112 protein-coding genes (2 of these 112 cut by a window edge) are annotated in these 111,545 nt (G+C 69.2%); 87 read left to right on the forward strand and 25 right to left on the reverse strand.

Annotated elements, in window-relative coordinates:
- The 6 genes in view from AC3ANP_RS11425 to AC3ANP_RS11450 are tightly spaced (at most 50 nt apart) and all read left to right on the forward strand, a layout consistent with a single transcriptional unit that may run on beyond the window.
- On the forward strand, window positions 1-1,788 hold the 3' portion of the coding sequence (locus AC3ANP_RS11425) for an acetyl/propionyl/methylcrotonyl-CoA carboxylase subunit alpha (RefSeq protein ID WP_488330300.1). The gene continues 471 nt to the left of window position 1, outside the view; only the last 1,788 of its 2,259 coding nucleotides appear in the window; its start codon lies beyond the left edge, outside the window; its stop codon occupies window positions 1,786-1,788.
- 50 nt (window positions 1,789-1,838) lie between these two features.
- Window positions 1,839-3,002, forward strand: a complete 1,164-nt coding sequence (locus AC3ANP_RS11430) for an acyl-CoA dehydrogenase family protein (RefSeq protein WP_488330301.1) — start codon at window positions 1,839-1,841, stop codon at window positions 3,000-3,002.
- Between the two features lie 33 nt (window positions 3,003-3,035).
- Complete coding sequence (locus AC3ANP_RS11435) at window positions 3,036-3,806, forward strand: CoA transferase subunit A (protein ID WP_488330302.1); 771 nt, start codon at window positions 3,036-3,038, stop codon at window positions 3,804-3,806.
- A 2-nt stretch (window positions 3,807-3,808) separates the two neighbouring features.
- Complete coding sequence (locus tag AC3ANP_RS11440) at window positions 3,809-4,573, forward strand: CoA transferase subunit B (protein WP_488330303.1); 765 nt, start codon at window positions 3,809-3,811, stop codon at window positions 4,571-4,573.
- Window positions 4,570-5,181: a MaoC family dehydratase gene (locus tag AC3ANP_RS11445; protein WP_488330304.1), complete on the forward strand. Its 612-nt coding sequence runs from the start codon at window positions 4,570-4,572 to the stop codon at window positions 5,179-5,181. Before AC3ANP_RS11440 ends, AC3ANP_RS11445 begins: the two co-directional genes overlap by 4 nt.
- Window positions 5,178-6,017 carry an HpcH/HpaI aldolase/citrate lyase family protein gene (locus AC3ANP_RS11450; RefSeq protein WP_488330305.1) on the forward strand — a complete coding sequence of 280 codons (840 nt, stop codon included), beginning with the start codon at window positions 5,178-5,180 and terminating at the stop codon, window positions 6,015-6,017. The genes AC3ANP_RS11445 and AC3ANP_RS11450 overlap by 4 nt, the downstream gene beginning before the upstream one ends.
- A 69-nt stretch (window positions 6,018-6,086) precedes the next feature.
- Here the strand turns inward: AC3ANP_RS11450 and AC3ANP_RS11455 are convergent, their stop codons facing one another.
- On the reverse strand, window positions 6,087-7,571 hold the full coding sequence (locus tag AC3ANP_RS11455) for a lipase maturation factor family protein (protein ID WP_488333029.1): 1,485 nt from the start codon (window positions 7,569-7,571) through the stop codon (window positions 6,087-6,089).
- Between the two features lie 82 nt (window positions 7,572-7,653).
- On the opposite strand from AC3ANP_RS11455, the gene dxr reads away from it, so the two are divergent.
- From dxr to AC3ANP_RS11505, 10 genes are all read left to right on the forward strand, one after another.
- Window positions 7,654-8,838, forward strand: a complete 1,185-nt coding sequence (dxr, locus tag AC3ANP_RS11460; protein WP_488330306.1) for a 1-deoxy-D-xylulose-5-phosphate reductoisomerase — start codon at window positions 7,654-7,656, stop codon at window positions 8,836-8,838.
- A 41-nt stretch (window positions 8,839-8,879) separates the two neighbouring features.
- Window positions 8,880-10,211: a M50 family metallopeptidase gene (locus AC3ANP_RS11465; protein ID WP_488330307.1), complete on the forward strand. Its 1,332-nt coding sequence runs from the start codon at window positions 8,880-8,882 to the stop codon at window positions 10,209-10,211.
- Between the two features lie 234 nt (window positions 10,212-10,445).
- Window positions 10,446-11,180 carry a MarR family transcriptional regulator gene (locus AC3ANP_RS11470; protein WP_488330308.1) on the forward strand — a complete coding sequence of 245 codons (735 nt, stop codon included), beginning with the start codon at window positions 10,446-10,448 and terminating at the stop codon, window positions 11,178-11,180.
- On the forward strand, window positions 11,177-11,656 hold the full coding sequence (locus AC3ANP_RS11475) for a hypothetical protein (RefSeq protein ID WP_488330309.1): 480 nt from the start codon (window positions 11,177-11,179) through the stop codon (window positions 11,654-11,656). The genes AC3ANP_RS11470 and AC3ANP_RS11475 overlap by 4 nt, the downstream gene beginning before the upstream one ends.
- 84 nt (window positions 11,657-11,740) lie before the next feature.
- Window positions 11,741-12,034 (forward strand): YciI family protein, encoded by a 294-nt coding sequence (locus AC3ANP_RS11480; protein WP_488330310.1) that lies wholly within the window; start codon window positions 11,741-11,743, stop codon window positions 12,032-12,034.
- Window positions 12,035-12,081: 47 nt separating this feature from the next.
- Window positions 12,082-13,248 carry a flavodoxin-dependent (E)-4-hydroxy-3-methylbut-2-enyl-diphosphate synthase gene (ispG, locus tag AC3ANP_RS11485; RefSeq protein ID WP_488330311.1) on the forward strand — a complete coding sequence of 389 codons (1,167 nt, stop codon included), beginning with the start codon at window positions 12,082-12,084 and terminating at the stop codon, window positions 13,246-13,248.
- Entirely contained in the window at window positions 13,211-14,092 is an 882-nt protein-coding gene (locus AC3ANP_RS11490) for a GNAT family N-acetyltransferase (RefSeq protein WP_488333030.1), read from the forward strand. Before ispG ends, AC3ANP_RS11490 begins: the two co-directional genes overlap by 38 nt.
- A gap of 351 nt (window positions 14,093-14,443) precedes the next feature.
- Window positions 14,444-16,255 carry a proline--tRNA ligase gene (locus AC3ANP_RS11495; RefSeq protein WP_488330312.1) on the forward strand — a complete coding sequence of 604 codons (1,812 nt, stop codon included), beginning with the start codon at window positions 14,444-14,446 and terminating at the stop codon, window positions 16,253-16,255.
- Window positions 16,256-16,275: 20 nt separating this feature from the next.
- Window positions 16,276-17,070 carry a sulfite exporter TauE/SafE family protein gene (locus tag AC3ANP_RS11500; RefSeq protein ID WP_488330313.1) on the forward strand — a complete coding sequence of 265 codons (795 nt, stop codon included), beginning with the start codon at window positions 16,276-16,278 and terminating at the stop codon, window positions 17,068-17,070.
- A gap of 75 nt (window positions 17,071-17,145) precedes the next feature.
- Window positions 17,146-18,588 carry a pyridoxal phosphate-dependent decarboxylase family protein gene (locus AC3ANP_RS11505; RefSeq protein WP_488330314.1) on the forward strand — a complete coding sequence of 481 codons (1,443 nt, stop codon included), beginning with the start codon at window positions 17,146-17,148 and terminating at the stop codon, window positions 18,586-18,588.
- On the opposite strand, the gene AC3ANP_RS11510 is transcribed toward AC3ANP_RS11505, so the two are convergent.
- The 3 genes from AC3ANP_RS11510 to AC3ANP_RS11520 all read right to left on the reverse strand — a co-directional run bounded on the left by AC3ANP_RS11510 (window position 18,585) and on the right by AC3ANP_RS11520 (window position 21,632).
- A complete protein-coding gene (locus tag AC3ANP_RS11510) occupies window positions 18,585-19,655 on the reverse strand; it encodes an aminoglycoside phosphotransferase family protein (protein ID WP_488330315.1) in 1,071 nt (356 codons plus the stop codon). The genes AC3ANP_RS11505 and AC3ANP_RS11510 overlap by 4 nt on opposite strands.
- A gap of 46 nt (window positions 19,656-19,701) precedes the next feature.
- On the reverse strand, window positions 19,702-20,433 hold the full coding sequence (locus tag AC3ANP_RS11515) for a VIT1/CCC1 transporter family protein (protein ID WP_488330316.1): 732 nt from the start codon (window positions 20,431-20,433) through the stop codon (window positions 19,702-19,704).
- An 83-nt stretch (window positions 20,434-20,516) separates the two neighbouring features.
- Complete coding sequence (locus AC3ANP_RS11520; protein WP_488330317.1) at window positions 20,517-21,632, reverse strand: ferritin-like domain-containing protein; 1,116 nt, start codon at window positions 21,630-21,632, stop codon at window positions 20,517-20,519.
- 106 nt (window positions 21,633-21,738) lie between these two features.
- Between AC3ANP_RS11520 and AC3ANP_RS11525 the strand changes: the two genes are divergently transcribed.
- The 6 genes from AC3ANP_RS11525 to trxA all read left to right on the forward strand — a co-directional run bounded on the left by AC3ANP_RS11525 (window position 21,739) and on the right by trxA (window position 28,231).
- Window positions 21,739-22,353, forward strand: a complete 615-nt coding sequence (locus AC3ANP_RS11525; RefSeq protein ID WP_488330318.1) for a ribosome maturation factor RimP — start codon at window positions 21,739-21,741, stop codon at window positions 22,351-22,353.
- Window positions 22,353-23,333 carry a transcription termination factor NusA gene (nusA, locus tag AC3ANP_RS11530; protein ID WP_488330319.1) on the forward strand — a complete coding sequence of 327 codons (981 nt, stop codon included), beginning with the start codon at window positions 22,353-22,355 and terminating at the stop codon, window positions 23,331-23,333. Before AC3ANP_RS11525 ends, nusA begins: the two co-directional genes overlap by 1 nt.
- Before the next feature lie 173 nt (window positions 23,334-23,506).
- Complete coding sequence (locus AC3ANP_RS11535) at window positions 23,507-23,875, forward strand: YlxR family protein (protein WP_488333031.1); 369 nt, start codon at window positions 23,507-23,509, stop codon at window positions 23,873-23,875.
- A gap of 152 nt (window positions 23,876-24,027) precedes the next feature.
- Window positions 24,028-26,895, forward strand: a complete 2,868-nt coding sequence (infB, locus tag AC3ANP_RS11540) for a translation initiation factor IF-2 (RefSeq protein ID WP_488330320.1) — start codon at window positions 24,028-24,030, stop codon at window positions 26,893-26,895.
- Between the two features lie 249 nt (window positions 26,896-27,144).
- Window positions 27,145-27,654, forward strand: a complete 510-nt coding sequence (rbfA, locus tag AC3ANP_RS11545) for a 30S ribosome-binding factor RbfA (RefSeq protein ID WP_488330321.1) — start codon at window positions 27,145-27,147, stop codon at window positions 27,652-27,654.
- A gap of 142 nt (window positions 27,655-27,796) precedes the next feature.
- Window positions 27,797-28,231 (forward strand): thioredoxin, encoded by a 435-nt coding sequence (trxA, locus tag AC3ANP_RS11550; RefSeq protein WP_488330322.1) that lies wholly within the window; start codon window positions 27,797-27,799, stop codon window positions 28,229-28,231.
- A gap of 6 nt (window positions 28,232-28,237) precedes the next feature.
- On the opposite strand, the gene AC3ANP_RS11555 is transcribed toward trxA, so the two are convergent.
- Window positions 28,238-28,435: a hypothetical protein gene (locus AC3ANP_RS11555; RefSeq protein WP_488330323.1), complete on the reverse strand. Its 198-nt coding sequence runs from the start codon at window positions 28,433-28,435 to the stop codon at window positions 28,238-28,240.
- A gap of 74 nt (window positions 28,436-28,509) precedes the next feature.
- The gene (locus AC3ANP_RS11560; protein WP_488330324.1) at window positions 28,510-29,703 is read right to left on the reverse strand and encodes a pyridoxal phosphate-dependent aminotransferase; all 1,194 of its coding nucleotides are present in this window, start codon (window positions 29,701-29,703) and stop codon (window positions 28,510-28,512) included.
- A 68-nt stretch (window positions 29,704-29,771) separates the two neighbouring features.
- Here AC3ANP_RS11560 and truB point away from each other — a divergent pair, with 68 nt between their 5' ends.
- From truB to AC3ANP_RS11580, 4 genes are all read left to right on the forward strand, one after another.
- Window positions 29,772-30,692 carry a tRNA pseudouridine(55) synthase TruB gene (gene truB, locus AC3ANP_RS11565; protein ID WP_488330325.1) on the forward strand — a complete coding sequence of 307 codons (921 nt, stop codon included), beginning with the start codon at window positions 29,772-29,774 and terminating at the stop codon, window positions 30,690-30,692.
- A gap of 2 nt (window positions 30,693-30,694) precedes the next feature.
- The gene (locus AC3ANP_RS11570; protein WP_488330326.1) at window positions 30,695-31,048 is read left to right on the forward strand and encodes a hypothetical protein; all 354 of its coding nucleotides are present in this window, start codon (window positions 30,695-30,697) and stop codon (window positions 31,046-31,048) included.
- A gap of 19 nt (window positions 31,049-31,067) precedes the next feature.
- On the forward strand, window positions 31,068-31,577 hold the full coding sequence (locus AC3ANP_RS11575; protein WP_488330327.1) for a hypothetical protein: 510 nt from the start codon (window positions 31,068-31,070) through the stop codon (window positions 31,575-31,577).
- 282 nt (window positions 31,578-31,859) lie between these two features.
- Window positions 31,860-32,291, forward strand: coding sequence for a MarR family winged helix-turn-helix transcriptional regulator (locus AC3ANP_RS11580; RefSeq protein ID WP_488330328.1), 432 nt, complete (start codon window positions 31,860-31,862; stop codon window positions 32,289-32,291).
- A gap of 64 nt (window positions 32,292-32,355) precedes the next feature.
- On the opposite strand, the gene AC3ANP_RS11585 is transcribed toward AC3ANP_RS11580, so the two are convergent.
- Window positions 32,356-32,871 (reverse strand): NUDIX domain-containing protein, encoded by a 516-nt coding sequence (locus AC3ANP_RS11585; protein WP_488333032.1) that lies wholly within the window; start codon window positions 32,869-32,871, stop codon window positions 32,356-32,358.
- A 199-nt stretch (window positions 32,872-33,070) separates the two neighbouring features.
- Between AC3ANP_RS11585 and AC3ANP_RS11590 the strand changes: the two genes are divergently transcribed.
- Window positions 33,071-33,349, forward strand: coding sequence for a hypothetical protein (locus tag AC3ANP_RS11590; protein ID WP_488330329.1), 279 nt, complete (start codon window positions 33,071-33,073; stop codon window positions 33,347-33,349).
- 76 nt (window positions 33,350-33,425) lie between these two features.
- On the forward strand, window positions 33,426-35,012 hold the full coding sequence (locus AC3ANP_RS11595) for an HNH endonuclease (protein ID WP_488330330.1): 1,587 nt from the start codon (window positions 33,426-33,428) through the stop codon (window positions 35,010-35,012).
- An 18-nt stretch (window positions 35,013-35,030) separates the two neighbouring features.
- On the opposite strand, the gene AC3ANP_RS11600 is transcribed toward AC3ANP_RS11595, so the two are convergent.
- Window positions 35,031-35,414 carry a hypothetical protein gene (locus tag AC3ANP_RS11600; RefSeq protein WP_488330331.1) on the reverse strand — a complete coding sequence of 128 codons (384 nt, stop codon included), beginning with the start codon at window positions 35,412-35,414 and terminating at the stop codon, window positions 35,031-35,033.
- Between the two features lie 167 nt (window positions 35,415-35,581).
- Here AC3ANP_RS11600 and AC3ANP_RS11605 point away from each other — a divergent pair, with 167 nt between their 5' ends.
- Window positions 35,582-36,151, forward strand: a complete 570-nt coding sequence (locus AC3ANP_RS11605) for a P-loop NTPase family protein (RefSeq protein ID WP_488330332.1) — start codon at window positions 35,582-35,584, stop codon at window positions 36,149-36,151.
- Between the two features lie 33 nt (window positions 36,152-36,184).
- On the opposite strand, the gene AC3ANP_RS11610 is transcribed toward AC3ANP_RS11605, so the two are convergent.
- Window positions 36,185-36,604 (reverse strand): hypothetical protein, encoded by a 420-nt coding sequence (locus AC3ANP_RS11610; protein ID WP_488330333.1) that lies wholly within the window; start codon window positions 36,602-36,604, stop codon window positions 36,185-36,187.
- An 81-nt stretch (window positions 36,605-36,685) separates the two neighbouring features.
- Window positions 36,686-37,258 carry a DUF937 domain-containing protein gene (locus AC3ANP_RS11615; protein ID WP_488330334.1) on the reverse strand — a complete coding sequence of 191 codons (573 nt, stop codon included), beginning with the start codon at window positions 37,256-37,258 and terminating at the stop codon, window positions 36,686-36,688.
- A gap of 237 nt (window positions 37,259-37,495) precedes the next feature.
- Here AC3ANP_RS11615 and AC3ANP_RS11620 point away from each other — a divergent pair, with 237 nt between their 5' ends.
- The 15 genes from AC3ANP_RS11620 to AC3ANP_RS11690 all read left to right on the forward strand — a co-directional run bounded on the left by AC3ANP_RS11620 (window position 37,496) and on the right by AC3ANP_RS11690 (window position 54,010).
- A complete protein-coding gene (locus AC3ANP_RS11620; protein WP_488330335.1) occupies window positions 37,496-38,500 on the forward strand; it encodes a bifunctional riboflavin kinase/FAD synthetase in 1,005 nt (334 codons plus the stop codon).
- A gap of 57 nt (window positions 38,501-38,557) precedes the next feature.
- A complete protein-coding gene (gene kynA / locus AC3ANP_RS11625) occupies window positions 38,558-39,412 on the forward strand; it encodes a tryptophan 2,3-dioxygenase (protein ID WP_488330336.1) in 855 nt (284 codons plus the stop codon).
- Window positions 39,409-40,665, forward strand: a complete 1,257-nt coding sequence (kynU, locus tag AC3ANP_RS11630; RefSeq protein WP_488330337.1) for a kynureninase — start codon at window positions 39,409-39,411, stop codon at window positions 40,663-40,665. The genes kynA and kynU overlap by 4 nt, the downstream gene beginning before the upstream one ends.
- 189 nt (window positions 40,666-40,854) lie before the next feature.
- Window positions 40,855-41,124 (forward strand): 30S ribosomal protein S15, encoded by a 270-nt coding sequence (rpsO, locus tag AC3ANP_RS11635; RefSeq protein ID WP_488330338.1) that lies wholly within the window; start codon window positions 40,855-40,857, stop codon window positions 41,122-41,124.
- Window positions 41,125-41,364: 240 nt separating this feature from the next.
- Window positions 41,365-43,614: a polyribonucleotide nucleotidyltransferase gene (locus AC3ANP_RS11640; protein WP_488333033.1), complete on the forward strand. Its 2,250-nt coding sequence runs from the start codon at window positions 41,365-41,367 to the stop codon at window positions 43,612-43,614.
- Window positions 43,615-43,736: 122 nt separating this feature from the next.
- Complete coding sequence (locus tag AC3ANP_RS11645) at window positions 43,737-45,080, forward strand: M16 family metallopeptidase (RefSeq protein WP_488330339.1); 1,344 nt, start codon at window positions 43,737-43,739, stop codon at window positions 45,078-45,080.
- A 136-nt stretch (window positions 45,081-45,216) separates the two neighbouring features.
- Window positions 45,217-45,699, forward strand: a complete 483-nt coding sequence (locus AC3ANP_RS11650; protein WP_488330340.1) for a DUF1579 domain-containing protein — start codon at window positions 45,217-45,219, stop codon at window positions 45,697-45,699.
- 195 nt (window positions 45,700-45,894) lie between these two features.
- A complete protein-coding gene (locus AC3ANP_RS11655; RefSeq protein ID WP_488330341.1) occupies window positions 45,895-47,094 on the forward strand; it encodes a substrate-binding domain-containing protein in 1,200 nt (399 codons plus the stop codon).
- Between the two features lie 64 nt (window positions 47,095-47,158).
- Window positions 47,159-47,923, forward strand: coding sequence for an ABC transporter ATP-binding protein (locus tag AC3ANP_RS11660; RefSeq protein ID WP_488330342.1), 765 nt, complete (start codon window positions 47,159-47,161; stop codon window positions 47,921-47,923).
- On the forward strand, window positions 47,920-48,738 hold the full coding sequence (locus AC3ANP_RS11665) for an ABC transporter ATP-binding protein (RefSeq protein ID WP_488330343.1): 819 nt from the start codon (window positions 47,920-47,922) through the stop codon (window positions 48,736-48,738). The genes AC3ANP_RS11660 and AC3ANP_RS11665 overlap by 4 nt, the downstream gene beginning before the upstream one ends.
- A complete protein-coding gene (locus tag AC3ANP_RS11670) occupies window positions 48,735-49,610 on the forward strand; it encodes a branched-chain amino acid ABC transporter permease (protein WP_488330344.1) in 876 nt (291 codons plus the stop codon). The genes AC3ANP_RS11665 and AC3ANP_RS11670 overlap by 4 nt, the downstream gene beginning before the upstream one ends.
- Complete coding sequence (locus AC3ANP_RS11675; RefSeq protein WP_488330345.1) at window positions 49,607-50,842, forward strand: branched-chain amino acid ABC transporter permease; 1,236 nt, start codon at window positions 49,607-49,609, stop codon at window positions 50,840-50,842. The genes AC3ANP_RS11670 and AC3ANP_RS11675 overlap by 4 nt, the downstream gene beginning before the upstream one ends.
- Window positions 50,839-52,443, forward strand: a complete 1,605-nt coding sequence (locus tag AC3ANP_RS11680) for a class I adenylate-forming enzyme family protein (RefSeq protein WP_488330346.1) — start codon at window positions 50,839-50,841, stop codon at window positions 52,441-52,443. Before AC3ANP_RS11675 ends, AC3ANP_RS11680 begins: the two co-directional genes overlap by 4 nt.
- Window positions 52,440-53,108 carry a TetR/AcrR family transcriptional regulator gene (locus AC3ANP_RS11685; RefSeq protein ID WP_488330347.1) on the forward strand — a complete coding sequence of 223 codons (669 nt, stop codon included), beginning with the start codon at window positions 52,440-52,442 and terminating at the stop codon, window positions 53,106-53,108. The genes AC3ANP_RS11680 and AC3ANP_RS11685 overlap by 4 nt, the downstream gene beginning before the upstream one ends.
- Window positions 53,105-54,010: an alpha/beta hydrolase gene (locus tag AC3ANP_RS11690; RefSeq protein WP_488330348.1), complete on the forward strand. Its 906-nt coding sequence runs from the start codon at window positions 53,105-53,107 to the stop codon at window positions 54,008-54,010. Before AC3ANP_RS11685 ends, AC3ANP_RS11690 begins: the two co-directional genes overlap by 4 nt.
- Window positions 54,011-54,058: 48 nt before the next feature.
- On the opposite strand, the gene AC3ANP_RS11695 is transcribed toward AC3ANP_RS11690, so the two are convergent.
- Both AC3ANP_RS11695 and moaA read right to left on the reverse strand, forming a co-directional pair.
- Window positions 54,059-54,328, reverse strand: a complete 270-nt coding sequence (locus AC3ANP_RS11695) for a MoaD/ThiS family protein (protein WP_488330349.1) — start codon at window positions 54,326-54,328, stop codon at window positions 54,059-54,061.
- Window positions 54,329-54,335: 7 nt separating this feature from the next.
- Window positions 54,336-55,478 (reverse strand): GTP 3',8-cyclase MoaA, encoded by a 1,143-nt coding sequence (gene moaA, locus AC3ANP_RS11700; protein WP_488330350.1) that lies wholly within the window; start codon window positions 55,476-55,478, stop codon window positions 54,336-54,338.
- Between the two features lie 66 nt (window positions 55,479-55,544).
- Between moaA and AC3ANP_RS11705 the strand changes: the two genes are divergently transcribed.
- From AC3ANP_RS11705 to AC3ANP_RS11735, 7 genes are all read left to right on the forward strand, one after another.
- A complete protein-coding gene (locus AC3ANP_RS11705) occupies window positions 55,545-57,179 on the forward strand; it encodes a molybdopterin-dependent oxidoreductase (RefSeq protein WP_488330351.1) in 1,635 nt (544 codons plus the stop codon).
- 26 nt (window positions 57,180-57,205) lie between these two features.
- Window positions 57,206-58,423, forward strand: a complete 1,218-nt coding sequence (locus AC3ANP_RS11710) for a molybdopterin molybdotransferase MoeA (RefSeq protein WP_488330352.1) — start codon at window positions 57,206-57,208, stop codon at window positions 58,421-58,423.
- A gap of 92 nt (window positions 58,424-58,515) precedes the next feature.
- On the forward strand, window positions 58,516-58,941 hold the full coding sequence (gene moaC / locus AC3ANP_RS11715; RefSeq protein ID WP_488333034.1) for a cyclic pyranopterin monophosphate synthase MoaC: 426 nt from the start codon (window positions 58,516-58,518) through the stop codon (window positions 58,939-58,941).
- Window positions 58,938-59,465 carry a MogA/MoaB family molybdenum cofactor biosynthesis protein gene (locus AC3ANP_RS11720; protein ID WP_488330353.1) on the forward strand — a complete coding sequence of 176 codons (528 nt, stop codon included), beginning with the start codon at window positions 58,938-58,940 and terminating at the stop codon, window positions 59,463-59,465. The genes moaC and AC3ANP_RS11720 overlap by 4 nt, the downstream gene beginning before the upstream one ends.
- Window positions 59,455-59,940, forward strand: coding sequence for a molybdenum cofactor biosynthesis protein MoaE (locus AC3ANP_RS11725; RefSeq protein WP_488330354.1), 486 nt, complete (start codon window positions 59,455-59,457; stop codon window positions 59,938-59,940). Before AC3ANP_RS11720 ends, AC3ANP_RS11725 begins: the two co-directional genes overlap by 11 nt.
- Before the next feature lie 73 nt (window positions 59,941-60,013).
- Window positions 60,014-60,772: a 4-hydroxy-tetrahydrodipicolinate reductase gene (gene dapB / locus AC3ANP_RS11730; RefSeq protein WP_488330355.1), complete on the forward strand. Its 759-nt coding sequence runs from the start codon at window positions 60,014-60,016 to the stop codon at window positions 60,770-60,772.
- Complete coding sequence (locus AC3ANP_RS11735; RefSeq protein WP_488330356.1) at window positions 60,772-61,242, forward strand: hypothetical protein; 471 nt, start codon at window positions 60,772-60,774, stop codon at window positions 61,240-61,242. The genes dapB and AC3ANP_RS11735 overlap by 1 nt, the downstream gene beginning before the upstream one ends.
- A gap of 35 nt (window positions 61,243-61,277) precedes the next feature.
- Here AC3ANP_RS11735 and AC3ANP_RS11740 read toward each other — a convergent pair whose 3' ends face one another.
- Window positions 61,278-62,528 (reverse strand): heparan-alpha-glucosaminide N-acetyltransferase domain-containing protein, encoded by a 1,251-nt coding sequence (locus AC3ANP_RS11740; protein WP_488330357.1) that lies wholly within the window; start codon window positions 62,526-62,528, stop codon window positions 61,278-61,280.
- A 54-nt stretch (window positions 62,529-62,582) separates the two neighbouring features.
- Between AC3ANP_RS11740 and AC3ANP_RS11745 the strand changes: the two genes are divergently transcribed.
- The 7 genes from AC3ANP_RS11745 to AC3ANP_RS11775 all read left to right on the forward strand — a co-directional run bounded on the left by AC3ANP_RS11745 (window position 62,583) and on the right by AC3ANP_RS11775 (window position 70,569).
- Window positions 62,583-62,972 carry a hypothetical protein gene (locus tag AC3ANP_RS11745; protein ID WP_488330358.1) on the forward strand — a complete coding sequence of 130 codons (390 nt, stop codon included), beginning with the start codon at window positions 62,583-62,585 and terminating at the stop codon, window positions 62,970-62,972.
- A 57-nt stretch (window positions 62,973-63,029) separates the two neighbouring features.
- A complete protein-coding gene (dapA, locus tag AC3ANP_RS11750; protein ID WP_488330359.1) occupies window positions 63,030-63,938 on the forward strand; it encodes a 4-hydroxy-tetrahydrodipicolinate synthase in 909 nt (302 codons plus the stop codon).
- Between the two features lie 59 nt (window positions 63,939-63,997).
- The gene (locus AC3ANP_RS11755; protein WP_488330360.1) at window positions 63,998-65,686 is read left to right on the forward strand and encodes a ribonuclease J; all 1,689 of its coding nucleotides are present in this window, start codon (window positions 63,998-64,000) and stop codon (window positions 65,684-65,686) included.
- A gap of 174 nt (window positions 65,687-65,860) precedes the next feature.
- On the forward strand, window positions 65,861-68,800 hold the full coding sequence (locus tag AC3ANP_RS11760) for an FtsK/SpoIIIE family DNA translocase (protein WP_488330361.1): 2,940 nt from the start codon (window positions 65,861-65,863) through the stop codon (window positions 68,798-68,800).
- A gap of 91 nt (window positions 68,801-68,891) precedes the next feature.
- The gene (locus AC3ANP_RS11765) at window positions 68,892-69,464 is read left to right on the forward strand and encodes a CDP-alcohol phosphatidyltransferase family protein (protein WP_488333035.1); all 573 of its coding nucleotides are present in this window, start codon (window positions 68,892-68,894) and stop codon (window positions 69,462-69,464) included.
- Window positions 69,461-70,012 (forward strand): CinA family protein, encoded by a 552-nt coding sequence (locus tag AC3ANP_RS11770; RefSeq protein ID WP_488330362.1) that lies wholly within the window; start codon window positions 69,461-69,463, stop codon window positions 70,010-70,012. The genes AC3ANP_RS11765 and AC3ANP_RS11770 overlap by 4 nt, the downstream gene beginning before the upstream one ends.
- A 116-nt stretch (window positions 70,013-70,128) precedes the next feature.
- Window positions 70,129-70,569: a helix-turn-helix domain-containing protein gene (locus AC3ANP_RS11775; RefSeq protein ID WP_488330363.1), complete on the forward strand. Its 441-nt coding sequence runs from the start codon at window positions 70,129-70,131 to the stop codon at window positions 70,567-70,569.
- A gap of 67 nt (window positions 70,570-70,636) precedes the next feature.
- On the opposite strand, the gene AC3ANP_RS11780 is transcribed toward AC3ANP_RS11775, so the two are convergent.
- Window positions 70,637-71,158: a MarR family winged helix-turn-helix transcriptional regulator gene (locus AC3ANP_RS11780; RefSeq protein WP_488330364.1), complete on the reverse strand. Its 522-nt coding sequence runs from the start codon at window positions 71,156-71,158 to the stop codon at window positions 70,637-70,639.
- Between the two features lie 41 nt (window positions 71,159-71,199).
- Between AC3ANP_RS11780 and AC3ANP_RS11785 the strand changes: the two genes are divergently transcribed.
- From AC3ANP_RS11785 to dapF, 6 genes are all read left to right on the forward strand, one after another.
- On the forward strand, window positions 71,200-71,418 hold the full coding sequence (locus AC3ANP_RS11785) for a DUF3046 domain-containing protein (RefSeq protein WP_488330365.1): 219 nt from the start codon (window positions 71,200-71,202) through the stop codon (window positions 71,416-71,418).
- Window positions 71,419-71,626: 208 nt separating this feature from the next.
- On the forward strand, window positions 71,627-72,676 hold the full coding sequence (recA, locus tag AC3ANP_RS11790; RefSeq protein ID WP_488330366.1) for a recombinase RecA: 1,050 nt from the start codon (window positions 71,627-71,629) through the stop codon (window positions 72,674-72,676).
- 67 nt (window positions 72,677-72,743) lie between these two features.
- Window positions 72,744-73,229 (forward strand): regulatory protein RecX, encoded by a 486-nt coding sequence (locus tag AC3ANP_RS11795; protein ID WP_488333036.1) that lies wholly within the window; start codon window positions 72,744-72,746, stop codon window positions 73,227-73,229.
- Window positions 73,230-73,438: 209 nt separating this feature from the next.
- On the forward strand, window positions 73,439-74,881 hold the full coding sequence (miaB, locus tag AC3ANP_RS11800) for a tRNA (N6-isopentenyl adenosine(37)-C2)-methylthiotransferase MiaB (protein ID WP_488333037.1): 1,443 nt from the start codon (window positions 73,439-73,441) through the stop codon (window positions 74,879-74,881).
- Window positions 74,882-74,972: 91 nt separating this feature from the next.
- Window positions 74,973-75,854, forward strand: a complete 882-nt coding sequence (gene miaA, locus AC3ANP_RS11805) for a tRNA (adenosine(37)-N6)-dimethylallyltransferase MiaA (protein WP_488333038.1) — start codon at window positions 74,973-74,975, stop codon at window positions 75,852-75,854.
- A 101-nt stretch (window positions 75,855-75,955) separates the two neighbouring features.
- Window positions 75,956-76,912, forward strand: a complete 957-nt coding sequence (gene dapF, locus AC3ANP_RS11810; protein WP_488330367.1) for a diaminopimelate epimerase — start codon at window positions 75,956-75,958, stop codon at window positions 76,910-76,912.
- Here the strand turns inward: dapF and AC3ANP_RS11815 are convergent.
- A complete protein-coding gene (locus AC3ANP_RS11815) occupies window positions 76,893-77,507 on the reverse strand; it encodes a class I SAM-dependent methyltransferase (protein WP_488330368.1) in 615 nt (204 codons plus the stop codon). The two genes, dapF and AC3ANP_RS11815, sit on opposite strands and share 20 nt — an antisense overlap.
- 172 nt (window positions 77,508-77,679) lie before the next feature.
- On the opposite strand from AC3ANP_RS11815, the gene hflX reads away from it, so the two are divergent.
- Window positions 77,680-79,275, forward strand: a complete 1,596-nt coding sequence (gene hflX / locus AC3ANP_RS11820; RefSeq protein WP_488330369.1) for a GTPase HflX — start codon at window positions 77,680-77,682, stop codon at window positions 79,273-79,275.
- On the forward strand, window positions 79,268-81,343 hold the full coding sequence (locus AC3ANP_RS11825) for an ATP-dependent DNA helicase (RefSeq protein ID WP_488330370.1): 2,076 nt from the start codon (window positions 79,268-79,270) through the stop codon (window positions 81,341-81,343). Before hflX ends, AC3ANP_RS11825 begins: the two co-directional genes overlap by 8 nt.
- A gap of 14 nt (window positions 81,344-81,357) precedes the next feature.
- On the opposite strand, the gene lexA is transcribed toward AC3ANP_RS11825, so the two are convergent.
- Window positions 81,358-82,107 carry a transcriptional repressor LexA gene (lexA, locus tag AC3ANP_RS11830; protein WP_488330371.1) on the reverse strand — a complete coding sequence of 250 codons (750 nt, stop codon included), beginning with the start codon at window positions 82,105-82,107 and terminating at the stop codon, window positions 81,358-81,360.
- 398 nt (window positions 82,108-82,505) lie between these two features.
- Here lexA and AC3ANP_RS11835 point away from each other — a divergent pair, with 398 nt between their 5' ends.
- The 8 genes from AC3ANP_RS11835 to AC3ANP_RS11870 all read left to right on the forward strand — a co-directional run bounded on the left by AC3ANP_RS11835 (window position 82,506) and on the right by AC3ANP_RS11870 (window position 88,808).
- The gene (locus tag AC3ANP_RS11835; protein WP_488330372.1) at window positions 82,506-82,907 is read left to right on the forward strand and encodes a LysM peptidoglycan-binding domain-containing protein; all 402 of its coding nucleotides are present in this window, start codon (window positions 82,506-82,508) and stop codon (window positions 82,905-82,907) included.
- A gap of 88 nt (window positions 82,908-82,995) precedes the next feature.
- Window positions 82,996-84,114, forward strand: a complete 1,119-nt coding sequence (locus AC3ANP_RS11840; protein WP_488330373.1) for a histidinol-phosphate transaminase — start codon at window positions 82,996-82,998, stop codon at window positions 84,112-84,114.
- A 66-nt stretch (window positions 84,115-84,180) separates the two neighbouring features.
- Entirely contained in the window at window positions 84,181-84,807 is a 627-nt protein-coding gene (hisB, locus tag AC3ANP_RS11845; RefSeq protein ID WP_488330374.1) for an imidazoleglycerol-phosphate dehydratase HisB, read from the forward strand.
- Window positions 84,804-85,559, forward strand: coding sequence for an imidazole glycerol phosphate synthase subunit HisH (gene hisH / locus AC3ANP_RS11850; protein WP_488330375.1), 756 nt, complete (start codon window positions 84,804-84,806; stop codon window positions 85,557-85,559). The genes hisB and hisH overlap by 4 nt, the downstream gene beginning before the upstream one ends.
- Window positions 85,560-85,718: a hypothetical protein gene (locus tag AC3ANP_RS11855; protein WP_488330376.1), complete on the forward strand. Its 159-nt coding sequence runs from the start codon at window positions 85,560-85,562 to the stop codon at window positions 85,716-85,718.
- Between the two features lie 54 nt (window positions 85,719-85,772).
- Window positions 85,773-86,519: a bifunctional 1-(5-phosphoribosyl)-5-((5-phosphoribosylamino)methylideneamino)imidazole-4-carboxamide isomerase/phosphoribosylanthranilate isomerase PriA gene (gene priA / locus AC3ANP_RS11860; protein WP_488330377.1), complete on the forward strand. Its 747-nt coding sequence runs from the start codon at window positions 85,773-85,775 to the stop codon at window positions 86,517-86,519.
- An 11-nt stretch (window positions 86,520-86,530) separates the two neighbouring features.
- Window positions 86,531-87,421, forward strand: coding sequence for an SseB family protein (locus tag AC3ANP_RS11865; RefSeq protein WP_488330378.1), 891 nt, complete (start codon window positions 86,531-86,533; stop codon window positions 87,419-87,421).
- A gap of 64 nt (window positions 87,422-87,485) precedes the next feature.
- Window positions 87,486-88,808 (forward strand): MFS transporter, encoded by a 1,323-nt coding sequence (locus AC3ANP_RS11870; protein ID WP_488330379.1) that lies wholly within the window; start codon window positions 87,486-87,488, stop codon window positions 88,806-88,808.
- Between the two features lie 47 nt (window positions 88,809-88,855).
- Here the strand turns inward: AC3ANP_RS11870 and AC3ANP_RS11875 are convergent, their stop codons facing one another.
- A complete protein-coding gene (locus AC3ANP_RS11875) occupies window positions 88,856-89,242 on the reverse strand; it encodes a DUF1844 domain-containing protein (protein ID WP_488330380.1) in 387 nt (128 codons plus the stop codon).
- A 302-nt stretch (window positions 89,243-89,544) separates the two neighbouring features.
- On the opposite strand from AC3ANP_RS11875, the gene infC reads away from it, so the two are divergent.
- The 4 genes from infC (at window position 89,545) to AC3ANP_RS11895 (ending at window position 92,603) form a co-directional block, all read left to right on the forward strand.
- Window positions 89,545-90,762, forward strand: a complete 1,218-nt coding sequence (infC, locus tag AC3ANP_RS11880) for a translation initiation factor IF-3 (RefSeq protein ID WP_488330381.1) — start codon at window positions 89,545-89,547, stop codon at window positions 90,760-90,762.
- Between the two features lie 115 nt (window positions 90,763-90,877).
- Window positions 90,878-91,072, forward strand: coding sequence for a 50S ribosomal protein L35 (rpmI, locus tag AC3ANP_RS11885; RefSeq protein ID WP_488330382.1), 195 nt, complete (start codon window positions 90,878-90,880; stop codon window positions 91,070-91,072).
- A 117-nt stretch (window positions 91,073-91,189) separates the two neighbouring features.
- Entirely contained in the window at window positions 91,190-91,642 is a 453-nt protein-coding gene (gene rplT / locus AC3ANP_RS11890; RefSeq protein ID WP_488330383.1) for a 50S ribosomal protein L20, read from the forward strand.
- Window positions 91,643-91,703: 61 nt separating this feature from the next.
- Entirely contained in the window at window positions 91,704-92,603 is a 900-nt protein-coding gene (locus AC3ANP_RS11895; protein ID WP_488330384.1) for a TrmH family RNA methyltransferase, read from the forward strand.
- 108 nt (window positions 92,604-92,711) lie between these two features.
- Here AC3ANP_RS11895 and AC3ANP_RS11900 read toward each other — a convergent pair whose 3' ends face one another.
- Window positions 92,712-92,978 carry a GlsB/YeaQ/YmgE family stress response membrane protein gene (locus tag AC3ANP_RS11900; RefSeq protein ID WP_488330385.1) on the reverse strand — a complete coding sequence of 89 codons (267 nt, stop codon included), beginning with the start codon at window positions 92,976-92,978 and terminating at the stop codon, window positions 92,712-92,714.
- A gap of 287 nt (window positions 92,979-93,265) precedes the next feature.
- On the opposite strand from AC3ANP_RS11900, the gene AC3ANP_RS11905 reads away from it, so the two are divergent.
- Window positions 93,266-94,186, forward strand: a complete 921-nt coding sequence (locus AC3ANP_RS11905) for a cation diffusion facilitator family transporter (protein WP_488330386.1) — start codon at window positions 93,266-93,268, stop codon at window positions 94,184-94,186.
- 15 nt (window positions 94,187-94,201) lie between these two features.
- Here the strand turns inward: AC3ANP_RS11905 and AC3ANP_RS11910 are convergent, their stop codons facing one another.
- Entirely contained in the window at window positions 94,202-95,410 is a 1,209-nt protein-coding gene (locus AC3ANP_RS11910) for an MFS transporter (RefSeq protein ID WP_488330387.1), read from the reverse strand.
- Window positions 95,411-95,577: 167 nt separating this feature from the next.
- Here AC3ANP_RS11910 and AC3ANP_RS11915 point away from each other — a divergent pair, with 167 nt between their 5' ends.
- Genes AC3ANP_RS11915 through AC3ANP_RS11930 form a run of 4 tightly spaced genes read left to right on the forward strand, consistent with a single transcriptional unit; the run spans window position 95,578 to window position 98,938 of the window.
- The gene (locus tag AC3ANP_RS11915) at window positions 95,578-96,021 is read left to right on the forward strand and encodes a (deoxy)nucleoside triphosphate pyrophosphohydrolase (protein ID WP_488330388.1); all 444 of its coding nucleotides are present in this window, start codon (window positions 95,578-95,580) and stop codon (window positions 96,019-96,021) included.
- Between the two features lie 42 nt (window positions 96,022-96,063).
- Complete coding sequence (locus AC3ANP_RS11920) at window positions 96,064-97,206, forward strand: Re/Si-specific NAD(P)(+) transhydrogenase subunit alpha (protein WP_488330389.1); 1,143 nt, start codon at window positions 96,064-96,066, stop codon at window positions 97,204-97,206.
- Entirely contained in the window at window positions 97,206-97,568 is a 363-nt protein-coding gene (locus AC3ANP_RS11925) for an NAD(P) transhydrogenase subunit alpha part 2 (RefSeq protein WP_488330390.1), read from the forward strand. Before AC3ANP_RS11920 ends, AC3ANP_RS11925 begins: the two co-directional genes overlap by 1 nt.
- Window positions 97,565-98,938 carry an NAD(P)(+) transhydrogenase (Re/Si-specific) subunit beta gene (locus AC3ANP_RS11930; RefSeq protein WP_488330391.1) on the forward strand — a complete coding sequence of 458 codons (1,374 nt, stop codon included), beginning with the start codon at window positions 97,565-97,567 and terminating at the stop codon, window positions 98,936-98,938. Before AC3ANP_RS11925 ends, AC3ANP_RS11930 begins: the two co-directional genes overlap by 4 nt.
- 38 nt (window positions 98,939-98,976) lie before the next feature.
- On the opposite strand, the gene AC3ANP_RS11935 is transcribed toward AC3ANP_RS11930, so the two are convergent.
- Complete coding sequence (locus AC3ANP_RS11935) at window positions 98,977-100,128, reverse strand: Rv2578c family radical SAM protein (RefSeq protein WP_488330392.1); 1,152 nt, start codon at window positions 100,126-100,128, stop codon at window positions 98,977-98,979.
- A gap of 94 nt (window positions 100,129-100,222) precedes the next feature.
- Between AC3ANP_RS11935 and pcp the strand changes: the two genes are divergently transcribed.
- Complete coding sequence (gene pcp, locus AC3ANP_RS11940; RefSeq protein ID WP_488330393.1) at window positions 100,223-100,864, forward strand: pyroglutamyl-peptidase I; 642 nt, start codon at window positions 100,223-100,225, stop codon at window positions 100,862-100,864.
- 36 nt (window positions 100,865-100,900) lie between these two features.
- Here pcp and AC3ANP_RS11945 read toward each other — a convergent pair whose 3' ends face one another.
- The 3 genes from AC3ANP_RS11945 to AC3ANP_RS11955 all read right to left on the reverse strand — a co-directional run bounded on the left by AC3ANP_RS11945 (window position 100,901) and on the right by AC3ANP_RS11955 (window position 102,569).
- Window positions 100,901-101,539 (reverse strand): SIMPL domain-containing protein, encoded by a 639-nt coding sequence (locus tag AC3ANP_RS11945; RefSeq protein WP_488330394.1) that lies wholly within the window; start codon window positions 101,537-101,539, stop codon window positions 100,901-100,903.
- A gap of 1 nt (window position 101,540) precedes the next feature.
- Window positions 101,541-101,969 (reverse strand): hypothetical protein, encoded by a 429-nt coding sequence (locus tag AC3ANP_RS11950; protein ID WP_488330395.1) that lies wholly within the window; start codon window positions 101,967-101,969, stop codon window positions 101,541-101,543.
- 144 nt (window positions 101,970-102,113) lie between these two features.
- Window positions 102,114-102,569 carry a hypothetical protein gene (locus AC3ANP_RS11955; RefSeq protein WP_488330396.1) on the reverse strand — a complete coding sequence of 152 codons (456 nt, stop codon included), beginning with the start codon at window positions 102,567-102,569 and terminating at the stop codon, window positions 102,114-102,116.
- A 320-nt stretch (window positions 102,570-102,889) separates the two neighbouring features.
- Between AC3ANP_RS11955 and pheS the strand changes: the two genes are divergently transcribed.
- The 3 genes from pheS to AC3ANP_RS11970 are packed head-to-tail and all read left to right on the forward strand — an operon-like array spanning window position 102,890 to window position 107,255.
- Window positions 102,890-103,951 (forward strand): phenylalanine--tRNA ligase subunit alpha, encoded by a 1,062-nt coding sequence (gene pheS / locus AC3ANP_RS11960; RefSeq protein ID WP_488330397.1) that lies wholly within the window; start codon window positions 102,890-102,892, stop codon window positions 103,949-103,951.
- A gap of 3 nt (window positions 103,952-103,954) precedes the next feature.
- Window positions 103,955-106,498 (forward strand): phenylalanine--tRNA ligase subunit beta, encoded by a 2,544-nt coding sequence (pheT, locus tag AC3ANP_RS11965; RefSeq protein ID WP_488330398.1) that lies wholly within the window; start codon window positions 103,955-103,957, stop codon window positions 106,496-106,498.
- Window positions 106,499-106,532: 34 nt separating this feature from the next.
- Entirely contained in the window at window positions 106,533-107,255 is a 723-nt protein-coding gene (locus tag AC3ANP_RS11970; protein ID WP_488330399.1) for a 4'-phosphopantetheinyl transferase family protein, read from the forward strand.
- Here AC3ANP_RS11970 and AC3ANP_RS11975 read toward each other — a convergent pair.
- Complete coding sequence (locus AC3ANP_RS11975) at window positions 107,219-108,583, reverse strand: M1 family metallopeptidase (RefSeq protein ID WP_488330400.1); 1,365 nt, start codon at window positions 108,581-108,583, stop codon at window positions 107,219-107,221. The two genes, AC3ANP_RS11970 and AC3ANP_RS11975, sit on opposite strands and share 37 nt — an antisense overlap.
- Window positions 108,584-108,646: 63 nt before the next feature.
- Window positions 108,647-111,545 carry the 3' portion of a Pls/PosA family non-ribosomal peptide synthetase gene (locus tag AC3ANP_RS11980; protein ID WP_488333039.1) on the reverse strand. It continues 1,007 nt past the right edge of the window, so only the last 2,899 of its 3,906 coding nucleotides appear in the window; its start codon lies off the right edge, out of view; its stop codon occupies window positions 108,647-108,649.

A 111,545-nucleotide genomic window follows, 5' to 3' on the forward strand; every position in this document is an offset into this window, starting at 1 on the left:
CCCGGCATGAGCGACGCGCAGCTGATCGAGGCCGCGGCCGGCGTCGGCTTCCCGCTGCTGATCAAGCCCTCCGCCGGCGGCGGCGGCAAGGGCATGCACATCGTCGAACGGCCCGAGGACCTGGCATCCACGCTGGCCACCGCCCGCCGGGTCGCGGCCAGCGCCTTCGGCGACGACACCCTGTTCCTGGAACGGCTCGTCACCACCCCGCGGCACATCGAGGTGCAGGTCCTCGCGGACAACCACGGCAACGTCATCCACCTCGGCGAGCGCGAGTGCTCCCTCCAGCGCCGCCACCAGAAGGTCATCGAGGAGGCGCCGTCCCCGCTGCTGGAGTCCCTGCCCGACGGCGCCAAGATCCGGGCCCGGCTCGGCGAGGCCGCCTGCCAGGCCGCCCGCAGCGTCAGCTACTCCGGCGCCGGAACGGTGGAGTTCCTGGTCTCCGACAGCGCCCCGGACGAGTTCTTCTTCATGGAGATGAACACCCGGCTGCAGGTTGAGCACCCGGTCACCGAAATGGTCACCGGCGTCGACCTGGTCGAATGGCAGGTGCGGATCGCCGCGGGCGAAGAGCTCGCGGTGACGCAGGACGACGTCGTGCTCACCGGCCACGCGGTGGAGGCCCGCGTGTACGCCGAGGTGCCGGAGAAGAACTTCCTGCCGTCCACCGGGACGGTGCTGTTGCTGGACGAACTGCCCGGCCCTGCCCAGCGCGCCAGCGCGCCGGCCCGCAACGAAGTCGAAACGGCCCGCGGCCGCGTCCGCGTGGACTCGGCGCTGGTCCCGGGTCTGGAAATCTCCTCGAACTATGACCCGATGATCTCCAAGGTCATCGCGTGGGGTGCGGACCGCAGCGCCGCCCTGGACACCCTCGACAAGGCGCTCGCCGGCTACACGGCGCTGGGCATCGACACCAACGTCGAGTACCTGCGCCTGCTGATCAACGACGCCGACGTCCGCGCCGGCCGCCTCGACACCGGCCTGATTGAACGCAAGATGCCGGACTTCAGCTTCCGGCGGGTGGGCGACCCTGAACTGGTGGTCGCGGCCCTGTACGCCGTCGCCATGGCGGAGGAAGCCAATCCGGCGGACCGGGATGGCAGCCCGTGGCAGCGCCGCGACGGCTGGCGGCTCGGTGCGCCGGCGCCGCGCCGGTTCAGCCTGGGAACCGCCGACGGCGGAGTTGCCACCGTGGACGTGAGGGGGCCGCTTACGGGGGAGCAAGTCAGTGTGAGCGTCAACGGAGGCCCGCAGCTTGCGGCCCACCTGCAATACAACGCGCGTGACCGCCCGATGCTCACGCTCGAGGGCGAGACCACCATTTACGCACTCGCACCCGTTCGCACCGGTCCTCCCGCCCAGAGCTGGATGGCTCCCGATCCCCGCGTTCTGTCCGAACTCTTCCTCGGCAACGAGGGCTGGTCCTGCCGCCTCGAACTGCTCAGCCGGGAGGCCCGGCTCGCCCGGGTGCTCGCCGCCGTCGAACGCGAGGAGGGTGCCGCCGACCCGGCCGTGCGCTCGCCGATGCCCGGCACCGTCGTGTCCGTCCTGGTCAGCAACGGGGACACCGTGGAAGCCGGCCAGGTCCTGCTCTCGGTGGAGGCCATGAAGATGGAGCACCAGCTCGTGGCGCCGCTGGACGGCACCGTGCACATCAGCGCCGGCACCGGCGACCTCGTGAAGGCAGACCAGGTCCTCGCCACCATCCACCCTGCTGCGCCAACTGAACCTTCCGAGGCGGGGCACGCCGTCGAGGAAGCCGTCACCGCAATGGGCGCACCGGACTAGCACACCACAGCTTTAACACCACATAGCCACCCCCAGACACAGGAGTCCCGATGGCCAGTTTCGAACTTAGCGAGGAATACCAGGACCTGAGCGACACCGTCCGTGAATTCGCCGACGGGGTGGTGGCCCCGGTGTCGGCCAAGCACGACCAGGAACACAGCTTCCCGTACGAGGTGGTCGACCAGATGGCGGACATGGGCCTCTTCGGGCTGCCCTTCCCGGAGGAATTCGGCGGCATGGGCGGGGACTACTTTGCCCTCGCCCTGGCCCTCGAACAGCTCGGCCGGGTGGACCAGTCCGTGGCCATTACCCTGGAGGCCGGCGTCTCCCTCGGTGCGATGCCGATCCACCGTTTCGGCAACGCGGAGCAAAAGGAACAATGGCTGCCGCTGCTGGCGTCCGGCAAGGCGCTGGCCGGCTTCGGCCTGACCGAGCCGGAAGCCGGTTCCGACGCCGGCGGGACCAAGACCACCGCCCGGCTCGAGGGGGGTGAGTGGGTGATCAACGGCAACAAGGAGTTCATCACGAACTCCGGGACCGACATCACCCGGCTGGTCACCGTCACCGCGGTCACGGGCCAGGAGGAACGCCCCGACGGCAGCGTGAAGAAGGAAATCACCACCATCCTGGTGCCCACCGACACCCCCGGCTTCACCGCGGAGAAGGCCTACAACAAGGTGGGCTGGAACGCCTCGGACACGCACCCGCTGACCCTGACGGACGTCCGGGTCCCGGAAGCGAACCTGCTGGGCGCGCGGGGCCGCGGCTACGCGAACTTCCTGTCCATCCTGGACGAGGGCCGGATCGCGATAGCGGCGCTCGCCGTCGGCGCAGCCCAGGGTTGTGTGGAGCAGGCGGTGAAATACGCCAAGGAACGCAGCGCCTTCGGGCAGACCATCGGAAAGCACCAGGCCATCGCGTTCAAGATTGCCCGGATGGAGGCCCGAACCCACACCGCCCGGCTCGCGTACTACGACGCAGCCGCACGGATGCTCGCCGGCAAGCCGTTCAAGACGCAGGCGGCCATCGCTAAGATGGTCGCAGGTGAGGCTGCCATGGACAACGCGCGGGACGCCACCCAGGTGTTCGGCGGCTATGGCTTCATCAACGACTTCACGGTCGCACGCCACTACCGCGATTCCAAGATCCTCGAAGTCGGGGAAGGCACCACCGAGGTCCAGCTGATGCTGATCGCCCGCGAACTGGGCCTTTAGCCGCCACCGCCACCGCCGAGGGAAGGATCAACGATGATCAACAAAGTTGTCGGCACCGCCGCCGAGGCCGTCGCGGACATCCCCGACGGCGTCTCTCTCGCCGTCGGCGGCTTCGGACTGTGCGGCATCCCGGTGGCACTGATCGACGCTCTGCACGCGCACGGCGCCACCGGGCTGGAAACCGTCAGCAATAACTGCGGCGTGGACGACTGGGGGCTCGGGATTCTGCTCAGGGACGGCCGGATCCGCCGCACCATCAGCTCCTACGTGGGGGAGAACAAGGAGTTCGCCCGGCAGTACCTCGCCGGCGAACTCGAGGTGGTCCTCACCCCGCAGGGCACCCTCGCCGAGAAACTCCGCGCCGGCGGGGCGGGGATCCCCGCTTTCTACACGCCCGCCGGCGTCGGCACCCAGGTCTCCGACGGCGGCCTGCCGCAACGCTACGACGCCGACGGGAACGTCGCACTCGCCTCCGGGGCCAAGGAAGTCCGCAGCTTCCACGGCGAGGACTATGTGCTGGAGGAGTCGCTGAGGCCCGATTTCGGTCTCGTCCACGCGTGGAAGGGCGACCGGCACGGCAACCTGGTTTTCCACGCCACGGCGATGAACTTCAACCCGCTCTGCGCGATGGCCGGCAGGATCACCATCGCCGAGGTCGAGGAACTCGTGGAACCGGGGGACCTGGACCCCGAACACGTCCACGTCCCCGGAATCTTCGTCCAGCGCGTCGTCCTCGCGGCCCAGGGCGAAAAACGGATCGAGAAGCGGACCGTCTCAAGCACCACCGAGCAGTCAGGAGCATAGCCGTGGCAGCAAACGACGAAAACCAGGCCGCCCCGCCCCGCCCCGAGGCGGTCCGGCACGAATACCGCCGTTCCCAGGTTGACCAGGCCGCGGTCCGCAGCGGCAAAGGCTGGACCCGCAACGAGCTGGCCGCCCGGGTGGCGCTGGAGCTGCACAACGGCCAGTACGTCAACCTCGGCATCGGGATGCCCACGCTGATCCCCAACTACATCCCCGCCGGCGTCGAGGTGGTGCTGCATTCGGAAAACGGCATCCTGGGCGTGGGCCCGTACCCCGCCGAGGACCAGGTGGACCCGGACCTGATCAACGCCGGCAAGGAAACCGTCACGGTGAACAAGGGCGCCGCGTTCTTCGACTCCGCTGCCTCCTTCGGCATGATCCGCGGCGGCCATGTCGACGTCGCGGTGCTGGGTGCCATGGAGGTGGCCCAGAACGGCGACCTCGCCAACTGGATGGTCCCCGGCAAGATGGTCAAGGGCATGGGCGGCGCCATGGACCTGGTCTTCGGCGCCAAAAAAGTCATCGTGATGATGGAACACGTGGACCGCAACGGAAACCCGAAAATCGTCGAGCACTGCAGCCTGCCCCTGACCGGCAAGGGCTGCGTGGACCGGATCATCACGGACCTGGCCGTGATCGACGTGACGACTGACGGCAACAAGCCGCGGCTGGTGCTGCGGGAACTGGCCCCGGGCGTCAACGCAGAGGATGTGGCCAAGGCCACCGGCGCCGAACTGTTCGAGGAAGACCAGGAACTGACGGTATGAGCACCAATGCCCTGCCGGAACCGGCAACCGGCGCCCGGGTCATCGAACAGCGCGGCCTGTACTTCGAGGAACTGGAAGAAGACGTGGTGTATGCGCACCGCCCCGGCCGGACCGTGACCGAGACGGACAACGTGCTGTTCACCACCATGACCATGAACACGCAGGCGCTGCACCTGGACGCCGCGTGGAGCGCGGCCCAGCCGTTCGGGCAGCGGCTGATGAACTCGATGTTCACCCTCGCCACGGTGGTGGGCCAATCCGTTCCGCAGCTGACCCAGGGCACCATCGTCGCCCAGCTGGGACTGACGGATGTATCGTTCCCGCACCCGCTGTACCACGGGGACACGCTCTACACCGAGACCGTGGTGACCGGAAAGCGGCTCTCGTCCTCCCGGCCCGGCCAGGGAATCGTCACCCTGCAGCACACCGGCCGGAACCAGGACGGCGACGTGGTGGCGCTCGCGACCCGCAGCTGCCTGATGTGGACGCGGGAAGCCCATGCAGCGGCCCGGCCGGGCGCGGGGGAGCAGGGAGCGCCCCAGCCGGAAGCAGGGCAACAGGCGGCAGCACCTGCAGAAGCCGCCGGAAAGGGGACAATCGAAGCATGACTTTCCTGATGGGTCCCGCCCTGCTGTTTTGCCCTGCCGACCGGCCCGAGCGTTACCAAAAGGCGGCCGGGCGCGCCGACGCGGTCATCCTCGACCTCGAGGACGCCGTCGCCCCGGCCGACAAGAAGCGCGCCCGCGGCGCCATCCTGGCCCAGCTCGGTGCGGCCGGGGACGCGCCGGAACTGGATCCGAGCCGCACCATCGTCCGGGTCAACCCCGTGGGGACCGAAGAGTTTGAAAAGGACCTGCACTGCCTCAGGCACACCCCGTACCGGCACGTGATGCTCGCCAAGACCGAGCACGCTTCCCAGCTCAAGGAACTCGCGGACTACAGCGTGATCGCGCTGTGCGAAACGGCGGCCGGCGTCGTGAACGCCGCAGCGATTGCCGCGGAACCCAACGTGGTGGCGCTGATGTGGGGCGCCGAGGACCTGCTCGCCTCCCTCGGCGGCACCTCCAGCCGCACCGACGACGGCGGCTACCGGGCGGTCGCGCTGCACGCACGCTCCGCCGTGCTCCTGGCCGCCGCGGCCTACGGCAAGGAAGCCATCGACGCCGTCTACGTCAACATCCCCGACCTTGACGGCCTCGCCGCCGAGGCGGCCGACGCCGTCGCCTCCGGCTTCGGCTCCAAGGCGTGCATCCACCCGAACCAGGTGGCGGCCGTCCGCTCCGCCTACGCCCCGTCCGAAACCGACATCGCCGCCGCCTCCGCCCTGCTCGCGGCCGCCGACGCCGCGGGCACCGGCGTCTTCCAGTACGAAGGCAAAATGATCGACGGGCCCATCCTCAAGCACGCCCGGTCCACCCTGCGCCGGGCGGGACACGCGGTTTAGGGCCCACGCCCGCTGCTGTTGCCTCCCAGCGGGCATCTTGGCGGCGATCTCCGCGGCGCTGCAGTGCAACTAGCGAGGCGTTGCCGGGCGCGGGGGCAGCGAAACCGGCGGGATCGGTTCGTTCAGCGGGATCCGGATCCAGCGCTGGCCGGTGGCGCGGAACTCCGCCCGGGTGGCGAAACGGTACAGGTAGCTGCGGGCGCGCACCCACTGCGGCCGGGCACCGTTGAACGGGTCCTCCCGCAGCAGTTGCAGGGTGGGCCGGTCGGCCTCCAGCAGTTTGGTCAGCAAGGCGTAGAACCATTTCTCGTGCACGGTCCGCAGCGGCAGGAACCACATCAGCCAGTCCAGGCGCAGGTGGTAGGGCGCCCACTGGCGCGGGATGCGGCGGACATCCCCGGGCTTGCCCCGGAAGCCGTATTCCTGCCAGCCCGTGGGATCGTCGGGGTCGGTGCCGAGGGTGCCCTCGACAACGATTTCAATCCGTTGCTTCGTGACCGTGCCGAAGGCGCCGTACGCGTTCACGAGCTGCCAGCGGTTGAAAGCGGCGTTCATCAGCTGGTAACGCGCCAGCAGGTTCTCGATCGGACGGTAGCTAAGCACCAGCAGCAGGACCGTGACCAGGAAGACCACCACCAGCCAGGCGAGCGGCGCCTGGCTGCCGGCCGGGACCTCCACGCCGTCGGGCAACGGGGGACCGGCGCCCGGAATGGCCGGGACCACGGCGTGCGCCACCGGGTCGCTGACCGCGGCGAACGCGAGGACGATGGCCATCCAGTTCAGCCAGGCGAAGTTGCCGGTGAGGACCAGCCAGAGCTGGGTGGCGATGACGATCCCCGCCGCCACACCGGCCAGCGGTTGCGGGGCAAACAGGAAGAACGGGACCACCAGCTGGGCGGCGTGGTTGCCCAGTACCTCCAGCCGGTGCCATGCCCTCGGCAACAGGTGCGCCTGCCGGCTGAACGGTCCGGGCATCGGCTGGGTCTCATGGTGGTAGTACAGGGCCGTCAAGTCCCGCCACTCCCGGCCGCCCCGGATCTTGATCATCCCGGCTCCGAACTCCAGGCGGAACAGCAGCCAGGTCAGCAGGATCAGGATGGTCCGCGGCGGGGGAGTCTGGTCCGAGCCCAGGAACGCCACGGTAAACCCGGCCTCAAGCAACAGCATCTCCCAGCCGAAACCGTAAAACGTCTGGCCCACGTTGACAATGGACATGTACAGCAGCCACAGGGCCAGGAACACCAGCAGCGGAACCCACGGCGGGCCACGCTGCGGCAGGCCCAGGACGATGCTGCCGGCAAGCAGCATCCCGGCCCAGCACACGGCGCGCAGCAGGCGGTCCGAGTACCGCCAGCTGAACAGCGTAGGCCCGCGCAGTCGCCGGGAGTGTGCCAGCAGCTCAGGCACCGGCAGCAGTCCGCGCTCGCCGAGCAGGGCCGGGAACTGGTTCAGCGACGACAAAAACGCCACCAGGTAGAGGGCCGCCACACCGCGCTGAAGTACCTGCCGGGCGAACACATACTCCGGCGCATCAAACCAGGCCGTCCACTCCACAAATTCCACGTTACGCCGGCCGATTGCCCCGTCAACAGGCGCCAGCCCGACGGCAGGGGAGACAGTGCGGGATACTGGAAGCATGCAGCCGCGCACCATTGTCATTCTCGGATCCACCGGTTCCATCGGCACCCAGGCCCTCGACGTCGTCGACGGTGCCCCCGACCGCTTCGAGGTCGTGGCGCTCAGCGCCGGCGGCGGGAACCTCGAACTGCTCGCCCGGCAGGCTGTGCACACCCGGGCCCGCGCCGTTGGCATCGCCACCGGGGACGCCGCAGCACTCCAGCGGTTGATCGACGACGCCGCCCGCGCCGCCGGCGTCGCAGGGTACCGGCCGGAGATCATCGCCGGACCGGACGCCTCCACCCGGATCGCGGCGATCCCGGCGGACGTGGTGCTGAACGGGATCACCGGGTCGATCGGACTCGCCCCCACCCTGGCGGCGCTGAAATCCGGCGCCACGCTGGCCCTGGCCAACAAGGAGTCCCTGATCGTGGGCGGTGCCCTGGTCAAGGCGGCCGCCCGGAAGGGCCAGATCGTCCCGGTCGACTCGGAGCACTCCGCCATCGCCCAGTGCCTGCGTTCCGGCACGGCCGCGGAGGTGGACCGGCTGGTGCTGACCGCGTCCGGGGGACCGTTCCGCGGCAGGACCCGGGAGCAGCTGCACAACGTCACGCCAGGGGAGGCCTTGGCGCACCCCACCTGGGACATGGGCCTGATGGTGACGACCAATTCCGCGAGCCTGGTCAACAAGGGCCTGGAAGTCATCGAGGCCCACCTGCTCTTCGACATCCCGCTGGACCGCATCGACGTCGTGGTCCATCCGCAGTCGGTGGTGCACTCGATGGTGCAGTTCGTTGACGGTTCCACCATCGCGCAGGCCTCGCCGCCGGACATGCGCCTGCCCATCGCCCTCGGCCTGGGCTGGCCGGACCGGGTGGCCGGTGCCGCGCGGCCCTGCGACTGGACCACGGCCACCGCCTGGACCTTCGAGCCGCTCGACACCCAGGCCTTTCCCGCCGTCGAACTGGCCAAGGCCGCGGCCCGGCAGGGGAGCACCTTCCCGGCCGTCTTCAACGCCGCCAACGAGGAGGCCGTAATGGCGTTCCATGCCGGCCGGATCCGGTTCACCGATATTGTCGATACGATCGAAGCCGTCCTCAGCGGACACTCAGGATCCTCCGGGCTGACGGTCGAGTCCGTGCTGGAGGCTGAGCAATGGGCACGCGCCCGGGCGCTCGAGCGTTTGGCCGTTGGAAGTTCCTAGCAAGTAGCCCCACCAGTGCCCAGGAAGTAGCGAAAGCCAGCATGAGCCCCGTTGTCCTTTTTATCCTCGGCGTCGTCTTCGTCGTGATCGGCATCGCCGTATCCATCGCCCTGCACGAAGTGGGGCACCTGGTGCCGGCCAAGCTCTTTAACGTGCGGGTGACCAAGTACATGATCGGCTTCGGGCCCACGCTGTGGTCCAAGCGCCGCGGTGAGACCGAATACGGGCTCAAGGCCATCCCGCTGGGCGGCTTCGTCTCGATGATCGGCATGTACCCGCCGAACAAGACCGACGGGACGGTCCGGCCCTCCAGCACCGGGATGTTCCAGTCGCTGGCCTCGGACGCCCGGTCCCTGGCGCACGAGGAAGTCGGGCCCGCTGACGGGAACCGGGTCTTCTATCGGCTGCCGGTGTGGAAGAAAATCATCATCATGCTCGGCGGCCCGGCGATGAACCTGCTGATCGGGGTGGTGCTGACGGCGGTGCTGCTGATGGGCTTCGGCGTGGCGGCGTCGACCACCACCATTGCCGACGTCTCCAAATGCCAGGTGAAGGCCGGCGAAACGGTCGACCCGAACTCGGCCGCCTGCAACCCCACCCCGGCCGCCGCCGCAGGCCTGTTGCCCAACGACCGGATCACGTCCTTCGACGGCAAAGCGGTCACCAGCTGGGAGGAGCTCACCGGCTGGATCCGGGCGTCGGCCGGCAAGACGGTAGGCATCACGGTGGAGCGGGACGGTGCCCCCGTCAGCACCACCGTCACTCCGGTCCTCTCCGCCCGGCCGGTCGTCGGCGACGACGGCCGGCAGGCCAAGGACGCCAGCGGAAAGCCCCGGTACCAGGACGTCGGCTTCCTCGGCATCGGGGCACAGACCGCCCTGGTGCAGCAGCCCGCGACCTCGGTGCTGCCCATGGCCGGCGAAAACATCAAGCAGATTGCCGGCGTCGTGCTCAACCTGCCCGCGCGGGTGGCCGGCGTGGCGCAGGCGGCCTTCAGCGAGGAGCCCCGCGACCCGAACGGGCCGATCAGCGTGGTCGGCGTGGGCCGGGTCGCCGGCGAAGTCGCCGCGATGGAGCAGGTTCCCCTGCAGTCCCGTTTCGCCGCCCTGGTCGGGCTGCTGGCCGGCCTCAACTTTGCGCTGGCGGTGTTCAACCTGGTCCCGCTGCTGCCGCTCGACGGCGGGCACGTGGCCGGGGCGCTCTACGAGGGCGTCCGGCGCCGGATCGCGAAGCTCTTCGGACGGCCCGATCCCGGCGCGTTCGACATTGCCAAGCTGCTGCCGGTCACCTACGTCGTGGCCGTGCTGCTGATGGGCATGTCGGCGCTGCTGATCTACGCCGACATCGTCAAGCCGGTCAACCTGTTCGGTTAGCCCTGGACTCACCCCGGTGACGTTCCTGCCCAGTTACCGGCGAAGGCACCGCGGACGCCTGCCGGTACGCCGTGCCACCGGACGGGCGGCGGGCGGGCGGCGCGGGAGTAACCGGGCGGGAGCGCAGGCGACCGGGTGCAGGCCGGCGGGTCCCGCTCAGCCTGCAGCGACATATTCCGGATAATCAGTTGTAAATGATTGATTCTGGATAATCAGCCGTTTAGGGTTGGTGGCATGTACGTCCTCACCATTGACCAGCGCGGCAGCAGCGCCGACATCGACCGCGTCCCCGAGCTGCTGGCCGAACTGGCAAACCTCTGCCCGCATTCCCGCTTCGAACGGTCCGTCGGCGACGAGGTCCAGGGCGTGCTGCAGAGCCCGGAGGAGGCCGTGGACGTCGCCCTGCATGCGCTCCGCAGTGGCCGCTGGTATGTCGGGATCGGGGTGGGCCCGGTGGACCTCCCGCTGCCGGCCAGCCCGCGGGAAGGGTCCGGGCCGGCGTTCGTGGCGGCCCGCCTCGCGGTGGACCGCGCCAAGGCCGCCGCGTCCCACGTTCCGCTCGCGGTGGTCCCCGGAGGCCGCGGCCGGGTGGCCGCCGGCCCGGTCTCCGGCGGCCCCGGACGGGCCGCGGCGGACGGGGCGCCCGGGGAACGCGAAGGCGCCAACGCGGAGGCGGTCCTGCGGTTGATCGGGCGCGTCGTCCAGGACCGGACCGCCTCGCAGTGGAAGGTTGTCGACGTGCTTCGCAGGGTCCAGCACGGCCATGCCAGTACGCACGGAACGCAAAAAATAACGGCGCGGCAGTTGGGAATCACCGAACAGTCGGTGAGCCGTGCACTGCTTCGCTCGGGCTGGCAGGAAGAATGGGCGGCGAGGCCGGCCGCGGAAATGTTGCTGGCCCTGGCGGATGGCCTGGTCACCGGGCCGGATAAGGCCGCGCCGCAAGCCCCTAGCGAAGGAGACCGGTGAACGCCCTCTGGATTGCCCTGGCCCTGCTGGCCGCCGGGTTCGGCGGATGGCCGGTCACCGCTTTGGTGTTCCGGTTGGCACGGACCATCGATGACCGGTCGGACAGCCGGCGCGGCAACAGCGGATCCGCCCCGGACGGTGCGGCAGCGGACGGGACCGTCGACGGCGATATCACCCTCCCGGCAGCGGCAACGGACCCGGCACCGGCAACGGCAGCGGCAACCCCCGACGCCGGCACCCGCATCCTGCGCGGCGGTGCCATCATCGGGGTGCTCGAACGGCTTGCTGTCTGCCTGGCCATCCTGGCCGGCCAGCCGGTTGCGATTGCCTACGTGGTCGCCATCAAGGGACTGGGCCGCTTTGCCGAGCTCAAGGAAACCCCGGTGGCCGCCGAACGGTTCATCATCGGCACCCTGGCGTCCATGTTGTGGGCGGCCGGCGTCGCGGCCCTGGCCAAAGCCCTCTTCCTGGCCTGACGGGCCGCCCTCGGACGCCTCCGGGAGCGGACAGCACGGTTGTCCGGATGGGAACCCGGCGGGCAGGGGCGATAGGGTAGCGGTATGACTGTTTTTGCTGTTGAGTACGTGTACGACGCCGAATCCGCCGCCGTCCGCGACGCCACCCGACCCGCCCACCGCGAATGGACCTCGGGCCTGGCCCAGGACGGCACCCTGCTGGCCAGCGGCCCTTACACCGACGGCGCCGGAGCGCTGCTCATCTTCAAGGCCGAGGACGAACAGGCCCTGAATGAGCTCCTCAAGGAGGACCCCTTCGCCGGCGCCGGCGCCATCTCCGGCACCCGCACGATGGTGTGGGCTCCGCTGACCGGCCTGCTGGCCGGGCACGCCGGATAGCGCGCACCGCCCACCCACCTTCGATTGTTCGATTCAGAGGAGTCACCGTGACCTCGGTCAGCCTGGGAATGCCGTCGGCACCGCCCCCCGTTCTTGCCCCCCGCCGGAAAACCCGCCAGATCAAGGTCGGCTCGGTCGGCGTCGGCTCCGACTCACCGATCAGTGTGCAGTCGATGACCACCACCCCGACCACGGACATCAACGCCACCCTCCAGCAGATCGCCGAACTGACGGCCTCCGGCTGCGACATCGTCCGGGTCGCCTGCCCGTCCGCCGACGACGCCGAGGCGCTGCCGATTATCGCGCGCAAGTCGCAGATTCCGGTGATCGCGGACATCCACTTCCAGCCCAAGTACGTCTTCGCCGCCATCGAGGCCGGCTGCGCGGCGGTCCGGGTCAACCCCGGAAACATCCGCAAGTTCGATGACCAGGTCAAGGAAATCGCGCGCGCGGCCAAGGACCACGGCACCTCGATCCGGATCGGCGTCAACGCCGGGTCGCTCGAGCCGGGCATCCTGAAGAAGTACGGCAAGGCCACGCCGGAAGCACTCGTCGAGTCCGCCGTCTGGGAAGCCTCGCTGTTCGAAGAGCACGGCTTCCATGACTTCAAAATTTCGGTCAAGCACAACGACCCGGTGATTATGGTGGCCGCCTACGAGATGCTGGCCGAAAAGGGCGACTGGCCCCTGCACCTCGGCGTGACCGAGGCCGGTCCCGCGTTCCAGGGCACCATCAAGTCCGCCACCGCCTTCGGCGCCCTGCTCTCCCGCGGCATCGGCGACACCATCCGGGTCTCCCTCTCGGCCCCGCCGGTGGAGGAGATCAAGGTCGGCAACCAGATCCTGCAGTCGCTGAACCTGCGCCCCCGGAAACTCGAAATCGTCTCCTGCCCGTCGTGCGGCCGCGCCCAGGTGGACGTCTACACGCTTGCCGAACAGGTCACGGCCGGCCTCGAAGGCATGGAAGTCCCGCTCCGCGTCGCCGTCATGGGCTGTGTGGTCAACGGGCCCGGCGAAGCCAGGGAGGCAGACCTCGGGGTGGCCTCCGGTAACGGCAAGGGCCAGATCTTCGTGAAGGGCGAGGTCATCAAGACTGTTCCCGAAGACCAGATTGTTGAGACACTGATCGAAGAGGCGTTGCGTCTCGCTGAAGAGATGGGGGAGTCCGATGGCGAAGATGCTGTCCAGGGTGGCCCCGTGGTTAGCGTCTCGTAAGGACGGCGCCGGGCCCGCCGTCAGGGTGCTGACCGGCGGGGACACCACCGCGCTGCTGGACCTCGCCCGGCAGGACCCCGTCGCCAACGTCTTCATCCTCTCCCATCTCGACGCCGCGGGGAGCGCCGCGCCCACCGCCGGCGGAGCCAGTATTTTCGGCGTCTTCGACGGCGGATTGCTGCTGGGCGCGTGCTGGGCCGGCGCCAACCTGGTGCCGGTGGAACTGGACCCGGAACTGGCAGGACTGGTGGCGTCCGCGGCGAACCGTTCCGGCCGCCGCTATGCCTCGATCTTCGGACCGGCCGAAACAGTGCTGGCCCTGCACGCGGGCCTGGAAGCGCTGGGCTACACGGCCCAGGAAGTCCGTGCCGACCAGCCGCTGCTCAGCATCTCCGGGCCGCCGCTGATCGATCCCAACCCGGCGCTCGGGTTTGGTCAGCTCGCGGACTTCGACCGGATCCTTCCTGCCTGCGCCGCCATGTTCGAAGAGGAGGTGGGGTATTCGCCCTACCTCGGTGGGAGGGAGTACTACAGCAGGCGGGTCCGGGGCCTGATCCGGGCCGGCCATTCGCTGGTGCACCTGGGGCCGGACCGGGAAGTGGTGTTCAAAGCCGAGCTCGGCGCGGTCACCGACGACGTCACCCAGGTGCAGGGCGTCTGGATGAACCCGGCCTTCCGTGGCCGCGGCGGGAGCGCAGGTTACATGGCGGCCGTGGTAGTCCTCGCCCAGACGCTGGCTCCCGTGACCAGCCTCTACGTCAACAATTTCAACGCCAGGGCGCGGGCCAGCTACCGGCGCGTGGGTTTCCACCAGGTAGGCACCTTCGCGACCGTGCTTTTCTAGGCCCCGCGTCCCGGCCGCGCCGCCGCATCCAGCGGGCAGCGCGGTTGTCACAGAGCTACCGACCGGTAGAAATCTGGTTGACAACTCTTGTTTTAGCGACGTGGATCACATAGGTTCTAGCTACCCGCGCCGAGCAGGCGCGAGCGCTCTCAGGACGAAGCCGGTTGCTGCACTGGGGTCGCAGGAGCCACGCCATCACGGGATGACCAGCCGGAAACGGCCAGGGGCTTCCGCGTCATGGCGTGGCTCTTCCCGGCCCGGGAGCAAGGGGTGGCCGCCCAGACGGTAGATTGGTAGCTGGATAATTTTCAGTTAGCCCCCCGCACTTCCTCAGAAACGGATACCCCTCCAGTGGTCCTTCGACTCTCCAAGCTGTTCCTGCGCACCCTGCGTGAAGACCCCGCCGACGCCGAGGTGGCCAGCCACCGTTTGCTGGTCCGGGCGGGCTACATCCGGCGCGCGGCGCCGGGTATCTACACGTGGCTGCCGCTGGGGCTGAGCGTGCTGCGCCGGGTCGAGCAGATCATCCGGGAGGAAATGTCGGCCATCGGTGCACAGGAAGTGCATTTCCCTGCCCTGCTGCCCAAGGAACCCTACGAGGCGACCAACCGCTGGACGGAGTACGGCGAAGGCATCTTCCGGCTCAAGGACCGCAAGGGCAACGACTACCTGCTCGCACCCACGCACGAGGAAATGTTCACCCTGCTGGTCAAGGACCTGTACTCCTCGTACAAGGACCTGCCGCTGAGCATCTACCAGATCCAGAACAAGTACCGTGACGAGGCCCGGCCCCGGGCAGGCCTGCTGCGCGGCCGCGAGTTCATCATGAAGGACTCCTACTCCTTCGACGTTGACGACGCCGGGCTGGACGCCAGCTACGCGGCCCACCGCTCCGCCTACCTGAAGATCTTCGAACGCCTGGGCCTGGAGGTCGTCCCGGTCACGGCCACGGCCGGCGCCATGGGCGGGTCCAAGAGCGAGGAATTCCTGCACCCGACCGAGGTCGGGGAGGACACCTTCGTACGCTCCGCCGGCGGTTACGCGGCCAACGTCGAGGCCGTCACCACGGTGGTGCCGGCGGACATCGACTTTTCGAACGCCCCGGCCGCCGAGGTCCGCGACACCCCGGACACCCCCACCATCGGTACGCTCGTTGACGCCGCCAACGCGATCGCTCCGCGCAGCGAGGCCGACGGCGGCGCCTGGACCGCCGCGGACACGCTGAAGAACGTTGTCCTCGCCGTCACGCTGCCCACCGGCGAGCGGCAGCTCGTCGTCATCGGGGTACCGGGCGACCGCGGCGTGGACCTCAAGCGCGTCGAAGCGAACATCGGCGCCTTCCTGCCCATCGGCGGCGAGATCATGCTCGAGGCAGCCAACGAAGAAGACCTGAAGAAGCAGCCGCTCCTGGTCAAGGGCTACATCGGCCCCGGGCTGTCCCTGGACGCACCGCTGCTGGGGGCCGACGCCGCCTCGAAGCTGCTCTACCTCGTGGATCCCCGCGTGGTCAGCGGCTCCGCCTGGGTCACCGGCGCCAACGAGGCCGGCAAGCACGTCTTTGGCCTGGTGGCCGGCCGCGACTTCGGCTGGGACGGCGTCATCGAGGCCACCGAGGTGCGCGCGGGGGACGAGGCCCCGGACGGTTCCGGGCCGCTGGAAACGGCCCGCGGCATTGAGATGGGCCACATCTTCCAGCTCGGCCGCAAATACGCCGAGGCCCTGGACCTCAAGGTCCTGGACCAGAACGGCAAGCAGGTCGTCGTGACCATGGGCTCCTACGGCGTCGGCGTTACCCGCGCCGTGGCGGCCCTGGCCGAATCCAACCACGACGACAAGGGCCTGATCTGGCCGCGCGCCGTCGCCCCGGCCGACGTCCACGTCGTGGCCGTAGGCCGCGGCGAGGAGATCTTCGCAGCGGCGGAAAAACTGTCCCGGGAGCTTGAAGCGGCCGGCCTCGAGGTCATTTACGACGACCGGCCCAAGGTGTCCCCGGGCGTGAAATTCGGCGACGCTGAGCTCGTGGGCGTTCCCACCATCCTCGCCGTCGGGCGCGGGCTGGTCGACGGCGTCGTCGAGATCAAGGACCGGCGCAGCGGCGAGGCCGAGAACATTGCCGTGGACAAGGCTGTCGACCACGTGGTCAACGCCGTCCGCAGCAACTGACCCCCGCAGTCGACACAGGAATGGTCTCAGGTCTCGAATCGATCCAGCTCGCCACGCTGATCCTGGTGGTGGTTGCCGGGTTCGCTGCCGGCTGGGTCGATGCCGTCGTGGGCGGCGGCGGGCTGATCCAGCTGCCCGTCATGTTGCTCGTGCCCGGGATCAGCCCGGTGCAGGCGCTGGCGACGAACAAGATGGGTTCGATCTTCGGCACCACCACCAGCGCGGTCACGTTCTACCGGCGGGTGCGGCCGGATTTGCGCACCGCCGTGCCGATGGCGGTGATCGCCCTGGCCGGGAGCTTTGGTGGCGCCGTGCTGGCAGCGAACCTGCCCGCAAGCGTGTTCAAGCCCATTATCGTCGCGGCACTGGTTGCCGTCGCGCTGTTCACCGCCTTCCGGCCGAACGTCGGCGAACTGACCAAGCTGCGCCATGACGGCCACCGGCATTACGTGGTGGCCTGCCTGATCGGCGCCGTGATCGGCTTCTACGACGGCATGATCGGCCCGGGCACGGGTTCCTTCCTGATCATCGCGCTGGTCTCGGCGATGGGCTACGCCTTCCTGGAGGCCAGCGCCAAGGCGAAAATCGTCAACATGGCCACCAACGCCGGGGCACTGCTGTTCTTCCTGCCGCACGGTTCCCTGCTGTGGGGCCTCGGCCTGGTCCTGGGGGCGGCCAACATGGCCGGCGGCTACCTGGGTGCCCGGACCGCTGTCAGCAGGGGGAGCAAGTTCATCCGGATCGTGTTCCTCGTGGTGGTGGGCGCCCTGATCATCAAACTCGGTTCCGACGTCTGGCAGGACGCCAGCCGGTAGCAGCCCGGCGCCGGCGTCCGGGCCGCGGCTCCAGAGGGGCTGCCCGGGCCGCGCCGGCGGGCGTAGCATGCAGCTATGTCAGCTCCTGTTGATCGCTATGGCGAGGCTTTGGCAGCCGCATCCCGGCACGCGCACCGGTGGCTGGAGAGCCAGGGGACCCGGCGCGTCGGACCGCAGGCCACCGCCGCGGACCTCGCCGCGGCCTTCGGCGGCCCGCTGCCCCGGGACGGGACCCCGGCGGAGGAAGTGGTGGAGTACCTGGCAACCCGGGCCGAGCCCGGGTTGATGGCCATGCCGTCTGGACGTTTTTTCGGCTGGGTGATCGGCGGCACGGTGCCGGCCGCCCTCGCGGCGGACTGGCTGGTCAGCGCCTGGGACCAGAACGCCGGGCTGCGCTTCGCCACTCCCGCTACGGCGGCGATCGAGGAGGCGGCCGGCGCGTGGCTGCTTGACCTGTTGGGGCTCCCCGCCGACTGCGCGGTGGGATTCGCCACCGGCGCCACTATGGCCAACTTCACCGGGCTGGCCGCGGCGCGGTGGCGGCTGATGGCCGACGCCGGCTGGGACCTCGATGCCGACGGCCTGGCGGGCGCACCCCGGATCCGCTGCTTCGTCGGCCGGGAACGGCATGACACGATCGACCTGGGCCTGCGCTACCTCGGATTGGGCCGCCCCACGGTCATCCCCACGGACAGCCAGGGCCGCCTTGATCCGGCGGAACTGGATTGCGCGCTGGACCGCGCCCTGACCGACACCCCCACCGCCCCCGGCGGCGGCGGAACCGCCCGCACCCCGCTGCTGGTCTGCCTGCAGGCCGGAAACCTGCACTCCGGGGCCTTCGACCCGTTCAAGGCCGCCATCGCGGTCGCCAAGGCGCACGGCGCACGGGTGCACGTGGACGGTGCGTTCGGCCTCTGGGCAGCCGCCGTACCCGAGCTGGCCGAGCTCACCGGCGGCGTGGCAGGCGCGGATTCCTGGGGCACGGACGCGCACAAGACCCTGAACGTGCCGTACGACTGCGGGATCGCGGTGGTCCGGGACGGCCAGGCACTGCGCTCGGCCATGGGGGTCCACACCAGCTACCTGATCCAGGACACGGACCGCCCGGCCGACCCCTTCGAGACGGTTCCGGAGCTGTCCCGCCGGGCCCGCGGTGTGCCGGTCTGGGCTGCGCTGAAATCGCTGGGCCGGGACGGGGTGGCACGCCAGGTCCGCACCCTGGTGCTGATCGCCCAGGAGCTGGCCGCGCGGCTGTCCGCGCTGGACGGCGTCGAGGTGCTCAACGACGTCGACTACACCCAGGTCTCGCTGGCCTTCGGCGACGACGAGACCACCCGGGCGGTGACGGCCCGGATCATGGCCGACGGCCGGGTCTGGATGTCCGGGTCACGGTGGCAGGACCGGGACATCCTGCGGATTTCGGTGAGCAACTGGAGCACGGACGACGCCGACGTGGCAGTTGCGGTCGACGCCGTGCGCGACGCCGTGGCGGCCGTCCGGGAAGACAAACGCCGCTAGCCCGGCCGTTCGGCGGCTTCCCCGGGCGCCGGGAGGTCCTGCGGGGCCGGCAGGCCGGCGAGCGTATTGCCGGCGAGGGTGCTGGCCACCCACAGGGAGCGGGCCAGGTCGCCGCGGTGGTTGCGTTCCGCGTACCACAAGGCGTTCTCCACCTCCCGGACCACAGCCCACTGCCGGGCAGTCTCGCCGTCGAGGCCGGCTGCGGCGCTGAAGTCCCGGCAGCGGGCCAGCAGGGCGTCGCCGTGACCGGTGCGGGGCAGCTCCGCCAGCCGGTTCCACAGCAGCGGCGCGACCGCGAACTCCGCTTCGCCGACCAGGGGCTGCGGGTCGATCGCCTTGAAATCCTCGGCCGTGAATCCGGCACCGGGCAAGCCGCCGGGGCCGGGCCGCTCCTGGGCGGCGGGCCGGGCGAGGACGTTCTGGAAGTGCAGATCGGTGTGCACCAGCACGTCCGTGCCGGACCGCCGGCCGACAGCGCCGCGGGTCTGGCAGACCTCCAGGGCTTCTTCCAACAGCCAGCGCGGGAACGGCCGGCCCAGCCGCTCCCAGCGCTCCGGGAGCTCGTCGCTCCACTGCTCGGCGCGGGCAGCTATGTGGCCGAAGGCCGGCCACTGCGGCCGGCCGTCCGGCGGAAGGCTCAGCTGGCTGACCAGGCCGCCCCAAATGGCAGCGGCGGCGTCCAGCGGCACGTCCTGCAACGAGCGGCCGGCGTCGAGCCGTTCGAGCAGCAGGGCGCCCGCCTCGGGGTCGGCCGCATAGACCTGGACGGCGCCCCGGCCGCCCCACAGCTCAAGGGCCTGGTGTTCAGCCAGTGCTTCCTCGTGCGGGAAAGCGAGCTTCAGGACCGCCGCCGCGGCACCGGAAGTCTGCCGGCGGACCGGGACCACGACGGCGCCGCGGCCGTGCCGGGGCAGGTCCCCGGGGGCCAGATCAGGCACGAGCTGCCATTGCTCCAGGTAGCGTCCGAGCAGCCGGGGGAGAGCCGCCAACCAGGCCCGGCCCTCGCTGCTGCCGCCATAGCGGCGGGAGAGCGCGGGTGGGAGCGGGACGGCTGCAGGCGTGGTCATCGCCTCCAGCGTAGTTCCAGTGGAGTTACGGCGCCGTTCCCGCCGGTCAGGCCGCGATGCCGCTGGCGCCGAGCCAGCTGCCGATCAGGAAGGTCGCCACCAGAGCCGCGGCGCCGCCGATGACCACCCGGATGGCCGCCTTCAGCTGCGAGCCGCCGCCGATCCAGGCACCGATGGCTCCGGTGGCCGCCAACGCGATGAGGACCGCCGCGAAAGTCAGCGGGACGCGGATGTTTTGCGGCGGCAGCAAGATGGCGAGCATCGGCAGGATGGCCCCGATCAGGAAGGCGATGGCGGAGGCGAACGCCGCGTGCCACGGGCTGACGATGTCGGTCTCGTCGATATGCAGTTCGGCGGACAGGTGCGCACCGAGTGCATCGTGCGCCGTCAGCTCGATGGCCACCTGCTGGGCGGTTTCGGGGCTGAGACCCTTGCCCTGGTAGATTGCGGCCAGCTCGGCAAGTTCCTCCTCGGGCTGTTCGGCCAGTTCGCGGCGTTCTTTCTCGATCAAGTCATGCTGGCTGTCCTTCTGGCTGCTCACGGACACGTACTCGCCCAGGGCCATCGAGATGGCGCCGCCGACGACGCCGGCGGCGCCGGCGATGAGGATCGGGCCCGAATCGGTGGTCACACCGGCGACGCCGACCACAATGGCGGCGACCGAGACGATGCCGTCATTCGCGCCCAGGACCCCGGCGCGGAGCCAGTTCAACCGCTGTGCAATGTCTTCGTGGTGGGGCTCGTTGTCGTGAAAGGCTGCTGCGCCGCTAATCTCCATGGCTACAGCAAATCATCAGCCGTCCACTGCTGGCCAGTATTGGAAGGCTAAGCAAGGTAAGCCGGACCATGGCCAGGACGGCGTCAACCGGCGGGCAGCGTGGGGAACGACGCGGGGTCCACGTCCAGGCCCGGCAACGCGGGGGCACTTGCCCCCCAGAGAGCGGCGCGGCGGGCGGCGCCGAGCAACCCCGCGATGGCCCACTGCCGGTTGTCCCCGTCGCTGAGGGCCACGAGGTCGCCGTACGCGGGCAGCGACGCACCCTCCAGCGCAGCCAGGCCGGGCCCGGGTGAGGCCAGGAACGCCGGATCCAGGGCATAGCCGGGCTCCGGCGGCGGGATAGGTGCGCACTGCGAGCGGCTCAGTGACTCCGCGCCGGCGAGAAGTGCCTCGTGCCGGGCAAGCTGCTCGGCTGCCGACTTGGCCGCGGCGCCGTCCAAGCGGGTCAACGCTACCTGGTAGCCGTACATGGTCTCCTGCTCGGTGCGGATCAGGGCCGCCAAGGCTCCCGGCAGCCCGGCATTTCCGGCGGCTGTCCCGCCGTCGTTGACGGGGGCGGACGACGGCGAAGCGGTCGCGGCGGGGCACGATCCGGGCGCCGGGTGGTCGGCGGCAGGTCTCGGGCCTGGCGCTCCGGCCGCCGGGTCCGGGGCGCCGGCTGCGGCGGCGAGGGCGCTGGACTGCAGCAACTGGGCGGTTCCGACCGCAGCCAACAGCCTGGCCATCCCGCCGTCGGCCGTGGCGGCGTCGGCGAGGCGCTGCCGGCCGCTGCCGGCGAGGGACGCAGCCAGGCCGGCGGCGGTGGTCGGAGTAGACGGCAGGGACGGTGTGGACTGTGCTGCCGCCTGAACCTGGCCGGGCCGCAGCAGCGCCCGCGCGTGGGTTGTCAGCAAACTCACAGTCTGAGTCAGGGCGGCCCGGGAACCCTCCGCCGGTGCGTCCTGCGCCGGGTTCGCCGCCGCGGCCCCCCGGGCGGCTCCCAGTTCCTCGCCGGCGTTCCGCAATTGCAGGGCGTCGGCCAGGGCAGCAGCCCGGGCCCGTTCGGAGACCGGCGGTTCGTGCGGTGCCGGCGGGTTTCCGGGCGTGAAAACCATGCCCACACTGACCAGCACCAGGGCGAGGCAGACCAGGAGGAGGGCGCGGGGAAGGTGCCGGGGAAGCCGGAACCGCCGTCGTTCTTCCCTGCTGTCGTCTTTCACAACAGACCATGTTGTCATGGCCGCCGGGAACCCGGGTGCACCACGGCGCCGGGAATATCGCTAGGCTAGTAGGCAAAACATCATCTAACGGGAGGCGGGCGGCATCATGACCAACGCAGAAGCCACGACTTCAACAGACCGGACCGGAACGGGAAAGGCTGAAGCCGCACCCGCCCACAATCTCGAGGCCGAACGGCTGCGCGCGCTGCTGGAGCCGGCGGTCCAGGCGAACCGGCTGTACCTGGAGGATGTTTCGATTCACGTAGCCGGCGCCAACCGCGTGGTCCACGTCGTCGTGGACCTGCCGCAGGAGGAGACCGGCGGCGTCAGCCTTGATGTGATCGCAGAGATCTCCAAGACCCTGTCCGAGGTTTTGGACAACGATCCCGGCACCGACTCCCGTCCCTACGACCTTGAGGTGTCTTCGCCCGGGGTAGGGCGGCCGCTGACCGAGCCGCGCCACTGGCACCGCGCCCGCGGCCGTATGGTCACGGTCAAGGTGATCCAGGACGAGAACGTCACCGGCCGGATCCAGTCCGTCGACGACGCCGGCGTGACCCTGGTTCCGGAACTGCCGGTCAAGAAGGGCATGAAGCCCCGGCAGGGCGACCCCGTCAAGCTTCCTTTCGACAGGATCCGCAGCGGAAAAGTCGAGATAGAGTTCAGCCGCCTCGACGAGGCCGGCCTGGAGAACGACAACGGACCTTCTGAGGAGGCCTAATGGATATTGACATGAGCGCACTGAGACTCCTGGAGCGTGAGCGCGAAATCCCGCTGGATCTCCTGATTCCGACCATCGAACAGGCCCTGCTGGTGGCCTACCACAAGACGCCCGGGGCCTTCGAAAAGGCCCGGGCCGAGCTGGACCGCAAGAGCGGCCATGTGACGATCTGGGCCACCGAAATCGACGACGACGGCGCCCCCATCGGCGAATTCGAGGACACCCCGGCCGGGTTCGGCAGGATTGCGGCGAGCACGGCACGGCAGATCATCCTGCAGCGCCTCCGGGACGCCGAAGATGACAACGTGCTGGGCCAGTTCAAGGGACGCGAAGGCGAACTCGTGGCCGGCACCATCCAGCAGGGCAACAACCCGCACATGATCCAGGTGAACCTCGGCACGGTGGAGGCACTGCTGCCGCCGCCCGAGCAGGTTCCCGGGGAAAAGTACACGCACGGCAACCGGCTCCGCGCGTTCGTGATCGACGTGCACCGGGGCACCAAGGGCCCCTCCATCACGCTGTCCCGGTCCCACCCGGGCCTGGTGCGCAAGCTCTTCGAACTGGAAGTCCCGGAGATCGCCGACCGCTCCGTCGAGATCGTGGCCCTGGCCCGCGAAGCCGGCCACCGCACCAAGATCGCGGTCAAGGCCAACATCCCCGGCGTCAACGCCAAGGGCGCCTGCATCGGCGAAATGGGCTCCCGGGTCCGTGCCGTGATGACCGAACTGAACGACGAGAAGATCGACATCGTCGACTACAGCGACGACCCGGCCACGTTCATCGCCAGTGCGCTGTCGCCCTCGCGGGTGAATTCGGTCACGATCACGGACGAGGCCACCCGGTCGGCGCGCGTGGTCGTGCCGGACTACCAGCTCTCCCTGGCTATCGGCAAAGAGGGCCAGAACGCGCGGCTCGCGGCGAAGCTCACCGGCTGGCGCATCGACATCGTCTCCGACGCGGCCGAGAACCGCGGGAAGTAGCCCCGCCGGTCCGCCCGGCGGCGGGCTCTTCTTTCGCCGGCGGCCGGCCGGTTGGCCGCCGGTTTCGGCCCGCAGGCCGACGAGGGGCTAGAATGGATAAGACCGCGCCCTTAGGGCCGGAATCCTCGCGCCCCAGTGCGTCCGGTATGTCACGGACCCCTGCGGGCCGGCAGATGCGTACCGGCAGGAAGATACTCGTAGTGGCAGAAGTGCAACACCTCGGGAATCAGCCTCAGCGCACCTGTATTGGGTGCCGGCAGAAGGGTCTGCGGTCGGAGCTACTCCGGCTCGTTGCCGACACCAGCGGTTCACCCGCTGTGCTGCTGGACGAACGACGCCGGATGGCTGGCAGGGGAGCATGGCTGCACCCCAGCGAAAAGTGCCTGGCACTGGCGGTCAAACGTCGAGCGTTCGGACGCGCCCTCAGCGGCGCCGCCCTGAGCGCGGACGAGGAGCGCCGGATCATGGCAGGCACGCGAGCAGCGGATACCCCGGTGGCCGCAGCAACAACCGTCCAACCTGAAAGCGGGTCAGAAAACTGATGGAAACCCGATGAGTTCCCAGCGATGAGTGCGCAACGATGACAACTTTGTTGCGCTCTGCAATGGGCCTTTCAGCTGCACCAGCGGCGGAGGCCCGCAGTAAGAAGTAGACGGTTCGTGCCTGGCTCGGTGCGGACCGAGACAGGAGAAATGTGGCCAAGGTCCGCGTACATGAGCTTGCTAAAGAGCTCGGTATTACTTCCAAAGATGCAGTGTCCAAACTGCAGGAACTGGGCGAATTCGTTCGCTCCGCCTCTTCCACCATTGAGGCCCCGGTAGTACGGAAACTCCGTAATGCCTTCCCGGGCGCGGCAGCCGCTTCGAAGACCGAAGCGCCCGCGTCCGCCCCCAAGGCCAGCCCGGCCGCGACCCGACCGGCTCCGGCTGCGCCGAAGTCTGCCGAACCCAAGACCGCAGCCCCGGCTCCGGCAGCAGCTGCCGCACCGGCAGAGGCGCCCGCCGCGGCCCAGACCGCGCCTGCGGCCCCCGCCGCACCCGCGGCCCAGACGCCGGCAGCACCTTCCACCGGCGCCAAGCCCGGCGCCCGTCCGGCACCGAAAGCTGAAACCCCGGCCGCCCCGGCCCGCCAGGGTTCCGCACCCCGTCCGGGCGGTCCCCGCCCAGGAAACAACCCGTTCGCCACCTCGCAGGGCATGCCCCGCGGCCGCGGCGGCGACAACGAACGTGCTGCCCGCCCCGGCAACAACCCGTTCGCTCCTTCCCAGGGCATGCCGCGTCCGGGCGGAAGCCGCACCGAAAGCGATCGGCCCGGCGGTCCCCGTCCGGCAGCCGGAGCCGGTGGTCCCCGTCCGGGGGCTCCCCGTCCGGCAGCGGCCGGTGCACGACCGGGCGCGCCGCGTCCGGGCGGTGCACCCGGTGCCCGTCCCGGCGCCGGCGGTAACCGCCCCACGCCCGGCATGATGCCCAACCGCACGGAACGTCCCGCCCCCGCTGGTGCAGGCCGTCCCGGCGGCGCCCGCGGCCCCGGCCGTCCCGGCGGCGCTCCCGGAACCGGTGCTCCCGGTGCCGGCGGCGGCGCTCCGGCCGGCGGTGGCTTCGGCAAGGGCGGCCGCGGTCGCGGTGGCACCCAGGGCGCGTTTGGCAAGGGCGGCGCAGGCCGCGGCAAGCAGCGCAAGTCGAAGCGTGCCAAGCGTCAGGAACTCGAGCAGATGAGTGCCCCGTCGCTGGGCGGCGTGAGCGTACCCCGCGGCGACGGCAACACCGTCGTCCGGCTGCGCCGCGGTTCGTCCATCACGGACTTCGCTGACAAGATCGAGGCGAATCCCGCAGCGCTCGTGACCGTACTGTTCCACCTTGGTGAAATGGCCACCGCGACGCAGTCCCTCGACGAAGAGACCTTTGCCCTGCTGGGTGAGGAGCTTGGCTACAAGCTCCAGGTCGTCTCGCCCGAAGACGAAGAGCGCGAACTGCTCTCCGGCTTCGACATCGACTTCGATGCCGAGTTGGAGGCCGAAGGCGACGAAGAACTCGAGGCGCGTCCGCCGGTTGTCACCGTCATGGGCCACGTCGATCACGGTAAGACCCGGCTGCTCGATGCCATCCGCAAGTCCGACGTTGTGGCGGGCGAGCATGGCGGCATCACGCAGCACATCGGTGCCTACCAGGTCACGCACAACCACGAAGGTACCGATCGCAAGATCACCTTCATCGATACCCCGGGCCACGAGGCGTTCACCGCCATGCGTGCCCGTGGTGCGAAGGTCACCGACATCGCCATCCTGGTGGTCGCAGCGGACGACGGCGTCATGCCGCAGACCGTTGAAGCGCTCAACCACGCCCAGGCCGCCAATGTGCCGATCGTCGTTGCGGTGAACAAGATCGACAAGGAAGGCGCCAACCCGGACAAGGTCCGCGGCCAGCTGACCGAGTACGGCCTGGTTCCGGAAGAATACGGTGGCGACACTATGTTCGTTGAGGTCTCTGCCCGCCAGAACCTCAACATCGACGAACTGCTGGAGGCCGTCCTGCTGACGGCGGACGCCGCTCTGGACATGCGTGCCAACCCGAACAAGGATGCCCGCGGTATCGCGATTGAAGCGAACCTGGACAAGGGCCGCGGTGCGGTTGCTACCGTCCTGGTCCAGTCCGGTACCCTGCACGTCGGCGACACGATCGTGGCCGGCACAGCCCATGGCCGTGTCCGTGCGATGTTCGACGACGACGGCAGCGTCCTGACCGAGGCGGGCCCGTCCCGTCCCGTCCAGGTGCTGGGGCTGTCCAACGTGCCGCGCGCCGGTGACACCTTCTTCGTGACCGGAGACGAGCGCACCGCCCGTCAGATCGCCGAGAAGCGCGAAGCCGCCGACCGGAACGCTGCGCTGGCCAAGCGCCGCAAGCGGATCAGCCTTGAAGACTTCGACAAGGCCGTCGCCGAAGGCAAGATCGACACCCTCAACCTCATCCTCAAGGGTGACGTCTCCGGTGCGGTTGAAGCCCTCGAAGATGCGCTGCTCAAGATCGACGTCGGCGAGGGTGTCCAGCTCCGCGTTATCCACCGCGGTGTCGGTGCGATCACGCAGAACGACGTCAACCTGGCAACGGTCGACTCCGCCGTCATCATCGGCTTCAACGTCAAGCCCGCCGAGCGGGTTGCCGAACTGGCAGACCGCGAAGGCGTGGACATGCGCTTCTACTCCGTCATCTACGGAGCAATCGATGACATCGAAGCAGCGCTCAAGGGCATGCTCAAGCCGGAGTACGAAGAGTTCCAGCTGGGCACCGCCGAGGTCCGCGAGGTGTTCCGTTCCTCCAAGTTCGGCAACATTGCAGGCTCGATCGTCCGCTCCGGTGTTATCCGGCGCAACACGAAGGCCCGCATCAGCCGCGACGGCAAGATCATCGGCGACAACCTCACCGTTGAGACGCTCAAGCGCTTCAAGGACGACGCCACCGAGGTCCGCACGGACTTCGAGTGTGGTATCGGTCTTGGTTCGTACAACGACATCAACGAAGGCGACATCATCGAGACCTTCGAGATGCGCGAGAAGCCGCGCGTCTAGTCTGAAGTCTGGTGCATGGAAGGTGCGGGGCCGTTGGATTTTTTCCGGCGGCCCCGCCCCTGCGCTGGGCGGCCAACGTCTGACGACGTCGGCCGCCCAGCTCCGGCAGGCCCGATGCCACTCCCAGGCCGCCGGAAAAAATCCAACGGGAGTCCGTCGTAGACTCGCCTTAGGCGCGTGGCAACAAACCCGACGTGTGTGCGTTCGCCGCTTTTGCGCCGTCGTACATCCAAGAATTTAGGAGTGGAAATGGCTGATCCCGCACGGGCTGCCAAGTTGGCGCAGCGGATAAAGGTTGTGGTTGCTGAGGCTTTGGGCCGGAGGGTCAAGGATCCCCGGCTGGAAGGTGTGACTGTTACCGATGCGCGGGTGACCAATGATCTGCAGCACGCCACGGTCTACTACACGGTGTTCGGCGACGAGGTGGCCCAGGCGGATGCGGCGAAGGGGCTGGAGAAGGCCAAGGGTGTGCTCCGCCAGGAGGTGGGACGGAGCATCACCGTCCGCCTGACTCCCACGCTGGAATTCGTCGCCGACCAGATCCCGGTGGTTGCCTCGAACCTGGAGCAACTGCTCCGCGAAGCCAAGAAGCGCGACGCCGAGGTGGCGGCCCTCGCCGCCAGCGCCAAGCACGCCGGCGACGCCGATCCGTACAAGAGCGACGTTCCTGACGACGTCGAGCTCGACGAAGACGACTTTGACGAAGAAGAAACCGACCTCATCGACCACGATGCCATCGATGAGGACCGCAACAAGTAAGCGTCTTCAACAGCAGGGGCCGGAACCGGAAAAGGATCCGGCCCCTGCTGTTTGCGTATCCGGGGACCTTCGACCCTTGGCCCGGTAGCAGCGGGGGAGTCCCATGGAGTCATGACTGCGGGCGGGACGGCGGGGGGCCGCCATGACGGATAACTTGCTCAAATGCCCGCATTGCGGCACCACCAACCGCATCCCCTCCATAGCGTCCGGCCACCCGCGCTGTGGCAAGTGCCGGCAGGACCTGCCGTGGATCGTCGAGGCCGGCGACGCCGACTTCGCAGCGGTTGCTGAGCAATCGCCGGTCCCCGCCCTAATCGACTTCTGGGCCGCCTGGTGTGGTCCGTGCCGCATGGTCAGTCCGGTGCTGGACAAACTGGCGCAGGAACGGGCCGGCCGGGTCAAGCTGGTCAAAGTCGACGTCGACACGTCGCCGGCGCTGTCCCGGCGCTTCGATGTCCAGGCCATCCCCACGATGCTGGTGATTACGGACGGCAAAGTGGTGGGCCGGCAGACGGGCGCTCCGCCGGCAGCGGCACTGCGCGACTGGCTGGACGAAACGCTGGCCGCCGGGGCGTAGCCGGGCTCAGCTCCGCCGTCGGCCGCGGAGGCCGCCTAACAGCGGTGAGCCCATGCCCAGCAGGAAACCGAAGTCATACCAGTTGCCGGCCCGGCCCGTGTTGTAAAAGGGGAACTCGTGCCACGCCCCGAAGACGTGGGCAATCAGCACGATCCAGGCCGTGATGCCGTTCCAGATGCCCCACAGCAGGTCCTGCCACCACATCAGTTCCACCTCCGACGTCGTCCGCGTCCGGCGTCCTGAATCCGCCAGCCCGCACTCCTGCGCGTGAGGTCAGGCTACTGCCTGGCGTGCCCAGCCGGTAGGGAGGGGGCTTCCGTGTCGCGGCCGGGTAGCCTGCCGACCCCCTCCACCAGTTCGGCGTGGGAACCGCATAGGGCGATCCGGATCCAGCCCTCGCCGATCGACCCAAACGCGGTGCCCGGGGCAAAGGCCACGCCGGCATCGGCGAGGAAGTGCCTGACCCAGCGACGGACATCACCCCCGCTGAGGTGGGAGACGTCCGCCCAGAGGTAGAAGGCCCCCTGCGCGGTGAGGAAGGGGATGCCCTTGGACGCCAGCACTGCCACGGCGGCGTCCCGGTTGGCGCGGTAGTGCTCACGCGCGGCGCTGACGTAGTCCTGCGGACCGGTCAGGGCGGCCAGGGCAGCGTACTGGGAGGGCGACGCGACGCACGAGACGATCGCCTCCATCACGTTGTTCATCTGCTGCTCGAGGCCCGGCGGGCAGATCAGCGCCCCGATCCGCAACCCGGTGAGCCCGTAGGTCTTGGACAGCGTCAGAGAGGTGAACACCCGGGCCTCGCCGGGGACGTCACTGTCGAACCGGGCCGGGCTGACGTGCGGGACGTCGTAGGTGAATGCCTCGTAGCATTCGTCCGAGATGATCCAGAGGTCGTGGCGTACGGCCAGGTCCACGAGGCTGCGGGTGAGCTCTTCGCCGAGCACCGCGCCGAGCGGGTTGGACGGCGAGTTGAGGACCAGCACCTTGGTGCGCGGCGTGATCAGCGCTTCGATGTCTGCGAGCCGGGGCTGGAAGTCGTGGTCCGGGTAGAGCGGGTACCGTACGGGGACGGCGTGCAGCAGGCTGGACGTCATCGCAAAGGTCGGGTAGCCCGGGTTAGGGATCAGGACTTCGTCGCCGGGGGAGAGCAGCAGGGTCATTGCGAAGTGCAGTCCCTGCTGCGCGCCGTCCACGACATACACGCGGTCCGCGCCGACCGGCGTCGCATTGTGCTCACGGAACCTGGCCGCGAAGGCCTCCCGCAGGGCCGGAATCCCGGCATTGGGGGTGTAGTTGGTCTCGTCCCGGTCGAGGCACGCCATGCCGGCTTCGAGGATATGGCGGGGGAGGGCAAAGCCCGGCTCGCCGATGCTGAGCACGATCGCGCCCGGCGTACGCCACGCGGCCTCGGTGATCTCACGGATCTGGTTGGCAGGAACGTCGCGGACGTGGGCGGCTAGCTCTGGCATGGTTGCCATCCTAGCGGCCGCGTGCAACCGCGCCGGGGAGCCGTCGCGGCGCGGATATACTGGGAGGCGTGCTTTCTGGACTGGTGATAGTAGATAAGCCGCAAGGCTGGACCAGCCACGATGTGGTTGGACGGATGCGGCGGATCGCCGGTACCCGGAAAGTGGGCCACGCGGGAACCCTGGACCCGATGGCCACCGGCGTCCTGGTGCTCGGCATCAACAAGGCAACCCGTCTGCTGACCTACATCGTGGGCACCTCCAAGACGTACACCGCCACCATCCGCCTCGGCGAGTCGACCGTCACGGACGACGCCGAAGGTGAGGTCACCGCCACCCGCAACGCCGCCGCGGTTACCGAGGAAAGCGTCCGTGCCGGCGTCGCCGCCCTGACCGGGGAGATCCAGCAGGTGCCCAGCAGCGTCAGCGCCATCAAGGTCAACGGCGAGCGTGCCTACGCCCGCGTCCGGTCCGGCGAAGACGTTAAGCTCGCCGCCCGACCGGTCACGATCAGCCGCTTCGACGTCCACGACCTCCGCCGGCCGGCCGGCGGGGACACCCTGGACCTGGACGTCACCGTGGAGTGTTCCTCCGGCACGTATATCCGCGCCCTCGCCCGCGACCTGGGCGAGGCGCTCGGCGTCGGCGGCCACCTCACGGCGCTCCGCCGGACGCAGGTCGGCCCCTACACCCTGGACCAGGCACGGACGCTGGAAGACCTGGCGGAGGAGCTGGACGTGCTGGAGCTGTCGCAGGCGGCCCGGGCGCTGATGCCCAACCGCGAACTCAGCGCCGAGGAGACCACGGAGCTGTCCTTCGGCCGCCGGATCGCCGCCGGAGCCGACGCCGGCACGCCCGGTGCCGCGACGCCGGAAAGTCCCGCGGCTGCGTTCGCCCCCGACGGCACGCTGGTGGCCTTGCTGGCCGATGCCGGCAACTACGCCAAGCCCGTCCTGGTTTTCGCGCCGGACAACGACAAGCCGGCGGCGTAGAAGTGGACGCGTATTTCTATATCATCCTGGTGGTCGGGCTGCTGTCCACGCTTCTGTGCGTTGGCGCGGGGGCATTGAAGAAGGCCCCGAACGACACCACCCTCCTGTCGGTAGCGGCCGTCGAAGTGGCGCTGCTGGTCTATCTGGTCGGTTCCATCATCCGGGTGGCGACGGGGGAGCGGATGGCCGGGGAAGCCTGGGAGTTCTGGGGGTACCTGGTGACGGCGCTGCTGCTGCCGCTCGGCGCTGTGTACTGGGCCATCCTGGAGCGGACCCGTTGGAGCAATTTCGTGCTGGGCGCCGTTGGCGTGACCGCCCTGGTGATGGCGGCCCGAATGAACCAGATCTGGTATTGACGTGGAAGAGGCAGAGGACATGACGGCTTCAGAGCAGCGACCGGACGACGGCGCCGCGCACCCGGGGGTGGGCGCGGCCGCCGGGGACCGGCCCGGCGCAGTTGCCGCCGGTGCCGGGGCTCCCTCGCGGGACACCCGCAACACCGGACCGGGCCGGCTGCTGATTGCTGTTTATGCGGTGTTTGCGCTGTCAGCGACGGCGCGGGCGGGCTACCAGATCATCACCAAGTTCGCCGAGGCGCCGCTCGCCTACCTGCTGTCCGCCTTTGCCGCCGTCGTCTATATCGTCGCCACCGTCTCGCTGGCGAAAGCCGGGCGGACCTGGTTCAAGGTCTCCGTCACGGCGGTCCTGGTGGAGCTGGTCGGCGTCCTGGTGATCGGCGCCCTGAGCCTCTTCGATGCCGAGAACTTTCCGCACGAGACGGTCTGGTCCTTGTTTGGACGGGGCTACGGCTTCATCCCGCTGGTGTTGCCCATCCTTGGCCTCATCTGGCTGTACCGCCGGCGCCCCTCGCCCCGACGCGCCTGACCAGGCTGCCGGGGCTGCCGCACCCCCCGGCTCGGAAAAGTGGCCCCACCCCGTTCTGCCGCCGCTGGCGCGATGGTCCTGAGCGGCGGCAAACAGTAAGTAGACTTGCCAAAGGTATAGTAAGCATGCTTATTGTGGAGCATGGGAGCGGACAGAGCGAGCGATGCACCCCACAATTTTCCACTGCAGCGAGGGAGGCATCATGAGCACAATGACCGCCGTTCGCCGAGGAGCATGGGAAGCGAAAGAAGCCGCCGCGGGTCGCCGACGCGGGTGGCAGGGATGAGCCAAAGGCACGAATCCGAAGGATGGCGGACAGACCAGCTTCTGTCCATGGCGGCCAGGGTGGTGGAACGCCGGAAGGACCAGGCCTTGGCGGCTCTCGGGCTGACGCATGCCGGCGTGATAGCGCTCCAGGGACTCCTGGCCGGAACTACGAACCAGGAGCAACTGGCCCGCCGGATTGCGGTGCAAAGCCAGTCTCTGGGAAAGGTGCTGGCTCGGCTGGAGGAGGCGGGCCTGGTCACGCGCACCAGGGATGAGCAGGACCGGCGGCAACTCACCGTGGCGTTAACCCCGGCCGGCAGTGCCGCGCTGGCGACCGCACATCAGATTGAGCGCGATGCTCTTCCCGAGGACTTGGAAGGCTGGACCACGCTTCAGCGTGATCTGGTCAGGATCCTGACCGCATTCGAGGCTCCGGGCCGGTTCTGAGGACGGGCTTGCCCCGGAGTCTCGGCCCGGGCCCATCAGGCAGGGACCGCCGTCGTCGTGGGTTCTATTCGCCGTTTCCGTGCAGATCCAGCCGGCGCCGCAAGGCGGGCCAGGCAGCGGCGAAGCCCGGATGCAGCTCTTTGTCGCCTACGCCGTCCAGCCGCACCCATTGCAGTTCGAGGCTCTCGTGGTCGCTGATTTCGGCTTCAAAGGGTTCCACCACTCGGGCGGCGACCGTCGTGTAGGACCAGTACCCGACGTCGAACACCGAAGTGAACAGCACCCGGACCGACGAGGGCGGCACCGCGGCTTCCTCCTTGGCTTCCCGGAGCGCGCCGTCCACGGCATTCTCCCCTTGGTGCAGGGCGCCGCCGGGGAGGCCCCACGTTCCGCCTTGATCACTCCAAGCCGCCCGGTGCTGGAGCAGGACTCCCTTGCCGGCGTCGTGCACCAGCAGGCCCGCGGAACCGAACCTGCCCCAAAACCTGCCCCGTTCCCCCTCCACCCAGGCATCCCCGGGATCCCGAGGACCAAGCGGCCGGCGCGGATCGTTGAACGGGTTGTGCGGCGGTTCTTCCAGCCCTTCCCGCGGCGGAAGTGCGGCGGGAAGGCCTCCGGGGGGAAGGCTTCCCGCGGGGTGAGCCTCGGCTGGCTGCGCGGCGGAACTGTCCATTCAGTTAGTCTGCCACGCGTTCAAGCGCGACTCCCGAGTGTGGCGTTTTGCTTAGTGTCGGTGGGCCGAGGTTTTCACCTAAATCCGGTCATGGTAGCCTGCACGCATGGCGCTCAATCGGAAGCGTGTGGGGAACCGCGCGGAGACGCTGCCCTGGCAGCTGATCCGAGCGGACCTGGACGAAAATCGGGTATACCTCTCAGCGTCCTCGGTGATGTGCACGACGCCCGAGAAAGTGCGGCTCATCGAGACCCCTTCTGAGATCAAGATTTCCGTGACGGGGCCGCGACGCAGCGAACCCTGCACGGCGCAGAGCATCACCCTGGTCGGGTACGTCCAGCTTGGCTCCGTCGGTGGGAGGCGGGTCACCGGCCACAGCAGCTAATACGGCGACGGGCGCGACGGTAGCCCGGCTGCTCCGTCGCCCCAAGAATGTCGGACCCCCTTGATTGAATTACTGCATGGGAATCGGTGCAGTTCTCGCCTCTCGTCCGGCTGGTGGGCCGGGCGGTGATGTTGCCCGCGCGGTTCCTTCGCTCGGCAGTATTCTGGGCCAGTTGCGGGAGTTGAGTTCGACGGCGGCGCGGGACGCGGCGCTGCTGGGCTTCGCTGCGGCGGCGGATTTCGCCGGCGACGTCGAGGAGGTCGCCCGGACCCTCGAATACCTGCAGGTCGTCGCCGCCGGCGCCGTGGACCGCACCCGCAAAGAAGCCGCCGACGGCGCCGGGACGGGCGAGATCGGTACAGGCGCGATCGGCGGGGTTGACGGGGTCCGGGCCGGCGATGACGGCTACCGCAAGACCGGGGATTTCCTGCGGGACCGGCTGCAGATCACCGCCGCCGAGGCTCACCGGCGCCTGTCCCTGACCCGGGCCGTGCTGCCGCGCACCGGGTTCACCGGTGAACCGCTGCCGCCACTGCATGAGGAACTCGCCGCGGCCCTCGCCGCCGGCACCGTCCCGTCCCGGTCCGCGACCATCATCACCCTGGCCCTGGACCGCGTCCGGCCGCTCTGCGACCCGGACACCCGTGCCCGGATGGAACACACCCTGACCAGCACCGCCATCGAACACGACCCCGACTTCCTGGCCCGGATCGCCCGGCGCTGGACCGACGCCATCGACCAGGACGGCGCCGAACCCGCCGAAGAGGCCCTCCGCCAACGCCAGGGCGCATTCCTCCGCCGCCCCCGGCACGGGCTCCAGCACCTCGAAATCTTCGCCACCACCGAACAATTCGAACACCTCCTCACCGTGATGAACACCGCCACCAACCCCCGCACCACCCCGGCCCCGGGCGCGGCCGCGGGTGCCGGCACGGTGTCACCGGACGCGGCGTCGGGTGGGGCGGCCGGAAGCAGCGGCAGCGGGAACGACTCCGTCGGCGCGGTTGCCGGGTCCCTGGACTGGCGGTCACGGCCGCAGCGGCTCCTCGACGGCCTGATCGGTGCCTGCAAAGTCGCCCTGGCCTCCGGCGGCCTGCCCGCCACCGGCGGCCTCCGGCCCCAGATCATGGTCACCATCGACTACCAGGACCTCCTGGCCCGCCTCGACCGCGACCACAGCACCAGCACAACGGGCGCAACCGGAGACGGCGCCACCGGGACCGGGCCCGGACCCGGCTTCACCGGCACCGGAACCCTGGCCTTCACCGGCCCCGTCACCGCCGCCACCATCCGCAAAATCGCCTGCGACGCCGACATCATCCCCGTCCTGCTCGGCACCGACAGCCGGATCCTGGACATCGGCCGTACCAGCCGCCTCTTCCCGCCCCACCTCCGCAAAGCCATCACCGCCCGCGACCAGGGCTGCGCGTTCCCCGGCTGCACCATCCCCGCCCCCTGGTGCGAAGCCCACCACATCACCTACTGGTCCCGCGGCGGACCCACGTCCGCCGAGAACGGAGTCCTGCTCTGCTCCCACCACCACCACCTGATCCACAAAGAACACTGGACCATCCGGCCCCGCGCCGGCATCCCCTGGTTCATCCCGCCACCCCACCTCGACCCCCGCCAACAGCCCCAACGAAACCAGTACTTCCGATCGTGAGTGTGGGTGCCTGCTTGGTCAGCCGGCACTGAAGGGGAGCGGGGTTCCCGCCGGGAACTGGACGGTGCCCTGGTTTGGCGTCATCGTGAACCATTCACGGTTCTGCTCGGTGAGGAAGAGGAGTTTCCGGGCGCCGTCGTCCAGCGGGTCGCCGTCGGGGTAGGTCTGTCCGCAGGTCACCGGCATGGACGCGACGCGGACGGGGCCCCGTCCAAGACCGCCCTTGAAAACCTGCTCGACTTCCACCACATGGACATGGGCTTGGTAACCGTAGCTCCGCGATTCGCCGTCCCGTTTCAGCGGCTTGCCGACGAGCACGGCACCGGCGTGGTCAAAGCGCTGTTGCATCGTCTCGAAGGCGACCCAGTCAACGCAGACGTCCGTGCGGACGGCTCCCGGCACAAGCCCGCATCCGCAAAGCAGCGCGGCGGACAGACCACCCATAATCCCCGCACCCGCCGGCCTGCGCATGTTCAGACCATATCTGGTCTGCCGGAGGTGCCGGTAGCGGGACTGGACGGCTTCCAGTAGGTGCCGCCCCACGGGACCTGTGTGGCATGCTGATGTGCGTGCACCCCCGGAACCCGACCGCTGGCCCCTCACGGGTCCTCTTCTATGGCGTCACCGGAAGCGGCAAATCCTCCGCGGCCCGCGCCTATGCGGCCCGCACGGGGCTGCCCGAATTCTCCGCCGACGACGACGTCGGCTGGCTTCCGGGGTGGCGGCAACCGAGCACCGACGAGCAGCGGGAACTGGCAGCGCGTATCGCTGCCCAGGATCAGTGGGTTCTCGACAGTGCCTACGGAGTGTGGCGTGACATCGTCGTCCCACGTGCGGAATTGATCGTGGGACTGGACTATCCGCGGTGGCTTTCGCTGCTCAGGCTGATCCGCCGCTCGGTCCGCCGGGTCATCGCCCGGGAAGAAGTCTGCAACGGCAACCAGGAATCCTTCAAACGACTCTTCGCGCGCGACTCGATCATTGGCTGGCATTTCCGCTCCTTCAGCCGTAAGCGGCAGGTCATGCGCTCACTGCGAAACGCCCCAGGCAACGCCGAGGTCCTGCTCTTCCGCCATCCCCGCGAACTCGAATCGTGGCTCCAGCGGCTCCCGGATGTGGACCCCCAGCCCGGCCGGTAATCCGGCACACCGCACCGCCGGTCCATGCCGGCCTTAGCGGATCGGCTCGCCCTTAGCGTCTACCCGGAAGTCCGCAATTACTCGGTCCGTGGCCGTGTCGATAATGACGACGGAGTGGTCCGGCCAGGCCGGGTTCGGCGTGACGGTGTAGCTCACGTCCGAGAGCTTGGTGGGCCGGCCCGAATCGTTGATTTGGCGATTGAACGCGTCCACCACCTGGTTCGTCTCGGTGTTGACGGCGACAGTTTCCTGCGGAAGCGCCGCGGTGGCCCCGGAGGCCGGCGTGGCGTTCCACCAGCCTTCGTACCCGCCGACGGGGCCGTCGAGCCGGGACGTTGTGGACTGCCCGGATCGCTCCGGTTGCACGCTGGCGGCGGACTGGACCGCGTAGGCGCTCAGCGCACCAACCGATACAAGGGCCAGCACGACGGCGGCCAAGAGCCTGTTCTTCAAAGTGTCCCCCAACAGTGAGTCGAATTTCCGCCGACTCTAGCAGTGCCGCGGGTCCACCCACCGGTGTTCCAGCCGTTCGCGCTATTTCTTCCCGAAAAGACCGCCGAACAAACCGCCCAGGCCGCCCTCGCCGCCGCCCGCGCTGCCGCCGAGAATCCCGCCGAGGATGCCGCCCAGATCAATGCCGCCGGCCCCGGACTGTGCGCCGCCCTGCCCTCCGCTGATACCGCCGTCGGACTGGCCGCGTCCGCCCAAAACCTTGTTGGCAAGGTAGGACATGACGATCGGTGCCAGCATCGGAAGTAGCTTGCGGACCAGGTCGCTGCCCACCCCGCCGAGTTGCGTCGTGCCCGCCAGTTGCTGGGCCACCTGGTCCTGCTGTCCGCCGAAAACGTGGTTCACGATCTTCTCGCCGTCGGCCGTGTCCACCTGGGCCGCGTCCACGCCGCCGTCGAGCAACCCGTTCCGGTGCTGGCCGAGCGCGGATTCCAAGGAAGCCGCGCCGTCGGGCGCCTGGGCGTTGTTGTGCAGCCCGGCGAGAAGCGTGGGCACCGCCGCCTCCACCGCCGTCTGGGCGGTCTGCCGGTCAGTCCCGAGCATGCCGGCGATCTGGTCGACCGGGATCTGGCCGAGGATGTCCTGGAGTTCAGTCATGTTCTTCTCCTTCAGCCGCGGGCAGCCCCGCGGGCATTCTGGGCGGCGGCGGCCGCGTTGCCGTCGCAGGACTCGTGCCCAAGCATCGTAGCTCCGGGGCGGAGGAGCCGAAAGGGGTCCGCCGGGGGGGCCGGCCGACGTCCGTGGAACGGGCCGATTGCAGGTAATCTTAGAGAGTTCCGGAGCCGGCCCGACCCCTCCGGAGGAGTTCACGGCAGGCAGCAAAAGGCGAGGTAGATGGTCCGCATTTGGAACGATCCGTCCGAGGTCCCGGCTGACTTCGGTCCGTCTGTGGTCACGTTCGGCAACTTCGACGGCGTCCACCGCGGCCATCAGCAGGTGCTCTCGCAACTCATCCGCACCGCGCGCCTGAACAACGCCCGCGCCGTGGCCATCACCTTCGACCCGCACCCCGCCCAGGTGCACCGGCCGGAGTCCGCGCCGGAGCTGATCATGGGGCTGGACGACAAACTGACCGCCCTGGGCGAACTGGGGCTGGACGCCGTCCTGGTGATGAAGTACTCCCTTGAACTGGCCAGCCTCACGGCCGAAGAGTTCGTCTCCTCGGTGCTCGTCGATGCGCTCAAGGCCAGCCACGTCGTGATCGGCCATGACGCCCGCTTCGGCCGCGGCAACTCCGGCGACCTGGACACCATGAAGGAACTGGGGGAGAAGCTCGGCTTCGACGTGCAGGTCATCAGCGAGTTTGGCTCGGAAGGCTATCCGCTGCACGGTGCCGGTGGCGCCGGGCACGACGGCGGCGGAAGCGACCGCCGCTGTTCCTCGTCCTGGGTCCGGGAAGCATTGCGCCAGGGCGACGTCGCCACCGCTGCCGCCGTCCTGGGACGGCCGCACCGGATGCGCGGCGAGGTGGTCCACGGCGCCGCGCGCGGCCGGGACCTTGGTTTTCCCACCGCCAACCTTGCCCCCTCCGCCAGCGGGTACATCCCGGCGGACGGCATCTACGCGGGGTGGCTGGTTGATCAGGCCGGAACCCGTTGGCCGGCCGCCATCTCGGTCGGCTCCAACCCGACCTTCGACGGTGTCAGCCGCCAGGTCGAGGCCCACGTGATCGACCGCCCGGAAGAAGCCGTGGAAGACTTTGATCTCTACGGCCAGAGCGTGGTGGTCGAGTTTGTCGCCCGGCTCCGCGGCATGGTCGCGTACCGTGGCCCTGAGGCGCTGATCGAACAGATGCGCCTGGACGTCGTCCAGGCACACGGAATCCTGTTCGCCCACTAGCGCGTTCGCGCGGTGAGGCCGGCAGGGCAGAGAGTCCGGGCCAGGAAGGCAAGAGACGTGACCCTTGAGAAAAACACGCGGGAGCTGGACCAGGACATCGTCCGTGACTTCAGCTCCCGGATGAGCTACGCCTCGTACCTGCAGCTGCAGACCCTGCTCAGCGCCCAGCAGCCGGTCAGCGCCCCGGAGCACCACGATGAGCTGCTGTTCATCATCCAGCACCAGACTACGGAACTGTGGCTCAAACTCGTGCTGCACGAATTGCGCAGCGCGGCCGCGTGGCTGCGGGCGGATAACCTCGGCTCCGCACTCAAGGCCATCGCCCGGGTCAAACACATCCAGAAGACCCTGACGGAGCAGTGGTCCGTGCTGGCCACCCTGACCCCCACCGAATACTCACAGTTCCGTGGGTTCCTCGGCAGCTCCTCCGGATTCCAGTCCAGCCAGTACCGGGCGGTGGAATTCCTGCTTGGCAACAAGAACCGGAAGATGCTGCCGGTCTTTGAATCGGATCCCGAGGCCCACGCCATGCTCCTGGAACTGCTCGAGGCCCCCAGCATTTACGACGAATTCCTTGCCTATCTGAGCCGCCAGGGCTTCGCCGTCCCGGCCACGGTGCTGGAACGGGACGTCAGCCAGGCCCACGTGTTCTGCCCCGAGCTGGTCCCGGTGTTCAAACACATCTATGAAAACGCTGCCGGCAACTGGGGCGCCTACGAGGCCTGCGAGGAACTGGTGGACCTGGAGGACAATTTCCAGCTTTGGCGCTTCCGGCACCTGCGCACCGTGCAACGGACCATCGGCATGAAGACCGGCACCGGCGGATCCAGCGGAGCGGCCTTCCTGCAAAAGGCCCTCGAGCTGACCTTCTTCCCGGAGCTGTTCGCGGTCCGGACGGAGATCGGGCAGTGAGCGCACAGCCGGCAGTCCCGGACGCCGCGGAATTCCTGCGGGCACGGGCCGCAGCGCTCGACGCCGCGGACCCGCTGGCGGCGTACCGCGCCCACTTCATCGGAACGGACACGGATTTGTCCTACCTCGACGGCAACTCCCTCGGCCGCCCGCTGAAGCGCACGGCCACGGACATCGCCGACTTTATCCAGCACAGCTGGGGCGGCCGCCTGATCCGGGGCTGGGACGAGGAATGGCTGGAATTGCCGCAGGCCATCGGTGACCAGCTCGGCCGCGCCGTCCTCGGTGCGGCGCCGGGCCAGACCATCATCGCGGACTCCACCACCGTGGCGCTGTACAAGCTGATCCGTGCGGCGCTGGCCGCCGTCACCGACCCCGGCCGCACCGAGATCGTGCTGGACACGGAAAACTTTCCCACCGACCGCTACCTGGTCGAAGGAATCGCCCAGGAGGAAGGGCTCACGCTGCGCTGGATCGAACCGGACCCGGCGTCCGGGGTGACCGTGGAGCAGGTGCGGGACGCCGCCGGGCCGGGCACCGCCGTCGTGGTCCTGAGCCAGATCGCCTACCGCTCCGGTTACCTCGCGGACCTGCCCGGCATCACGGCGGCCGTGCACGACGCCGGGGCCCTGGTGGTCTGGGATCTGTGCCACTCCGCCGGGTCGGTGGAGATCGGGCTGGACGCCGCGGGCGTCGACTTCGCCGCCGGCTGCACCTACAAATACCTCAATGGCGGACCGGGATCGCCGGCCTTCGCGTACGTGAACGCCCGGCACCTGGCCGGACTCCGGCAACCCATCTGGGGTTGGATGGGCCGCAAGGACGCCTTCGAAATGGGGCCGGGTTACGAGGCTGCGTCCGGGATCCGGGGCTTCCTCAGTGGCACCCCGGCCGTCTTCGGCATGCTGGCGATGCGGGGGACACTGGACCTGCTCGAGGAGGTCGGGATGGCTGCCGTCCGGCAGAAGTCGAGGCAGCTGACGGGGTTCGCCGTCGAACTGTACGACGCGTGGCTGGCGCCGGAGGGGGTGCTGCTCGGAACGCCCCGGGACCCGGAGCGGCGCGGCAGCCACATCACCGTGGACCACCCCGCCTTCCGGGAGATGACCCCGGCGCTCTGGGGACAGGATGTGATCCCCGACTTCCGCGCACCGCAGGGCATCCGCATCGGGCTCTCACCGTTGAGTACGTCCTTTGAGGAGCTGTACCGGGGCGTCGCCGCGATCCGCGAGCTGCTCGCCGGCTCCCGGTGAGAACCGCCGGCGTCGGCAGCGTTTAGACAACGCCGACGGCATACCCGTAAACTAAAGGTTGGATCCGGCTGCAGTCCGTGGCGGCTGGCTCTTGTTGTGTTGCGTAGACTTCCCCCGGGAGGAACTCCGGCACGGCACCCGGCAGTGAATTACTGAATCGGGCCTCACGGCACGTCTCTAGGAGTAAACGTGGCACTTGAAGCCGCTGTAAAGCAGTCCATCATGAAGGAATACGCAACGTCCGAGGGCGACACCGGTTCGCCGGAGGTCCAGGTTGCGGTCCTGACCCAGCGGATCAAGGATCTGACGGAGCACATGAAGGAGCACAAGCACGACTACCACACCCAGCGCGGTCTGCTGGCCATGGTTGGCCGTCGCAAGCGCATGCTCACCTACCTCAAGAACACTGACATCAACCGCTACCGTTCGCTCATCGAGCGCCTCGGCCTGCGCCGCTAGTCAGCTTTAGGGCGGCCTTTCCTCCGGGAAGGGCCGCCCGCTTCAAAAAAACTCAACAGGAGGATCAACCGCATCACGCATTCGCGGTCCTCGGTAGTGACCTCCGGGAACGGCTTCAAAGGAACGAAGCCTAGGCCCGTGGGTCTCGATCGATGACCGGGTGTAGTGCAGGCCAGTAGACAGATGCTGGACTGGGTTGATGCGGCTGGACTCCGTCAACCAGAAACGGAGGTGACTCTCTTGGAGGGTCCCGAAATCCAGTTCTCAGAAGCCGTCATTGACAATGGCCGCTTCGGCAAGCGGGTTATCCGCTTTGAAACCGGCCGTCTTGCCAAGCAGGCAGCCGGCGCAGCGATGGTCTACATCGACGAAGAGACCGCGCTGCTGTCCGCCACCACCGCCGGCAAGCACCCGCGCGAAGGCTTCGACTTCTTCCCGCTGACGGTCGACGTCGAAGAGCGCATGTACGCCGCCGGCCGCATCCCGGGCTCGTTCTTCCGCCGCGAAGGCCGCCCCTCGACCGAAGCCATCCTGGCCTGCCGCCTGATGGACCGTCCGCTGCGCCCCGCGTTCGTCAAGGGCCTGCGCAACGAGGTCCAGATCGTGGTCACCGTGCTCTCGATCAACCCGGACGAGCTCTACGACGTCGTCGCGATCAACGCGTCCTCGATGTCCACCCAGCTTTCCGGCCTGCCCTTCTCCGGCCCGATCGGCGGCGTCCGCGTTGCCCTCGTCGCCGACGAGCACGGCTCGCAGTGGGTTGCGTTCCCGAAGCACTCCCAGCTGGAGAACGCCGTCTTCAACATGGTCGTCGCCGGCCGCGTTGCAGGCGATGACGTTGCCATCATGATGGTTGAAGCCGAAGCAACGGATAACTCCTGGAACCTCATCAAGGAACAGGGCGCCACCGCCCCGACCGAAGAGGTTGTTTCCGAAGGCCTCGAGGCTGCCAAGCCGTTCATCAAGGCCCTTTGCGAAGCGCAGTCCGACCTGGCAGCCCGCGCCGCCAAGCCGACCGTCGAGTTCCCGGTCTTCCTGGACTACGAGGACGACGTCTTCGCCGCCGTCGAGTCTGCCGCCGCGCAGAAGCTGACCGCTGTCTTCCAGATCGCCGACAAGCAGGAGCGCGACACCGCCTCCGACGCGCTCAAGGACGAGGTCACCTCTGCCCTGGCCGGCCAGTTCGAAGGCCGCGAGAAGGAACTGTCCGCAGCGTTCCGCTCGGTCACCAAGCAGGTCGTGCGCCAGCGCATCCTCAAGGACCAGATCCGCATCGACGGCCGCGGCCTGACGGACATCCGCCAGCTCACCGCCGAGGTCGAGGTCCTGCCCCGCGTCCACGGCTCGGCCATCTTCGAACGCGGTGAGACCCAGATCCTGGGCGTCACCACGCTGAACATGCTCAAGATGGAACAGCAGATCGATTCGCTGTCTCCCGTGACGCGCAAGCGCTACATGCACAACTACAACTTCCCGCCGTACTCCACCGGTGAGACCGGCCGTGTCGGTTCGCCGAAGCGCCGCGAAATCGGTCACGGTGCCCTCGCCGAGCGCGCCATCATGCCGGTGCTGCCGTCCCGCGAGGAATTCCCGTACGCGATCCGTCAGGTGTCTGAGGCTCTCAGCTCCAACGGTTCGACGTCGATGGGTTCCGTCTGCGCCTCCACGCTGTCCCTGCTCAACGCAGGCGTGCCGCTGAAGGCTCCGGTCGCCGGTATTGCCATGGGCCTGGTCTCCGACCAGGTTGACGGCCAGACCCGCTACGCCGCGCTGACCGACATCCTCGGCGCCGAAGATGCCTTCGGCGACATGGACTTCAAGGTTGCCGGCACCTCCGAGTTCGTCACGGCCATCCAGCTGGACACCAAGCTCGACGGCATCCCCGCCTCGGTCCTGGCTGCCGCGCTGAAGCAGGCCCGCGAAGCCCGCCTGCACATCCTGGACGTGCTGAACTCCGCGATCGACACCCCGGACGAGCTCTCCGAGTTCGCGCCGCGCGTCATCGCGGTGAAGATCCCGGTAGACAAGATCGGCGAGGTCATCGGCCCGAAGGGCAAGATGATCAACCAGATCCAGGAAGACACCGGAGCCGACATCTCGATCGAGGACGACGGCACTGTCTACATCGGCGCCACCAACGGCCCGTCCGCCGACGCTGCACGGTCCGCGATCAACGCCATCGCCAACCCGCAGATCCCGGAAATCGGCGAACGCTACCTGGGCACGGTCGTCAAGACCACCACCTTCGGTGCCTTCGTGTCGCTCACCCCGGGCAAGGACGGCCTGCTGCACATCTCCGAGCTGCGGAAGATCGCCGGCGGCAAGCGCGTGGACAACGTCGAGGACGTGGTTTCCGTGGGCCAGAAGATCCAGGTGGAAATCACCAAGATCGACGACCGAGGAAAGCTCTCCCTCTCGCCCGTGGTGGCCGACGAGGCAGGGTCCGCTGAGGCGGACGACGCCGAGGTCTCCGTGGAGTCCGGCGAGTAGTCCTTCCTGACCCAAGCTGCGGGGCCGGTGGATTCGTCCACCGGCCCCGCAGCCGTTAAAGGCAGGTAGGATTGCTGCCAGATTTCGCACATTTTCACTGACGGTTTCATGGAAAGGCCTTAATGACTGTCGTCCCTCTGCCACTCGAGCAGAACCAGCACGCTGACACCCTCATCCACGGCGCCGACGGCGGGTCGGAGGTGCGGCGTTCGGTGCTGCCGGGAGGCGTCCGGGTGCTGACCGAGGCGATGCCGGGGCAGCGGTCGGCCACCATCGGCTTCTGGGTCGGCGTCGGCTCGCGCGACGAAGCCCCGGGGCAGCATGGCTCCACGCACTTCCTGGAGCATCTGCTCTTCAAGGGCACGAAGCGTCGGACCGCACTGGAAATAGCGTCCGCCTTCGATGAGGTGGGCGGGGAATCGAACGCGGCCACCGCGAAGGAAAGCACCTGCTACTTCGCCCGGGTGCTGGACACGGACCTGCCGATGGCGATTGACGTCATCGCCGACATGATCACCGGTGCCGTGCTGGATCCGGAGGAGATGGAGCAGGAACGCGACGTCATCCTCGAGGAAATCGCGATGGACAGCGATGACCCGACCGACGTCGCGCACGAGCACTTTGTCGCCGCGGTCCTGGGCACCCACCCGCTGGGCCGCCCGATCGGCGGAACCCCGGACGCGATCCGCGCCGTGGCCCGCGACTCGGTCTGGGACCACTACCGCCGTTACTACCGCCCCGACGAGCTCGTGATTACCGCCGCCGGGGGACTGGACCACGACGTCGTCTGCGGCCTGGTGGTCGGCGCACTCGATGCGGCCGGCTGGGACCTGGAGCACGACGCCGCACCCGTCCAGCGCCGGTCCACCGAACGTGCGGCGATCTCCGGAACGGCAGGGCTGCACGTCATTAAGCGGCCCGTGGAACAGGCCAACATCATCGTGGGCTGCCCCACGATCGTCGCCACCGACGAGCGCCGCTACGTGATGAGCGTCCTGAACGCCATCCTCGGCGGCGGCATGTCGTCCCGGCTGTTCCAGGAAGTCCGCGAGAAGCGCGGTCTGGTGTATTCGACCTACTCCTTCGCGTCCTCCTACGCTGACGCCGGCTACTTCGGGATGTACGCCGGCTGCACTCCCTCGAAGGTCCGCCAGGTCCTGGAGCTCCTCGGCGCCGAGCTGGACAAGCTGGCCGCGTCCGGCATCACCGAGGACGAGCTGCGCAAGGCCGTGGGCCAGCTCAGCGGCGGAATCGTGCTGGCGCTGGAGGACACCGGCTCGCGCATGTCGCGGCTGGGCCGCGCCGAGCTGGTCTCCGGTGAATACCAGGACATTGATGCAACCCTGGGCCAGATCCAGGCGGTCACCGCAGCCGACGTCCAGGCCCTGGCCCGCGAACTCGCCGCCGCACCGCGCACCGTCACGGTCGTCGGCCCGTTCGAGGAAACCGAGACTTTCGGGCTCTAGCCCTCGTTTCGGTCCGGCGCGGCGCCCCCGCCGGGCGCCGGGCGCCGCTCCGCCCCCGCCGGGCGCCGCTTTACAGCGCCGCGGCCCGGCGTGATGATGGTGGCGGGGCCACACCGGAGTGCCCCTCGGAGGCAGCATGGACCGACCGCTGGCGGGCAGCGCGCAGGAGGCGCTCGAAGGGTTTCTCGGACACTGGAGCGGCACCACGCGGTGGGAAGCCACGGCCTGGGCGCCGGCCCGGACCGCTGCCGCCGACATCGTCTTTGCCCGGGCCGCCGCCGGCTTGGCCATGACCATGAGCTACCGGCACCAGGAACCGGACGGCGCCAAGACCGAGGGCATCGGGGTCTTCACCACGGACCGGGCCCATGCCGACACCCTCTGGTACCACGTCAACAGCCCCGGCGCCGCGGAAGGTCCTGTCCGGGCCAGCTGGCATGACGGCACCCTGACCATTGAGCGCCGCAGTGCCCGCGGGGTCGCCCGGCACACGCTGCGGCTGGAGCAGGACCGGCTGATCCACGCTGCAGGGCTGCGGCTCGGTGCCGCCCGCGAGTTCAGCCCCGTCCTGAGAACGGTGTGCCGCCGCGTGGCCGACGCCGCCGCCGTTCCCGCCTGACGCTCCCGCGGGCATTCTTCGGGAGCGTCCGACGTTCCCGCGGGCACCAACCGTTGCCATTTCGTTGCAAAGCAGCCCCTGAAATCCGTTGACACGCTGTGAGCCGCATCATAGATTGGCGGTAATCTGAATCACCTTTCAGGTTCTACCCAAATCTCTTGCCAGATTCCGCGGATTCTCAACGAAAGGCATCCCGTGAAGGATACAAAGAAGTTCCTGATGGCCGCCGTCATGGCCACCGGGCTCGCCCTCAGCGCCTGTGCGCCCACCGCCGGCTCCGCCGCGCCGGCCGGCTCCGATGGCGCCAGCAAGGCGGCCGAGCCGGTCAACGTCGGCATCATCTACTCCAAGACCGGCCCCTTGGCGGCCTACGGCGCCACCTACTACGAGGGCCTGCAGGCGGGCATCGACTATGCCACCGGCGGAACAGGAGCAGTCAACGGTGCCAAGATCAACCTCACCTATGCGGACGACGGCGGCGACCCGGACAAGGCAGTCACCGCTGCCAAGGACCTGATCGGCAAGGGCTACAAGGTCATCGGCGGAACCGTCGTCTCGGGCATCGCCCTGAAGCTGGCCGAACAGGCGCAGCAGAACAAGGTGGTCTACATCTCCGGACCTGCTGCGACCGACGCCATCCAGGGCATCAACAAATACACCTTCCGCTCCGGCCGGCAGAGCCTGCAGGACGTCGCCACTGCCGGAAGCTTCATCGACACCAAGGGCAAGAAGGTCGTCGTGTTCGCGCAGGACAACGCCTTCGGCCAGGGCAACGTCGCAGCCGTCAAGGCCGTCCTCGGTGCGAAGGGGGCCACCGTGGAGTCCGTCCTGGTTCCTGAGGGCCAGGAGCTCACGCCCTTCGCCCGCCAGCTCGTAGACGCCAAACCCGACATGGTCTTCGTCGCTTGGGCCGGGGCGACCTCCGGGACCATGTGGCAGGCACTGAGCCAGCAGGGCGCCTTCGAAGCTGCTCCGATCGTCACCGGGCTGGGCGACGCGTCAACCTTCGGCGCCTACGGCGAAGCCACCGCCAAGATCAGCTTCCTCAACCACTACTTCCCGGGCGCCGCTGGCACCGAGGTGGAAAAGAAGATGATCGCCGCCGTCGAGAAGGCCGGCAAGAAGGCCGACCTGTTCACCCCCGATGGATTCGTTGCCGGCCAGATGATCGTCCAGGCCATCAAGGGCGGCGGCAATGACGCCGATGCCATGGTCAAGGCGCTCGAGGGCTTCAGCTTTGACGGGCCCAAGGGCAAGGAGACGGTCCGGGCTTCGGACCACGCCCTGATCCAGGACATGTACCAGGCCAAGCTCGTCCAAAAGGGCGGTACCTGGGCTGCCGAGCTCGTCAAGGTGGTTCCGGGCGACACCGTCGCGCCGCCGGAAAAGAAGTAGCCGCACGGCGCGGGCCGTGTGCCTGTTCCAGCCCAGACCAGCCAGCGAGAAGTGAAGGATCCGAATGACTACCCCAGCCCTGCCCGCCCTGGCGGTGGACGGCCTTGGTTTGCAGATCGGCGGTGCCCGCATCCTCCAGGATGTCAGCTTCGCCGTCGGCGCCGGTGAGATGATCGGCGTGATCGGCCCCAACGGGGCCGGCAAAACCACCTTGTTCAACCTGATTTCCGGCGTGATGCGGCCCAGCGCCGGCCGCATCACGCTGAACGGCAGGGAGATCACGGCCGCGCCGATCCACCAACGCGCCCGGGCAGGGCTGGGCCGGACCTTCCAGACCTCCAACCTGTTTCCGCGCCTGAGCGTGCTGGAGAACGTCCGGCTGGCCGCCCAGGCCAAGCTGGGCGGGAGCTTCAGTATCCTGCGCTTCCCGTCCGGCTCGGACGAGGCGACGCGGATCGCGCGCGGGACCATCGCCGAGGTCGGCCTGAGCAGCAAGCTGACGGCGGCGGCCGGCGATCTCTCCCACGGCGAGAAACGGAAGGTGGAGATCGCGGTGCTGCTGGCGACGGACCCCGCCGTCGTTCTGCTGGATGAACCGATGGCCGGGGTGGCATCGGGGGACGTCCCGGCCCTGACCGCGATCATCCGGGGAATGCACCGGGACCGCGGCTGCACGGTGATGATGGTGGAGCATCACATGGATGTCGTTCTGGGCCTGGTGGACCGGGTGGCCGTGATGCACCACGGCAGCCTGCTGGCCCTGGACAGCCCCGATGCCGTGATGGCAGACGCCACAGTGCAAAGCGCCTACCTTGGAGAACCCGTATGAGCACCGCAGCCGCACCCCGGTCCACCGAAACCCGGCCGATTTTGCGGGTCGAGGGCCTGCACGCGACGATCGCCGGCCAGCAGGTGGTCGAAGACGTCTCCTTCGTCGTTCCGGCCACCGGCATCACGGCGCTGCTGGGCCGCAACGGCGTCGGCAAGACCAGCACGATCAAGGCCATCATCGGCCTGATCGACCGCAGCGGCACGGTTGAGCTCGACGGCCAGCGGATCGAAAAGGACGCCACGTTCAGGATCATCCGCAGCGGCGTGGGCTACGTTCCGGAGGACCGCGAGGTCTTCGCCAAACTGACGGTGGCGGAGAACCTGCGGCTTGCCGAACGGGACGCCGCCCCCCGCCGGCAGCTGGTCGAAGAGCTGTTTCCGGATCTGCTGGCCCGCTCCGCGCAAATGGCCGGAACACTGTCCGGCGGCCAGCAGCAGATGGTCTCGCTGGCACGCGCCCTGCTCAATACCAACAAGATCCTGCTCGTCGATGAGCCCACCAAGGGCCTGGCCCCCAAAATCGTCGGCGAGGTTGCCGAAACGCTGGCTGAGGCCGCCAAAACCGTCCCGATCCTGCTCGTTGAACAAAACCTGCACGTCGTCCGCCAGCTTGCCGAAGGCGCCGTCGTCCTCTCCGGCGGCCGCGTCGTCCATACCGGCCCGGCCCTGGAGTTCCTCGACGACCCCGGCCTGATCCAGCGGCATCTGGGCGTCTCCAACGACTCCGGGGGAGCCGAAAAGTCGGCCGAGGCAGCAGGGGCAGCAGCCGGCGGCCCGGCCCGGACACCTGTCGAGAAAGGCGCTGCGCTGTGAATACCGTGGTCCTGCTGTTGTTTACCGGCCTTGGCCTGGGCGCGCTGTACTTCCTCGTCGCAGCCGGCCTGTCCCTGATTTACGGCCTGATGGGGGTGCTGAACTTCGCGCACGGGGCCTTCCTGACCCTGGGTGCCTTCACCGGCTGGGAAATTGCCCGCCGCACCGGCTCAGACAGCTGGGGAACATTCCTGCTGTCCCTTCTCATCGGGGCCGTCGCCGGGGCAGCCTTTGCCGCCTTCACAGAATTCGTCCTGATCCGCAGGCTCTACCAGCGGCACATCGAACAGGTCCTAGTCACGGTGGGTCTCTCGCTTGCCGCCGTGGCACTTTTTGACGGCATCTGGGGCACCGACCCGGTGTTCATCCAGGGGCCGGCCTGGTTCAAGGACACCACCGAGATCCTCGGTGCCCGGGTCCCTAACGACCGCTTCGTCTGCATCATCGCCGCCGTGCTGGTGCTGCTGGCCATGGTTTTCTTCCTCAGGAAGACCCGCTACGGGATGATCATCCGGGCCGGGGTGGAAAACCGCTCCATGGTCACCGCCCTGGGCATCGACGTCCGGAAAGCCTTCACCCTGGTCTTCACCATCGGCGGGGCGGCGGCCGGCCTCGGCGGCGTTCTCGCCTCGCACTACTTCGGCTACGTGTCCCCGATGCTCGGCGGTTCGCTGCTCATTTTCGCTTTCATCGTCACCGTGATCGGCGGGCTCGGGTCGCTGCCCGGTGCGGCGATCGCCGCCGTCGCCGTCGCCGTCCTGCAGCAGTTCGCGAACTTTTACCTCGGCGGCACGGGCGACTTCGTCGTCGTGCTGGCGCTGGCCCTCGTGCTGCTGTTCCGTCCCACCGGCCTGCTCGGGAGAACCGCATGACCACCGACACTGATACCAATAGCACCGACGACACCGTGAACGCGGGCCAGACCGCGGGCCGCGGCGGCAGCGGCGACGGCGGAACCGGTCAGCGCGGTGCCAGCGCCGTCACCCGGCCGCGCCCCGGCCGCGGCCGCATCACCGGCCGGCGGATCGCGGCGTGGGCCGGCGGCGCCGCGGGCGTGCTGCTCCTGGTCCTGCTGCCGCTGCTGAACCTTTCGCTGCCCGGTGTGCTGCCCGGACCCAGCTATACGCCGGGATCCTTGCAGCTGCTGGCCATGTGCATGCTGATGGCCGCTGCGGCGCTGACCTATCACCTGCTGCTGGGCGTGGCCGGACTGCTGTCCTTTGGGCACGCCCTGTACTTTGGCGCCGGCGTCTACGGGCTCGCGATCATCCTGCAGAACCTGGACATCCCGCTGCTGCCCGCGATGGGACTGACCCTGCTGATCGTCATTGTGCTGGCCCACGTGGTGGGCAGCATCAGCCTGCGCGTCAGCGGAATCCCGTTCGCGATGGTCACCCTCGCCTTCGCCCAGGCAGGCTCGGTGATCGTCGGACGCAACCCGGAGGGCAAGACCGGCGGGGACGAGGGACTGACGCTGCGGACGGACAACCTGCCGGACTTCCTGGTCGGCGTGGTGAACACCCGCAATCTGTACTGGCTGGCGCTGGCGGTGCTGGTGGCGGTGTTCGTCGTGGTCACCTGGGTGCAGTCATCCCGGGCCGGCCATGCTGCCGCCGCGGTCCGCGAAAACGAACTCCGGGTCCGCGTCCTGGGGCTGCAGCCCTACCTGGTGAAGCTGCTGGTCTTCGTGGTCTCCGCCGTGCTCGTCAGCATCATCGGCATGGTTTTCCTGCTGTTGCAGAGCGGTGCCGTTCCGCGGGCGATGTCCGCGGACCTGACCATCACGCTGCTGGTGATGGTGGTACTGGGCGGCGTCGGCTCGCGCTGGGGCGCCGTGATCGGCGGCGTCTTCTACACCATCCTCGACCAGCGGCTCACCACCCTCGCGAACTCCGAGGCGGTCAAGGCGCTGCCGGATATCCTGCGCGTGCCGCTGTCGGAGCCGCTGTTCATCCTCGGCACCCTGTTCGTGCTGGTGGTGCTGTTCCTGCCCGGCGGCCTGACCGGGACCGCCCAGCGGCTGGCGCGACGCCGGCGCCGCGGCCCCCGCAGCAGCGGGCAGAGCACGGCCACGCCGAGCGAGATCCTCGAGGACGCCGCATGAGCAACGCCTCCGGTTCCCGGGTGCCGGACGGCCTGCATACCCTGGGCCGCTGGACCACGGACCGCAGCCTGGCCGGCCCGGACCGGATCGCGATCGATGACCGCGGCTGCACCCTGAGCTACGGCGAGCTGGAACGCAGGGCGGCGTCCCTCGCCGAGGGCTTCCGGGCCGCGGGCTACGGGATCGGCGACCGGATCGCGAGCCTGACCGGGAACAGCTCGGACCACGTGGTGGCCTTCTTCGCCTGCGCCAAGGCCGGGCTGGTCCTGGTGCCGCTGTCCTGGCGGCTCTCACCCCGGGAGCTCGCGGCCCAGCTGGAGCTCGCCGAGCCGCAGCTGCTCCTGGTGGAGGGCGAGCTCGACGCCCTCGCCGCGGCCGCGTGCGCGCTGCTGGCGCACCGGCCGCGGACCGCCGCCCTCGGCCCGGGCGGGGTGGAAAGAGCCGCCCCGCCACCGTCCCGCGTCCGCGCGGCGGCGCCCTACCCGGCAGTCTCGGACCCGGCGGCCGGGCCCCGCCGGGAGGTGCGCGACGACGACGCCGTCTTGATGATTTTCACCTCCGGCACCGAAGGCACCAGCAAGGCCGCGGTGTTGACCCACGCCAACTGTTTCTGGAACAACCTCTCCCTGTCCCGCGCCCTGGACATGGGCAGCAGTGATGTGGTGCTGGCCGTGCTGCCGCAATTCCATGTGGGCGGCTGGAACATCCAGCCGCTGCTGGCGTGGTGGACCGGAGCCACCGTGGTGCTGGAGCGCGGCTTCGAGCCGGGCCGGGTGTTGCAACTGATCGCGGAACGGGGCGTGACCATGCTGATGGGGGTCCCCACCCAGTACCTGATGCTGGCCGAGCACCCCGACTTCGCCCGCGCGGAACTGTCCAGCCTGCGGCACGCCGTGGTGGGCGGCGCCCCGATGCCCGCGCCGTTGCTGCGGATCTGGCACCGGCGGGGAGTGGCGCTGAGCCAGGGCTACGGGCTCACCGAAGCCTCCCCGAACGTGCTGTGCCTGGCCAACGAGGACGCCACCCGGATGGTGGGCTACTCGGGGAAACCGTACCCGCACGTCACCGTCGCGGTCGCGGATCCGGCCACCGGGGAAATCCTCGAGGGAGCCGCCACCGGCGAACTGCTGGTCGCCGGGCCCGGCGTGTTTGCCGGCTATTTCCGGGACCCCGCCGCCACCGCCGCCGTCCTGGCCGACGGTTGGCTGCACACCGGAGACCTTGTCGAACGCGACCCCGAGGGGTACATCAAGGTGGTGGACCGGCTCAAGGACATCTACATCTCCGGCGGCGAAAACGTGGCCCCGGCCGAGGTCGAGGCCGCGTTGCTGGGCCACCCGGCGGTGGCGCAGGCCGCCGTCGTCGGCGTGGCAGACGAGCAGTGGGGCGAAAGCGGCCGGGCGTTCGTGGTGGTCCGCCCCGGCATGGCCACGGACGAGCAGGAACTGCTGGAGCACTGCGCCTCGCAGCTGGCCCGCTACAAGGTCCCGGCCGGGATCGAACTGGTCCCTGCGCTGCCCCGCACCGCACTGAACAAGGTGCTGCGCGCCCGGCTGCGCCAGGACCTGGCGGCCGGCGCGGCGGCAGGGGAGCGGTCATGAGTGCCACGCCGCGCACCGCCCGCGGCACCCGCACCCGGGCCAAGCTCCTCGAAGCCGCGGAGGCGGTTTTCGCTTCCGTCGGCTACCACGAGGCCTCGATCGTGAAGATCACCGAGGCGGCCGGCGTCGGACTCGGCACCTTTTACCTCTACTTCGACGGCAAGCAGGCGATCTTCGATGAGGTGGTCGAGGACCTGAACCGGCGCGTCCGGCATGCCATGACCGACGCCGCCAGGAGTGCCGCCACCCGGCTGGAGGCAGAACGGGCAGGCTTCCGGGCCTTTTTCCGTTTCACCGCCCAGCATCCGGCGCTCTACCGGATCATCCGCCAGGCCGAATTCGTCTCACCCGGGGCCCTCCGGCTGCACTACACCCGGATTGTCAACGGCTACATCGAAGGCCTCAAGGCGGCCCAGCACAGCGGCGAGGTCCGGGAGATGGACCCCACCGTGGCGGCCTGGGCCCTGATGGGCATCGGTGAACTGATCGGCATGCGCTGGGTGCTGTGGGACGAGGAAGGCAGCGAGCCGGTGCCCGGCGCCCGGCCGGACGTACCGGACGACGTCTTCGAAGAAATGATGCAGTTCATCGAACGCGCTTTGGCCCCGGGCTCCCCGGCGGCCGCCACGAACCCCACCCCGCCCCAGGAAGGGACAACACCATGACGCAGACAGCCAGCAGGGACACCTACCGCACCGTCGAAGTGGAAGTCCGTGGCGGGACGATGCACACCGCCATCTGGGGGCCGGAGGATCCGGACGCCCCGACGGTCCTCGCCGTGCACGGGGTGACCGCCTCGCACAAGGCCTGGCCCTGCCTTGCGGCCGCACTGCCGGATGTGCGCGTCATCGCCCCGGACCTGCGGGGCCGGGGACGCAGCAACGCACTGCCGGCGCCGTACGGCATGCCTTCACACGCCGAGGACCTCGCCGCCGTCCTCGCGGCGCTGGCCCCGGGGCCCGTGGTCGTGGTGGGGCATTCGATGGGTGCCTTTGCCTCGCTCGTCCTGGCAAATCTCTTTCCGGAGCGCGTCCGCTCGCTGGTGCTGGTGGACGGCGGACTGCCGCTGCAGGTACCGGAGGGCCTCTCGGACGAGGCGATCGTCGCCGCGGTGCTGGGTCCGGCCGCGGAGCGGCTGAACGCCACCTTCCCCAGCCGCGAGGTGTACCGCTCCTTCTGGCGGCAGCACCCGGCGTTCAGCGCCGACTGGAGCCCGCTCGTGGAAGCCTACGTTGACTACGACCTGACCGGGGAAGCGCCGGAGCTCCGGCCCGCCACCCGGTACCAGGCGATGGCCGAAGACACGGCTGAACTGCACCGCGGCGCCTCGCTGCTCCGGGCCCTGGAGGAACTCGCTGTGGACACCCGGGTGCTCCGCGCCCCGCGGGGCCTGCTGAACGAGCCAGCCGCGCTGTATGCGCCCGGCTACCTGGAGGACTGGGCCGCGAAACTGCCGGCCCTGCAGGTTCGGGAAGTGCCGGACGTGAATCACTACACCATCGTGATGGGGGAGGCAGGTGCCGCCGCGGTTGCCGAGAGCGTGCGGGAGGCCCTGGCCGCGGGCTGAGGCGGGCAGCTCCGCTCCGCCGGGCCCGGGCGGCTACCGGCGGCGCTGCTACCCGCCGGCGAAAGGCGGCAGCACGTCCACGACGTCGTCCGGCGCCAGGACCGCCGCCGCGTGATCCCGCACCGCCACCTCGTTGAGCAGGAAGCTCGACCTGGACAGGATCCGGGACAGCGGCGGCGTGCCGGCCGGCGGCTCGGGCCGTTCGACGGCGAGGATCGCCGCCAGCAGGGCCGGCAGCGTGGCGCCGTCGGGGAACTCGAACTTTTCCTCGTCAGTGCCGGCAGCGGCGCGCGCGGCAGCGAAGTAACGTACATGCACAGCGGTTTCAGCCTCCGATGGCGCTCATGCTGCGGTCCGGCTGGACGAAGTCCGGTGCGTCCAGCCCGACGTGGTCCATGCCGTGGGCCTTGGGTTTGAGCCACATGGCATCCTGCCAGCGCCCGGCGAGTTCCTCGTCGCTCGCCCCGCTGCGCAGCAGCCCCAGCAGGTCGGTCTCCTCGCGGGAGAACAGGCAGCTCATGATCTTGCCCTCCGCCGTGATGCGGGTCCGGCGGCAGTCGGCGCAGAACGGTTCGGTGACCGAGGCGATGATCCCCACAGTGCCCAGCACGGGGCCGGTGGCTTGATCCGTGCCCGGGATGCGGGCCCGGACCTCGAAGCGTTCGGCCGGCGCGCCGTCGCGCTCCCGCGGGTCAGTGCCGAGCACATAGTCCGCCGAGAGCAGCTCGCGGATCTCGGCGGCAGTGATCATGTTCCGCCGGGTCCAGCCGTGGTCCGCGTCCAGCGGCATCTGTTCGATGAACCGCAGCTCATAGCCGCGCTCCAGCGCCCAGGCCAGCAGGGCGGGGGACTCGGCGTCGTTGATGCCGCGCATCAGCACGGCGTTGAGCTTGACCGGCCCCATCCCCGCTGCCCAGGCGGCGTCAACGCCGGCGAGGACGCGGTTAAGGAACGGACGGCGGGTCAACTTGGCAAACGTCTCTTCGTGCAGTGAATCCAGGGACACGTTGATCCTGGTCAGGCCCGCTGCCTTCAGCCCGGCCGCCTTCTTGTCCAGCCCGACGGCGTTCGTGGTCATCGAGATCGGCAGGTCCGGGTGGGCCCGGCGGAGCGCGGCAATAATCTCCAGCAGGTCGGCCCGGACCAGCGGCTCACCGCCGGTGAGCCGGAGTTCGCGCACCCCCAACAGGTCCACACCGATCCGCACGAGGCGCACAATCTCGTCCGCGGTCAGGACCGCCTGCTTGGCCAGCCATTCCAACCCCTCGGCCGGCATGCAATAGCTGCAGCGAAGGTTGCACTTGTCCGTCAGCGAGAGCCGCATGTCGGTGGCGCGGCGGCCGTAACGGTCCTGCAGGCCTGCCGGCATCCCGTCCGGGCGCCCGGCCTCCGGCGCCGGGGTGCCGGTGCCGGACACGCCGGAGGCGCCGGACGGGCGGGGCCCGGGCATGCCAAGCTGAACACTCATACCGTCAGGCTACGCCACTGTGAGCCAGGCATCACGCCCGCGGGCGTGCGAACTTATGCTGGAGGTATGAACACCTCCCAGGCCGCGCCGGCAGCGGCCAGCAGGGGAGCGGCCCGGCCGGGCAGGCGGCCCCTGACCTGGTGGGCGGCGGCGGCCGGGGTCGCCGCCGTCGGCGCCGGCGTCGTCCTGGGCGAACTGGCTGCCGGGCTGCTCAGTCCCTCGGTCTCACCGGTCACGGCGGTCGGCGGGGCGGTGATCGATGCGGTCCCGCCCGGCGTCAAAGACCGGGTCATCGCGCTCTTCGGCACCGCGGACAAGCTGGCCCTGCTCACGGGCATGGGCCTGGTCATCGCGCTGCTGGCCGCGCTGGCGGGCCTGCTGGAGTGGCGGCGCCGGTTTGCCGGGCTGGCCCTGATCGCAGTCTTCGGCCTGGCCGGCGTTGCGGCGGTGCTCAGCCGGGCCGAGGCGACCGGCAACGCCATCCCGATGCCCGTGCTGAGCGCGGCGCTGGGCATGATGCTGCTGACGTGGCTTGTCCGCCGGCTCCGGGGGTGGCAGGACGCCCTCGCGGCCGCCGCCGCACCGGAGCAGGCCGCACCGGACCAGGCCGCACTGGAGCAGGTTGGCGGTCCCGCCCGGCGGCGGTTCCTGCAGTCGCTGGGCGGCACCGCAGTGGCGGCTGCCGTGGGCGGGGTGCTGGCGTCCACCCTCCGCGGAGCGGCCGACGCCGTCGCCGGTCTGCGCAGTTCCCTGGTCCTGCCGGCGCCCGCGTCCCCGGCGCCGGCGATCCCGGCGGGCGCCGACCTCGGCCTGGCCGGGCTCCCGGCCCTGGTCACCGCGAACAAGGACTTCTACCGGATCGACACCGCCCTCCGGGTCCCGCTCGTGGACCCCCGGCAGTGGAAACTCAAAGTCACCGGCATGGTCGACCGCGAGGTGGAAGTGGACTTCGACACCCTGCTCGCCAAACCCCTGACCGAACGGCACATCACCATCGCCTGCGTTTCCAACGAGGTAGGCGGTGACCTGATCGGCAATGCCCGCTGGCTTGGCTGGCCGGTCCGGGAGTTGCTGGCTCAGGCCGGCCCCCGGCAGGGCGCGGACATGGTGCTGTCCCGGAGCATCGACGGCTGGACGGCCGGGACCCCGCTGGAGGCACTCACCGATGGGCGGGACGCCCTGCTCGCGGTGGCGATGAACGGCGAGCCGCTGCCGCTCGAACACGGCTTCCCCGTCCGGCTGATCGTGCCGGGCCTGTACGGCTACGTGTCGGCCACAAAGTGGGTCACCGAACTCAAACTGACCAGGTTCGCCGCCGACGAGGGATACTGGACCCCGCGCGGCTGGAGCGAGCGCGGACCGATCAAGACCGCGTCGCGGATCGACCTGCCGCGCCCCGGGCGGAGCGTGCGGGCCGGGACGGTGACCTTCGCCGGCGTGGCGTGGGCGCAACACCGCGGCGTCGGCAAGGTGGAACTGCGGGTGGACCGCGGCGAATGGCATCAAGCCGAGCTGGCCCCCGGGATCTCCACGGACACCTGGTACCAGTGGAGGACCGCCGTGCCGCTGGGCTCGGGCCGGCATGAGGTGCAGGTCCGCGCCACCGGCCTCGACGGCGTCCCACAGGTGGAAGCCACGGCGCCCCCGGCGCCCAACGGGGCCACGGGCTACCACACCGTTACAGTGGACGTGAACTCCTAGTCCCCCGAACCGAAAGCCAGCAACGCATGCACCGCACAGCGCACGCACCGGTCACTGTCGAAGCACACCGGGACAAGGTACGGGAACTGCTCGCGCCCCTGGCCGGACGCCGCGAGATGGTGCCGGTGCCCGAAGCCCTGGGCCGCGGACTGGCCGCGGACGTGCTGGCGCCGCTGGACCTGCCGCCCTTTGCCAACTCCCAGATGGACGGCTTCGCCATCCGCAGCGCCGACGTGCCCGACGGCGGCGCGGAGCTGCCGGTCGCAGACCCCGTCCCTGCGGGCGCCGAACCGGCAGCACTGGCACCGGGCACCGCTGCCCCGGTCATGACCGGGGCGATGCTTCCCGCCGGCGCCGACGCCGTGGTGCCGATCGAACAGGCAGTCCCCGATGCCTTCCCCGACCCGGGTGCGGCTGCCACCGTCCGCCTTCCGCCGGCGCCGCCGGGAACCTTCGTCCGCGACGCCGGCAGCGACATCGCCGCCGGGCAGCCAGCGCTTGCCGCCGGAACCTGCCTCGGACCGGGCCAGCTGGGCCTGCTGTCCGCCCTCGGGATCACGGAGGTCCCGGTGCACACCGCCATCAGGGTGCTGCTGGTTAGCACCGGCGACGAGGTGGTGGAACCGGGCACCCCGCTGGCACCGGGAAAGATTTACGACGTCAACGGCACGCTGCTGGCCTCGGCGCTGCGCCAGGCGGGCCTTAGCGTGACCCGGTCCGGGATCTCGGCCGACGACCCCGCCGAGCTTGGCCGCCTGCTGCGCCGGGAGGCTGCGGCAGTGGACCTGATCATCACCACCGGCGGAGTCAGCAAGGGCGCCTACGAGGTGGTCCGGCAGGCGATGGCGGGATACGACGTCGAATTCGGCACCGTGTCCCTGCAGCCGGGCGGCCCGCAGGGCATCGGCACCTTTGAGGGGGTCCCGGTCCTCGGCTTCCCGGGGAACCCGGTCAGCTGCCTGGTGTCCTTCGAAATGTTTCTTCGGCCCGTGCTGGTGGAGCTGCTGGGCTCGCCGGCGCCCCGGCCGGTGGTCCGGGGCCGGCTGGCGGAGGCCCTGACCTCGCCGGAAGCCAAGCACCAGGTCCGGCGCGGAACGGTCGGACCGGACGGCAGGGTCCGCCTTGAAGGCGGTGCAGGCTCCCACCTGGTGCACGCGCTGGCCCGTTCCAACGCGCTGGTCCACGTCCCGGTCGGGACGACTGCGCTCGCCGCGGGCGATGAGGTGGAACTATGGATCCTGTGAACCCAGCAGAGAACGATTCTTCAGACCCCGCCGCGCCCGCCCCACCGGCGGTGCCCGTGCTGACCCATCTCCGCCAGGACGGCACCGCCCAGATGGTGGACGTGTCCAACAAGGCCGAGACCACCCGGGAAGCCACCGCCACCGCCACCGTCAACAGCACCGCCGAGGTCCTGGCCCTGCTCGGCGCCGGCGAACTGCCCAAGGGCGACGCGCTGGCCGTGGCCCGCGTCGCCGCGATCCTCGCCGCGAAAAAAACCCCTGAGCTGATCCCGCTCTGCCACCCGCTGCCCATCACCAAGGTCACGGTCGACTTCGAACTCGACGTGGACTCGGTGACAGTGTTCGCCACCGTCAAAACGCGCGGCGTCACCGGCGTCGAGATGGAGGCGCTGACCGCGGCCTCCGTCGCCGCCCTGAGCGTGTACGACATGATCAAAGCCGTCGATAAACACGCGGTGCTCACCGACATCAAGGTGCTGGCCAAAAGTGGCGGCAAGAGCGGGGACTGGACACGATGAGCCCGACCGGAATGAACCAGCCCGAGCCGCACCGCCACGGCGAGGCCACCGGCCGGAAAGCCGGCATCGTGATCGCCTCCACCCGCGCCGCCGCCGGTATCTACGAAGACCTGACCGGCCCCGTCATCGCCGACTGGCTGGCCGAACACGGCTTCGAAGCATTTCCCGCCATGGTGGTTCCCGACGGCGGGCCGGTCGGCGCGGCCCTGCGTGCCCTGCTGACCCAGCGCCCGGCCGTCATCATCACCAGCGGCGGCACCGGGCTGAGCCCCACCGACGCCACTCCGGAACAAACGCTGCCGCTGCTGGACCGCGAGATCCCCGGCATCATGGAAGGCCTTCGAAGCGCCGGCGCGGCCAAGACCCCCACCGCCCTGCTCAGCCGCGGCCATGCCGGCGCGGCCGGAAGCACCTTCATCGTCAACCTCCCCGGATCGCCCAAGGGCGTTATGGACGGCCTCAGCGTGCTGGACCCGATCATCGGACACCTTTGCGACCAGTTGGAAGGCAGCCATGGGCACTGACTCCGGCTTTGAAATCCTGCACGCCGTGTTGAGCCCGGACCCCATCTCGGTGGACCAGGCGATCGCCGCGGTCGAATCGGACACCGCCGGTGCGGTGGTGAGCTTCAGCGGCGTCGTGCGCAACCACGACGGCGGCAAACCGGTCAGCCGGCTCAGCTACAGTGCACATCCGACCGCCCATCAGGTCATGGCCGACGTCGTCGCGCAGCTCGTCGCCGAGCACGCACCGTCCGGCACGGACGCGCCGGACGGGGCGGAGACACCCGCGCAGCCGGTGCGGATCTGGGCCGCGCACCGCACCGGAATGCTGGAGATCGGCGACCCGGCGCTGGTGTGCGCGGTGTCCGCCGCGCACCGGGGCCAGGCCTTCGCGGTGTGCGCCGAGCTGGTGGACCGGATCAAGGCCCAGGTTCCGGTCTGGAAGGAACAGTTCTTCGCCGACGGGACCGTCGAGTGGGTCGGCGCCGGCGGCTGAGGGCGGTCCAGGACGCCGCTTGACGCCGCTCCCGGTGCCGGCCGCCCCGCGGTGCGGCGGTAGGGTTGATGGCATGACCGAACAACTCGCCGTCGCCGTTTTGGGCGCCAACGGGCGCATGGGCGCCGAGGCCGTCAGGGCCGTAGAAGCCGCCGAAGACCTCAAACTTGTTGCGGCCCTGGGCCGGAACGATCCCCTCGACACGCTGGTCGGCGCCGGCGCCCGCGTCATGGTGGACCTCACCGTCCCCGAAAGTACCGAAGCGAATGTGAGGTTCGCCGTCGAACACGGCATCCACGCCGTCGTCGGGACCACCGGCTGGGACGCTGACCGGCTCGACCGGCTCGAGGCGCTGCTGGCCGGCCGGCCCGGCGTCGGTGTCCTCATTGCCCCGAACTTCGCCCTCGGTTCGGTCCTGGCCTCGGCCTTCGCAGCGAAGGCCTCGCGCTACTTCGAGTCGGTCGAGATCATTGAACTGCACCACCCGGACAAGGTCGACGCGCCCTCCGGCACCGCCGTGCGCACGGCCCAGCTGATCGCCGCCGAGCGCGCCGCCGCCGGTGTCGGGCCGAGCCCGGATGCCACCAGCAGCGAACGCCCGGGCGCTCGCGGCTCCGACGTGGACGGCGTCCGGGTGCACAGCGTCCGGCTCCGCGGCCTGGTGGCCCACCAGGAAGTCCTGCTGGGCGGCACGGGGGAGCAGCTGACCTTCCGGCACGACTCGTTCGACCGGGCCTCCTTCATGCCCGGCGTACTGTTGGGCATCCGCAACGTCGCCGGACACCCCGGGCTCACCGTCGGCCTCGACGGCTACCTGGAACTGGGTCTCTGATGGCCAACGCGCTGACCCTGTTCAAAGCCAACCGCACCAAGATCTGGGTGGGGGCGGTAACCCTCCTGCTGGTGTTCTACCTGGTGGTCTCGCTGCAGCGTTCGGTGCTGCTGCTGGCCGACCCCAACGCCGTGGCCAAGATCCTGGGCCTGGCGTACCTGCTGCTGCCCGTCATCGGGGCCTGGGCCCTGGTCCGGGAACTGCTCTTCGGCGCCCGCACCGAACGCCTGGCGAAGATCCTGGAGGCGGAGGGCGGCCTGCCCGAAGACACCCTGCCCCGCACCCCCGCCGGCCGGATCATCCGCGAAGCGGCGGACCGGGAATTCGAGAAGTACCGGGCCGAGACCGAGGCGGCGCCGGAGGACTGGCGGTCCTGGTTCAGGCTCAGCTGCGCCTATGACGCCGCCGGGGACCGCAAGCGGGCCCGCGCCTCCATGCGCGACGCCGTCCGGCTCTTCCGCGCCGGCTGAGCTGCCGCACGGCCAGGTAACCGGCTGGCCGGCCGCTAGGGGTGGAGCCGGCGGCCGCGGCCCAGCCGGTTCGCCGCGTGCCCCACCCACTCCAGCGGGCCGCGCCAGGACAGCCACGCGAAGCCAGCGCCAAGGAGCAACACCGCGATCGTCTGCGCCCAAAACACGCCGTCCACACTCCACCCGGCCGCCTGCGGATGCCCGTACAGCGACGCCATCACGCACAGGTGCGCCGTGTAGAGACTGAGGGTCAGGGTGCCGGCCCCGCGCAACGGCAGCAGCAGGTCCAGCTGGAGCCAGTCGCCCAGGCGGACCAGCAGCAAGCACAGACCCAGCACCGCGGCAGCCACGCCCGAGGTATGGACCAGGTCCAGCGTGGTACCCGAATGCGGCGCGCTTGCGGCCAGCCACCAGGCGGACCCGGACTGGTCGACGCCGGTGAGGTTGACCTGCAGCAGACTCGCCAGTGGATAGGACGGATCGCCCAGCTGTTCCTGCAGCGCCGCCCGGCCGCCCTGGTCCTCCATCAGCACGGTGCCCAGTTCCTTGGCCAACACCGCCAGCAGTGTCCCGCCGGCCAGCAACAGCACCGGAACCAGCGCCGTTGTCAGCGCCAAGCGGCCGATCGCCAACCCGATCAGCAGGTAGCCCAGCCACTGGAAGACGGGGTAGTAGCCGGTGAAGAAAAGGTCGCCGAGGACCCTGGCGGGGGCGCCCAGATCCCCCCACCCGGGATTGTGGCCCAGCCGGAGGGGCGGCTCGGCGGCGAGCAGCCACGGCCGCAGCAGGTAGGCGAGGGCAGGACTGGCCAGCAGCCATGCCGCCGCCAACGCCCAGAGGCGCCGTGCCCGAAGCCCGACGAAGGGCAGCACAGCCAGGAACAACACCGCGTAGTGGACCAGGATGACGGCGATATTGACCTCCAGTCCACCCAGGGACAGCCCGACGGCGCCCACCACGAGCGCCCGCAGCGCAATGCCCCTGCGGGCCGCCCATAAGTCCGGCCCGGCCAGCGGACGTTCCCTCCCGGTCGACAGCGCCAGGCCGACGCCGGCAAGGATGGCGAAGAGGGCCGCGGCGCGCCCGGAAAAGGCCAGGCCCACCCAGGTGGGCGTGAGCTGGGCATCGGACTCGAACGTGGGCAGCACGTGGGTGGCCATCATGCCCAGCAGGGCCAGCCCCCGGGCCGCGTCGACGCCGGTCAACCGGACCCCGCCGGCCGGCCGCCGCGCGCCGGTGGCGCTCCTGGCGGTCCGGGAAGGGGTGGCCATACCGCGCAAGGTCATCTTTCGATCGTCTCATGCCTTGTATTCGAATATATGTTCGAATAACATGAACCCATGAACCAGGAACCAGCATCTGCCCCAGAGGATTTCCCCAGCCCGGACGGACGCGGGCCGGGGGACGGGGTGCTCAAGGCCATGAGTCCGGGCGTCGTCGACTTTCTGTTCCGGCGGCTGGTCGCCGGCGAGTCGGCCGAAGATGACCAGTGGCATCGCGAGGGTTCCCCGCTCTCGGCGCAGATTCCCGGCGCGGAGCTGGCACGCCGGCTCGCCGAGACCGACCTTGAGGCGCTGACGCCCACCGAGCTGTTCCACTACGTCCGTGCCGCACAGCGGCTGGCGGCCTGGGCGGAATCCCTGCGCCAGGGCGCGGTAAGCCGCTACTGTGCCGTGCCGACGCCGCGGCCCGAAGCGTCGGCCGCTGCAGCGCAGGAGCGCCGAATTTGACGTGCATCACGCCCCGGCATTGTCGTAACGAGCGCGGGACAGGGTAACGTTTTTACTATGGCTGACTCTGACATTCGCTCCTACACGTTTGGAACCCTCGTGACCGCCATGGTCACTCCGTTCACCAACGACGGTGAGGTCGACTACCAGCGTGCTGCAGAGCTGGCCAACAAGCTTGTTGACGACGGCTGCGACGGACTGGTGGTCTCCGGCACCACCGGGGAAACCTCCACTCTGGAGGACGACGAAAAAGAGCAGCTGTTCCGCGTCATCGTCGACGCCGTGGGGGAGCGGGCCAAGGTGATCGCCGGCACCGGCACCAACCACACCTCGCACTCGATCGAGATGGCAAAGCGGGCCGCCAAGGCAGGCGCGCACGGCCAGCTGATCGTCACGCCGTACTACAACAAGCCGAGCCAGGCCGGCATCCAGGCCCACGTCGAAGCCGTCGCCGACGCCGCCGAGCTCCCGGTCATGGTCTATGACATTCCGGGCCGCGCGGGCGTGCCGATCCTGCCCGAAACCATGATCCGGCTCGCTGACCACCCGCGCATCCTGGCACTTAAGGACGCGAAGGCGGACTTCGCCGCCGTGACCCGCGTCCTCGCGAACACCGACCTGGACGTCTACTGCGGCGACGACGGCCTGACCCTGCCGTGGATGTCTGCCGGGGCGGTCGGACTGGTCAGCGTCTCGGCCCACGTTGCCACCAAGCAGTACCGTGCGATGATCGACGCCGCACTTGCAGGCGATTTTGCGACCGCCCGCACCATCCATTTCGAACTGGACCCCGTGGTCCGTGCAGTAATGACCCACATTCAGGGTGCTGTTGCTGCGAAGCAAGTTCTAAAGTGGCAGGGAGTCCTGCCCAACTCGGTTGTCCGTTTGCCCCTCGTGGAGCCGGGCGAAGCCGAGATCGAAACAATCCGCGAGGACTTGGCGGAAGCGGGACTCGTCTACTCCTGATCCGGCAACCTGCCGGATCAGGCCCGACAACTCCTGCTTCGCCTGGAAAGTAGTGCACTATGACCCAAACCGCCCTTCCCGGCCTTGTCACGCCGCCGAAACTGCCGAGGAACACCCTGCGGATCGTTCCGCTCGGCGGCCTCGGCGAAATCGGCCGCAACATGACCGTCTTCGAAATCGACGGCAAGCTGCTGATCGTGGACTGCGGTGTCCTCTTCCCGGAGGAGACCCAGCCCGGCGTGGACCTGATCCTGCCCGATTTCTCCTACATTGAAAACCGGCTCGAGGACATCGTCGCCGTCATCCTCACGCACGGCCACGAGGACCACATCGGCGCCGTTCCGTACCTGCTGCGCCTGCGCAACGACATCCCGCTGATCGGCTCCCAGCTGACGCTGGCCCTGATCGAGGCCAAGCTCCAGGAGCACCGGATCAAGCCGGTCACCCAGATCGTGAGCGAGGGCCAGGTCCAGAAGCTCGGGCCCTTCGAATGCGAATTCGTCGCGGTCAACCACTCGATCCCCGACGCCCTCGCCGTCTTCCTGCGCACCTCCGGCGGCACCGTGCTGCACACCGGTGACTTCAAGATGGACCAGCTTCCCCTCGACGGCCGGATCACCGACCTGCGCCACTTCGCCAAGCTTGGCGAAGAAGGGGTGGACCTGTTCATGTCCGACTCCACGAACGCGGACGTGCCCGGATTCACCACCGCCGAAAAAGAGATCGGACCGACCCTGGACCGGCTCTTCGGGCAGGCGTCCAAGCGGATCATCGTGGCCTCGTTCTCCTCGCACGTGCACCGCGTCCAGCAGGTCCTGGACGCCGCCGCGAACCACAACCGCAAGGTGGCTTTCGTCGGCCGGTCCATGGTCCGGAACATGACGATCGCGGCGAAACTGGGCTACCTCGAGGTGCCGGACGGCATCCTCGTCGATATCAAGAACATCGACAACCTGCCGGACAACCGCTTGGTCCTGATGTCCACCGGCTCCCAGGGCGAGCCGATGGCGGCGCTGTCCCGGATGGCAAACGGTGACCACCGCGTCGTCGTCGGCCAGGGCGACACCGTTATCCTCGCCTCCAGCCTGATCCCGGGCAACGAGAACGCCGTCTTCCGCATCATCAACGGCCTGCTCAAGCTCGGCGCGGACGTCATCCACAAGGGCAACGCCAAGGTCCACGTCTCCGGCCACGCTGCGGCCGGCGAGCTGCTGTACTGCTACAACATCCTCGAACCGCTCAATGCGATGCCGGTGCACGGCGAGACCCGCCACCTGATCGCCAACGGCAAGATCGCCCTCGAATCGGGCGTTCCCGAGGAGAGCATCCTGCTGGCGGACAACGGCACCGTGATCGACCTCCGCGATCACCAGGCGGACGTGGTGGGCCAGGTCGAGGTCGGTTTCGTCTACGTCGACGGCTCCAGCGTCGGCGAGGTCACCGAGGCGGACCTCAAGGACCGCCAGACGCTCGGCGACGAAGGCTTCATCTCCATCATCACGGTCATCCACCGCGCCACCGGCAAGGTGGTTTCCGGACCCGAGATCCACGCCCGCGGCGTCGCCGAAGAGGATTCCGTCTTCGACGAGATCATCCCCAAGATCAACGCTGCGCTTGAGGAAGCCGTGCAGAACCGCGACCACACGGCCCAGCAGCTCCAGCAGGTCGTCCGCCGGGTGGTCGGCACCTGGGTCAACCGCAAGCTGCGCCGCAAGCCGATGATCATCCCGGTGGTCCTCGAAGCCTAAGAGCAACACGTAAACGGCCTTCCCCGCCGCCACCGCCCAGCTACGGCGGCCGGCGGGAGAAGGCCGTTTCGTATACCCGGCACCGGTACGGCAGCCGCCGCGCCGGGCCCAACATGGTCCCGTCCGCCGCGGAAATCCGCGGCTTCGGAGCCGGGGTCCGGTACCGTTGCAGCTATGGCGACACGTACTTCCCCCGCGCCTAGAGGCAATTCCGGTGGCAGCTCCAGCGGCAACAGGCGGGGCAAAACCGGCAGCACAGCTGCCCGGGGCGCAGCTGCGTCCAAGTCCTCCCGCCCGCAAGGCACCGCGCGGACCCGGCAGCTTGCCGCCGTCGAACCCCGTCAGCCGTGGCTGGTGCGGGTGCTGGCCGGTGCCTGGCTCGGAGTCGGCCACGTGGTCGGTGCCGGCGTCCGCCGGATCGGCCAGGACGTCAGCGACATCGCCCCGGAAGACCGCCGAGACGGGGCCGCCCTGTTCAACCTCGCACTCGGCGTATTCATCGCCACCTTCGCCTGGTGGGGTTTCCAAGGGTGGTTCCCGGACCTGGTCTTCGGCATTGTCAACGGCACCTTTGGCTGGATGGCACTGCTGCTGCCGCTGATGCTGTTTGTCTGTGCCTTCCGGCTCTTCCGCCAGCCGGAGGACGGGCGGGGCAACAACCGGATCGGCATCGGCTTCCTGATCATGACCTTCGCCGGCTCCGGCCTGGCGCACATCATCGGCGGTGAGCCAACCGTCGCCGACGGCTTCGACGGGCTGCGCCACGCCGGCGGCATGCTGGGCTATCTCGCCGCTGCACCCCTGGCCACCATCCACGCCTCCGTCCCGCTCGCGTTGTACGGGCTGCTTGCGTTCACCTCGCTGCTGATCGTCACAGCCACGCCCTTTGGTGCCATTCCGTCCCGGCTGCGCGGAGCGTACGAGCACCTGATGGGCATCGATCTGCAGGAGGATGCCGGGGACGACGGCCACGACCGCAGCTACCTGTACGAAAACGAGGCGCCCGCGCCGAAGAAGAAACGCAAGCGGCTCTTCGGCCGCAACCACGGCGACGACGCCGCCGGACTCGAAGGCTACGTCGGCGACGAAGCCTTCGAACGCGCCGTCGTCGACGATGACGATCCGCGCGAAGTCAACAGCCGGGGGACGAAGGAGCCCAAGGGCGTCGCCCCCGGTGTCCGCCGGCCCACGCAGGCCGAGATCGCGGTCGAGAAAATCAAGGCCGCCCAGGGCCTGGGCGCGGCGTCCGCGGCCGCCAGCGAGGGGGAGAACGCCACCGAGGCGATCCCGTTGGTCACCCCCGGCATGATCGCCGCCGGCTCCCTGAACCCTGCGCTGAAAACCGGCGCCGCGGCCGCCGCCTCCGTACCCTCCAATCCCGTCGCGCCCGCGCCGCCGCCCACCCCGATCCCGCAGCGCACCGAGCAGCTCTCGCTCGCCGGCGACGTCACGTACACGCTGCCGGCGTCGGACCTGCTCACGCCCGGCTCCATCCCGAAGGAACGCACCGAAGCCAACGACGCGATCGTCGCCTCCCTTACGGACACGCTGAACCAATTCAACGTGGACGCGCAGGTCACCGGCTTCAGCCGCGGCCCCACCGTGACCCGGTACGAGATCGAACTCTCCGCCGGCACCAAGGTCGAACGCGTCACCGCCCTGTCCAAGAACATCTCCTACGCCGTCGCCAGCTCCGATGTGCGGATCCTGAGCCCCATCCCGGGCAAGTCGGCCATCGGCATCGAGATCCCCAACACGGACCGCGAAACCGTGTCCCTGGGCGATGTGCTGCGCAGCCAGAACGCCCGCCGCACGGACCACCCCATGGTGATGGGCGTCGGCAAGGACGTCGAGGGCGGCTACGTCGTGGCCAACCTCGCCAAGATGCCCCACCTGCTGGTGGCCGGCGCGACCGGTGCCGGCAAGTCCTCGTTCGTGAACTCGATGATCACCTCAATTCTGATGCGCGCCACCCCGGACGAGGTCCGCATGGTCATGGTGGACCCCAAGCGCGTGGAACTGACCGCCTACGAAGGCGTCCCGCACCTGATCACCCCGATCATCACCAACCCCAAGAAAGCCGCAGAGGCGCTGCAGTGGGTGGTCCGGGAAATGGACGCCCGCTACGACGACCTCGCCAATTACGGCTTCAAGCACATCGACGACTTCAACAAGGCCGTCCGGGCCGGCAAGGTCCACCCGCCGGTCGACTCCAAACGCGTGATCCGGCCGTACCCGTACCTGCTGGTGATCGTGGATGAACTCGCGGACCTCATGATGGTGGCCCCGCGCGACGTCGAAGATTCGATCGTGCGGATCACCCAGCTGGCCCGCGCCGCCGGCATCCACCTGGTGCTCGCCACCCAGCGGCCCTCCGTTGACGTCGTCACCGGCCTGATCAAGGCCAACGTGCCCTCCCGGATGGCGTTCGCGACCTCCTCCGTCACCGACTCCCGGGTCGTCCTTGACCAGCCGGGTGCGGAAAAGCTGATCGGACAGGGCGACGCGTTGTTCCTGCCGATGGGTGCCTCGAAGGCGATGCGCGTGCAGGGCGCCTGGGTCACCGAATCGGAGATCCACCGGGTCGTCGAACACGTCAAGGGCCAGCTGAAGGCCGTCTATCGCGAGGACGTCGCCGCCGAAGCGCCGAAAAAGCAGATCGACGACGATATCGGGGACGACCTCGAGGTTCTGCTGCAGGCCACCGAACTGGTGGTCACCACCCAGTTCGGTTCCACCTCCATGCTGCAGCGCAAGCTGCGCGTCGGCTTCGCCAAGGCCGGGCGCCTGATGGACCTGCTCGAGTCCCGCGGGGTGGTGGGGCCATCCGAGGGCTCCAAGGCCCGGGACGTGCTGGTCAAGCCGGACGACCTCGCCGCGGTGCTGGCCGCCATGAAGGGCCAGGACGGCCCGGCGGTAGCCGATTCACAGACCGCCGCGCTGAGCGAGAACGCCAACGCCAACATCGCCCAGGGCGGTTACGCCGAAGACCTGGTGGCCGCGGACCTGGACAACCGCACCCAGAACGTCACCTACTACGACGGCGCAGACGGCGCCGGCTCCGGTGACGACGACGACGGGTCCGAGGACGCGTGGTCGCTCACCGGCCGGTAGCCGGCCGAGACGGTAGCCTAGGAGGGTGACTAGCGCCGAAACCAACGCCGGATCCGCCGCGCGGATCTGGAACCTGCCCAACGTCCTGACGATGCTGCGGATTGCGCTGGTGCCCTTTTTTGTCTGGTCCCTGGTGGCCGACGCTCCCGGCCTGCAGGCGCAAAACGGCGGCTGGCGCTGGGCCGCCGTGGTCATCTTCGCGGTCGCAATCTACACGGACAAGCTCGACGGCGACATCGCCCGCGCCCGCGGCCTCGTCACCGACTTCGGCAAGATCGCCGATCCGATCGCGGACAAGCTGCTGATCGGCTCCGCCCTGGTGATGCTCTCACTGCTGGGCGAGCTCCCGTGGTGGGTGACTGTCCTGATCCTGGTCCGCGAATGGGGCGTGACGGCGCTGCGGTTCTTTGTGATCCGCTACGGCGTCATCCCGGCCTCCCGCGGCGGCAAACTCAAGACCCTGGTGCAGACCGCCGCGATCTTCCTGTACGTCCTGCCGCTCGCCGCCATCGCCCCGTGGCTGGGGTTCGTGGCCTTTGTGGTCATGATGGCGGCGTTGGCCATCACCGTCTGGACCGGCGCCGAATACGTGGTGGAGGCGATCAAGCTGCGCGCCAACGGCATCCGGGCCCGGAAACAGCAGATCCAGGAGGGAACGCCATGAGTCTTCCACCGCCCGACCCCCACCCGGGGCCGCACCCGAACCTGCACCGGCTCGCCGAACAGGCCGTGGGCCGTGCCGTTGAGCGCGGCCTGACCGTCGCCACAGCCGAGTCCCTCACCGCCGGCATGGTGGCCGCGGTGCTCGCCGACACGCCCGGCGCTTCCGGGATGTTGCAGGGCGGCGTGATCGCGTACGCGAACTCGGTGAAGGCGGAGGTGCTGGGCGTCTCCCGCGAACTCCTCGATGCCGTCGGCTCGGTGGACGGGCAGGTGGCCGCGGCGATGGCAGCCGGCGCCCGCGGCGCGTGCGGCGCCGACGTCGCCGTGGCCACCACCGGCGTGGCCGGACCGGAGCCGCACGACGGCAAGCCGGTGGGCACCGTCCATGTCGGCGTCGCCACTGCGGAAGGGACGACGTCGTTCGCCTACCACTTCACGGGCAGCCGCCAGGAGATCCGGGCACTGGCCTGCGGCGCGGCCCTGGAACGGCTGCTCGAACGTCTCTCCCCGGAAGCTACCGGGGGTAAAGTTGCCGGGAACAAATGTTGATTTCGAATAGTTGTTACATAGTGTCGCCCATAAAGAAGGGTGGCGCCTAGGATGAAGTCATTACAGGGCCCGCCCTTACCGGCGGTCCCAACACATGAGGGAGCAAGGCGATACAGATGGTAAAGCAGCCCGTATCCGTGAACGGCGTTGTCCGCTGGAAGGATGTGGGCCTCGCCGGTCAGGCAAAGAGCGAACAGAAGGAGCGCAAGATGGTTGTTCTTCGTCACGAAATCGGTGACGTCCTGCGCGACGTCCGCCAACGCCAAGGCCGTACCCTCCGCGAAGTCTCGCACAGCGCCCGGGTGTCCCTCGGGTACCTGAGCGAAGTGGAGCGGGGCCAGAAGGAAGCCTCCTCGGAGCTGCTCTCCTCAATCTGCTCGGCCCTGGACGTGCCGTTGTCGCTCATGCTCCGTGAGGTCAGCGACCGCGTGGCCGTAGCCGAGGGCGTTACGGTGCCCGACACCGTGCCGCAGGAATTCGCTCAGCGTTACGGCCGGGACCTCGACCGTGAACTGAACGACGAACTGGCCAAGGGAATGTTCTCCGGGGCTCGCTAGCCCCACCCACTTACTCGAACAAAGGTCCCCGGCGGTGTGCCGGGGACCTTTTCGCGTCCCGTAACCCTTACAGGACCTCGTCCCGCGGGAACCCGTCGCGTTCGTAACTGGCGTTGAGCCTGGCCATGTAACGGGCAAAGTCCTCAAGGTCCGCGGCCGGCCACTCCGCCAGCCGCTCCCGGAACACTTCGCGCCGCGCGTCCTGCACCAGATGCATCTTCTCCTCGCCCTTCGCTGTCAGGCTGATGGCCTGGGCCCGGCCATCGAGCGGATCGGCCTCCTTCGCCACCAGCCCGAGCTCCTCGAGGAAGGCCACCTGCCGGCTCACCGACGGCTTTCCCACCCCGATCGTCGACGCCAGTTCGGTCAGCCGGATCGGTCCCCGGGTCCGCAGCACCGACAGCAGGCCGTATGCGGCGGGTTCCATCTCGGGATGGACCCGCCGGGAGAGCTGCTGCGACACCGAGCGGGCACGCCGCCAGAGCAGGCTCAGCTGCCGTTCGACGGCGGCCAGGGTTTCCTCCGAGGCCGGTTCATCCGGCCCGGAAAGCCGCGCCTGCTCGGGCACGGTCTCGCGTGGGTTGCTCATAGCAAACATCTTAGGGCCCCGGCCCATGAGAGAATCGACCGGTGAGAATCAGCGACTTTTGGCGGCTAATGGACGACGAGTTCGGCTCCGGGTACTCCCGGGTCCTGAGCAGCTCCCTGGTGCTGGCCGGCGTGGGGGGCCGCACCGCCGACCAGGCCCTTGCCGCCGGCGTTCCACCCCGCCAGGTGTGGCTTGCCCTCTGCGACGTCCAGGATGTGCCCGCGGATCGCCGGCTTGGCCGCGACGTCAAGTCACGCTGACGATGGCGGCGCGTCCCGCGCGACCGGCCTGACACGCCGCCCGATTGTTCGAATATCTGTTCGGGTCGGGCTATGCTTTTTGCAGTGCGTTTTCCACATACGCGCCGGGGCGGCCAGCTGTTGTCAGGGGTCGCCGCTAGCGTCAGTGATGACATAACAACGGCCGGAACGGCCACTCCCCAGCGAGAAAGTATTAGAGGTGCGAATCATGGCCGCAGCCCCGGATCGCCAGAAGGCGCTCGACGCAGCGCTTGCCCAGATCGATAAGCAGTTCGGCAAGGGCTCCGTGATGCGCCTGGGGGACGAAGTGCGTGCGCCCATTGAAGTCATCCCCACCGGCTCCATCGCCCTGGACGTGGCCCTCGGAATCGGCGGTCTGCCGCGCGGCCGCGTGGTGGAGATCTATGGCCCCGAGTCCTCCGGCAAGACCACCGTCGCGCTGCATGCCGTGGCCAACGCCCAGCGCCTGGGCGGCATTGCCGCCTTCATCGACGCCGAGCACGCCCTCGATCCCGAGTACGCCGCCAAGCTTGGCGTCGATACCGATGCCCTCCTGGTCTCCCAGCCGGACACCGGTGAGCAGGCCCTTGAGATCATGGACATGCTGATCGGCTCCGGCTCGCTGGACGTCATCGTCATCGACTCGGTCGCCGCGCTGGTGCCGCGTGCAGAAATCGAAGGCGATATGGGCGACAGCCACGTCGGCCTGCAGGCCCGGCTGATGAGCCAGGCGCTGCGCAAGATCACCGGCCGGCTGAGCCAGACCAAAACCACGGCCATCTTCATCAACCAGCTGCGCGAAAAAATCGGCGTGTTCTTCGGCTCGCCGGAAACCACCACCGGTGGTAAGGCGCTCAAGTTCTACGCCTCGATCCGGATCGATGTCCGCCGGATCCAGACCCTCAAGGAGGGCGCGGACTCCGTCGGTAACCGGACCAAGGCAAAGATCGTCAAGAACAAGATGGCCCCGCCCTTCAAGATCGCGGAATTCGACATCATCTACGGTCAGGGGATTTCCCGCGAGGGCGGCATCATCGACATGGGCGTAGAGCACGGCCTGATCAAGAAGTCCGGGTCGTGGTTCACCTACGACGGTGACCAGCTGGGCCAGGGCATGGAGAACTCCCGCCGCTTCCTGCGCGACAACCCGGAACTGGCGGCCGAACTCGAGCGGCTGATCAAGGAAAAGCTCGGCGTCGGCGTGAAGCCGGCCGAAGCCGAGGAATCGCCGAAGCTGAAGGCCGTTGACGGCTTCTGACCGTTGCGGCTCCGGCCGGGCGACCCCGCCTGCGCCGGAGCTGGACGCCGAAGCAGACCCCGCCGGCGTGGCCCGTGCCGTGGTGTTGCGGCAACTGACCAATTCGCCGAAGAGCCGGCTGCAGCTGGCCCGCAAGCTGGCCGAACGGAACATCCCGGACGATGTGGCCGAAGCCGTCCTCGACCGGTTCGAGGAGGTCCGCCTCGTCGACGACGCCGAATTCGCCCAGCTGTGGGTGCGGAGCCGGGCCCAGACGCGGAAGCTGGCCAAGGGTGCGCTGCGTCGGGAACTGGCGGAAAAGGGTATCGACGCGGAGACAGCAGACGCCGCGCTCGAGCAGCTCAGCGACGCGGATGAGGAAGAGGCTGCGCGTGCCCTGGTGGAGCGCAAGGCGCGCAACGTGCACGGGCTGGAGGACCGTGCCGAGCGGGACAAGACGGTCCGCCGGCTGGCATCCATGCTGGCGCGCAAGGGCTACCAGCCCGCCCAGGCTTTCCGGATCGTCGGCGAAGTCCTGGACGCCGCCCAGGCGCAGCCGGAGGACGGCGCCTGACGCGGCGCTCCGGGCCGGGCTGCCTGCCCTGTGAAAGCGGTCCCGTGAAAGCGGCCCCGGGCAACCGGTACCCTTAACGGGTGAGTTTGACCATTCCTTCCCCGGCCGACGCCGCCCAGTCTCCTGCCACTGCCGACGCTGTGCACGCCACCCCGGTGCCGCAGACCGGCACCGCCCGCACGTATCAGGTGCGCACCTTCGGATGCCAGATGAACGTGCACGACTCGGAACGGATGTCCGGTCTGCTCGAGGCTGCCGGCTACGTCCGTTCCGACGGCGACGTGGCCGACGTCGTCGTCTTCAACACCTGTGCCGTGCGCGAAAACGCCGACAACAAGCTCTACGGCAACCTCGGCATGCTCCGGCCGGTGAAGGACGCCAACCCCGGAATGCAGATCGCCGTCGGCGGATGCTTGGCGCAGAAGGACCGCGAGACCATCCTGAAGAAGGCGCCCTGGGTGGACGCGGTCTTTGGCACGCACAACGTCGGCGCCCTGCCGGCCCTGCTGGAGCGGGCCCGGCACAACGACGAGGCCCAGCTGGAGATCCTGGAATCCCTGGACGTCTTCCCCTCCACCCTGCCCACCAAACGCGACTCGGTCTACGCCGGCTGGGTCTCCATTTCCGTCGGCTGCAACAACACCTGCACCTTCTGCATCGTCCCCGCGCTGCGCGGCAAGGAAAAGGACCGCCGGCCCGGAGATATCCTCGCCGAAATCCAGGCACTCGTCGACGACGGTGCCATCGAGGTCACCCTGCTGGGCCAGAACGTGAACTCGTACGGCGTCGAGTTCGGCGACCGGCAGGCCTTTTCCAAGCTCCTGCGGGCCTGCGGGGACATCCCCGGGCTGGAACGTGTCCGGTTCACCAGCCCGCACCCGGCGGCATTCACCGACGATGTCATCGACGCGATGGCCGAGACCCCCAACGTCATGCCGCAGCTGCACATGCCGCTGCAGTCCGGGTCGGACAAGGTGCTCAAAGACATGCGCCGGTCCTACCGTTCAACCAAGTTCCTCGGCATCCTGGACAAGGTCCGGGAGAAGATCCCGCACGCGGCTATCTCCACCGACATCATCGTCGGATTCCCGGGGGAGACCGAGGAGGACTTCCAGGCCACGCTCGACGTCGTGGAACGGTCGCGTTTTGCCACCGCGTTCACCTTCCAATATTCCAAGCGGCCCGGCACGCCTGCCGCGGAACTGCCGGACCAGCTGCCCAAGGCCGTCGTGCAGGAGCGCTTTGAACGGCTCACGGCGCTGCAGGACCGGATCGCTGCCGAGGAAAATGCCCGGCAACTGGGCCGGCGCGTCGAGGTCATGGTCACCGCACAGTCCGGGCGCAAGGCGGGCGAAACGCACCGGTTGTCGGGACGCGCCGAGGACCAGCGGCTGGTGCACTTCTCCGTGCCGGAAGGCGCAGAAGCGCCGCGCCCGGGCGACGTCGTCAGCGTGATCGTCAGTGCGGCCGCCGCGTTCCACCTGGTCGCCGACCCGGCCTCGCCGGCGGACTACAGCCTGCGCCGCACCCGCGCCGGAGACGCCTGGGACAGGTCGCAGGCCGACTCGTGCGGTGCTCCGGTTCCCGCTGCCGCCGGTGCACGCACCGGGGTTGCACTGGGCATGCCCAGCCTGCCGCTGCGCGCCCGCTAGCGCCGTGGCCGCCTCCACCCGGCACGACCCGGCCCCGGCCGCTGGCGGCGACGACGGCGATGCCAGCCGCCCGGCCGGGGCCGCGCCGCCGGTGATCGCCGTCGTCGGGCCCACCGGCTCCGGAAAGTCGGATCTCGCTGTGTCCCTGGCACTGGCCCTCGGCGGTGAAGTCGTCAACGCCGACGCCATGCAGTTTTACCGCGGCATGGACATCGGGACGGCCAAGATCACCGAGGCAGAGCGCAGGGGAGTGCGCCACCACTTGCTCGACATCCTCGACGTGACCGAGGAGGCCAGCGTCTCCGCCTTCCAGCAGGAGGCCAGGGAAGCGATCGCGGACATCCACGCACGGGGCAAGCGCGCCATCGTCGCCGGCGGCTCCGGGCTCTACGTCCGCGCCGTCCTGGACGTACTCGAATTCCCCGGCACCGACCCCGCCATCCGCCGCCGCCTCGAAGCCGAAGAGGCGGCCCACGGACTGGCGCGCCTGCGGTCCCGGCTGCAGGAGGCGGACCCGGTTTCAGCCGCCCGGCTCGGCGACGCCCGCCGGGTCATCCGGGCCCTTGAGGTGTTCGAGCTGACCGGACGCCCCTTCAGCTCGTTCATGCCGGAGCGGGCGTACTTCCAGCCGGCGGTTCAGATCGGCCTGGCGGTGGACCGCGAGCAGCTGCGCCAGCGCCTGGCCGTGCGCGTCCACGCCATGGTGCGGGCCGGCCTGCTGGCAGAGGTGCAGCGCCTTGACGCCGCCGGCCTGCGTGCCGGCAAGACCGCTTCCCGCGCCCTGGGGTACGCCCAGTTCCTCAAGGTCCTCGACGGCGCCGCGGACCAGGACCAGGCGGCCGAGGAGACCATCGCCGCGACCCGGAAATTCGCCCGGCGCCAGCTCACCTGGTTCCGGGCCGACCCGCGGATCCACTGGCTGGACTGGCAGGACCCGGACCTGGCGGCGAAGGCAGCAGCACTCTGCCGGTAAGCCTGCGCCGACCCGGCCGGGCCCGGCGGCGGCCGGCCCGGTCCGGCCGACCCGGCCGGCCCGGCGGCGCCGAGCGCCCGCCGGACCGGTAATCTGGGTGCATGGACAAAACCTTCGCCCCGGCGGCTGAGCACTCCCTTGCCGCGGACAGCAGCGCACTGAGCGGACTCACGTTCTCCAAGGGGCACGGCACGGGCAACGACTTCGTCCTCATCGCCGACCCGCACGGCACCCTCGCCCTCACCCCCGAGCAGGTCGCGGCCCTCTGCGACCGGCACCGCGGCATCGGCGCGGACGGCCTCATCCGCGCAGTCCCTTCCAGTTCCCTGCCCGAAGGCAGGGAACTGCTCGCCGCCCACCCCGGCGCCGAGTGGTTCATGGACTACCGCAACGGCGACGGTTCCCTCTCCGAAATGTGCGGAAACGGCGTCCGCGTCTTCGTCCACTTCCTCATCGCCGAAGGCCTGGTGGACCTGCCGGCCGGAGAAGCCCTGACCATCGGCACCCGCGGCGGCGTAAAGACCGTCGTCCGCACCGCTGCCGGCTACGCCGTCGACATGGGTCCCTGGGAATTCATCTTCCCCGGCGAGGCCACCGCCCGGGCGATGGATTCCCTGGTCAGCGCCGACGGGCTCGAAGTCGCCAGGCCCGCGCTGTCCGTCAGCATGGGAAACCCGCACACGGTGGTCGCGCTGGCCGAAGCCGCCGAGCTCGCCGGCACCCAGCTGTTCAGGGCGCCCCGGGTGGACCCCGCGCCGCCGCACGGCACCAACGTGGAGTTCGTGGTGCCCGCCGAACCGCTCGTTCACGACGGCGTGGGGACCATCACCATGCGGGTGCACGAGCGCGGCGTGGGGGAGACGCAGTCCTGCGGCACCGGTGCCTGCGCCGCCGCCGTCGCGATCCGGCACTGGGCCGGCCAGGACGCCCCCGACACCTGGCAGGTAGCCGTGCCCGGCGGCGTCGTGGGCGTGAAGTTCTTCGTTGCCGCAGACGGCCACGAGCACGTGGAACTGAGCGGGCCGGCCGTGATCGTCGCTAGCGGGACGATTTCCTGACCCGCAGGATCCGGAACGACTTGGAAGTGCTCTCGCGCGTCACGGTGAAACTGTCGTCAAGTTCGGCGGCGAGCCAGCGCTGAAGCGAGTCCGAGCCAAGGTTCTTCTGGACCACCAGCCAGGCCGAACCACCCGCAGCGAGCCGCGGCAACCAGTGCAACAACAGGGCGTGCAGTTCATCTTTGCCGATCCGGATGGGCGGGTTGGACCAGATCGTGTCGAAACGCACGTCGGGATCCACCTCACCAGGGGTGCTGGCGGTGACATTGCCGAGCCCCAGCAGGGCCGCGTTCTCATTCGTCAGCGTCACGCAGCGCTCGTTGACGTCCACCGCGAACACCCGGGCATGCGGGGCCTTCAAGGCCATGGTCAGCGCAATGGGACCCCAGCCGCAGCCAATGTCCAACAGGTTGCCCTGCGGAGCCGGAGCCGGGACGTCCGCCAGCAGCACGGCGGTTCCCTTGTCGATGCCGTCGGGGCTGAAGATCCCGGACGACGTCTGCAGCTGCCGCCGCGCGCCGGCAAGCTCCACGGTCAGGGGCTTGCGGGTGAACGGCCCGGCCGGCTGGGCGCTGAAATAATGTGCAGACTCCATAACTGGCCAGATTAGTTGGCCCTGCGACGGTATGCGAAACCGGCCGGCAGCCCGGCGGCGGACGGCCGCGCACGAGGCGCAGCCGGCGAAAAGTCGTCAGCCCAGCGCGTATTCCGCGCCACCGGACACCGAACAGCACTATTCTGAAAGTGCAGACCCTTCAAAGGAGACCATGACCAGCCATCCCAACACCGGATCCGATTCAGCCGACCAGGATATGAGTCCTGCCGAAATCCAGGCTGTCATCGACCGGATTCTCTCCAAAGACCTTCCCGTCGGCGGAGCCAGCCAGCCCAACGGCGCCGGCAACGGAGCCGGCCATCCCGGCGGAACGAGGGCGGTGTTCGGCAAAGCCCAGGCGATCTCGCCGCTGGAAGAGGAACACGGCAGCTACGACGGCGACCAGCAGGATCTCGAGGAGCGCCGCGCCTTGCGCCGCACCGCGGGGCTGTCGACCGAACTCGAAGACGTCACCGAAGTCGAATACCGCCAGTTGCGGCTGGAGCGTGTGGTCCTGGCCGGACTGTGGAGCGAGGGCACCCTCGCCGACGCCGAGAACTCACTGCGCGAACTGGCGGCACTGGCAGAGACCGCAGGCTCAGAGGTGCTGGACGGACTCGTCCAGCGCCGCGCCAAGCCTGACCCGGGAACCTTCCTCGGCTCCGGCAAGGCCCGCGAACTGAAAGACATCGTGATGTCCACCGGCGCCGACACGGTGGTGGTCGACGCCGAACTGGCCCCCTCCCAGCGGCGCGGACTGGAAGACATCGTCAAGGTCAAGGTCATCGACCGGACCGCACTGATCCTGGACATTTTCGCCCAGCACGCCAAGAGCCGCGAGGGCAAGGCCCAGGTGGAACTGGCCCAGCTCGAATATCTGCTTCCGCGGCTGCGCGGCTGGGGCGAGTCGATGTCCCGGCAGGCCGGCGGCCAGGTCGGCGGCGCCGGTGCCGGCATGGGCTCCCGCGGCCCCGGTGAAACCAAAATCGAGCTGGACCGCCGCCGCATCCGCATCCGGATGGCCAAACTGCGCCGCGAAATCGCCGCCATGAAGCCGGCCCGCGAAACCAAGCGCGCCAACCGGCGCCGCAATGCGGTGCCCTCGGTGGCAATCGCCGGTTACACCAACGCCGGTAAGTCCTCGCTGCTGAACCGGCTCACCGACGCCGGGGTGCTGGTCGAGAACGCCCTGTTCGCCACCTTGGACCCGACCGTCCGCAAAGCCGAAACGACAGACGGTTTGGGGTACACCCTCGCGGACACCGTTGGCTTTGTCCGCTCCCTGCCCACGCAGCTGGTCGAGGCGTTCCGTTCCACCCTCGAGGAAGTGGCCGACTCGGACCTGATCCTGCACGTCGTCGACGTCTCGCACCCGGACCCGGAGGGGCAGATCGCCGCCGTCCGGGCGGTCTTCAGCGAAGTCGACGCCCACAAGGTGCCGGAAATCATCGTCCTGAACAAGGCGGACGCGGCCGACCCGTTCGTGATCGAACGGCTGAAGCAGCGCGAGCCGCGCCACGTCGTCGTGTCCGCCCGCACCGGCGAAGGCATTCCGGAACTGCTCAAGGCCATCAGCGAGGGCATCCCGCGGCCCAGCGTGAAAATGGAACTGCTGATTCCGTACAGCCGCGGCGACCTGCTCAGCAAACTGCACGAAGCCGACGCGGAAATCATCAGCCTGGACCACGAGGAAGCCGGCACCCGGGCCGTGGTCAAGGTCCGCGAAGACCTCGCGGCCGAGCTGGATTCGTTTGTCAGCAATGGCTGAACCGGCCATGACCGCGGCGCCGGCGGGCGCCGGCAGGTCCGGCGAGGAGTTCGTCGTCGAGCTGCTCGACCGGGCGGTCGCCGCCATGGGCGGCCAAAGCCGCGACGGCCAGCACGAGATGGCCCGGCAGGTGGCCCGCGCGATCGAAACCGGCGACCACCTGCTGGTCCAGGCCGGCACCGGCACCGGCAAGTCGCTGGCGTACCTGATTCCGCTGATCGCGCACTCGCTGGTCAGCGACAAGCCCACCCTGGTGTCCACCGCCACCCTGGCCCTGCAGACCCAGATCGTCGGCCGGGACCTGCCGCGGCTGCTCAAGACCATCACCCCGGCGCTGTCCAGACCGGTCAAGGTGGCCCTGGTCAAGGGCCGCGCCAACTACGTCTGCCGGCACAAACTCGAGGGCGGGTTCCCGTCCGAGGAACCGGCCGAGGGCCAGCTGTTCTCCCTCGGCGAGGACACCTCCGTGCCGCACTTCGCCGCCGCCATGGGCGGCCCGTCCTCCCAGCTCGGCAAGGAGGTGGTCCGGCTGCGTGAATGGGCCGAGGACACCGCCACGGGCGACCGGGACGAGCTCATGCCGGGCGTCACCGACCGCGCGTGGCGCCAGGTGTCCGTGACCTCGATGGAATGCCTCGGGGCCCAGAAATGCCCGCTCGCCGCGGAATGCTTCAGCGAACTGGCCCGGCACGAAGCGGCCGACGCCGACGTCGTCGTCACCAACCACGCGATGCTGGCCGTGAGCGCCTTCGAGGGCCTGGCGGTGCTGCCCGAATACGACGTCGTGGTGGTGGACGAGGCGCACGAGCTGCAGGACCGGGTCACCGGAGCCGTCACCGGCCAGCTGTCCGTGGCCATGGTGCACGCCGCGGCCTCCGGCGCCCGCAAACACACCGGAATTACCGTCGATGCCCTGAACAACGCAGCATCCAACCTCGAGCTCGCCGTCGCGGGCGTGCCCAGCGGGCTCATGCCGAACGGCTTGAACAGTGAACAGCTCGACTGTGTGGACCAGTTGCGGGACGCCTGCCGCGCCGCGCTCTCCGACTCGAAGGGCGACAGCAACAGCACCGCCGACGGCGGCCGGCAGCTGGCGCGGTCGCGCCTGATGGTGATCCTGGAACTGTGCGAACGGCTGCTCGCCGCCCGGGAGAACCGCGAGGTGGTCTGGTTCTCCCGCAACAGCAGCTTCGACCCGCAACAGGGCTACTCCCAGCCCGACGACTCCGCGCCGGCGCTGATCAACGTCGCCCCGCTCAGTGTCGCCGGCCGGCTGCGGGAGGGCCTGTTCGCCGACCACACGGTGGTCCTGACGTCGGCGACGCTGGCCATCGGTGCGGCCTTCGAACCCGCCGCCGGCGGCCTGGGACTGGTGGGCACCGGAGCTCCGAGCTGGACCGGCGTCGACGTTGGATCCCCCTTCGAATACCCCCGGCAGGGCATCCTGTACGTCGCCAAGCACCTGCCCAAGCCCGGCCGCGGCACCTCCCCGGAGGCACTCGACGAGCTGGAGAAGCTGATCCGCGCCTCGGGCGGGGGAGCACTGTGCCTCTTTTCCTCCCGGCGCGCCGCCGAAGATGCGGCCGACGCCCTGCGCCCCAGGCTGGACCCGCGCATCCTTTGCCAAGGAGAGTCAAGCATCGCGGCGCTGGTGAAGCAGTTCGCCGACGAGGCGGACACCTGCCTGTTCGGCACGATGTCGTTGTGGCAGGGTGTCGACGTGCCCGGGAACTCCTGCCGGCTGGTGGTAATCGACAGGATCCCGTTCCCGCGTCCGGATGACCCGCTGATGACGGCCCGGTCGCGCGCCGTGGCCCAGGCCGGCGGCAACGGTTTCATGAGCGTTTCGGCCACCCACGCCGCCATCCGCCTCGCGCAGGGCGCCGGGCGGTTGATCCGCTCGACGTCGGACCGGGGCGTCGTGGCGGTGCTCGACTCCAGGCTCTCCACCGAACGGTATGGCGGCTTCCTTCGTGCGGCGCTGCCGCCGTTCTGGCCGACCACCGACCCGGCTGTAGCCGTCGGCGCGCTTGAACGCCTCGCCAAGGACGGTTCGGACGGCCGCTAGGTCCGGGCTGTCCCCTAGAGGGAACGCAGCACCGAGACGACCTTGCCCATAATGACGGCGTGGTCACCCAGGATGGGTTCGTACTGGGTGTTCTGCGGGAGCAGCCAGGTGTGGCCGTCGCGCTGGCGGAAGGTTTTGACCGTGGCCTCGTCGTCAAGCAGCGCCGCGACGATCTCCCCGTTGACGGCGTCGTTCTGGCGCCGCACCACCACCCAGTCGCCGTCGCAGATGGCGGCGTCAATCATCGAGTCCCCGGCCACCCGCAGCATGAAGAGTTCGCCGTGGCCCACCAGTTGGCGCGGCAGCGGCATCACATCTTCGACCACCTGATCGGCCAGGATCGGTCCGCCGGCGGCGATGCGGCCCACAAACGGGACCATTGCGGTGTCTGTAGCGCTGGCGAGTTCGGCGACGGCGACACCGCCGACGGCCCGCAGGCCGCTGGACTTCGTCATCCCCGAAACCTTCGCGGCGCCCTCATCGAGCGTCAAAGGCATCAACACCTCCATGGCGCGCGGCCGCTTCGGGTCGCGCCGGAGGTAGCCGAGCTTTTCCAGCTGGGAGAGCTGGTGCGTGACGCTGGACAGGCTGGCCAGGCCCACCGTGTCGCCGATCTCCCGCATGGACGGCGGGTAGCCGTTGTCCGTCACCGAACGCTGGATGGTCTCCAGGATCTTCTTTTGCCGGACGGTAAGGCTCTTCGGCGCCCGGGCGGTCTGGGGGCCGCGAGGGGTGGCCCTCCCGCCGGCGGCTTGTGCTGCCATGTTCGCCATGCCTTTCGCTTCCGCCGGGCCGTTGTGGGTGCCGGGACCCAGGGCCGGAAGAGGAATGTCAGACCCTGGTGGTCAACTGCTCGTGGTCAAGAGATCTTGGCCGCGGGCGGTTGTCCTGTGAATCAAAAGTAGGCCAGCCACCGGAGTTTTTCAAACATTTGTTCTAGTGAGTCTCGACAATGTTCGTTCATAGGTGCTAAAACAGAACATGCAGGGTTCGAAAGTATGTTCGAAAAGCGGCTGTGGGCCGGATCGCAGGATTCGGCACTGTGTTCGAGCTTTGTGATTGACGACGACGTTCGAAGGTTTGCGTTCGATGGTTCGGCCGGTTGGCGGCAGGTTAGTGGAGTACGCCGGGCGGCACAGATAAGTCCAGGAGGGCTCAACTCATGTCAGCAGTAAGCGCATTTTCCGGATCGCCGGTAGCCGTTCCCGTGGCGGGCGCCCGTGCGGCGGCGGCCGTCCCCACCACGGGGCGTGCCCCGCTCCGGCTGACCCGCCGCGGACGGTTCGTTTTCTTTGGGCTGCCGCTGATCCTGTTGGCCGCCCTCATGCTCTCCTTCGCCGGGTTCCTGAACGCGCCGGCAAAGGCCGCGGACTCGTCCGCGGAGCTTTCGGTAACGCCGACGGTCTCGGTAACCGTCCAGCCCGGCGAGTCGCTGTGGGCCATCGCCGGCGCCGTGGCCCCGGAACGCGACCCCCGTGACGTTGTCGCCGACATCGTGGAGCTGAACAACCTCGCGGCGCCCCGCGTCATCCCCGGACAGCAACTCTTCGTCCCCTCCAAGTAGCCGCCCAAGCGCGGCCGGCGGGCCACCGTAAAGGCCCGCCCGTGGTCACAGTTTCAGGTCCGGGGCCCGCCTCACTTAAACTGGACAGGTGACCGACCAGCTTGAGCGCCTCAACCGACTGCCCCTCCGGACCAATCTGCGGGGGCTGCGGCCCTACGGCGCCCCCCAGCTGAATGTCCCCATCCTGCTGAACGTCAACGAAAACACGCATGGCGTCCCCGCGGACGTCCGTGCAGCCATCGCCGAGGCGGTGACGGAAGCCGCCGCCGGCCTGAACCGGTACCCGGACCGGGAGTTCACCGACCTGCGCGAGGCGCTGGCGGAGTATCTGGGCCACGGGCTGGGCGCCGAGAACCTCTGGGCAGCCAACGGGTCCAATGAAGTCCTGCAGCAGATTCTGCAGGCCTTCGGCGGCCCCGGGCGCACGGCTCTCGGATTCCCTCCGACCTACTCGATGTACCCGCTGCTGGCCGCGGGCACGGACACCGAATACATCGTCGGTGTCCGCGGCGACGACTACGGGCTGAGCGCGGAGTCGGCGGCACGCCAGGTGCGCGAGCTTAAACCCAACGTTGTCTTCCTCTGCTCGCCGAACAATCCCACCGGCACCGGCCTGGGCATCGACGTCGTCGAGGCTGTCTACGAGGCGGGTGAGGCCAGCCAGACGATCGTGATCGTGGATGAGGCCTACCACGAGTTCGCCCACGACGGCACCCCCAGCGCGCTGACGCTGCTGCCGGGCCGGGAACGGTTGATCGTCTCGCGCACCATGAGCAAGGCATTCGCCCTCGCCGGCGCGCGGCTGGGCTACATGGCGGCAGCGCCGGAAGTCACCGACGCCCTTCGCCTGGTCCGGCTGCCGTACCACCTGTCTGCCATTACCCAGGCCACCGCCCTGGCAGCGTTGCGCCACCGCGTCGCGCTGATGGCAGACGTCGAGGACATCAAGCGCCAGCGGGACCGGATTGTCTCGGAGCTGACCCGGTTGGGGCTGAAACCGGCCGCCTCCGATTCCAACTACGTCTTCTTTGGCGGCCTGGAGAATCCGCACGAGGTCTGGCAGGCCCTGCTGGAGGCCGGAGTGCTCATCCGCGACGTCGGCATCCCCGGCCACCTGCGGGTCACCGCCGGTACTGAGACCGAAACCACAGCGTTTCTGCACGCCCTCGAACGGATCCTGGCCGGCCGGGATGTACAGTCCGCCTAGACTTAACCCTGGACCCTGCACGCCCCGTTCGGCGGGCGCCCGCCTTCTTCCAAAGGACAACCCCACATGAGCAACACCGGATCTGCCGCGGCCAGGACCCGCACCGCACGCCTGGAGCGGACCACCAGCGAGTCCTCCGTGCTGGTCGAGATCGACCTTGACGGCACCGGCGTCTCCGACATCAGCACCTCGGTGCCGTTCTACGACCACATGCTGACGGCCCTGAGCAAGCACTCCCTGATCGACATGACCGTCAAGGCCACCGGCGATACCCACATCGACGTCCACCACACCGTGGAGGACGTGGCCATCACCTTCGGCGAGGTCCTCCGGACGGCGCTGGGCAACAAAGCCGGAATCCGTCGCTTTGGCCAGGCCTCGATTCCGCTCGATGAAGCCCTCGCGCACGCCGTCGTCGACGTCTCCGGCCGGCCCTACCTGGTTCACTCCGGCGAACCGGCCGGCCAGGAATACCACCTGATCGGCGGCCACTTCACCGGTTCCCTGACGCGCCACGTCTTCGAAGCCATCACACTGCACGCCGGCATCTGCCTGCACATGAACGTCACGGCCGGCCGCGACCCGCACCACATCGTCGAAGCCCAGTTCAAGGCCTTTTCCCGGGCCCTCCGGGCAGCCGTAGAGCCGGACCCCCGGGTCGAGGGGATCCCCTCCACGAAGGGCGCGCTGTGACCGGCCAGGAACTGCGGGACGGCGCCGTTATCGACCCACACGCGACCCGGAAGCCGGCCTCGCCCGAGGGCAAGCCCACGGTAACCGTGCTCGACTACGGGTCCGGCAACGTCCGCTCCGCGGTGCGCGCGCTCGAACGCGCCGGCGCCGAGGTCATCCTCAGCGCCCGGCCCGAGGACGTCCTGAACGCTGACGGCCTCGTCGTGCCCGGCGTCGGCGCCTTCGAAACGGTGATGAATGAACTCCAGTCGGTGGACGCCATCAGGATGATCGGCCGCCGCGTCGCCGGCGGCCGGCCTGTGCTCGCCATCTGCGTCGGGCTGCAGGTCCTTTTCGAAGCCGGCGTGGAGCACGGCACCGTCACCGAAGGCATCGGCGAATGGCCCGGCACAGTCGAGCGCCTGCCCGCCGAGGTCGTGCCGCACATGGGCTGGAACACGGTCCGCGTTCCGGAAGGTTCCCGGCTGTTCGCGGGCGTCGAAAATGAACGGTTCTACTTTGTCCACTCCTACGGCGTGCAGCACTGGGACTTTGACGTGATCGCGCCGCGGATGGCGGCCCCGCTGGTCACCTGGTCCGAGCACGGCGGACCGTTCATCGCGGCGGTGGAGAACGGTCCGCTGTGCGCCACGCAGTTCCATCCGGAAAAGTCCGGTGACGCCGGCGCACGCCTGCTCCGCAACTGGGTGCAGGGCCTGCGTGGCGGCACGGCCGCCGGTGCCGCCTCCGTGCCCGGCTCCGAGACTGCCTAGATGTGGTCCCTGGTCCTGATGGGCCTCGCCGGCCTGCTGGTTGGCGGCGCCCTGTCCTTCCGGCAGCAAAAAAGCCCGCTCTGGGTCCAGGTTGCCTTCTACCTGCTGGCCGGGATGTCGCTGCTGGCTGCCTATCTGCTGACCCTGCCGGGCAACTGAGCCGGCGCCCCGACCTGCTCTGTCTGACCGCTCCAATACTGTGAGGACCCTACGATGACCACCGAAACCCCGCACCCCGCACTCGAGCTGCTTCCCGCCGTCGACGTCGTCAACGGGCAGGCCGTGCGCCTGGTCCAGGGCGAGGCCGGCAGCGAAACGAGCTACGGCACGCCACTGGAAGCTGCGCTGAACTGGCAGGAGCAGGGCGCCGAATGGGTCCACCTGGTGGACCTGGACGCAGCCTTCGGCCGAGGCTCCAACGCGGAACTGCTGCGCGAAGTGGTCGGCCGGCTCGACATCAGGGTCGAACTCTCCGGCGGCCTGCGCGACGACGAGTCGCTTGAAAAGGCCCTGGACCTGGGCGTGGCCCGGGTCAACCTGGGCACCGCGGCGCTGGAGAACCCGGAATGGACCGCCCGCGTCATCGAACGTTTCGGCGACAAGATCGCCGTCGGGCTCGACGTCCGGGGCACCACCCTGGCCGGCCGAGGCTGGACCAAGGAGGGCGGGGACCTGTGGGATGTCCTCGGCCGGCTGGAGGAAGCCGGCTGCGCCCGCTACGTTGTCACCGACGTCACCAAGGACGGCACGCTGCAGGGCCCCAACGTTGAGCTCCTGCGGCAGATGGTGGAAAAAACCGGAAAGCCCGTGGTGGCCTCGGGCGGCATCTCCAGCCTGGAGGACCTGCGGGTCCTGCGCTCCCTGGTGCCGCTGGGCGTCGAAGGCGCGATCGTGGGCAAGGCGCTCTACAACGGCAACTTCACCCTTCCCGAAGCCCTCGACGTCGCCGGCCGCCGCTAAAGGCCGGCGCCATGGGACACAGCAGCCCGCAGCACGGACGCCGCCTTCCGGGCCACATCGAGGCGGCCCTGGCCGGCGCCGGCGGCGCCACTGACTCTGCAGGGCAGCCCTGGGCCGGCCGCAGCCTCAGCGGCGACCATGCGAACATCCACAACTTTGAGGACGACGACGGCGCCCCCGACGCCGGCTACGTCGCCGCCCTCGCGGCCCTCGGCGCCGGCACCGGCGACGAAGCAGCGGTCGTGGCGGCGCTGGCCACCGCCCGCGTGTTCGTACCCGTCCTGGCCCAACTCGCCGAGGAGGCCGCGGCCGTCCTTGGGGCGGACGGTCAGGAACTGCACGGGGATAAACAGGCAGACATGGCCCTCGTGACCCTCCGGTCCTCCGACGGCCGGACCGCCCTGCCGGTGTTCAGTTCCGCCGCTGCCCTCGCCGCCTGGCATGCAGAGGCGCGCCCGGTCGCGGTGTACGCCCCGCGGGCTGCGCTGTCCGCAGTGGCCGAAAATGCGGAACTGCTGGTGCTGGACCCCGGCGCGGACACCACCTTCGTGGTGCGACGGCCGGCCGTGTGGGCCCTGGCCCGGCAACAGCACTGGACGCCGAGCTATGCCGACCCCGAAGTGGCGGCGGCCGCCGGAGCCGCCGCGGCCGGATTTCCTGCCCTCCGGCGCGTTGAAATCCAGCCCGGCGGGGGAGTTGCCTCGGTGCAGGCCGGCGGCCGGCGGCTCGCCGGCGGCGGCACCGGACCGGAACTGCGGTTGGTGCTGTACCTTGAGGACGGGCTGGATGCCGCGGCGGTGCAGTCCATCGTCGCCGGCCTCAACGATGCCTGGGCCCGGAATGAGACCTTCGTGGAACGGGTTGACTCGATAGAAATCAAGTTGCAGCGCGCGGCAGCCTAGCCGGCGGCGGGGCCCTGGCCTCCCGGTGCTGCCGACCGAAAGCACACAAGAGGACCACTGTTTCGTGAATTTCGCGCTTTACCGGGACCTGCTGGCTGTCAGGCCCATCCGGAACCTGCTGCTTGTCGGCATGGTCGCCCGCATCCCGCACTCCGCCGCCGGTGTGCTGTTGACTTTGCATATCGTCCTGACTCTCGGCCAGGGCTACGCCGCGGCCGGTGCGGCCGCCGCCGTCATGACCATCGGTATTGCCGTAGGCGCCCCCTGGCGGGGAAGGCGCGTCGACACCGTGGGGCTGCGCCGGGCGCTCATTCCCTCCGTGGTTTCCGAGACGGTCATCTGGTCGATCGTTCCGCACGTCAGCTACCAGCTGCTGCTGCCGTTGGTCTTCGTCGGCGGCCTGCTGACGCTGCCGATTTTCAGCGTCGTGCGGCAGTCGCTCGGAATCCTCGCCAGCGGCGAGCAGCGCCGAACCGCCTTCGCGCTGGACTCGATCAGCACCGAACTGGTCTTCATGATCGGACCCGCGGTGGGTGCCATCGTCGCCACCGCGGGCTTTTCCGTGCTGGGACTGACGGTGGTGGGGGCCGCCACCTCGTTCTCGGGGCTGTTCCTGATGTGGATCAACCCGCCGACCCGCAGCGCCGTGCCCGGCGTGGCACCGGATCCAGGGTTCGAGGCGTCCCAGCAGGAAAGTGCCGAGGCGGCGATCGTGGCGACGGCTCCGGCGAGCGTGCAGGAGGCGGCCGCCGAGTTGGTGCCGCTGGCGGCCGCCGAACAGCGCCGCCGGGCCCGGCTCGGCCTGCGCCACAAGGTTGTCCACAGTTTCACCTGGTTGACGGCCGCCGTGGCTGCCGTCTTCGCAGTCGCGGCCGGGGCCGGCATGGTGCTCAGCGGCAGCGACGTCGGGATTGTCGCCGTCCTCCAGACCGGCGGGCACCAAACCGAGATCGGCCTGGTCTTCCTCTGCTGGTGCGGCGCGTCGGTGCTGGGCGGCCTGGTTTACGGGGCCATGCACCGGCCGGTGTCACCCATTCTGCTGCTGCTGGGAATGGCCGTCCTGACCATTCCGATGGGCCTGGCCCAGGACACCTTGACCCTGGCGCTGCTGTCGTTGCTGCCAGGCCTGCTGTGCGCTCCGGTCCTCTCCGCGGCTTCCGAACGGGTGGCGGAGCTGGTGGAGGAGTCCCGCCGCGGAGAGGCGATGGGCTGGTACGGATCTGCGCTGACCGGCGGGGTGGCGCTTGGTGCGCCGCTGGCCGGCCTCTTCATCGACGGGGTGGGCGCGGGGGCCGGCTTTGCCTCGGTCGGTGCAGCCGGCACCGTGCTCTGCCTGGTGTGCCTGGTGCTGCAGCGCCGCCGCCGGAGCCGGCTCGCGGCGGCCTAGGGTGTGGCGCTGCGGCTCGCCGGTGCCGGCGAGCCGCGGCGGGTTGGCTAGTTAACCGCGCCGGTGTACTTCTCGCCCGGGCCCTTGCCGGGGGCGTCCGGGATCACCGACTCCTCGCGGAAGGCCAGCTGCAGCGACCGCAGGCCGTCGCGCAAGGGCCCGGCATGCTGGGAACCGATTTCGGGTGCGGCTGCAGTCACCAGGCCGGCCAGGGCAGTGATCAGCTTGCGGGCCTCGTCCAAGTCCTTGAGTTCTTCGGCGTTGTCCTCGGCCGCCAGGCCGAGCTTGACCGCTGCAGCGCTCATGAGGTGAACGGCCGCGGTGGTGATGACCTCGATCGCGGGGACCTCGGAGATGTCGCGGATCTGCTGATTTACATCCGCCGCTGCGCCGGCGGGCTGGTAAACGTGTGAATTACTGTCTGAAGTGCTCATGCTGGTAAGCTTGTCACAGACCAACTGGATGTCGTTATTTTTTGCCTGACGCCCCGTGCTGAGGCCGCGAGACGCAACAAGTATGTTGCGCTTGCGGTTGACCGGGACTTATTCGGTAGAATTGTTTTCAGTTTGCAAGCGGAGTTCTCTCCCACCCGCGTCAGCCGCCACGGTTCCCCACCGGAATCAAGGTTGCCGGGTACTTGGTCGGGCATTCCCGGGCGTACAGTCCGCGGAAGTGCATGCCGTCCCCTCGCGGGACCGGCAGACCCGATCTTTGAGGCCTTCGATTGCTCCGGCGATTGAGGGCCTTCTTCATTTGCCGGTGGACTACCCCTCACGAACACAGGAGCTTTAACATTAGCGAGCCAAGAATCAATGAGCGTATCCGCGTCCCCGAGGTGCGGCTGGTCGGCCCTGCAGGCGAACAGGTAGGAGTCGTCCGCATTGAGGATGCCCTGCGTTTGGCTGCCGAGTCCGACCTTGATCTCGTTGAAGTTGCACCGCAGGCCAAGCCTCCGGTGTGCAAGCTGATGGACTTCGGCAAGTACAAGTACGAGGCTGCGGTCAAGGCGCGCGAGGCCCGGAAGAACCAGACCAACACGGTTCTGAAGGAAATCCGTTTCCGGCTGAAGATCGACAAGCACGACTACGAGACCAAGCGCGGCCACGCGCTCCGCTTCCTCGGCGCCGGCGACAAGGTCAAGGCCATGATCCAGTTCCGCGGCCGTGAGCAGCAGCGCCCCGAAATGGGCATCCGACTGCTCCAGCGCTTCGCCGAGGACGTCGCAGAGGTCGGTGTCGTGGAGTCCAGCCCACGCATCGACGGCCGCAACATGGTCATGGTCGTCGGCCCGCTGAAGAACAAGGCCGAAGCCAAGGCAGAGGCGCGCCGCGCAACGCAGCGGGCCGAAGCGAAGGCTGAAAACGACGCCAAGGCCGCAGGCCGCGTCGACACCTCCGGTGCCGGCGCCCCGCTGACCCAGTCCCTCGCCGGGCTGCTCCCGGAGGGCTTCGGCTCCCAGGCTGAAGCGCCGGAAGCGGAAGCTCCCGCCGTCGAGGCCGCTACGCCCGAAGCTGCCGTGACCGCACAGGTTCCGGCGGAGACGGCCGCAGCTGCACAGGAGCCCAAGCAGGAAGCTCCGAAGGCTGAAGCCCCCCAGGCTGAGGCTCCGAAGGCTGCCGCGCCGAAGGCCGCTCCGAAGCAGGAAGCGCCCAAGGCCGAGGTTCCTAAGCAGGAGGCTCCCAAGGCTGCCGCGCCGAAGGCCGCTCCGAAGCAGGAAGCGCCCAAGGCCGAGGCTCCCAAGGCTGCCGCGCCGAAGGCCGCCCCGAAGCAGGAGGCGCCGAAGGCTGCCGCGCCGAAGGCACCTGCCGCGGCACCGGCCCCGGCCGCCGACAAGCCTGCTCCGAAGCCGGTTGCGGCGCCCAAGCCGGTTGCCCGGCCGGCGGCACCGAAGCCTGCGGCACGGCCGGCTGCCCCTAAGGCAGCTCCGAAGCCGGGCAGCAAGAAGACCAACTAGTTCACGGCTGCCGGACAGCAATGTCCGGCAGCAGGCAACCAGCACGCCTCCCGCAGGGGTGGCTGCACGAAAGACTGCAGGCCTAGCCTGCGGATACGTAAGGAGATCGGTTCCCATGCCGAAGATGAAGACCCACAGCGGTGCTAAGAAGCGATTCAAGCTGACCGGCACCGGCAAGCTGCGCCGTCAGCAGGCCAACCGCCGGCACTACCTCGAGCACAAGTCCTCCAGGCTGACCCGCCGCCTCGCCGGCGACCGGATCGTCTTCAAGGGCGACGCCAAGGTCATCCGGAAGATGCTCGGCATCTAAGTTCCAAGTTCTCGGATCGCTGCCAGCCGGCGGTGATCCACTACCAAACGGCTTCTCAGGCCAGCCGGGCGACCGGCAGTAGATGCTTGGGATCAGAATTTTCGAAGGAGTACGCACGTGGCACGTGTGAAGAGGGCGGTCAACGCCCACAAGAAGCGCAGGGTTATCCTCGAACGCGCAAAGGGCTACCGCGGACAGCGTTCACGCTTGTACCGCAAGGCGAAGGAACAGCTGCTGCACTCGTTCGTGTACAGCTACGGCGACCGCAAGAAGAAGAAGGGCGACTTCCGCCGCCTCTGGATCCAGCGCATCAACGCTGCCTCCCGCGCCAACGGCCTGACCTACAACCGCCTGATCCAGGGCCTGAAGGCCGCCGAGGTCGAGGTTGACCGCCGCATGCTCGCCGAACTGGCCGTCTCGGACGCCAACGCCTTCGCCGCGCTGGTCCAGATCGCCAAGGACTCGCTGCCCGCCGACACCTCCGCGCCGGCCGCCGCTGCCGCCGCGCCGGCTCCGAAGGCCGCCAAGAAGGCTCCGGCCAAGAAGCCGGCCGCCGCTGCCGCCGAGTAGTAGCGCAGTTCACAAGCTGCCCCGTTCAGGAACCGCTCGCAGGAGCAACTAAGGTTCTTATATGAACGAGACCGGGCGCCCGCAAGACTTTCCGCTTTCCAACCCCCGAGCCGATCGGGTGAGGAAGGTGGCACAGCTTGCCGGGCGCCCGGCCCGTTTAAAGCGGCACGAGTTCCTCGCCGAAGGACCGCAGGCCGTGCGGGAGGCGCTGAAACTGCATCAGCAGCGGATCGCCGCGGGGGAGCCGGGCATCGTCGACGAGGTGTACGCCAGCGAGAGCTGCCTGGACCGGCACCCGGAGCTGGAAGCACTCGCGGAGGGCACCGCCGCGTACCTGGCCACTGATGAAGTCCTCGCGGCGATGGCGGACACCGTCACCCCTCAGGGCATCCTGGCTGTCTGCCGCTTCCTGGATGTCAGCCTCGAGCAGGTGCTGGACCGGGGCCCGCGGCTGGTGGCGGTCCTGTGCCAGGTCCGGGACCCGGGCAATGCCGGGACGGTGCTGCGCGCGGCCGACGCTGCCGGCGCCGACGCGGTCATCCTGACCGGGTCCAGCGTCGATATCTACAATCCGAAGGCAGTGCGGTCGACGGCGGGGTCCCTCTTCCATCTGCCGATCGTCCTCGGCGCTGACGTGGCGGAGGTGGCCGCCCGGTGCAAGGAACGCGGCATCGGCTTGCTGGCAGCCGACGGCTACGGTTCGCTGAACCTCGATGAGCTCCAGGACAGCAGCGCCGCGCGGCGGCTCGGCGCAGCAGCCGCCGAGCAGGAGTACCGCCTGGAAGAACCCACGGCGTGGCTGTTCGGCAACGAAGCCCAGGGCCTGGCCGAGGAAGAGCTGGCCGTGGCCGACCACCGGGTCGCCGTGCCGGTCTACGGCGCGGCCGAGAGCCTGAACCTGGGCACCGCCGCCTCGGTGTGCCTGTACGCCAGTGCCCGGGCCCAGCAACGCGCGGTCTAGGACAGTCGAGGGCCGAAACAACGAAAGGCGGGGGCCCGCCTTTCGGTGGGCCCCCGCCGTCGTTCCTTCACCGTTGCGGCACTGCTGCCGGGGCGGTGCTTGGGAGCGTTATGTGGTCCGGTTGCGCCCGGTGACGGCGCCGTAGATGCCGGCCACGACGAGGCCGCCGACAATGGCCAGGATCCAGGAACCGAGGTTCCAGAATTCCATCTTGCCGCCGCCGAAGAGCAGGTCGCCGATCCAGCCGCCGACAATCGCTCCGACGACGCCGAGGATGAGGCTGGTGACCCAGCCGCCCCCGACCCTGCCGGGCATGACTGCCTTAACGATTGCGCCTACTATGAGTCCGAGAATGATCCAGCCTAGAAAGCCCATGTCTCCTCCTACATATTCGTCGGCATCCCCCTGAGGAATTCCGATTATGGCTTCAAGCTAACACAGGCGTTGGCCCATGTCAGCAACATCACCCTCAATCGTTACCTGGCTGGAAACCGGCCCCGAACCGGCCCCGAACCGGCCGGAAAACCGGCCCGGAAGGGTCCGCGGACGGGTCGGTTCCGGTGCGCGCTGCGGCCCCGGAACGGGTACCGTATTCCTTGCGGACCCGGGAATCCGGCGGCGTCCGCGGCCATCTTCGAAGACCCTCCAAAGGAGCACCCCTCTTGGCTGCAAACGGCGGTACCAAGGCGATCGTGGCGGCGCTGTCCGCCAACCTGGGGATCGCTGTCCTGAAGTTCGTCGCGTTCATCCTGACGCAGTCCTCGTCCATGCTGGCGGAGGCTATCCACTCGGTGGCCGACTCCGGCAACCAGTTGCTGCTGCTGGTCGGCGGCAAGCGCGCCAAGAAGGAAGCGAGCCCGGAGCACCCGTTCGGCTACGGCCGGGAGCGCTACATCTACGCCTTCATCGTGTCGATTGTGCTTTTCAGCGTCGGCGGCTTGTTCGCCCTGTATGAGGCGTGGGGCAAGCTCCAGCACCCGCACGGCATCGAGGGGGACTTCTGGTGGGTGCCGCTGGCGGTGCTTCTTGGCGCCATCGCCGCCGAGTCGTTCTCGTTCCGGACCGCGATCCGGGAATCCAACCCCCTGCGCGGCAAGCAGAGCTGGGTCCAGTTCATCCGCAACGCCAAGCAGCCCGAACTGCCGGTCATCCTGCTGGAGGACTTCGGTGCGCTCCTGGGCCTGGTCTTTGCGCTCTTTGGCGTGGGCCTGACGCTGATCACCGGCAACGGGATCTGGGATGCCCTGGGCACCGGCATGATCGGCCTGCTGTTGGTGGCGATCGCCGCGGTGCTGGCGGTGGAGACCAAGTCCCTGCTGCTCGGCGAATCCGCCAGCAAGGCTGACGTGGCCAAGATCCGCGGCGCCATCGAGTCCGACGGCACGCATCTCATCCACCTGAAGACCATGCACCTGGGTCCCGAGGAACTGCTGGTCGCCGCCAAAATCAGCGTCGGCGCCGCGGACACCGGCCGGGAGATCGCCGCGGCGATCGACAGCGCCGAAGTGCGGATCCGCGCGGCCGTGCCCACGGCGCGGGTCATCTACCTGGAACCCGACCTGGAGGGCGCCGGCGTCCGGTAGGCGGTGGGGGCCGGGCTACGGAGCCAGCGGCCTCCGGCGTTCCACCGCCCCGCTGAGCAGCGCCACACCGAGGCCCAGGACTGCCAGCCCGGCGCCGACCAGTGCCGGGGCAACGTAGCCCCAGCCCCAGGCAATGACCAGGCCGCCGAGGAAGGCGCCGAGTGCGTTGGCGACGTTCAGGGCCGCATGGTTCAGGGAGGACGCCAGCGAAGGCGCGCCCGGGGACGCATCGAGAAGGCGGGTCTGCAGCGCCGGGATCAACATGGACCCGGCAGCGCCGACGACGAAGACCATGACGTACGCGGACCAGGGCCAGTGCACGGCGACGGCGTACACCACCAGCGCAACGGCCACCCCGGGTAGGACCCAGTAGATGGTGCCCATGACGGACTTGTCCGCGATCCGGCCGCCGACAATGTTGCCCACGACCATCCCCACCCCATACAGCGCGACGACGAGCGGCAGCCATTCCGCGGGGATGCCGGCCACCGACGTCATGGTGTGGGCGATGTACGTGTAGGTGGCGAAAAACCCACCGAAGCCCACCACACCGATCAGGACTGCGAGCCAGACCTGGAGCCGTTTCAGGGCCGCCAACTCCCGGCGGATGCTGGCGTCGGCATGCGGCTTCTGGTACGGAACGAACTTCCACAGCATCGCCAGGGTGACCAGGCCGATCAGGCCCACCAGCAGGAAGAGCAGACGCCAGCCGAAGCTCTGGCCCAGCCAGGTCCCGAACGGCACCCCGACGACGTTGGCGACGGTAAGCCCGGCCATCACCATCGAAATCGCCCAGCCACGTTTGGTCGGGGCGACCAGGGACGCGGCAATCACCGCGGCGACTCCGAAGAAGGCGCCGTGCGGCAGCCCCGCGGCGAAGCGTGAGACGAGCATGGTGCCGTAGTCCGGAGCGATGAAGGAGCTGAGGTTGGTGAGGCTGAAGAACAGCATCAGACCGAGCGCGAGATGCTTGCGCGGCAGTTTTGCCCCGACCGCCGCCAGCAACGGAGCGCCCACCACAACGCCCAGCGCATAGGCGGAGATCAGGTGGCCCGCCTCGGGGGTGCCGATGCCGAGTCCTTGCTCCACCTCCCGGAGCAGGCCCATCATGGTGAACTCCGTGGTGCCGATCCCGAATCCGCCCATCGCCAGCGAGACGATGGCGAGGGCGAGCTGGCGGGCGTTAAGTCTTGCCGTTGCGGGGGCGTCTTTGGTGATGGTCATCCGTCTGCTTTTCGGGGGATTAACCGGCAGGGCCGGGAGAAGGCAACACAACAGGGCAGTCTTCTGGATTGGTAAGAAGCGGGCATGTGGCGCCGCGGGCGTCAGGTGCCGGCGCTCCGGTTCTCTTCCTATTATCGCCTGTCCCGAGCGACTCCTAGACTGGGGACGTGACTGAACTGATCAGCGTTGTCGGCGGCGCCGTCGTGGATTCCCTGGCCGACCCCCGGACCCTCCTTGTTGCGAGGCGCACGGCCCCGCCGCAGTTTGCCGGCATGTGGGAGTTCCCCGGCGGCAAGGTCGATCCGGGCGAGGCCCCGGAGCGGGCCCTGCACCGCGAGCTGCTGGAAGAACTCGGCGTCGAGGTCCGGCTGGGTCCCGAACTGCCCGCCGAATCCCCGACGGGCTGGCCGCTCAACGGCCGGGCGGCGATGCGGGTCTGGTTCGCCGAGCTGGCGGGCGGCACCCCCCAGCCGTTGGAGGATCACGATGAGCTGCGCTGGGTCGCGCTGGCGGACCCCGCGGAGGTCCTGGGCCTGCCCTGGATCCCGGCGGACCTTCCCATCGTCGAGGCCCTGCTGGCGGCCGTGGCGGCGGAACCCTCGCCAAACTGAGCCCCGTGTGTCTACGCTGGGCCCAACTGGGAGGAGCTGGGCGTGCAGGTCGGGGTCAGGCGGGAACAATGTGCGGGGGAGCGGCGGGTGGCGGCGACGCCGGAGACGGTGCGGCAACTGGGTGGCCTCGGACTGGCGCTGGTCGTGGAATGCGGTGCCGGGGTCGCATCCGGCTACGGCGACGCAGATTATGAAGCTGCTGGTGCGCGCCTCGTCCCGGAGCTGGCCCTCGATGCCGTCGACGTCCTGCTGCACGTCCGGCCGCTGACCCCGGAGATTGCCGCCGCGCTGGCACCCGGCACCATCACCCTTGGTTTTGCCTCCCCGGCATCGGAGCTGCAGACGGTCGGGGCCCTGGCCGCTGCCGGGGTGACGTCCTTCGCCCTGGAACTCGTCCCGCGGATCTCCCGCGCCCAATCCATGGATGCGCTCAGCTCCCAGGCCTTGGTCGCCGGCTACCGGGCCGTGTTGGAAGCCGCGCTGCGCTACCCGCGGTTCTTCCCGCTCTACATGACCGCGGCGGGAACCATCCCGCCGGCCAGGGTGCTGGTCCTGGGCGCCGGCGTCGCGGGGCTTCAGGCGATCGGCACCGCCAAACGCCTGGGTGCCCGGGTCAGCGCGAACGACATCCGCGCCGCCTCCGCCGACGAGGTGGCTTCCCTGGGCGGGACGTTCATCAACCTCGAGCTCGACGCCCCTGCCGAAGGCAGCGGCGGCTACGCCCGGGAGCTCGGCCAGGACCGCGCCGCCCGGCAGCGGGAGCTGCTGGCCCCCCATGTGGCGGCCGCGGATGTGCTCATCACGACGGCGGCGATCCCGGGCCGGGCCGCGCCGCTGCTGGTCACCTCCGCCATGGTGGCCGGCATGCGGGCCGGTTCCGTCGTCGTGGACCTGGCCGCCGAGTCCGGCGGCAACGTCGAGGGCGCCGTCGCCGGCCGGGACGTCCTGGTGCCGGTCCCCGGCGGCGCCGTCACCGTGGTGGGGATGCAGGACGCGGCGTCGGCCCTCGCCTCCGACGCGTCCCGCCTGTACGCCAAAAACGTCGCCAATCTGCTCGCCCTGATGACCACGGAGGGCACGGTGGCACCCGACTTCGACGACGACGTCGTCGCCGGGGCCTGTCTGACCCGCGACGGAGCCGTCCGGCACGCCGGCACGGCCGCAGCGATGGAGGCGCACAACTAATGGACGCGGTCACGTTACTCACGGTGGTGGTGCTTGCCATCTTCGTCGGCTTTGAAGTCGTCTCCAAGGTCACCAGCAAGCTGCACACGCCGCTGATGTCCGGGGCCAATGCGATCCATGGCATCATTCTGGTCGGGGCGGTCATCGTGGCGGGCCAGGCCGAAGACCCCTGGCTGCTGGCCGTCGCCCTGCTGGCGGTGGCCCTCGCGACCGTCAACCTGGTGGGCGGCTTTGTGGTCACCGACCGGATGCTGGAAATGTTCGGCCCGCGGAAAGCAGCCGGCGCGTACCGGGCGGACGGTCCCGGCACCCCGGCCGGCGCATCGGAAGTCTCCGGCCGGGCAGGGGAGGGGCGCCCGTGAGCATCCTCGCCCCCGCCTGGACCGCGCTGCTCTACCTCGTGGCGGCGGTGTGCTTCATCCTGGCGCTGAAGGGCCTCAGCTCTCCCCGGACGGCCCGGCGTGGAAACGCCATTGGCGCCGCCGGTGCCGCGGTGGCCGTCGTGACCGTGTTCCTCTCCGCGCGGCTGGAGAACATTCCGCTGATCCTGGCCGCCATTGCCGTCGGAACCGCTCTCGCAGTTCCGGTCGCCCGGCGCGTGCAGATGACCCAGATGCCGCAGCTGGTGGCCTTGTTCAACGGGGTCGGCGGCGGTGCGGCCGCGCTGGTGGCGGTCCTGGAGCTCGGGCACAGCGGGGATTCCTGGGTCCGGCTGGCGGTGGTCTTCACCATGCTGGTCGGGGCGGTGTCCTTCGCCGGCTCGGCCGTCACGGTGGGGAAGCTGCAGGAACTGATCGGGACCCGCCCGCTGATCTTCCGTGGCATGGCTGCCGTGATGGTCCTGGTCCTGGCAGCTGCGGTGGCGGCCGGCGGGGTCGTGGTGTGGACGGGGTCCGCCGGCTGGGCCGGCGCGCTGCTGGTCCTCGGCCTCGCCGCCGGGCTGCTGCTGGTGCTGCCGGTGGGCGGTGCCGACGTGCCGATCGTCATCTCGCTGTTGAACGCCTTCACCGGCCTTGCCGTGGCAGCATCCGGGATCGTGCTGGGCAATGTGCTCCTGCTCGTGGCCGGCACGCTGGTAGGTGCCAGCGGAACCATCCTGACCAAGGTCATGGCCGCCGCGATGGGCCGGGGGGTGGCCGGCATTCTGTTCGGCGCGTTCCGCGGCGGTTCCACCGCGGGCTCGACTGCGGTCAGCGACCGGCCGGTGCGTTCGTCCTCGCCCGAGGACATCGCCGTCGAGCTCGGCTACGCGCAGCGGGTGGTGATTGTGCCCGGCTACGGCCTGGCGGTTGCGCAGGGCCAGCACGCGGTGGCCGAGCTTGCCACCGCCTTGATGGCCAGGGGAATCGACGTGGTGTTCGCGATCCATCCTGTCGCCGGCCGGATGCCAGGGCACATGAACGTGCTGCTGGCCGAGGCGAACGTGCCCTACGAGTCGCTGCGGGAACTTGACGAGGTCAATCCGGAGTTCGCCAACACTGACATCGTCCTGGTGGTGGGTGCCAACGATGTCGTCAATCCCGCGGCGAAGTCTTCGCCGGGCTCACCCATTTATGGGATGCCGATCCTGGACGTGGTGCAGGCCCGGCAGGTGGTGTTCCTCAAGCGCTCGATGCGTCCGGGTTTTGCCGGTATCGACAACGAATTGCTGCACGACCCCAGGACCACGCTTCTGTTCGGCGATGCGAAAGAGTCCCTTTCGCGGGTCCTGGGCGCCGTCAAGGTCCTCTGAAGCGGGCACAAGCCCCCTTGGCCCGGGGAGTGGGGCGGTCAGAACAAGGTGGGTTGCGCCGCGGGAACGCCGGCGCCCTGCCCGGCATGGTCCCCGGCGCTCCGCCGCGCGGCCGGACCCGGAATGCTGCCCGCCGGGTACTGGGCCTCCTCCTCGCGCGGATCGTCGTTCAGATCGCGGTGGCTGAAGCCCGCGGAGCCCAGGAAGCCGTGCCGGGCCTTGAAGAACCGGATCCGGCCGGCCAGCCAGGCCCGGTACTCCTTGGAGGCATAGGAGCCGCCGCCGTACAGCCGGCGGTACTTGCCGGCAAGCTGCGGGTGCTCCTTGGCAATCCACTGCATGAACCAGTCGCGGGTTCCAGGCTTGAGGTAGAGCGCCCCGGCTGTGACACCGGTGGCGCCGGCGGCGGCCAGCGAGCCGAAGAGGGAATCCAATGCTTCGTCGGAGTCAGAGAGCCAGGGCAGGATCGGCATCGCCATCACGCCGCAGGGAAGCCCTGCCTCACGCAGCCGGGACACGAGCTTCAGCCGTGCCCGCGGTCCGGGAGTCCCCGGCTCCACCGCCTCGGAGAGCCCTTCGTCAGTCATCGCCAGCGATATCCCCACCCCCACGGGGACCTGGGTGGCCGCGTGCTTGAGCAGCGGGATGTCGCGGGCCAGCAGCGTGCCCTTGGTCAGGATGGACAGGGGAGTGCCGGAGTCGGCCAGGGCGCCAATGATGCCGGGCATCAGCTGGTACCGACCCTCGGCGCGCTGGTACGGGTCCGTGTTGGTGCCCAGGGCCACGTGGTGGCGCTGCCAGGACGGCTTGGCGAGCTCCTTGCGCAGTACCTCGGCCGCGTTGATCTTGACCACCACCTGGCTGTCGAAGTCCAGGCCGGCGTCGAAGTCCAGATAGGTGTGCGTCTTGCGGGCGAAGCAGTACACGCAGGCGTGGCTGCAGCCGCGGTACGGGTTCACCGTCCACTCGAAGGGCATCCGGGAACCGGCGGCCACCTTGTTGAGCACCGATTTGGCAGTGACCTCATGGAAAGTGACCCCGGCAAACTCAGGGGTGGAGACGGAGCGCACCAATCCGGCCAGCGGCAGCAACGCCGGGGCGGCCGGACCTGCGCCGGAGGGCGAGCCGCCTGCTGGGGGCTCGCCAGTCATGGCATCGGCTGGTTTGAGTGCCTGCGCGTCCCATCTCATGACTATATTCGAATATATGTTCGATCTTAAGTCAAGGACCTCAGGTCGAAGTGGCGGCGGCGGCTGAAGAAGACGGCGTTGCTAGGCTGGGCCCATGATTCTCCTGACCGGGTTCGAACCGTTTGGCGGCGAAACCACCAATCCGTCGTGGACGGCGGCGCGCGGGGCCGCGGCCCTGCTTCAAGCCGAGGGGCACGAGGTCGCGGCGGTGGAGCTGCCCTGCGTCTTCGGGGACGCCATCGCCGTCCTGCAGGCCGCCATGGCCGAGCACAGTCCGGAGCTCGTCATCTGCGCGGGCCAGGCGGGGGGCAGGGCCCGAATCTCGCTGGAACGGATCGCGATCAACTGCGACGACGCGCGGGTCCCGGACAACGCGGGCAACGCCCCGGTCGACGAGCCGGTGGTCCCCGGCGGCCCGGCGGCCTACTTCAGCACGCTGCCGGTCAAGGCGGCCCTGGCCGCACTGGGCTCGGCCGGCATTCCGGCGGAGGTATCCCAGACCGCGGGGACCTACGTCTGCAACCACGTCTTCTACGGCCTGATGCACGCCCTGCGGCTCAGCCCCGGCACCCGGGGCGGCTTCGTCCACGTCCCGTACGCACCGGACCAGATCCCGCCGGGGAGCGGCCTGGCCTCCCTGCCGCTGGAGCACATGACGCAGGCGCTCGCCGTCGTCGTCCGTACCGCGCTGGCGACGACGGCGGACCTGAAGCTCGCAGCAGGCGCCAGCCACTAGCGCCGGCCCTGGCGCCGGAACTGGCGCCGGAACTGCTCAGTCCAGCAGTTCCCAGACAACCCCAACGGCCGCGGTGATACCGGCCGCGCCCGCTTCGACGGTCAGCGGCTCGGACGCCACGGCGCGCTGCATTGCGGCCAGCGGCAGCGGCTGAGCGGTCCCCGGCTGCTGGGTAACGGAGATGGCTCTGCCCAACCGCGCCCCGGCCAGCGCGGCGAACTGTTCCGCGGCCGCGCGGGCCTTGTTCCAGGCGGCCTCCCGGGCGCGGGCTTCGACCGCAGCAGGATCCGAGAAGCCCAGTTCGAGTCCGTTGAGGCGGGCGTCGTCCCCGGCGGCCTCGACGGCAGCCGCAATGAGCCCGGAGGACGCCGCCAGGTCGCGAAGCCGGACGGTGAGCATGCTGGAGGCCAGGTAGCCGGAGACCATGTGGCTCCGTCCCTCCTGCCAGCTGACCTCGGCCCGGACGTTCAGTCCCGAGGTGGTGATGTCCGGATTTCCGACGCCGTGATCCCGGAGCACGGCCGTGATCGCGGACGAGGCGCGGGCGGCGTCGCGGTACGCCGCGTCCACGCCCGGGCGCCGGCATTCGACGCCGAGGGAAAGCGTCAGCAGGTCCGGCGCGGCCTCCGCAGTGGCGGAGCCGGTCACCGAGATGGACCTGGGATTTTCCGTCATGTTATGCCTCGTTCCGTTCGTGGGTCGGCAGTGCAGGAGGGTAGCCGCCCGCCTGGAGTCCGGCGTGCCGCTCGAAGAAATTGGCGGATCCGGGGTTGCCCGTCCGGATCAGGGACCAGGCCGCCGCCAGGAGGTACAACGGAAGAAATGGCACCCCGAGGCACCAGGCGTACTGGGTGGCGTGCCGCTCTTCGTGGCCCAGCAGTTCCGGGTTGCCCAGGGCCTCCGCCGGCCCGGCGCGGAAGAGCACCACATTGCCCACGGTGAACGCCGCCGCGAACGGCAGGCGCCAGCGGTAGCCGGTGGCCAGGAGCAGGCCGCGCGGGCCGCGGCGGAGCCCGGTCCGGGCGCAGGCAGCCAGCAGCAGCCCCAGCGGCGTCGACGCGTTCAGCAGGTTGGCAAGCTGCCGCAGCCGCTGTCCGGGAGTCATGAGGCCATGCTAGCGGGGCAGCTGCCCACGGGATACGACGCGGGCCGGTCTCCGGCAGGCACGGCATTCGTCTTTGAAGGCGCAGGCACGGAAATAGCGTTGCCATCCACACTCCAGGAGCGCAGGGACTGCCTGGTGGGGTTCTCAGGGGTGTGCGGCGCGCAGGTGGCTCAGAACCAGTCCGACGGGGACACTTATGACCAAGACAACGTAGAAAGCCCGAAGGAGTGCGGCCCTGATCGGCCGTTGGGCGTGCCGTGTTCGGGCCCCGGCGAGGACCAGCCCTGCGACCAGCAGGAGGCCACCGGCATCTGTGATGAGCGGGATGGAAAGGAGCGCTCCGACGATGACCAGGGCGTTGCCGGTGTTCCAGCAGCCGACCAGCGCCCACCCCGGTGCCGGCCGAGGCGGTGCCGCACCGAGGAACCGGCGTTGGTCGCTGATGGCGCATTGGGCCACGCCGCAGACGAGCACCAGGTAGGCGGCAAGCCAGCTGCCGCGGTCGAAGTGCAAGGGGCCCGCGACGGCGGCGACCAGGCCGCCGAGCACGATGAAGCCCACGCCGGCTGCATAGCCGACTCGTTCAGGGGCCAGGTTCATGCCCGGCCGTCCTCGAGGCCGAACGCTCCGACTCCGACAATCAACATAGCGGGCTCCTTGAGGTTCCTGGCAGGCTCGGTTTCGACCTGAGCCAGAAGGGCGGTGGCCCTACGGGATGAGGGTAGCGTGAGCGGCGCCGAACTTGCGGCGGCCGGCGCAGCGCCGTCACGTTCGGGCACCTGAGTGCCTTCAACTAGACTGAGGGGAGCGCCCGCCGGAACCATTTTGGCGAGCCCTGCCCTTTGTCAACGCACTGGTCCCCGCTCCTGTTGAAGGTCCTGTGCCGTTGGCATGAACCGACTCGTAGCTAAGAACAGTAGATGACTGAAACTTTGCCGGGCGCAGCCGTCCCGAACCCTCTGGATGAAGCCGCCGTTACCGCCGCCGTAAACCAGGCCGTCGCCGCGATTGCCGCCGCCTCGACGCTCGACGAACTCAAAGCCGTTCGGCTCGCCCACGCTGGCGAAAAATCCGCGCTGAGCCTGGCCAACCGCGAAATCGGCGGCCTGCCCAAGGACCAGAAGGCTGCCGCCGGCAAGCTCATGGGCGCCTCCCGCGGACGGGTCAACAAGGCGCTCGCGGACCGGACTGCCGAACTGGAAGCGGAAAACGACGCCCGCATCCTGGTCGAGGAAACCGTCGACGTCACCGCGGCGCCGCGGCGCCGTCGGGCCGGTGCGCGGCACCCGCTCTCCACGCTGCAGGACCGCGTCTCGGACATCTTCGTGGGCATGGGCTGGGAAATCGCCGAGGGTCCCGAGGTCGAGTCGGAGTGGTTCAACTTCGATGCGCTGAACTTCAAGCCGGACCACCCTGCCCGCGAAATGCAGGACACCTTCTTCGTTGAACCGCCCGAGGCGCACCTGCTGATGCGGACCCACACCTCCCCGGTGCAGGTCCGCTCCATGCTGGAGCGCGACGTGCCGATCTATGTGCTGTGCCCCGGGAAGGTCTTCCGCACCGACGAACTCGACGCCACGCACACCCCGGTGTTCCACCAGTTCGAGGGCCTGGCCATCGACAAGAAGCTCAGCATGGCCGACCTGCGCGGCACCCTGGAGCACTTCGCCCGCCAGATGTTCGGCGACGAGGCCCAGATCCGGCTGCGCCCCAACTACTTCCCGTTCACCGAACCGTCCGCCGAACTGGACATCTGGCACCCGGGCGCCAAAGGCGGACCGGGCTGGATCGAATGGGGCGGCTGCGGCATGGTGAACCCCAACGTGCTCCGCGCCGCCGGCATCGATCCGGACGTTTATTCAGGCTTTGCCTTCGGCATGGGCATCGAGCGCACCCTCATGTTCCGCAACGAGGTCGGCGACATGCGCGACATGATCGAGGGCGATGTACGTTTCAGCGAGCACTTCGGGATGGAGATCTAACCCATGCGTATCCCACTTTCCTGGCTGCGTGAATTCGCGGCCGTTCCGGCCGGAGCGACGGCCGAAGACGTGATGGCCGAACTGGTCAAAGTCGGCTTCGAAGAAGAGGCGGTCCACCGCCCCACCGACGCGCTCCAAGGTCCGATCGTGGTCGGCCAGGTGCTGAGCCTGGTCAAGGAGCCGCAGTCCAACGGCAAGACCATCAACTGGTGCCAGGTCCGCGTGGTCCCCGAAGGCCAGCAGCAGACCCTCACGGGCGACGGCATCGACCCCTCCGGTGTGCAGGGCATCATCTGCGGCGCACACAACTTCGTCGAGGGCGACAAGGTGGTGGTAACCCTTCCCGGCGCCGTCCTGCCCGGCGACTTCCGGATCTCCGCCCGCAAGACCTACGGCCACCTCTCCGCCGGGATGATCGCCTCGGTCCGCGAGCTCGGCATCGGCGAGGACCACGACGGCATCCTGGTCCTGTCCCGGATCGGTTTGGACCCGGAAATCGGCACCGACGCCATGGAACTGCTCGGCCTCTATGACCAGGCCGCCGAAATCAACGTCACCCCGGACCGCGGCTATGCGTTCTCGATCCGCGGCGTGGCCCGGGAATACGCGCACGCCACCGGCACGCCCTTCACCGATCCCGCATCCACGGTGCAGGCCCCTGCGGCGCTCACCGGCGGTTTCCCGGTCAAGCTCAACGACGACGCCCCGATCTACGGCAAGCCCGGCTGTGACCGGTTCGTGGCCCGCACCGTGCACGGCGTTGACTCCACCCGGCCCACCCCGGCTTGGATGTCCTCCCGGCTCCGGCTCGCCGGCATCCGGTCCATCTCGTTGCCGGTGGACATCTCCAACTACGTCATGCTCGAACTCGGCCAGCCGCTGCATTTCTACGACCAGGACAAACTCACCGGGGAGATCGTGGTCCGCCGTGCCGTCGCCGGTGAGCAGCTCACGACCCTCGACGGCAAGAAACGTGCGCTCGACGTCGGGGACCTCCTGATCACCGACGGCTCCGGCCCGATCGGCGTCGCCGGCGTGATGGGCGGTGCCGCCACCGAAGTCAGCGACACGACCTCGACCATCCTGATCGAGGCGGCCCACTTCGAAGAAGTCTCGATCGCCCGTTCGCGCCGCCGCCACAAGCTGCCCTCCGAAGCGTCCAAGCGTTTCGAGCGCGGCGTGGACTGGCACGTCGCCCACGTCGCCGCCCAGCGCGCCGTCGACCTGCTGGTGGAACTCGCCGGCGGGACCGCCGCCGTCGAGGGCACCGACGTCGGGACCGCCCCTGATCCGGTGACCGTGCAGCTGCCGGCGTCCTTCGCCGCCGAGCGGATCGGCATTGACTTCAGCGAGGAGCAGATCCTGACCTCGCTGCAGGACCTGGGGGCCGTGGTCGAGAAGACCGGCGCCGGGTACAGTGTCACGGCTCCGAGCTGGCGCAACGACCTGGAAACCAAGGAGGACCTGTCCGAGGAGATCGCCCGGCTGGTCGGCTATGACAAGATCCCCGCGACGCTGCCGGTGGCGCCCCCTGGCCGTGGACTGACCCGGGTGCAGCAGCAGCGCCGCCGGCTCGTCCAGGCCCTGGCGGACGCCGGCCTGACCGAGGTGATGGCGTACCCGTTTGTCTCCAGGGCGGCGAACGACACCTTCGGCGTGGCCGCGGCCGGTGCGGTGCGCAGCGCGCTCAAGCTGGCAAACCCGATCAGCGAGGAACACGGCTACCTGCGGACCTCCGTCCTGCCGGGGCTGATCGAGGTCGCCAAGCGTAACCACGCCCGCGGCTTCCGGGACCTCGCCCTGTTCGAGACCGGGCTGGTCTTCCTGCCCGGTGAAACGCTGGGCACCGCGTCCATCCCGCCGTTGGGCGTCAAGCCCTCGGACGAGGTACTGGATGGACTGTACGACGGCGTCCCGGACCAGCCGCTGCACCTCGCGGCCGTCCTGACCGGGCACGATTCGCCGGCGGCGCCGGCGCACGCGCCCCGGGCCTGGGACTGGGCGGACGCACTGGACATTGCCCGTCTCGCCGCGGACGTGCTCGGCGTCGACCTGGTGATCAGCCAGGGCCAGCACCAGGCCTTCCACCCAGGCCGGGCCGCCCAGCTGGCGTTGCGCAGCGGCGAGATCGTGGGCTACGCCGGTGAGCTGCACCCGAAGCTGCTCGCCGCGCACGACATGCCGGCCCGGTCGGTCGCACTGGAGCTGGACGCCGACGCGCTGTTCGACGCCGCGCCGGACGTCATTGTTGCCCGGCACATCTCCACCTACCCCGTCGCCACGCAGGACGTTGCGCTGGTGGTGGCGGCCGGGGTTGCGGCGGACCAGGTGCAGGCTGCCCTGCGCGAGGGCGCAGGGGAACTGCTTGAAGAGGTCTCCCTGTTCGACGTCTATGCCGGGAAGGGCATCGAAGAAGGCAAGAAGTCGCTGGCCTTCAACCTGCGGTTCCGGGCCGACGACCGCACCCTGACAGCGGACGAGGCCTCGGCAGCACGCGACAGCGCCGTGGCCCTGGCCCACGAGCGGTTCGGTGCCGTGCAGCGCTAGCGCCCTGCAGTACGCAGTAGGGAAGGGCGGGACCATGGCAGCGCAACTGATCGTGCGGGCCGTCCCGCCCTTCCGCGTATCCGGCGCCCCCGGCGCCGCCGCCCGCGAGCTGCCGGACTCGGCCCGCACGCTGCTGGACGACGTCGAACTCGGGCGCGCCCGCGGCATGGAACCGGGTCCGCGGGCCGCGTTCCTTGCCGGCCGGCTCGCCCAGCGGCGTTTCGCCGCGGAACTGCTGGACCTGCCGCCGTCGGACCTCACGGCCGCGTACCACTGCCCGGAGTGCGGCCCCGGCGTCGCGCACGGGCGTCCGGGATACACGCTCGGCGGTGCGCCGGCGCCGTTGCTGCTGAGCCTTTCGCGCAGCGCGGGCTGGGTCCTGCTGGCGGCCGTGACCGAGCCGCCGGCGGGCGCCCGCCTCGGCGTCGACCTTCAGCACCCGGAAGGAACCGACTTTGACGGCTTCGACGGGGTGGCGCTGGGCCCGGCCGAGCGGAACAGCCTGCGCGGCCTGGCCGGCCCCGCACTGCTGGCCGGACGGGCCCGGCTGTGGGCCCGCAAGGAGGCCTGGCTCAAGCTCTGCGGCACCGGGCTGCGGACAGCGCCGCACACCATCGAGGTGCTGGACCGTGCCGGCATCCGGGACCTTCCGGCCAGCGAAACCGGGCTGCCCGCGCACTTCGCGGCCGCCGTCGCCCTCGCCGGTCTTCCGGCAGCGGGTCAGCCGGCCGGCAGCGGGGGCAGGGCCTGTTCGTAAAGCCAGGAGTGCAAAAGGGTCTCCGTGTCGTGCCCGGTGGCACGGTCTGCGGCCAGGATAAAGTCCTCCGTGCTGACGGAGCCGTGCCGGTGTGCGGCGGTCCAGTCCTGCAATAGCGCGAAGAAAGCAGGATCGCCGCACCGGAGGCGTACCGCGTGCAGGGCGAGGGCGCCGCGCTTGTAGACGCGGTCATCAAACATGAGTTCCGGCCCCGGGTCGCCGATCAGCAGGTCCTGGTCCTCCCGGTTCAGCATCCGCCAGGCCGCCTTGGCCCGGTCGGCCACGGACATCACCCCGGCCTCCTCGGACCAGATCCACTCCGCGTAGCAGGCGAAGCCTTCGTGCAGCCAGATGTCCCTCCACGAGGCCGCCGTCAGCGAATTCCCAAACCACTGGTGGGACAGCTCGTGTGCGATCAGCCGTTGCGATTCCCAGCCGGTGGTCAGGTGGTTGCGGCCGACGATGGACAGGGACTGGGCCTCCAGCGGGATTTCCAGGGCGTCCTCGGTCACCACCACGGTGTAGCCGGCGAACGGATACGGTCCGAAGCAGCTGGTGAAGGTCTTCATCATCTGGGGCTGGCGGGCGAGCCCGGCCCGGGCCTCCGCGGCGAGCTCCGCGGGTACCGCCGCGGTCTGCGCAACGTCGCCGGCGGGCCGGGCCGGGTTGAGCTGCAGCAGCTCGTACCGGCCGATCTGGACTGTGGCGAGGTAGCTGGCCATCGGCTCGGCCTGCTCGTAGACCCAGGTTTCGCGGCTGGACCGGGCCTGGTGCGAGACCAGAACGCCGTTGCAGACGGCCCGGTAGTTGGCGTCGGTGGTGATGGAGATGCGGTAGCTGGCTTTGTCCCGCGGGTGGTCGTTGCAGGGGAACCACGACGCCGCGCCGTTGGGCTGGCCCGCGACCAGGACACCGTCGCTCAGTTCCTCCCAGCCCACCTCGCCCCACAGCCCGCGGCGGGGTGCCGGATTGCCGTCGTACCGGATGTCGAGGGTGAATTCGTCTCCCGGCAGCAACGCCGTGTCCGGTACCACGACCAGCTGCTCGGCCCGCTGGGTGAACTTGCGCACCTTCCGGCCGGGCATCAGTGCCTTGGTGGCCCGCAGCCCGGTCAGGTCCAGGACGATGGCCGAGCTCTGGCGCCGGGCGACCGCATGCAGCGTCGCCCGGCCGCTGAGGTGGTTGCTGTTGACCCGGTAATCGAGCTCCAGTTCGTAGCGCGTGACGCGGTAGACGTCGGTGCCGTGGCCGGGCATGTACGGATCGGGGGCGGCCGCGGGCATTTCTGCGGGCAGCTCCTCGGCGGCGGCTGATGCGGTTTGACTCATGGACGGCCTTCGGTGGTTGCGGTTAGCGTGGGGGTGCCTTCCAGATTGTGAGCGGACGCGGGCTTACTTTGGCTTGGGGGCCGGGACAGCGGGTCCGCCCCACGGCCTGACCGGGTTTCCCATCCAGTACGTGGCGGCGGGCACCGTCTCGCCCCGCATGACCAGGGACGCCGGCCCCACGGTCCCGCCGTTGCCGATCCGGGCCCGCGGCAGGATGACCCCGTGCGGGCCCATCGTGGACCCGTCTTCGAGCGTAACAGTGTCAATGCTCATGACCCTGTCGTGAAACAGATGGGTCTGGACCACGCAGCCGCGGTTGACCGTGGCGCTGCGGCCCAGCGTGACCAGGTCCGCCTCCGGCAGCCAGTAGCTTTCGCACCACGTGCCGGCGCCGATCTTGGCGCCGAGGGCCCGCAGCCACCACACCAGCGCCGGGGTGCCGGAGGCGGCGCGCGCGAACCAGGGCGCGCTGACCATTTCGATGAAGGCGTCCACCACTTCGTTGCGCCAGATGAAGGAACTCCACAGCGGGTGCTCACCGGGGCGGATCCGTCCCACCAGCAGCCATTTGGCGACGACGGCGCTGCCCGCGGCCGCCGCTCCGGCGGCAAGCAGCACCACCCCGCCGAGCAGGGCCGCAACGGCGTAGTTGAAGCTGCCGGCCAGCCAGTCCAGGGCCACCATAACCCCGGCCGCGACGGCGACCGTCAGTACCACCGGCACGAAGCGGCACAGCTCCCACAACGTGCGGGCAAGCTTGAGCCGCAGGGGCGGCTGGAAGGTTCGGGTGTCGTCGGAGGCGACCGCCGTGCGCCGCAGCCGGACCGGCGGGCTGCCGATCCAGGAGGTGCCGGATTTGGCCTTGGCCGGGGTGGCGGAGAGCACCGCGACGAGGGAGTTCTTGGGTACGTGCCGGCCCGCCGCGGTCATTCCGGAGTTCCCCAGGAACGAGCGTTTACCCACCTTGGCCGGTGCGATCTTCATCCATCCGCCGCCGAGTTCATAGGAGGCGATCATGGTGTCGTCGGCCAGGAAGGCGCCCTCGCCGACGGTGGTCATCTTGGGGATCAACAGCACCGTGGAGGCCTCCACGTTACGGCCGATCCGGGCACCGAGCAGCCGCAGCCAGACCGGGGTGAAGAGGCTGGCGTAGATCGGGAACAGCAGTTCACGGGCCAGGTCAAGGACCCGCTCCGTGGCCCAGACCTGCCAGCCGATCCGGCTTCGGACCCGGTAGTAGCCGGGCCGCAGTCCAATGCCGAGCAGTCGGGTGGCAGCAAGGATCAGCAACAGGTTGGCGCCGAACCAGACCAACGCGGCCAGCGGGAGCGCGAGCACCAGCTGCGGCAGGGCCGCGAGCAGGGAGGACCGGCCCTGAATGAAGCCGAACACCACCAGTCCGGCGGCCGCGGCCGACAGGTAGGGGATCAGGGCCAGGACCGCGGAGGCGGAGGCGAAACCGGCAAACCAGAGCCGGCCGGCCAGGCGGCGCTCCGGCGGTGCGTCCGGCCAGTCCTGCTTGGCCTTGCCCCGTCGCTCGGCCGGGGAGCCGGCCACCAGATGGCCCGCCTTGACCCTTCCGAGCACGGCAGAACCCGGCTCCACCTGGGCGTCCGCGCCGATGCTGGCGCCGGGCATGAGGGTACTCCGGGCGCCGACGACGGCTCCGGCGCCGATATGGATCGCCCCGATCTGCACCGAGTCCCCGTCAATCCACCACCCGGACAGATCGACTTCGGGTTCGACGTTGCAGCCGGCGCCGAGGGACAGCAGCCCCGTCACCGGAGGCAGCGAGTGCAACTGGACGTTCGGGCCGATCCTGGCGCCGAGGGCCCGCGCGTAATACGGCACCCACGGTGCGCTGGCGAGGCTGACGGCGCCGGCCAGGTCCTGGATTTGTTCGGCCAGCCAGAGGCGCAGGTGCACCCGGCCCGAGCGCGGGTAGCTGCCGGGGGTGACCTTGCGCAGCAGCAGCCGCGCGGCCGCCACCGAGATCGCCATCCGCCCGGCAGGGCTGACGAAAACCAGCCACGACGCGGCCACCCACCACCAGGAGAGCGTCGGCGCCGCCGTGAAACCGGCGAACGAGGCCAGCAGGTTATTGGCCGCCATCAGATAGGTCAGCCAGCGCATGCCGACCAGAATGTGCAGCGGGATGCCCAGCAGCGTCTGCGCCCACTGGGCGCGGCGGGACGTGGGGCGCACCGTACGTTCGCCGGGCGCGACGGCGCCGCCCTCGGGGAGGGACTGGCGTGCGGTCTCGATCAACGCCCCGACCCGGGGCGTGGCATAAATGTCCGCCACCGTGATGGTGGGGTAGCGGACCCGGAGGGCGGAAACCAGCTGGGCCGCGGCCAGCGAGCCGCCGCCAAACGCAAAGAAGTCCGCGTCCAGGTCGGAGACGGTCCCGCCCAGCACTGCACTCCATTGCTCGACGATCCAGGCCGCGTCGTCGGGCAGGTTCAACGGCGCCGCGGCCGCGTCGGCCGCGCCGGGGCCGGCCAGCGGCCAGGGGAGCGCGTGCCGGTCCACCTTGCCGCTGGTCTTGGTCGGCAAGGCGTCCACGACGGTGAGCATCGGAATCAGCGGGGCGGGGAGGCTGGTGCCGAGCAGGTGCCGCGCGGCCGTGAGATCCAGCTCGCGGCCGTCGACCGGCGAGAGGTAACCAACCAGCACCTGGTTCCCGGCCGCCGTCGTTTGCACCGCTGCGGCCGCCCCGGCAACGTCCGGCAAGGCTTGCAGCGCGGCGTCGATTTCGCCCAGTTCGATCCGGCGGCCGCCCAGCTTGACCTGTTCGTCGGCGCGGCCGACGAACAGCAGGCCCTCGCGTTCGTAGCGGACCAGGTCGCCGGAGCGGTAAGCCCGGGACCAGCCCAGGGCCGGCAGCGGGGCGTACTTCTCTGCGTCCTTGGCCGGGTCCAGGTAGCGGGCAAGCCCGACGCCGCCAATAATCAATTCCCCG

The sequence above is a fragment of the Arthrobacter sp. JB02-1C genome, assembly GCF_057748045.1.

Coding starts and splice junctions, on each gene's coding strand:
- AC3ANP_RS11430 (WP_488330301.1), top strand. CDS start 1,839: ATGGCCAGTTTCGAACTTAGCGAGGAATACCAGGACCTGAGCGACACC.
- AC3ANP_RS11435 (WP_488330302.1), top strand. CDS start 3,036: ATGATCAACAAAGTTGTCGGCACCGCCGCCGAGGCCGTCGCGGACATC.
- AC3ANP_RS11445 (WP_488330304.1), top strand. CDS start 4,570: ATGAGCACCAATGCCCTGCCGGAACCGGCAACCGGCGCCCGGGTCATC.
- AC3ANP_RS11450 (WP_488330305.1), top strand. CDS start 5,178: ATGACTTTCCTGATGGGTCCCGCCCTGCTGTTTTGCCCTGCCGACCGG.
- dxr (WP_488330306.1), top strand. CDS start 7,654: ATGCAGCCGCGCACCATTGTCATTCTCGGATCCACCGGTTCCATCGGC.
- AC3ANP_RS11465 (WP_488330307.1), top strand. CDS start 8,880: ATGAGCCCCGTTGTCCTTTTTATCCTCGGCGTCGTCTTCGTCGTGATC.
- AC3ANP_RS11470 (WP_488330308.1), top strand. CDS start 10,446: ATGTACGTCCTCACCATTGACCAGCGCGGCAGCAGCGCCGACATCGAC.
- AC3ANP_RS11480 (WP_488330310.1), top strand. CDS start 11,741: ATGACTGTTTTTGCTGTTGAGTACGTGTACGACGCCGAATCCGCCGCC.
- AC3ANP_RS11490 (WP_488333030.1), top strand. CDS start 13,211: ATGCTGTCCAGGGTGGCCCCGTGGTTAGCGTCTCGTAAGGACGGCGCC.
- AC3ANP_RS11500 (WP_488330313.1), top strand. CDS start 16,276: ATGGTCTCAGGTCTCGAATCGATCCAGCTCGCCACGCTGATCCTGGTG.
- AC3ANP_RS11505 (WP_488330314.1), top strand. CDS start 17,146: ATGTCAGCTCCTGTTGATCGCTATGGCGAGGCTTTGGCAGCCGCATCC.
- AC3ANP_RS11510 (WP_488330315.1), bottom strand. CDS start 19,655: ATGACCACGCCTGCAGCCGTCCCGCTCCCACCCGCGCTCTCCCGCCGC.
- AC3ANP_RS11515 (WP_488330316.1), bottom strand. CDS start 20,433: ATGGAGATTAGCGGCGCAGCAGCCTTTCACGACAACGAGCCCCACCAC.
- AC3ANP_RS11525 (WP_488330318.1), top strand. CDS start 21,739: ATGACCAACGCAGAAGCCACGACTTCAACAGACCGGACCGGAACGGGA.
- nusA (WP_488330319.1), top strand. CDS start 22,353: ATGGATATTGACATGAGCGCACTGAGACTCCTGGAGCGTGAGCGCGAA.
- AC3ANP_RS11535 (WP_488333031.1), top strand. CDS start 23,507: ATGCGTACCGGCAGGAAGATACTCGTAGTGGCAGAAGTGCAACACCTC.
- rbfA (WP_488330321.1), top strand. CDS start 27,145: ATGGCTGATCCCGCACGGGCTGCCAAGTTGGCGCAGCGGATAAAGGTT.
- trxA (WP_488330322.1), top strand. CDS start 27,797: ATGACGGATAACTTGCTCAAATGCCCGCATTGCGGCACCACCAACCGC.
- AC3ANP_RS11555 (WP_488330323.1), bottom strand. CDS start 28,435: ATGTGGTGGCAGGACCTGCTGTGGGGCATCTGGAACGGCATCACGGCC.
- AC3ANP_RS11560 (WP_488330324.1), bottom strand. CDS start 29,703: ATGCCAGAGCTAGCCGCCCACGTCCGCGACGTTCCTGCCAACCAGATC.
- AC3ANP_RS11575 (WP_488330327.1), top strand. CDS start 31,068: ATGACGGCTTCAGAGCAGCGACCGGACGACGGCGCCGCGCACCCGGGG.
- AC3ANP_RS11580 (WP_488330328.1), top strand. CDS start 31,860: ATGAGCCAAAGGCACGAATCCGAAGGATGGCGGACAGACCAGCTTCTG.
- AC3ANP_RS11590 (WP_488330329.1), top strand. CDS start 33,071: ATGGCGCTCAATCGGAAGCGTGTGGGGAACCGCGCGGAGACGCTGCCC.
- AC3ANP_RS11595 (WP_488330330.1), top strand. CDS start 33,426: ATGGGAATCGGTGCAGTTCTCGCCTCTCGTCCGGCTGGTGGGCCGGGC.
- AC3ANP_RS11615 (WP_488330334.1), bottom strand. CDS start 37,258: ATGACTGAACTCCAGGACATCCTCGGCCAGATCCCGGTCGACCAGATC.
- AC3ANP_RS11620 (WP_488330335.1), top strand. CDS start 37,496: ATGGTCCGCATTTGGAACGATCCGTCCGAGGTCCCGGCTGACTTCGGT.
- AC3ANP_RS11645 (WP_488330339.1), top strand. CDS start 43,737: ATGACTGTCGTCCCTCTGCCACTCGAGCAGAACCAGCACGCTGACACC.
- AC3ANP_RS11650 (WP_488330340.1), top strand. CDS start 45,217: ATGGACCGACCGCTGGCGGGCAGCGCGCAGGAGGCGCTCGAAGGGTTT.
- AC3ANP_RS11660 (WP_488330342.1), top strand. CDS start 47,159: ATGACTACCCCAGCCCTGCCCGCCCTGGCGGTGGACGGCCTTGGTTTG.
- AC3ANP_RS11665 (WP_488330343.1), top strand. CDS start 47,920: ATGAGCACCGCAGCCGCACCCCGGTCCACCGAAACCCGGCCGATTTTG.
- AC3ANP_RS11675 (WP_488330345.1), top strand. CDS start 49,607: ATGACCACCGACACTGATACCAATAGCACCGACGACACCGTGAACGCG.
- AC3ANP_RS11680 (WP_488330346.1), top strand. CDS start 50,839: ATGAGCAACGCCTCCGGTTCCCGGGTGCCGGACGGCCTGCATACCCTG.
- AC3ANP_RS11685 (WP_488330347.1), top strand. CDS start 52,440: ATGAGTGCCACGCCGCGCACCGCCCGCGGCACCCGCACCCGGGCCAAG.
- AC3ANP_RS11690 (WP_488330348.1), top strand. CDS start 53,105: ATGACGCAGACAGCCAGCAGGGACACCTACCGCACCGTCGAAGTGGAA.
- moaA (WP_488330350.1), bottom strand. CDS start 55,478: ATGAGTGTTCAGCTTGGCATGCCCGGGCCCCGCCCGTCCGGCGCCTCC.
- AC3ANP_RS11705 (WP_488330351.1), top strand. CDS start 55,545: ATGAACACCTCCCAGGCCGCGCCGGCAGCGGCCAGCAGGGGAGCGGCC.
- AC3ANP_RS11710 (WP_488330352.1), top strand. CDS start 57,206: ATGCACCGCACAGCGCACGCACCGGTCACTGTCGAAGCACACCGGGAC.
- moaC (WP_488333034.1), top strand. CDS start 58,516: ATGGTGGACGTGTCCAACAAGGCCGAGACCACCCGGGAAGCCACCGCC.
- AC3ANP_RS11720 (WP_488330353.1), top strand. CDS start 58,938: ATGAGCCCGACCGGAATGAACCAGCCCGAGCCGCACCGCCACGGCGAG.
- AC3ANP_RS11725 (WP_488330354.1), top strand. CDS start 59,455: ATGGGCACTGACTCCGGCTTTGAAATCCTGCACGCCGTGTTGAGCCCG.
- dapB (WP_488330355.1), top strand. CDS start 60,014: ATGACCGAACAACTCGCCGTCGCCGTTTTGGGCGCCAACGGGCGCATG.
- AC3ANP_RS11735 (WP_488330356.1), top strand. CDS start 60,772: ATGGCCAACGCGCTGACCCTGTTCAAAGCCAACCGCACCAAGATCTGG.
- AC3ANP_RS11740 (WP_488330357.1), bottom strand. CDS start 62,528: ATGACCTTGCGCGGTATGGCCACCCCTTCCCGGACCGCCAGGAGCGCC.
- AC3ANP_RS11745 (WP_488330358.1), top strand. CDS start 62,583: ATGAACCAGGAACCAGCATCTGCCCCAGAGGATTTCCCCAGCCCGGAC.
- dapA (WP_488330359.1), top strand. CDS start 63,030: ATGGCTGACTCTGACATTCGCTCCTACACGTTTGGAACCCTCGTGACC.
- AC3ANP_RS11755 (WP_488330360.1), top strand. CDS start 63,998: ATGACCCAAACCGCCCTTCCCGGCCTTGTCACGCCGCCGAAACTGCCG.
- AC3ANP_RS11760 (WP_488330361.1), top strand. CDS start 65,861: ATGGCGACACGTACTTCCCCCGCGCCTAGAGGCAATTCCGGTGGCAGC.
- AC3ANP_RS11765 (WP_488333035.1), top strand. CDS start 68,892: ATGCTGCGGATTGCGCTGGTGCCCTTTTTTGTCTGGTCCCTGGTGGCC.
- AC3ANP_RS11770 (WP_488330362.1), top strand. CDS start 69,461: ATGAGTCTTCCACCGCCCGACCCCCACCCGGGGCCGCACCCGAACCTG.
- AC3ANP_RS11775 (WP_488330363.1), top strand. CDS start 70,129: ATGGTAAAGCAGCCCGTATCCGTGAACGGCGTTGTCCGCTGGAAGGAT.
- AC3ANP_RS11780 (WP_488330364.1), bottom strand. CDS start 71,158: ATGAGCAACCCACGCGAGACCGTGCCCGAGCAGGCGCGGCTTTCCGGG.
- recA (WP_488330366.1), top strand. CDS start 71,627: ATGGCCGCAGCCCCGGATCGCCAGAAGGCGCTCGACGCAGCGCTTGCC.
- miaB (WP_488333037.1), top strand. CDS start 73,439: ATGAACGTGCACGACTCGGAACGGATGTCCGGTCTGCTCGAGGCTGCC.
- dapF (WP_488330367.1), top strand. CDS start 75,956: ATGGACAAAACCTTCGCCCCGGCGGCTGAGCACTCCCTTGCCGCGGAC.
- AC3ANP_RS11815 (WP_488330368.1), bottom strand. CDS start 77,507: ATGGAGTCTGCACATTATTTCAGCGCCCAGCCGGCCGGGCCGTTCACC.
- hflX (WP_488330369.1), top strand. CDS start 77,680: ATGACCAGCCATCCCAACACCGGATCCGATTCAGCCGACCAGGATATG.
- AC3ANP_RS11825 (WP_488330370.1), top strand. CDS start 79,268: ATGGCTGAACCGGCCATGACCGCGGCGCCGGCGGGCGCCGGCAGGTCC.
- lexA (WP_488330371.1), bottom strand. CDS start 82,107: ATGGCAGCACAAGCCGCCGGCGGGAGGGCCACCCCTCGCGGCCCCCAG.
- AC3ANP_RS11835 (WP_488330372.1), top strand. CDS start 82,506: ATGTCAGCAGTAAGCGCATTTTCCGGATCGCCGGTAGCCGTTCCCGTG.
- hisB (WP_488330374.1), top strand. CDS start 84,181: ATGAGCAACACCGGATCTGCCGCGGCCAGGACCCGCACCGCACGCCTG.
- AC3ANP_RS11855 (WP_488330376.1), top strand. CDS start 85,560: ATGTGGTCCCTGGTCCTGATGGGCCTCGCCGGCCTGCTGGTTGGCGGC.
- priA (WP_488330377.1), top strand. CDS start 85,773: ATGACCACCGAAACCCCGCACCCCGCACTCGAGCTGCTTCCCGCCGTC.
- AC3ANP_RS11865 (WP_488330378.1), top strand. CDS start 86,531: ATGGGACACAGCAGCCCGCAGCACGGACGCCGCCTTCCGGGCCACATC.
- AC3ANP_RS11875 (WP_488330380.1), bottom strand. CDS start 89,242: ATGAGCACTTCAGACAGTAATTCACACGTTTACCAGCCCGCCGGCGCA.
- rpmI (WP_488330382.1), top strand. CDS start 90,878: ATGCCGAAGATGAAGACCCACAGCGGTGCTAAGAAGCGATTCAAGCTG.
- AC3ANP_RS11895 (WP_488330384.1), top strand. CDS start 91,704: ATGAACGAGACCGGGCGCCCGCAAGACTTTCCGCTTTCCAACCCCCGA.
- AC3ANP_RS11900 (WP_488330385.1), bottom strand. CDS start 92,978: ATGGGCTTTCTAGGCTGGATCATTCTCGGACTCATAGTAGGCGCAATC.
- AC3ANP_RS11910 (WP_488330387.1), bottom strand. CDS start 95,410: ATGACCATCACCAAAGACGCCCCCGCAACGGCAAGACTTAACGCCCGC.
- AC3ANP_RS11925 (WP_488330390.1), top strand. CDS start 97,206: ATGGACGCGGTCACGTTACTCACGGTGGTGGTGCTTGCCATCTTCGTC.
- AC3ANP_RS11935 (WP_488330392.1), bottom strand. CDS start 100,128: ATGAGATGGGACGCGCAGGCACTCAAACCAGCCGATGCCATGACTGGC.
- pcp (WP_488330393.1), top strand. CDS start 100,223: ATGATTCTCCTGACCGGGTTCGAACCGTTTGGCGGCGAAACCACCAAT.
- AC3ANP_RS11945 (WP_488330394.1), bottom strand. CDS start 101,539: ATGACGGAAAATCCCAGGTCCATCTCGGTGACCGGCTCCGCCACTGCG.
- AC3ANP_RS11950 (WP_488330395.1), bottom strand. CDS start 101,969: ATGACTCCCGGACAGCGGCTGCGGCAGCTTGCCAACCTGCTGAACGCG.
- AC3ANP_RS11955 (WP_488330396.1), bottom strand. CDS start 102,569: ATGAACCTGGCCCCTGAACGAGTCGGCTATGCAGCCGGCGTGGGCTTC.
- pheS (WP_488330397.1), top strand. CDS start 102,890: ATGACTGAAACTTTGCCGGGCGCAGCCGTCCCGAACCCTCTGGATGAA.
- pheT (WP_488330398.1), top strand. CDS start 103,955: ATGCGTATCCCACTTTCCTGGCTGCGTGAATTCGCGGCCGTTCCGGCC.
- AC3ANP_RS11970 (WP_488330399.1), top strand. CDS start 106,533: ATGGCAGCGCAACTGATCGTGCGGGCCGTCCCGCCCTTCCGCGTATCC.
- AC3ANP_RS11975 (WP_488330400.1), bottom strand. CDS start 108,583: ATGAGTCAAACCGCATCAGCCGCCGCCGAGGAGCTGCCCGCAGAAATG.